Here is a 115343-nt window from a genome sequence, read left to right as displayed (position 1 = left end):
TTGTGGAGGTTGACCTTCGGCAGGCCGGGGATGAGGCCCAGCGCCACGTCCTCGATGGAGGGCTGGTCCGAAGCCGTCATCGAGACGGTGTCGCCGTCGCAGCTCATGCCCTCGGAGATCCAGAGGATGTCGACCTCGTCGACGCCCTGCTTCTCCGTGGAACTGCCTGCTTCCTCGCGTGCCTGTGTGGTCATATCCTCGGCCTCCCTTGCAGCCGGTGGGGGTGACGGTCCTGTACGGGGGCGGGGGCCCGATGGCCGGTGGGGGTCAGCGCCATCCGGACTCCTTCTCCTCGGCGGGGGTGCGGGGCTCGGTGGGAGCGGTCGCCGGGCGCAGCGAGCGGATGGTGCCGTGGAGCCGGGCGAAGACCTCCGGCGGCATCGCGTCGACGCGGTCGAGGATGTCGGCCGCTCTCCGGTCGGTGGCGCGTGCCTCGCGCTTCTCCTCGTCGGTGAGCAGCAGGGTCCGCAGCGAGAGGATTTCGTCGATCTCCGCGGCGTCGTGCAGGTCGCCGGGGCTCTCGGGTGCCACCTGCGGGTGGTCGGAGAGGATGATCGGTGAGGAGAACAGCAGGTCCGCGGTGCCGGGGTCGCCCGCGAGCACCGGGAAGGTGTGGATGTTGCGGCATTCCGGTGCGAGCGGGGCGGCCCAGTCCGGCGGGTCGGTCAGGGACGCGAAGGCGATGCCGCGTCCGCCCAGGAAGGTGTGCGTGGAGATGAGGGCGTGCCGCAGCGCCTCCTCGCGGGGCGTGCCCGGGCCCACCGAGGTGTCGGTGTTCTCGGTGCGGACCCGCAGCCGGACCGCGCTGCCGTCGATCCGTTCGGCCGAGAGGGTCGTCGTCGCCAGGAGGCGGTGGCGCTCGCGGACGAGGCGTGCGGTGCCGCCGGGGAGTTCCTCGGTCTCCGTGCCGCCCGGAGCGTGGAGGGAGAAGTTGTGGTTCGCGCGCAGCAGTTCGGCCAGCGGAACGGACAGCTCGCTCTCGCGCGGTACGGCTTCGTCGAACGGCAGGTGGACCTCACCGGCGACCTCGAGCGAGTCCGCGGAGACCCAGCGGCCGTCGGCCTCCCGTTGTTCGACGCGGCGGTGCTGGAGGTGCAGGCACCGGACGCGTACGCGGAGTACGGCGTCCGCCGGGGCCCGGAGCAGGCACTCGGTCTGCTGGTACCAGGACTCGGTCGATCCGGCCACGGCCGGTGCGACGGGGCCGTCCGCCTCGATCCAGGGGCGGGGGGCGAGCAGGCCGAACTGCCAGCGCACCCGGTTCTTCGCGGAGGAGCGGCGGTAGGGGTAGAGGAGATAGCCCTCGTACAGCACCGCGTCGGCCACCGCGCGCACCCGCGCGAAGCCGTCCGGCGCGGCGGTCGCGCCGTCGGCTCTGTTGTCCTCCGTGGTGTGCGGCATGGGGGCTCCCGCTCGTCGGCATCAGGCCGCGGGGTCGGCGGCCGAGGGCGATGCATCGGCACCACGTTCGCACGATTTGTCGGCTTGCGCGCCTTTTATTCTCTACGGAGAGTCCACTCGTAGTAACCCTGTGCCACTGCTCACTCGAACGGGGTGGCGGTCCTCGACGGGTTCCCGGGCGGTTCCCCGGGGCCGGCGTCCAGGGTGTTTCGTGGGGCGGGCCGGGCACGAGATATCTTGATGTCGAGCAATGTTGCAGACGTGGAGCGGAGAGCACCCGGTGACTGACTCGACCATCATCTATACGCACACCGACGAGGCCCCGGCCCTGGCGACGTACTCGTTCCTGCCCGTGATCGAGGCCTACGCCTCGACCGCCGGGGTCCGTGTGGAGACCCGGGACATCTCGCTGGCGGGCCGGATCATCGCCCAGTTCCCGGAGCGCCTCGAAGAGGGTCAGCGCATCGAGGACGCCCTCGCCGAGCTCGGCGAACTTGCGAAGACCCCGCAGGCCAACATCATCAAGCTGCCCAACATCTCGGCCTCGATCCCGCAGCTCAAGGCCGCCGTGGCGGAGCTGCAGGAGCAGGGCTACGCGCTGCCGGACTACCCGGACGAGCCGAAGACCGACGAGGAGCGGGAGGTGCGTGCCCGCTACGACAAGGTCAAGGGCAGCGCCGTGAACCCCGTCCTGCGCGAGGGCAACTCCGACCGCCGTGCTCCGGCGTCCGTGAAGAACTACGCCAGGGCCAACCCGCACCGCATGGGTGCCTGGACCCCCGAGTCCCGGACCAACGTCGCCCACATGACCGGTGACGACTTCCGCTCCACCGAGAAGTCCGCGGTCGTGGAGGAGGCCGGCTCGCTGCGCATCGAGCTGCACGGCGACGACGGCAGCACCACCGTCCTGCGCGAGTCGGTCCCGGTGCAGGCGGGCGAGGTCGTCGACGCCTCCGTGATGCGGGTCGCCGCGCTCCGCGAGTTCCTCGCCGCGCAGGTCGCCCGCGCCAAGTCGGAGGGCGTGCTGTTCTCCGTGCACCTGAAGGCCACCATGATGAAGGTCTCCGACCCGATCATCTTCGGCCACGCGGTGCGGGCCTTCTTCCCGAAGACCTTCGCCGAGTACGGCCAGGCCCTCGCCGCCGCGGGCCTCACGCCCAACGACGGCCTCGGTGGCATCTACAAGGGTCTGGAGTCGCTGCCCGACGGCGAGAAGATCAAGGCGTCCTTCGACGCCGAGCTCGCCGAGGGGCCCGACCTGGCGATGGTCGACTCCCACCGCGGCATCTCCAACCTCCACGTGCCCAGCGACGTCATCATCGACGCCTCCATGCCGGCGATGATCCGTACCTCCGGACACATGTGGAACGCGGACGACCAGGAGCAGGACGCCCTGGCGGTGATCCCGGACAGCAGCTACGCCGACATCTACCAGGTCGTGATCGACGACTGCCGGGCGAACGGCGCCTTCGACCCCTCGACCATGGGCTCGGTGCCCAACGTGGGCCTGATGGCGCAGAAGGCCGAGGAGTACGGCAGCCACGACAAGACCTTCGAGGTCCCGACGACCGGCACCGTGCGCGTCGTGGACGCCGCCGGCACGGCCGTGCTCGAGCAGACGGTCAGCGCGGGCGACATCTTCCGCATGTGCCAGACCAAGGACGAGCCGATCCGCGACTGGGTGAAGCTCGCCGTGGCCCGGGCCCGCGAGACGGGCGACCCGGCCGTCTTCTGGCTGGACGGAAGCCGCGCCCACGACGCACGCCTCATCGAGAAGGTCAGGGCCTACCTGTCCGAGCACGACACCGAGGGCCTGCGGATCGAGATCATGGCCCCGGCCGAGGCCATGGCATTCTCCCTGGAGCGCATCCGCCGCGGCGAGAACACCATTTCCGTCACCGGCAACGTGCTGCGCGACTACCTGACCGACCTGTTCCCGATCCTCGAGCTGGGCACCAGTGCCAAGATGCTCTCGATCGTGCCGCTCATCAACGGCGGCGGCCTGTTCGAGACCGGCGCGGGCGGCTCCGCGCCCAAGCACGTCCAGCAGCTCGTCAAGGAGAACTACCTCCGCTGGGACAGCCTCGGTGAGTTCCTCGCCCTGTCGGTGAGCTTCGAGCACCTCGCCAGGACCACGGGCAACGCACGCGCCCAGGTCCTCGCCGACACCCTCGACCGCGCCACCGGCACCTTCCTCGAGGAGAACAAGTCCCCCAGCCGGCGCCTCGGCGGCATCGACAACCGCGGCAGCCACTTCTACCTGGCCCTCTACTGGGCCCAGGAGCTGGCGAAGCAGACCGAGGACACGCAACTGGCCGAGGCATTCGCCGGGCTCGCGCGGACGCTGACCGAGCAGGAGCAGACCATCGTCGACGAACTCGTCGCGGTGCAGGGCTCCCCGGCCGACATCGGCGGCTACTACCAGCCCGAGACGGCCAAGGCCGACGCCGTCATGCGCCCGTCGAAGACCCTCAACCAGGCGCTCACCACGCTCGGCTGACACCCGGCGGCACCCACGCCGCACCGCACACACCGGGCCCGGGGACGGCGGCTTCCAACCGCCCTCCCCGGGCCCTCGCGCGCCCGAGGGCAGATGCCTAACACGGAAATGCCTCCCGTGCGGGCGGTTTCCGGTGCAAGTCCCTCGTTGAGGGGACCCCGCCGCCGCTCCTCCCGGTCCCGCTCCGTCTCCGTGACTAGCGTCCGGTACGGCCGACGTCCCAGGGCGTCACCAGGCCGGCCACACCTGCCATGCACTCACGACCGAGGGACCGCGGAATGTCAGTGCCTGCCACGCCCCGATCGCGCCGGAACGCCGCCCGGACCCACCACTCACCCGCCGGGCCGCTGCTCCTGCTGCTGGTTGCGGCCGTCGTGGGAGCGGCGGCCACCGCTGTCGCCCCGCCCCCGGCCACAGGCTGGGTCCTCGCGGTCGTGGCGATCTTCTGGCCGTGTCTGGCAGCGGCCGTGATCGGCGGTGCGCTGCTGGCGCGGAACTCGCAGGCCGCCGCCGACACGGCCAGACGGGAAGCACGCACCGCCCAGCGGCACCTCACGCAACTGGCCTCGGAAACCGGGCAGCTGCTGCAGGTCACCCTCCCGGTCGTGCGGGACCGCCTCGGCGACGGCGCCGGGGCCGAGGAGATCCTGGCCGCCGTGTCGCAGCCCTCGGACCCGCAACTGCGGCGTCTGTTCCAGGCGTTCGTCGGCGAGATGTCCACCGCCGAACAGCGGGCCACCTCGGCGGCGGCCGCCGCCACCACGGCCCGCGTCCACCTGGAACAGGCCGCGGCGGACCTGGAGCGGCTGACCTCCGCCACCCTCCCGGCCGCTTTCGCGGGACTGCGCGGCGGGGCGTCCGCCGACACCGTCATGGTCGGTCTCGAACGGCCGCAGGACGGCAGGCTGCGTGCCCTTCTGGACACCCTGGTGAGGGAGTTCGCCACCAGTGAGCGCCGAGCAGCAGCGGCCCAGGGCGCCAGCGCCAAAGCCCTGAGCCGGGTGCAGGCCAAGGCGGTCAGCATGCTCGCCGACCTCCGGGAGATGCAGGACCGCCACGGGGAGGAGGTGTTCGGCGACCTCCTCCGTCTCGACCACAACACCTCGCAGCTCGGTCTGATGACCGACCGGCTGGCGCTGCTGATGGGCGGACGCACGTCCCGCTCCTGGAACAAGCCGATCAGGATGGAGAGCATCCTGCGCGGCGCCATGGGGCGCATCGCGGCCTACCAGCGGGTCCGCGTGCACTGCTCCAGCCGGGCCGCCGTCGCCGGCTTCGCGGCGGAGAGCGTCATGCACCTCCTCGCCGAACTCATGGACAACGCCGCCAACTTCTCACCCCCCATCGACGAGGTCCACGTCTACGTCGAGGAACGCAGCGCAGGCATCGTGGTGACGATCGAGGACAGCGGCCTCAAGATGGCCGACGCCGCGATGCGGCGCGCGGAGGAGGCCGTCTCCGGCAGGGTCACCGACCTCGCCGAACTTCAGGGGACCCGGCTCGGCCTCGCCGTCGTCGGCAGGATCGCCGCGAAGTACCGGATGAGTGTCAACTTCCGCCCCTCCTCCCGCGGCGGCACCGGAGTCGTGGTCCTCTTCCCGCCGCAGCTGCTCGCGCAGCGCCGTCCCGAGGTGCCCGAGCAGAGCCAGTGGCACGCCACGGACGGCACCCTCGCACCGGCCGAGCCGACCGGACTCCGGGCACCCGTGCCGGACAGCCCCCCGGCCGCGGCGCCGCCCGTCCCTTCCGTTCCGGTGCCCCAGCAGACGGACGAGTTGTCCACCCCCGGCGGACTGCCCGTCAGACGCCCCGGCCGCACCATGGCGGCCGCCGAACAGGAGCAGTTGATGCACGTCCGCTCCGCGCCGTCCGCCGTGCGCGCCGAGCGCTCGCCGGACGAGACCGGCGCACGCTTCGGAGCCTTCCACCGCGCACGGCGCTCGACGGGCGACGGCACGGACGAGTACACGGAGTAGGCCGGCCGGCGCCGCCACCCCGGCCGGCGCCGCCACCCCGACCGGGGCTCGGCGCCCCGACCGCTCGACACACCACGGAACGCGAGAAGGAGGCACGGGCCGGTGACCGGTTCCCGCAAGGACGTCCCGCCCCCACACACCATGCCGACGACCGACAACAGCCTCACCTGGCTCCTGGAGAAACTGCTGGAGCGCACGCCCGGCACCCGGAGCGCCCTGGTCCTCTCACGCGACGGCCTCAAGCTCTGCTGGAGCAGGCACCTGGGCCTCGACCAGGCGGACCAACTGGCAGCCATCTGCTCCGGAATCCAGGCGCTGGCCCAGGGGGCCTCGGTGGAGTTCGGCAACGGCAGCGGCGGTGTGCGGCATTCCATGACCGAGTTCCACGGCGGACTGCTCTTCATCGTGGAGGCGGGCGACGGCGCCCACCTGGCCGTCCTCGCCGACGACGGGGCCGATCCCGGCGTGGTCGGCCACCAGATGGGCGAACTCGTCGAGCAGATCGGCGAGCACCTGCGAGCCGAGCCGCGCATGCTCGCCGCGGAAGGCACCGTCTCGTGACGAGGCACCCCGTCGACGTCGGGGAACCGGACCGGCTGTACACCGTCACGGGCGGGCGCAGCCGTGCGGGCGACGACGTCTTCGACCTGGTGACGCTCATCGTGGGGGAGTGCGCTCCGACGCCCGACCTGCAGTCGGAGCACATCCGCATCCTGGAACTGTGCCGCCACCCCACGGCGGTGGTGGAGATCGCAGCCGAGCTCCGGCTCCCCGTGACCGTCGTGCGGATCCTCCTCGGCGATCTGCTGGCCACCGGCCGGATCTCGGCCCGCCGGCCACCGCCCGTACGGTCCGCCGCACCCGTCCCCGACACCGAGCTTCTGAAGGAGGTGCTCCATGGACTCCGCAGGCTCTGAGCCCACGGCCGACTCCGTGGCGACCATACCGGCGCAGCAGGTCCCCCCGACGACGGCCGCAGGGAGCCCCGATCGCGTGCCCCTGGCCGACGCGGCGGAGACCGGCCTGAAGATCGTCGTGGTGGGCGGATTCGGCGTCGGCAAGACCACACTCGTGCGCGCGGTCAGCGAGATCCGCCCCCTCAACACCGAGGAGGTGATGACCCAGGCGGGCGTCGGCGTCGACAGCACGAACGGGGTCGCCGCCAAGACCACGACCACGGTCGCCTTCGACTTCGGACGCATCTCCCTCAACGAACGCATGGTGCTCTACCTCTTCGGCGCCCCCGGCCAAGAGCGGTTCTGGTTCCTGTGGGACCGCCTCTTCACGGGCACTCTCGGCGCCGTGGTCCTCGTCGACACCCGCCGCATGAGCGAGTCCTGGTATGCCATCGACAGGCTCGAACACCACAGGACGCCGTTCGTGGTGGCCGTCAACCGTTTCGACGACGACACCTCCACCTTCTCGCTGGCGGAGATCCGCCAGGCTCTCTCGCTGCCGGAACACGTCGTCCTGATCGACTGCGACGCTCGGGTGCGGTCCTCCGGCAAGAACGTCCTGCTCACCCTCGTCAACCACCTGTACGACCTGGCCGAGGCCCGGGAGGCGACAACATGACGGACCTGACCGGTTCCACCGCCGAGCAGACCGACGCTCTCCGCGGTGCGGGCGGCGCACCCTCCGCGGGCGCCGTACCGCCGCCGAGCTGCCCCGCTCACGGCGGCCCGGTGCGGCTCTCCGGACTGGAGTACCAGCAGAAGCCCGCGGACCTGTACCGCGCCCTCCGCCGTGAACACGGCCCCATCGCTCCGGTGCTGCTCGAGGGCGACATCCCCGCCTGGCTGGTGCTCGGCTACCCCGAGGTCGGGTACGTCACCAGCCACGACGAGCTGTTCGCACGGGACTCGCGGAGATGGAACCAGTGGGACAGCATTCCGCCCGACTGGCCGCTGCTGCCGTTCGTCGGCTACCAGCCCTCGGTGCTGTTCACCGAAGGCGCGGAGCACCAGCGCCGTGCCGGGGTGATCACCGAAGCCCTGGAGTCCGTGGACCAGTTCGAACTCGGCCACGACTGCCGGCAGATCGCCGAACGCCTCATCGGGGGCTTCTCCGGCAGCGGCCGGGCGGAACTCATGAGTGCCTACGCCTACGCGGTGCCGATGCGCGCCGCAGTGCAGATGTGCGGTGTGCCGGCGGGCGCCGCCGATACCGAGGAACTGGTGCGCGATCTGCGTGTCTCGCTGGACGCAGGACCGGACGACGACCCGGTCGCCGCGTACACGCGGGTGGGGGAGCGGATCCAGCAACTGGTCGCGGACAAGCGGCGGCAGCCCGGGCCGGATGTCACCTCGCGGATGCTGCTGCACCCCGCCGGTCTCGGCGACGAGGAGGTCGTGCAGGACCTGATCACCGTGATCGCCGCGGCGCAGCAGCCCACCGCGAACTGGATCTGCAACACCCTGCGGCTGCTGCTGACCGACGACCGGTTCGCGCTGAACGTCTCCGGCGGACGCGTGAGCGTCGGGCAGGCCCTGAACGAGGTGCTGTGGCTGGACACGCCCACGCAGAACTTCATCGGCCGGTGGGCGGTCCGTGACACACAGCTCGGTGGGCGCCTGATCCGTGCCGGGGACTGCCTCGTGCTCGGGCTTGCGGCGGCCAACACCGATCCACAGATCTGGCCGGAGGGCCACGTGGGGGCCGAGAACTCCGCCCACCTCTCGTTCAGCAACGGCGAGCACCGCTGCCCCTACCCGGCCCCCCTGCTGGCGGACGTCATCGCGCGGACCGCGGTGGAGACCCTGCTGGAACTCCTCCCGGACGTGGTGCTCGACGTGCGTCCCGAGGAGCTGACATGGCGGCCCTCGGTCTGGATGCGGGGACTGCACTCCCTCCCGGTCCGGTTCACACCCCTCGCGCAGTGACGGGTGTGAACCGGACCGGCAGAGCGGACGGAGCGCGGGTGAACACGCCCCGTTCGGTGGGAGTGAAGCCCTCCTCCAGGCGGAGGTCCGGCATCGCGTCGAGGAGTTGACCGACGCCCGTCTCGACCTCCGCCTTGGCCAGCAGCGCACCGACGCAGAAGTGCCGCCCGAGAGCGAAGGCCAGGTGGTCGGCCGCGGCCGAGAAGGCCGTGGTGGTGGTGAGGTCCTCGCGGAAGATGTCGAACCGGTCCGGTTCGTGGTAGCGGTCCCCGTCGCGGTTGGCCGCCCCGATGAGGCAGGTGACGGTGGCGCCCGCGGGTATGGTGCCGCCGCTCAGCGTCACCTCCGTCGCGGACTGCCGCATGATCATGTGCACCGGGGGCGTGAGGCGCAGGGTCTCTGCGAAGGCCCGCGGGATCAGGCCGCGGTCCGCCCGGACCGCCTCCAACTGTTCCGGGTGCTGAAGCAGGTTGGCGAAAATGCTCGCCAGCGCCTTGTCGGTGGTCTCCCCGCCCGCCGCGAGCAGCAGGCTGCAGAACGCCTTGATGTCCTCGTCGCTCATCCGCACGCCGTCGACCTCCGCGGCGCACAGCACGGACAGCAGATCGTCCCCCGGGTTCTCCCGCCGCTCACGGATGATCGGGAACATGTACTCCGCGAACTCGACGCGGGTGCGTTCTCCCGCCGCCCCCACCTCGGGGTCGCCGGAGAGGTTGCCGAGGAAGTCGATGACCGTGGTGTACCAGCCGTGGAAGCGGTCGTGGTCCGCCTTGTCCAGGCCGAGCATGTCGGCGATCACGTTGACCGGGAAGCGGGTGGCGTAGGCGCCGACCAGATCGACCGAACCGGAGTCGCGGAAGGCGTCGATGAGCTCCCGGGAGTTGCGCTCGATGACGGGGAGGAACTGCTCCTCGAGGCTCCTGCCGCGGAAGGCCGGTGCAACGAGCGCACGCCGTACGGCGTGCTCCCGGCCCCCGAGCTGCAGGATGGTCCGGCCGTGCACCGGCTCGACCTGCCAGTTGTAGTTCTCGGTGGTGAACGCCGACTCCCGGTCCTTGAAGACCCGCTCGACGTCCACGTAGCGGGAGATCAAGTAGCTCTGCGTCGCCTCGTGCCAGATCAGCGGGGCGTGCTCCCGCATGGCGCGGTAGGCCGGGTACGGGTCGGCCGCGAACTCCGGCGACAGTATGTCGGGCACCTGCTCGGCTGTCGTCATCATGCCCCCTCGGGCGTCGGCGAACGGCGCCCCCAGGTTATTGATCGGGCGTCACGGTAAACACCCTCTCGTCCCGTTGGGCCGAGGGTGGCTCGAATCAGGTGCTTCGTTCCGGCCATGCCCGTTTCCGGGGTGGCGGGACGGGCTGCCCCGTCCCGCCACCCGTCGGCTCAGAGCGCGATCCGGACCTTGAGAGCCGACCGGTCGTCCATGGCGCGGTAGCCGTCCGGCACCTCGTCCAGGCCCACCGTCCGGTCGAAGACCGGACCCGGGTCGAGCGTGCCTGCCAGCACGTCGTTCAGCAGTTCCGGCATGTACGCCCGTGCGGGGGCGACCCCGCCGGCGAGGGCGACGTTGCGGCCGAACATCCGTCCGATGTCGACACCCGCGCTGCCGCCGTGCGGGACGCCGACGAAGCCGACCGCGCCGCCGTCGCGGGCGAGGGAGATCGCGGTGCGCATCGACTCCTGGGTGCCCACCGCCTCCAGGACCGCGTGGGCCCGTCCGCCGGAGGTCAGTTCCTCGACCGCGGCGACCGCCGCGTCGCCGCGTTCCGCCACGACGTCGGTGGCCCCGAACGACCGTGCCAGGTCGGTGCGGTCCTTGTGGCGGCCCATGGCGATGATGCGCTCCGCGCCCAGGCGGTGCGCGGCCAGCACGCCGCACAGCCCGACCGCGCCGTCCCCGACCACCGCGACCGTGGTGCCCGGACGGACCCGGGCGGCGACGGCCGCGTGGTGGCCGGTGCTCATCACGTCGGTGAGGGCCAGCAGTCCGGGCAGCAGGGCGTCGTCGCCCGCGGCGTCCTTCGGCAGCGGCACCAGGGTGCCGTCCGCGTACGGCACCCTGACGGCCTCACCCTGGCCGCCGTCGGAACCGACCTCGCCCCAGAAGCCGCCGTGCGGGCACGAGGTGTGGAGCCCGTCACGGCAGAACTCGCAGACACCGTCGGACCAGACGAAGGGCGCGGCGACGAAGTCCCCGGGCGCGAAGCCGGTGACCTCCGGGCCGGTCTCCTCCACGATGCCCACGAACTCGTGGCCGATGCGCTGGCCCTCCTCCCGCGGGGCCACGCCCCGGTACGCCCACAGGTCGCTGCCGCATATGCAGGAGTTGACCACGCGCACGACGGCGTCGGTCGGTCGCTGCACGCGGGGGTCGGGGACCTCCTGGATACGGATGTCGTTCGGGCCGTTGATCACGGTGGCGCGCACGAGGGGGCTCCTGACTGCGGGGAAACCGCGGGGGTAGGGGTGCGCCGACCAGCCTCGCCTCCCGCTCGACCGGTGTCCAATCGATCGAGCCGTCCGCCCGCCGGGCCCCGCGTTCCGCCCCGGCCGCCTCCGCCCCGACGGGGTGCGGGCGGCAGCACTATGCTGGCGCGGCCACTGCGCGACAGCGCAACGGAAACGGGAGGGGACAGTCGATGAGTGACCGGCGCATCCGGAAGATGCTGCAGGAAATGGCGGTCGGCGACGCGGTCATGGTGTCCAGCCCCATGGCATCCGTGAAGAAGGGGGCCGCGCTGGCGTTCGTCGCCGAGCAGTTCGGCTTCGCGTACGCGGGGGCGAAGCAGCACGGGCACCGCAATTCGCAGCTGTCGGTGCTGCTCGTGCGCGATCCGCGCCCGGAGGCCGTGCAGCGCGCGGCGGCGAACACCCGCCAGTACCCCCAGCCAGGAGCCGGGGGCGCCGTCCCGGGGCTGCAGCAGGGCACCCTCAAGGCGCTGCCCGAGGCGCAGCCTGCCGTCGATCTGCTGAAGGACCGCATCACCTACGACATCACCGGCAAGGGCGCCGAGAAGCGCATGCTGCTGGCCATGGCCGGGGCCGGCGTCGGGTGCCTGCTCGGAGCACTGGTCAAGGGAGACGGATCGCCCGAGGGCTTCGCCGTGTTCGGTCTCCTCGCGGTCGTGCTCTGCGGGGTGCTGGGCGCCGGCATCCTGGTGACCCGCTCCCGCAACAGCAAGGCGGAGCAGCGGCTGCGGGCCGCGGGTCTGCAGCAGGTGCGGGACGAGCAGGGGGTGACGCGCTACGCCTGGCCGGGGCTCCCGCTGCCCGGGCAGTCCGCGGTGCCGCAGCAGGCGCAGGCGCCTCAGCCCGGGCCGTACCCGCAGCAGCCGTACCCGCCGCAGCACGTGCAGGCGTACCAGCAGCCGGGGACCGCCCAGCCGTACCCGCCGCAGCAGGCGCCCCCGGCGTACGGGCAGCACCAGGCCCACGGGCAGCACCAGGCCCACGGACAGCACCAGGCCCACGGACAGCACCAGGCCCACGGGCAGCAGCAGTCCGGGCCGCAGCCGCCGCAGCAGTGACGGTGTCCGTCCTCCGATAGGGGGAAGGCGCAGCAGGCGGAACGGTTCGTCGGCCGGGACGCCCCGTAGCGTCGGGCGCATGGAGTCCTCCAACACGGCGTTCGTCACCGAACTGCGGCTTTCCTCCTTCCGCTCCCACCGGGGACGCGTGCTGCGCCTGACGCCGTTCACGCTGCTCACCGGACCCAGCGGCTCCGGCAAGTCCGCCGTGCTGGAGGCGTTCGGTGCGCTCGCCCGGCTGGGCAACGGCGACACGCTCCCCGAGGTGTTCGGCGCGGAGAGCGCGGGCGGGCCGGACGTGTACGTGCCGCACGACGCGGTTCCGGACGCCCAGCGCAGGCGTGGCTTCCGGCTCGGCTGCACCGTCGACGGGCCGTCCGGGCCGGTGCGGCTGGACCTGGCCGTGCAGGTCGAACCCGACCTGCGTGTCGCCGGGGAGCGCCTGTCCGCCGCGGACGGGCGGACGCTCATGTCGACCGCCCAGCGCGACCCGGGACGCCGGCAGGTCCAGGCGGAGTGGCACACGGCCGGGACGAGCCGGGTCACCCGGGCGCCGCTGCCCGACGACCGCCTGGCGACGGCCCTCCTGCCGCTGCGTATCGCCGGTACCACGGCGGCGCAGCGGGAGGTGCTGGCCGCCGTCGAACAGGTCGTCGTCGCCCTGCGGTCGGTGTTCCGCTGCGCGCCGCGCCCTGAGGCGATGCGCGCACCGGTGGATGTCTCCGACGGCATGCTCCGCCCGGACTGCGCCAACCTCGCGGCCGTGCTCCGGCGTACGCGGACCGAGTGCACCACCCGGCACGCCGCCCTGGTCGAGGCCGTCCGCGCGGGATGTTCCGGGCCGGTGGAGGGCCTGGCTGCGGTCGCGTGCGATCCGGGCCGGGTCCGGGCGGTGCTGGAGCGGGGGAGCGGTGAGCGGCCGCTGCCCGTGGAGTTGCTGGGGGACGGCGAGTTGCGGTACCTCGGGCTGGCCCTGGTGCTGTTGACCGGCCCCGGAGTGCTGCGGGTCGACCCGGTGGAGGAGCTGTTGCCGGCGCGTCAGGCGCTCGCGGTGCTCGCCGACGACCTGGACGGATTCCTGGACCGGCGGCAGTCCGCACGGCTGCTGGAGCTGGCCGCACGGATGTGCCGTCGGGGCCATATCCGGCTCCTGGGCGCCGTGCACGGGCCGGTGGACTCCTCACTCCCGGACGTCTCCCTGGTAGACCTGGGGCGTGAACGCATTCCCGAACAGGTCGCACGGTCATGAGCGCCGTCCGGAGCGTACGGTGCGTGCGCTTCAGGACCGGCTCGCGCGCTTCGCAGAGGTCCGCGCGTGGGGGCAGTACCACACGCCGAAGAACCTGGCCGCGGCCCTGACCGTCGAGGCTGGTGAACTCGTCGAGATCTTCCAGTGGTTGACTCCCGAGGAGTCTTCGCGGGTGATGTCGGACCCCGGGGCGGCCGCGCGCGTGGAGGACGAGGTCGCCGATGTCCTGGCCTATCTCCTGCAGTTCTGCGAAGTGCTCGGTGTGGATCCCCTCGCGGCCCTCGAAGCGAAGATCGACAGGAACGAGCAGCGTTTCCCCGCACCCGAAAACGGTGACGCTGTGGAGTGAGAGAGTCGCCCACCGTGTTCACTGGTCGGTTCCGGGGCTCCGGAGAGCGCACCGCGCCGTTCCCTGCCGCCCGGAGGGGGCGGCTGAGGGAGGCGGGGGCCTGTGGAAGCGTGCAGACTCATCCAGGACAGTCGGTCCGCGCTCCTGCGGGCGTCGTCCGCCGCCGACCTCGTGGCCGAGGCCCGGCAGGTGCAGGCTCTGGTGGAGGCGCTCGGTTCCCACGTGGCAGCGGCCGGCCCGCCGGCGCTGCGCGTGGAGGCCGCTCGGCTGAGCGAGGCCGGCATGCAGGGGTGCGCGCCGTCGTGCCGTCCGGGACGAGCGGGCGGGGGGTTCCGCGCGGTGCGGCTGACCCGGGTGGCAGACCTGCACACCGCCCTCGGGCACCTGTCGGTGCTGCTGGGCGAGACCGTCGCGGCTCTCGTGAGGGCGTCGGCCTCGGCGGAGCAGCCGGGGGCGTACTGGCAGGGCATCGAGGCGATCGATGCCGCTGACGAGTCCGCCGACCGCGTCGCCGCCGTGCTGCGTTGCCTGGCGCTGCCGGAACGGGGCCCGGCCGCCTGAGCGGCGCGGGAGCACCGTGCAGGATGGAGGCATGGATCTGCGCATCTTCACCGAGCCCCAGCAGGGCGCCGACTACGACACGCTCCTCGCCGTCGCCAAGGCGTCCGAGGACCTCGGGTTCGACGCGTTCTTCCGCTCCGACCACTATCTGGCCATGGGGGGCGCGGACGGCCTGCCCGGCCCGACCGACGCCTGGACCACTCTGGCCGGCCTCGCCCGCGAGACCAGCCGCATCCGGTTGGGCACGCTGATGAGCGCCGCCACCTTCCGGCTGCCCGGGCCGCTCGCCGTCCAGGTGGCCCAGGTCGACCAGATGTCCGGAGGGCGCGTCGAACTGGGTCTCGGGGCGGGCTGGTTCGAGGAGGAGCACCGCGCGTACGGCATTCCGTTCCCCGAGCGGAAACTCGCGCGGCTGGAGGAGCAGCTCGCGATCGTCACCGGACTCTGGGCGACGCCGGTGGGGGAGAGGTTCCACTACGCCGGCAGGTACTACCGGATCAGCGATTCCCCGGCGCTTCCCAAGCCGGTCCAGGGCCGCGTGCCGTTGCTGATGGGCGGGCTCGGCGAGAAGCGCACACCCCGCCTCGCGGCGCGGTACGCGGACGAGTTCAACCTCCCCTTCGTGTCCGCGCGGGAGAGCGCGCGCCGGTTCGCCCGGGTGCGGGAGGCGGCCGCGGAGGCGGGGCGCGACCCGGAGGAGTTGGTGTACTCCAATGCCTTGATCATCTGTGTCGGCAAGGACGAACCGGAGGTCGCGCGCCGTGCCGCGGCCATCGGGAGGGACGTCGCCGAACTGCGCGAGAACGGTCTGGCCGGTACGCCGGAAGAGGTCGTCGACCGGATCGGCCGCTACCGCGAGGCCGGGGCGTCGCGGCTGTACCTGCAGACCATGGACCTGTCCGACCTCGATCATCTGGAGCTGGTCTCGTCCCAAGTGATGAGCAGGCTGCCGTGACCCGTCCCGCGCTGCCGCTCGCCGACGCCCTGCAGCGGGGGACGGTCGTCCTGGACGGCGGATTGTCCAACCAGCTCGAGGCGCAGGGCTGCGGCCTCTCGGACGCGCTGTGGTCCGCTCGGCTGCTGGCGGACGCACCCGCGGAGATCACCGCCGCCCACCGGGCCTACGTCGACGCGGGAGCGCGGGTCCTCATCACCGCCGGGTACCAGGCGTCCTTCGAGGGTTTCGCCCGGCACGGCCGCAGCCGAGCCGAGGCGGAGGAGCTGTTCCGCCGCAGTGTCGCGCTGGCCCGCGAGGCCGCGGGCGATGTTCCGGTGCACGTGGCGGCGTCGGTCGGGCCGCTGGGGGCGGTCCGTGCCGACGGTGGCGAGTACCGCGGTCGCTACGGCCTGGGCGTGAAGGAACTGGAGCGCTTCCACCGCCCCCGCATCGCCGCGGTCGCCGAGGCCCGGCCGGACGTGCTGGCTCTGGAGACGGTTCCGGACGTCGACGAGGCGGAGGCTCTGCTGGCCGCCGCCGAGGGTTCCGGGTTGCCCGTCTGGCTCAGCTACACAGTCTCCGGCGACCGCACCCGGGCGGGGCAGCCGCTCCCGGAGGCGTTCGATCTCGTCGTCGGCCGTGACGAGGTGGTGGCTGTCGGCGTGAACTGCTGCACTCCGCAGGACGCCGAGCGTGCCGTCGGACTCGCCGCAGAGCGCACGGGCAAGCCCGTCGTGGTGTACCCGAACAGCGGGGAGGGCTGGGACGCGGTGCGCCGCCGGTGGGTGGGGCCGGGAGGGTTCGAGCCCCGCCGCGCGGCGGGTTGGGCGGCCCGTGGAGCGCGCCTCATCGGCGGGTGCTGCCGGGTGGGCCCCGACGGGATCGGTGAACTGGCGGCCTGTCTGCGGGAGGGCTGAGCGAGGGGGCAGTGCCGGTCGCCCCCGGTCGGGGCTGTCCGGTCGGGGCGCCGGTGGGTTGCGAGGTCCCGGTCTTTCGCGGAATTCCGTGCAGAGGAGCGGGCAGCGGCCCGCTCCTCGGGACAGGATGGGCTCATGGGATTCCATGTCGACTCCGAGGCCGGGCGGCTCCGCCGCGTCATCCTGCACCGGCCCGATCTCGAGCTGAAGCGGCTCACCCCCACGAACAAGGACGATCTCCTGTTCGACGACGTTCTCTGGGTGCGGCGTGCCCGGCAGGAGCACGACGCCTTCGCCGACACGCTGCGCGACCGCGGGGTGGTGGTGCATCTGTTCGGGGATCTCCTGCGGGAGAGTCTCGAACTTCCTCCCGCGCGTGCACTCGTGCTGGACCGGGTCTTCGACGAGCGGGAGTACGGGCCGCTGGTCACCGATCACCTGCGTGCCGCCTTCGATGCGTTGCCCACGTCCGCGTTGGCGGAGGCACTGATCGGGGGGATGACCAAGCGCGAGTTCCTGGACCACCACCCCGAGCCGACCTCGGTGCGGTTCCACGTGATGGATCTGGACGACTTCCTGCTGGCGCCGCTGCCCAATCACCTCTTCACTCGCGACACCTCCGCGTGGGTCTACGACGGTGTGTCGGTCAACGACATGCGCTGGGAGGCCCGGCGCCGCGAGACCATCCACTTCGAGGCGATCTACCGGCACCATCCGCTGTTCGCGGCCAACGACTTCCACATCTGGTCGGAGGGGCGGGGGTCGGGCTACCCGTCGACGATCGAGGGCGGCGACGTGCTCGTCATCGGGAACGGCGCGGTGCTGGTGGGCATGAGCGAACGGACCACGCCGCAGGCGGTGGAGACTCTCGCGCGGGGCCTGTTCGAGGCCGGCTCCGCGACCAGCATCGTGGCGCTGGACCTGCCGAAGGCGCGGGCGTTCATGCACCTGGACACCGTCATGACGATGATCGGCGGTGACACCTTCACGCAGTACGAGGGCCTGGGAATGCTGCGCTCCTACACCATCGAGCCGGGCGGCGGGCAGGACCTCAAGGTCACGGACCACCCTCCGGAGCACATGCACCGGGCGATCGCCGCCGCTCTCGGGCTGGACCGCATCCGCGTGCTGACACCGACGCAGGACGTGCACTCGGCGGAGCGCGAGCAGTGGGACGACGGCTGCAACGTGCTGGCGCTCGAACCGGGCGTGGTCCTGGCGTACGAGCGTAATGTGACAACCAACACCTTTCTGCGGAAACAGGGCATCGAAGTGGTCGAGATCCCCGGCAGCGAGCTCGGCCGGGGGCGGGGCGGGCCCCGCTGCATGAGCTGCCCGGTCGAGCGGGACCCGGTGGTGGGCGACCGGTAGCTGAATAGGGATGCGATCGGTCGTATACAATTTCAGTTCAGGCTGATGCAGACGACCGAGGAGCCCTCTCATGGCGACTGACCTCACGGGCCGCCACTTCCTCCAGGAGGCGGACGTCACCGCCGACGAGTTCCGTCATCTCGTCGACCTCGCCGGCCGCCTCAAGGCGGACCGGGCCGCGGGGCGCGAGGAGCCGCTGCTCTGCGGCCGCACCGTCGCCCTGGTCTTCGAGAAGGCCTCCACCCGCACCCGCTGCGCCTTCGAGGTGGCCGCCGCCCATCAGGGGGCGGCCACCACCTGCCTCGATCCCGCGGGCTCCCACATGGGGCGCAAGGAGTCCGTACGGGACACCGCCCGCGTGCTCGGCCGGATGTTCGATGCGGTGGAGTTCCGCGGCGCCGACCAGTCCGTGGTCGAGGAACTGGCCGAGCACGCGGGGGTTCCCGTGTACAACGGGCTGACCGACGACTGGCACCCCACCCAGATGCTCGCCGACGTGCTCACGATGACCGAGCACAGTGCCCGGCCGCTCGCCTCGGTCGCCCACGCCTACCTCGGGGACGCCCGCAACAACATGGGCAACTCCACCCTGGTCACCGGGGCTCTGCTGGGGATGGACGTCCGCATCGTCGCGCCCCGCTCCCTCTGGCCGCGCGAGGCGGTGGTGGCGCGTGCGCGGGACCTGGCCGCGACCACCGGCGCAAGGATCACCCTGACGGAGGACGTCGCCGAAGGGGTCCGGGGTGCCGACTTCGTGAGCACCGACGTCTGGGTCTCGCTCGGCGAGCCCGCCGACGCCTGGGCGGAGCGCATCGCGCTGCTCCGCCCCTACGCCGTGACCGAAGAGGTGCTGCGCGCCACCGGCAACGACCGGGTGCGCTTCCTCCACTGTCTTCCCGCGTTCCACGACCTCGGTTCGGCGGTGGCCCGCGAGGTCCACGAGCAGTACGGCCTGGAGTACCTCGAGGTGAGCGACGAGGTGTTCGAGTCGGAGCGGTCCGTGGTCTTCGACCAGGCGGAGAACCGCATGCACACGATCAAGGCCCTGCTGGTCGCCACCCTCGCCGGCCGGCCCTGCTGAGTCCCGCTCCGCCCTCTCCTCCGGAGCTCCACGGCTATCGCGCACTCGTGACGGTAGTCATAAAGAGGTGATACGTTCTCGCTCGTCGGCCAACCTCCGGGAGGAGACCCGCATGAGTCCGTTCACCGGTTCCGTCGGCGCCGCCGAGCGCTGGTCGCACCTGCGGGTGGAGGAGGAGGACGGGGTCGTCACCGTCACCCTGGACCGGCCCGACAAACTGAACGCCCTGACCTTCGAGGCGTACGCCGACCTCCGCGACCTCCTCGCGGAGCTCTCCCGCGAGCGGCGCGCCCGCGCCCTCGTCCTCGCCGGTGAGGGCCGCGGATTCTGCTCGGGTGGAGACGTCGACGCCATCATCGGCGCCACGCTGTCCCTGGACACCGCCCAGCTGCTCGACTTCAACCGGATGACCGGCCAGGTCGTCCGGGCCCTCCGCGAAGCCCCGTTCCCGGTGGTCGCAGCCGTCCATGGTGTCGCCGCCGGTGCCGGCGCGGTCCTCGCGCTCGCCTCCGACTTCCGGGTCGCCGACCCGACCGCCCGGTTCGCCTTCCTCTTCACCCGCGTCGGGCTGTCGGGCGGCGACATGGGAGCCGCCTACCTGCTGCCCCGGGTGGTCGGTCTCGGCCACGCCACCCGCATCCTCATGCTGGGCGAGCCGGTACGCGCCCCGGAGGCCGAGCGCATCGGCCTGCTCAGCGAACTCACCGACGAGGGCGGCGCACACAAGGCCGCCGCGGCCCTGGCCCGCCGCCTCGCCGACGGACCTGCCCTGGCGCACGCCCAGACCAAGGCCCTGCTCACCTCCGAACTCGACATGGGCCTCTCCGCGTCCGTCGAGATGGACGCCGCCACCCAGGCGCTGCTGATGAACAGCGAGGACTACGCCGAGTTCCATGCCGCCTTCGGCGCGAAGCGGGCCCCCGAGTGGCGGGGACGGTAGCCGCCCGACGGCCCATGACCGACAGAGCTCCCACGACGCCAGGAGTCCCCATGCGCATCGCGGTCATCGGCGGTGGCCCGGGCGGCCTCTACTCCGCCGCGCTCCTCAAACGCCTCGACCCCACGCGCGAGGTCACCGTCCACGAACGCAACGCCCCCGACGACACCTTCGGCTTCGGCGTCGTGCTCTCCGACGAGACCCTGGGCGGCATCGAGAGCGCCGACCCCGTCGTCCACGCCGCGCTGCGCGACGAGTTCGTGCGGTGGAGCGACATCGACATCGTCCACCGCGGACGCACCCTGACCTCCGGCGGCCACGGGTTCTCCGCCCTCGGCCGCCGCCGGCTGCTCGCGATCCTCCACGCGCGGTGCCGCGAACTGGGCGTGGACCTGCGCTTCGGCACCGAAGCCCCGCCCGCCGCCGAACTGGCCCGCACCCACGACCTGGTGATCGCCGCCGACGGCGTGCACAGCACCACCCGAGAAGCCGCACCCCAGGCCTTCGGACCGCAGGTCACCACCCATCGCTGCCGCTACATCTGGCTCGCCACCGATTTCGCCCTCGACGCCTTCCGGTTCGAGATCGCCGAGACCGAGCACGGCGTCATGCAGCTCCACGCCTACCCCTACGCCGCCGACGCCTCGACCGCCATCGTCGAGATGCGTGAGGAGGTCTGGCAGGCCGCCGGCCTGGACCGGATGGACGCACAGGCATCCGCCGACCACTGTGCCAAGCAATTCCCCCGCACCCTGGCGGGCCGGCCGCTGCACGGCAACAACTCGCAGTGGATCGCCTTCCGCACGGTCTCCAACGAGAAGTGGTCGCACGGCAACATCGTGCTGCTCGGGGACGCGGCGCACACCGCCCACTTCTCCATCGGCTCCGGCACCAAACTGGCCGTCGAGGACGCCCTCGCCCTCGCCGCCTGCGTCGAGGAGCAGCCGACGGTCCCCGAGGCCCTCGCCGCCTACGAGGCCGAGCGGCGGCCGGTGGTGCGCTCCACGCAGCGTGCCGCGAAGGCGAGCCTGGAGTGGTTCGAGGATCTGGCCGGCTACGTCGACCAGCCGCCGCACCGCTTCGCGTTCAACCTCCTCACCCGCAGCCGCCGCGTCACCCACGACAACCTGCGCCTGCGCGACCCGGACTTCGTGGCGGCGGTGGAGCGGGAGGCCGGGGTGCCCGAGGGTACGCCGCCGATGTTCACCCCGTTCCGCCTGGGAAGTCTGCGCCTGCGCAACCGCGTGGTCGTCTCCGCCATGGACATGTACTCGGCGACCGACGGGGTGCCGGGCGACTTCCACCTCGTGCACCTGGGCGGCCGGGCCCTGGGCGGCGCGGGGCTGGTCATGACCGAGATGGTGTGCGTCTCGCCCGAAGGGCGCATCACTCCGGGCTGCACGGGACTGTGGAACGACGAACAGACCCGCTCCTGGCGCCGCATCACCGACTTCGTCCACGCGCAGGCACCCGGCACCGCGATCGGTGTGCAACTCGGTCACGCAGGGCGCAAGGGTTCCACGCAACTCATGTGGGAGGGCATCGACGACCCTCTCCCGCACGGCAACTGGCCGCTGGTCGCGCCCTCCGCACTGCCCTACCGCGCAGGCGTCAGCCAGGTGCCCCGGGAACTGGACGCCGCCGGACTCGCCGACATCCGCGACCGGTTCGTGCAGGCGGCACGGCGCGCCGCCGAGGCCGGATTCGACCTGCTGGAACTCCACTGCGCCCACGGCTACCTGCTGTCCGGCTTCCTGTCGCCGCTGACGAACCGTCGCACGGACGCCTACGGCGGCGACGTCCACGGACGACTCCGCTTCCCCCTCGAGGTTCTCGACGCGGTGCGCGAGGCGTGGCCCGACGACCGGGCGCTGACGGTGCGCATCTCCGCCACGGAGTGGGCCGAGGGCGGCACCGACGAGGCCGACCTGCACACCCTCGCGCGGGCGTTCGCCGAGCACGGCGCCGACGCTATCGACGTCTCCACCGGACAGGTCGTGCCCGAGGAGAAACCGGACTTCGGACGCTCCTACCAGACGCCGTTCGCCGACCGCATCCGCAACGAACTCGACGTCCCCGTCATCGCCGTCGGAGCGATCTCCTCCTGGGACGACGTCAACTCGCTGCTCCTGGCGGGGCGGGCGGACCTGTGCGCACTGGCCCGCCCCCACCTGTACGACCCGCACTGGACCCTCCACGCGGCCGCCGACCAGGAGTACCGGGGGCCGGGCGCCGTCTGGCCGCTGCCCTACCGCGCGGGAAGCAGGAAACCGCCCACGGGACGCACCGACACGCCGAAGCAGCGGCTCGGCCTGTGAGGGCTCAGTCCTGATCGTCCCACCAGCGCTCGCCCCGTTCGCGCCGGTTGCCGACGATCACTGCGGCGGGCGGCAGGGCCATGGCCACGACGCACAGCGCGATGGCGGCGGGAACGGACCACAGCCGCACGAAACCCCACGCGCTGACGAACAGGACGAGGCAGACGCCCATCAGCGTGAAGTAGCGCCGCCGCCTCCGTGAGCTCGGGTCCATGGAACCAAGGGTAGGCACACGCACGCGGGAGCCGCTGTGCTCCCACCGAGCCCCGCCGCCGCGCCGCACCCGCGGACCGGTGCGGCCGCCGTCAGGGCGAACGGACGACCCCGGCGACGTACGTGCCGCCGGCGTCGCGGAGCTTCTCGTCCAGTGCCGCGAAGACCTCCGCCGCCCGCTCGCCGGGCCAGTCGGCAGGGAGGAGCGATGCCGGCAGCCCCGGGTCGGCGTACGGCAGCCGCCGCCAGGCGTCCAGCGCGGGCAGGTAGTCCCGGTAGGCGTCCTCGGGGTCGACCGGGGCGCGCTCCGCCCAGGCCCGGAGCACGGGCTCGTGCACCGCGAGGAAACCGCGGTGCAGCGCGGCGATCCCCTCCAGGTCCCACCAGCGGGCGACGGCCTCCCGCGTCGGCTCGAACCCGGCGTGCTCGCCGCGGAACAGTTCCACGTAGGCCGCCAACCCAAGGCGCTGCAGGGTGTGCCGGGTCTCCTCCTCCAGATGGGCCGGGGCCAGCCAGACACCGGGCGCCGCGTTCCCGAACCCCAGACGGGCCAGCCGGGAGCGGAGTATGTGGCGCCGCTGCCGCTCCCGCTCCGGCACCGAGAACACCGCGAGGAGCCAGCTCTCCCCGTCGGCGCGGCGCGGACGGTGATAGATGCGCCGGTCGCCGTCCTCCAGCAGCTGCCGCGCGTCCGGGGACGGCGCGTAGGCGGCCGACCGGCTGCCGGCGCGGTCGGCGGCCAGCAACCCGCGCCGCTTCAGGCGCGACACCGCGGACCGCACGGACGGTGCGTCGATGCCGAGCGCACCGAGCAACCGGATCAGGGCGGACACGGGCACGCTGCCGTCCTCGGCGGCGTACCGGCCGTACGCACCGTAGAACGTGAGGATCAAGGAGCCCGGTGTCGGGGCGGAGGAAGGGGGCTGGACCACGCCGTCACTCTAGTGCTGCTGAGGACGGCTCCTCCGCGGAGTGGTCGCGCAGCCGGAACCGCTGGAGTTTTCCGGTCGGCGTGCGCGGCAGTGCCTCCTCGAACACGATCTCCTTCGGGCACTTGAAGGGCGCGAGCTCCTCCTTGGTGAAGGCCCGCAGACGGTCCACGGTGTCCCGGCCCCGGGGGACGCCGTCCCGCAGCACCACGTGCGCCACCACCGTCTGCCCGCGCCGCGCGTCCGGCCTTCCCACGACGGCGACCTCCTCGACATCGGGATGGCGCAGCAGCGCCCCCTCGACCTCCGGGCCGGCGATGTTGTAGCCCGCCGAGACGATCATGTCGTCCGCGCGTGCCACGTAGCGGAAGTATCCGTCGGCCTCCCGGACGTAGGTGTCGCCCGTGATGTTCCAGCCGCCCCGCACGTAGACCTCCTGCCGCGGGTCGGCCAGGTAGCGGCAGCCGACCGGGCCGCGCACGGCCAGCAGGCCGGGCTCCCCGTCCGGCACCGGGGTGACGCCGTCCTCCTCGACGATCCGCGCCTCGAAGCCCGGCACCGGCACGCCGGTGGTGCCCGGACGGACGGCGTCGTCCGCGGCCGAGAGGAAGATGTGCAGCATCTCTGTCGCCCCGATGCCGTCGATCAGCCGCAGACCGGTGCGTGCGTGCCAGGCCTCCCAGGTGGCGGCCGGCAGGTGTTCGCCCGCCGAGACGCAGCGCCGCAGCGAGGACACGTCCCACGCCCCGCTCTCCTCACCGCCGTCGGCAAGCGAGGCCAGCATCGCCCGGTAGGCCGTCGGCGCCGTGAACAGCACGCTCACCCGGTGGCGCTGTACCGCGCCCAGCAGCTGCTCCGGCCCGCTCCACTGCTCCAGCAGCGCGGCCGCGCCCACCCGCAGCGGGAAGATCACCAGACCGCCGAGCCCGAACGTGAAGCCCAGGGGCGGACTGCCGGCGAACAGATCGTCCGGGCGCGGTCGCAGCACGTGGGCGGAGAAGGTGTCCGCGACCGCCGTCACGTCGCGGTGGAAGTGCATGCACCCCTTGGGGCGTCCTGTCGTGCCGGAGGTGAAGGCGATCAGGGCCACGTCGTCGGAAGCGGTGGCCACTGCCTCGTAGCGGCGGCCGGACCAGCGGGCGGCGAGCCGGAGCAGGTCCTCGTGCGTCCCGCCGCCGAAGGGCGTCGTACGGAGTCCCGGCACCCCGGCCTTCTCCAGGTCGTCGAGGGCCGTGGCGTCGCACAGCGCGTGGCTCACCCGGCCGATCCCGCAGATCGTGCGCAGTTCCTGCGGGCGCTGCGTCGCCAGCACCGTGACGGCCACCGCTCCGGCCTTCATCACCGCGAGCCAGCAGGCCGCCAGGTACGGCGTGGTGGGGCCGCGCAGCAGTACCCGATTGCCCGGCACGACGCCGAGGTCGGAGGTCAGCACGTGGGCGAGGGCGTCGACGCGGCGCCGGAGGTCGCCGTACGACCAGGTCTCCTCGTCGGTCACGAACGCGGGCCGGTCCGGACCCAGCCGCTCGATGGTCCGGTCCAGCAGTTCCGCCCCGCAGTTGAGGCGGTCCGGGTAGCGCAGTTCGGGCAGGTCGGCCGTCAGTTCCGGCCACTGGGCCCGGGGCGGCAGATGGTCCCGGGCGAAGGTGTCGGCGTGGGCGGACGGAGTCTCTTCCATGCGGTCGTGCCCCCTTGCGGCAGTCCCGGAGGCGGTTGTCCGGTGGGCCCGGTGGGCCGCCGCCCCCGGGAAACCCGTGCGGTGGGGAACCGGCGTGCCGGGATGCCGATGAGCGTAACGTGTTGGTGACGACAGTCAACGGTCCGCGATAAAGGAGGCGGGTGCCGATGCGGGCGTTCGCGCTGGAACCCGAACAACAACGGTGGTGCGAGGAGTTGCGGTCGCTGGCCGTGGACACGTTCCGACCGCTCGCCGCCGACCACGGTGAACGGGCCTGTGTGAACCGTCCCCTCGTCGCGGCGCTCGGCGACACCGGGCTCCTCGACCGCGTCTTCCCGGCCGGTGGAGAGCCGGCGAAGGCCGTGGACCTGTGCCTGCTGCGCGAATCCCTCGCCCACGGCTGCACGGAGGCGGAGACCGCGCTCGCCCTGCAGGGCCTCGGCGCGTATCCGCTCGCCCTCGCCGGCACCGACGAGCAGCGTGCCCGCCTGCTGCCGGGCATCGCCGCCGGACGTGCCGTCGCCGCCTTCGCCCTCAGCGAGCCCGGTGCCGGCTCCGACGCGGCCGCACTCTCGCTGCGGGCCGTACGGACCGGTGATTCCTGGGAACTGCACGGCACCAAGACCTGGATCTCCAACGCACCGCATGCGGACCTCTACTCCGTCTTCGCCCGTACCACCGAGGGCGCGGGAGCACGCGGCGTCACCGCCTTCCTGGTCCCCGCCGACCGCCCGGGACTCACCGGGGAGCCGCTGCGGATGCTCTCGCCGCACCCGATCGGCACGCTCACCTTCGACGGCGTCCCGGTGGCCGCGGACGACATGCTGGGAGAGGTCGACGCCGGCTTCGCCCTCGCGATGCGGACCCTGAACCTGTTCCGGCCCAGCGTCGGAGCCTTCGCGGTGGGCATGGCGCAGGCAGCTCTGGACGCCGCCGTGGCGCACGCCGGGAGCCGTACCGCGTTCGGTGCCCCGCTGCGCGACATGCAGGCCGTCTCCCACCAACTCGCGGAGACCGCCACCCGCATCGAGGCGGCGCGGTTGCTGGTGTACGCCGCCGCGGCCGCGTACGACCGGGGCGAACCCGGCATCGCCCGGCGGGCCGCCATGGCGAAACTGCTGGCCACCGAGACCGCCCAGCAGGCCGTGGACACGGCCGTGCAGATCCACGGCGCCGCCGCCCTCCAGCACGGGCACCTGCTGGAACACCTGTACCGCGAGGTGCGCGCTCCCCGCATCTACGAAGGAGCGACAGAGGTGCAGCGTTCGATCATCGCGAAGGAGCTCTACCGGTGACCCTCGACCGCATCAACCCCGACGGACTGGCCCCGCCGAAGGGCTTCTCCCATGCCGTGACCGTGACCGGCGGCCGGCTGGTGTTCCTCGCCGGGCAGACCGCCTTGGACGACGACGGCCGGATCACCGGTGCCGACCTGCCCGCCCAGTTCGCGCGCGCCCTGGCGAACCTGCTCGCGGCGCTGCGAGCAGCGGGCGGCACCCCGGCCGGACTCACCCGCGTGACCGTGTACACCACGGACGTTGCGGCGTACCGCCGGCACGCCCCCGAGCTGGGGAAGGTCTGGCGCGAGCTGGCCGGGCTCGACTACCCGGCCATGGCGCTCATCGGCGTGACACGCCTCTGGGACGAGGAGGCGCTGGTGGAGGTGGACGGCGTCGCCGTACTCGACTGAGCCGTCCGCGGCGGGTGCGGGCCCCACGGGGGCTCCGTGGGGGCTCCGACACCCGCCCGGATCGCTCAGCCCTCCTCCATGGCTGACGGGTCCATCCAGACGGCCTCCCACAGGTGGCCGTCGGGGTCGCAGAAGCTGCGCCCGTACATGAACCCTTCCTCCATGGGCGGGTTCGCCGGGCTGCCGCCGTGGGCCAGCGCCGCGTCCACGAGCGTGTCCACCGCTTCGCGGCTCTCCAGCCCGAGGGCGACGATCGCCTCCGTCGTCGTCGTGGCGTCGGCGATCTCCTTCGGCGTGAAGCCCTTGAAGAACGGCTCGACCAGCAGCATCGCGAAGATGCCGTTCTCCTTGTCGATCTCCATCGCCGTGGCGTTCTCGTCGGTGAACTGCTTGCTGAACGTGAATCCGAGCGTGCCGAAGAACTCCCGGGAGCGGTCCAGGTCCTTCACGGGCAGGTTCACGAAGATCATGGTGGACATGGTGGGCCCTCTTCCGTCTCGGGGCGCCGGACGGCGCCTGCTGAAGGGGATGACTCCACCGGTCCGCAGAACTCATCGCTTCCCCGGAGGGCATTTCGCATGACCGCCGCCGCCCCGCACTCCCGCCCCGATCCGCCACCCGGGGACGTCGTCCTCGCGCTGGACATCGGCGGCACGAAACTGGCTGCCGGAGTCGTGGACTCCCGAGGGGCCCTGCTGTCCTCGGCGGTGTGCCCGACCGGGGTGGTGGAGGGGGTCGACGCGGTGCTGGACCGGCTCCTGCGGCTCGGCGACCGCGTGCTCGCCGACGCGCGCGCCCGCCCGCAGGACCTCCTGGGCACCGGCATCGGCTGCGGCGGCCCGCTCGACTCCGAGGCGGGGGTGCTGGTGTCCCCGCCCCACCTCCCGGGATGGCGCGACGTGCCGGTCGTCGCCCACGTCCGGGAGCGCTACGGCATCCCCGCCGTGCTCGACAACGACGGCACGGCCGGTGCGGCGGGGGAGTGGTTCTTCGGTGCCGGCCGCGGCGCGTCGCACCTGCTCTACCTGACGGTCTCCACCGGGATCGGCGGCGGTGCCGTCCTGGGCGGACGCGTCTTCCGGGGGGCCGCGGGCAACGGCGGGGAGCCGGGCCACGTGACGGTGGTGTCCGACGGACGCCCCTGCCGCAGTTGCGGCCGCCCGGGCTGCCTGGAGGCGTACGCCTCCGGCTCCGCCATCGCGGAGCGGGCCGCGGAGGCCGCTGCCGCGGCGAAGGCCGCGGGAACCCCCACCGCACTGGGACGGGCGGGAACCGTGACGGCTGCCGAGGTCGCGGCGGCGGCGGAGCACGGCGACCCGCAGGCCGCACGGGTGTGGGGCGAGGCCGTGGCGGCGCTCGGCTCCGGCCTCACCTCGCTGGTCAACGTCTACGAGCCGGAACTCGTCGTGCTCGGCGGTGGCGTCACCCGGGCCGGAGAGCGCCTCCTCGGCCCTGTCCGGGCGGCCGTCGCCGAGGGGGCGATGGGGCCGGCTGCCCGTGCCGCGCGCATCGTCCCGGCCTCCGCGGGCGACAGCGCCGGAGTCGTGGGGGCGGCGGCCGTCGCTTTCGAACGGATCGGAGGACAGGTGCCGGGGTGAGGCGACGGGCACGTCGGGTTGCCGAATTCACCTCCCGTGCGCGGGAGTCGGCGGAGCACTACAGTTGTCCTCCGCAGCCCGGCGACGGCGACGGACAGGGGGAACCGTGGAGCACGGCCGCGCGAGCCTGCTGGCCATCAGCGACCTGCACGTGCGGCACCGGGAGAACCGGGAGATCCTCGACGGACTCCGCCCGCATTCCGAGAGGGACTGGCTCCTGGTCGCCGGGGACGTCGGGGAGACCTTCGACGACATCGTGCGCACCATGGAGCTGCTGAGCAGGCGCTTCGCCCGGGTCGTCTGGGTTCCGGGCAACCACGAGCTGTGGACCGTGCCGAACGACCCGGTGCAGCTGCGTGGCGAGGAACGCTACCGCCACCTCGTCGACACCCTCCGCGGACTGGACGTCCTCACCCCGGAGGACCCGTACCCGGTGTGGGAGGGGCCCGGCGGACCGGTCGCGGTCGTGCCGATGTTCCTGCTGTACGACTACACCTTCCGTCCGCCCGGCACGCACTCCAAGGACGAGGCGCTGGAAGCGGCGTACGACGCCGGGGTGGTCGCCACCGACGAGTTCCTCCTGCACCACGAGCCCCACGCCGGCCGGGACGGCTGGTGCCGCTCCCGGCTCGCGTACACCCGGGATCGGCTGGAGCGCCTCGATCCCGACCTGCCCACGGTGCTCGTCAACCACTTCCCGCTGGTCCGCGAGCCCACGCGGGTTCTCCACTACCCCGAATTCGCCCTGTGGTGCGGTACGGACGCCACGGCCGACTGGCACGTGCGCTACCGCGCGGCCGCCGTCGTCCACGGCCATCTGCACATCCCGCGCACCCTGGTGCACGACGGGGTCCCGCACCAGGAGGTGTCGCTGGGCTACCCGCGCGAGTGGCGCAGTCGCCCGGCACCTCCCGCGGGCCTGCACCGGGTGCTGCCCCGGGGCGAACGGGCGTGAGGAGCGGTGCGTGCCGTAGCCGCGCAGGCCACGACCGTCCGCACGGGGCTCACACCCGGCCGGCGGTCCGCAGGTCGCGGTCGAAGGCGTCGATGTCCTCCTGGGTGAGCGTCGTGCGCGTTCCCGCGATGGCGTGCAGGTAGTCCTCGGTGCGCTGCCCCACGCGCTCGGAGGCATCCGGACCGGCCGTCAGATGGCGCTCGAACGCGGTCTGCGCCGCGGTGCGCGCCGCGTACTCGATGTCCGCCGGGGTGAAGCGGTCGCTGGCTTCCACCAGGGCGGTCATGTCGATGTCCTTCGCGGTCTCCGGGCCGATGTACCGGATCCAGATCGCCAACCTGGCTTCGGCGTCCGGCGGGCCGACGGGGATCAGGTAGTCGAAGCGTCCCGGCCGCAGGAACGCCGGGTCCAGCGATCGGATCACGTTGGTCGCGCAGATGAGCAGGCGGCGGTCGCCGTGCCGGAACTGCGGGATGAGCTTGAGGAGTTCGTTGGTCACCCGGTGTGCGAGCGTGGTCGGGTCGTGGCGTTCGGAGGCGATCTCCTCCGCTTCGTCGAAGAACAGCACCGCCTGCTCGAGGTGCTCCACGCGGGAGAAGAGCCGCCGCAGTCCGCCGGCCACTCCGTGGGGCTCGTCGGCGAGTTGGTAGGGCGACACCTCGATGAAGGGCCAGCGCAGACGGGAGGCGATCGCTCGCGCGAACGTCGTCTTGCCGGTTCCGGGAGGGCCGAACAGGACCACCGCACGCGGCGGGACCAGATGGTAGCGGCCCGCGACGCCCGGGTTCTCCAGCGGCAGTACCAGCCGGCGCTCGATGAGCGTCTTCTCCGCCTTCATTCCCGCGATGCGTTCCCACAGCCCGTCCTCGGGCACGGTGGCGCCGAGGAGGTCGAGCAGCGTGGCTTCTGCGGAGGTCGGGGAGAGCAGCTTCTCGAAGTAGCGCAGCCGGGGCCGGGGTGTGTACCCGGAATTCCGGAACGCGGGTTCCGCCGCTTCGCCCTCGGGAAGCAGCGCGCCGATGCGACGCACTCCCTGCTGCGTCAGCAGGCGTTCCTCCAGAGCCGTCAGCAGCGTCGCTCCGATGCCGCGGTGCTGCCACTGGCCGGCGACGGCCAGCCGCAGCACCCAGGCGTGCTCCTGCGCGGTCGAGGACACCGCGGCGCCGACCACCTGGTTCCCCACGAGGGCCACGACGGCCGGGGCCCCGGCCCGCAGCGCACTGATCAGCTCCGCCAGGCTCACGGCGGGGTCCACGGCCGTGTCCCGCGTCTCTTCCCAGATCCCCACGACCTGGTCCAGGTCGTCCTCGGCGAGACTGCGTATCCGCCACGGGGCCATACCGCACATCACCTCATCCCGAACGGCCCGGAGGGCGTGAGGTGCGGCGCCCGGTGGCCGGGTGCCGACCGGCAGGAGAGGCACGCCCCGGTGCGCGTCGCGGCCAGGGCCTGCGCGTGAGGGGGTCGGGGCGGGACGCCCGGACTGCGTCGCGGAGGCGGCCGTGGGCCCCTTGCGTGCGCGAGTGCCCTTGTCGGCAGGCTACCCCGACGGGCCTCGCGCCGCCCGCCGAGCGGCGGGCGGCTCTTCGTCCTCGCTCCTCGCGCAGGGCGTCGGCTCACCGGTAGGTGGCGAGTTCGCCCCTGCGTCGTACGTCCAGTGTCACGCAGTGGAATCCGCCGCCCAGCGTCCTGGAATGGGTGAGCTGTGCCGGGACGACTTCCACCCCGTGGCGTTCCAGTTCCTTGATCAGTTCCGTCTGCCGCTTGTCCACGATGGCCTTCCCGGGCGCGATCACCAGGAAGTTCATGCCGATCCACACGGACGATTTCGGGTGGTCGCCGACGAAGCCGGTGTCGGTCAGCTCCGGGCAGACGATCCGGTCCCAGCCGCGCAGGAACTCGGGCATGTTGTCCTCGTTCACCCGGGACGGGTTGATCAGCATGAGTCCGGGGCGGAGCGGCACGATCGTCGAGTCGATGTGCGTGGAGGTGTACAGGCCCTCGCAGGGGTGCACGGTGTACTGGTCGCCGAGTGCCGCCTGCAGCCAGCGCGCGCCGATCAGGTTGCCGCTGTCGGAGACCTGGTACAGCAGGTCCGTGCCGAACCGGAGGATGTTCGCCGCGTCGAAGGCCGGTTCCAGGTCCTGCAGCCGCTTTCCCGGCGGAGCTGTTGGCTCGTACATGTCATCAGTGAGCCGGGGCTTGGGGGCCGACAGCCACCGTGCACCGCTCTCGAGGTACTCCAGGAACAGGTCCTTGTAGGCGAAGCCTTCGAGGAAGCGCGACCGGAGCACCATCGGCGCCTCGACGATGGAGTTGCCGACCGCGAGGAACCCGTCGCGCGGGCAGTAGTCGTAGAACCCGTCGGTGCTCCAGTCCGGGGTGGACAGGGTCGACGCGTGGTCGCGACCGCCCGGCCGCCGCACGGTCACGCCGACGCCGGTGAGCAGCTCCACCAGCTCCTCGAGCTCCGCCTCGGTCTGCTCGGCCACATGATCCGGGTACGGGCCGGACGGAACCCGTTGCGGGTCGTCCACCATCTCCGGGTACTCCGTGGAGATCAGGCTCCGCTCCGCGACCGGTACCCGGGCGCCCGCCATGGTCCCGACGACGATCTCCTCCAGCGGATCCCATTCCGTGTGCACATCGACCAGGCTCATCGGGTCGTCCCCTCCCATGCCGGGCACCGCCGGCGCGGCGTCATTCGGTCGAACACCGTGTGAAGCGGTCGAGCGGTGCGAAGCGCCCCCCTGCAGGTGTCAGGGTCGGCCGCCTCACGCATGCCGTGGATCTCCCCCGCCCTCCTCCAGGCCGCAACACCGGACCGACACCGAGCGACACACGCGTCGAGCACGCGCCGGATGCGGCAGGCACCTCGCCCGGAAACCGCATCAGGCAGGTGTCTATCCGTTCGATTGTAGAGCGGGACGGCCCCGCTCGCGGTGCTTTCGCGGTACTCCAGCCGGCCCGCGCCGCTGCCGATCTCTCGCGGGAAAAGACTCCTTGATGCGCCATTGACCGTGTCATAGGCACAGGACATGATGGGCGACGTTTTTTACGGGCGTCCACGGCGCCGCCGCCCGGGCGATGGCGAGACTCCTTCGAGGACAGGTGACCCGGGCGACCTGCGAGGTCGACGTGGAGACAGGGGGAACGCAGATGCTGGTCGCAGTGGTGAGCCGGAGACCCGCATGCCGAGCCCGTTCGGTGCCGGCGCCTCGGCCCACCGGGCCGGCAGCGGACTCGGCGGCCTCCTGATGACCCTCGTCGGCGCCCCGACCACCCTGGTGGTCGGGGCGGTGCTCTGCGCGGCGCCGGAGGGCAGGTTCGTGCCGCCGCGTGCCTCCCGCGGTGCGGTCCCCGGAGGAACCCGCTTCCCGGACGCCAACCCCTGCCCCGCGATGCGCTACGCAGCGGAGGACGTGCCCCCATGACGGCCGAACGGTCCGACAGCCGGCGCCCGCGGACGAGCGAGGCCTCCAGCCAACCTGATCGAGGCGGAACACCATGACCATACGGGTACTCATCTGCGACGAACTGCCCGTCATCGGAGACGGGTTACGGACACTGCTCGACGCGGTGCCGGACATCGACGTGATCGACACGACCGACAACGGCATGGAGGCCATCGTCCTGGTGCGCACCCGGCGGCCCGACGTCGTGGTCACCGACCTGAGCCTCCGGACCATCTCGGGCCTGGAGATGATCCGCAGACTCGGCAAGGAGGAGGATCCGCCGCACATCGTGGTCTTCACCGGAGCCGACGAGGACAAGACGGTGAGCGATGTGCTGCATGCCGGTGCGAGCTGCCTGCTCGGCAAGGATGCCCGACCGCAGGAGCTCGTCGCCGCGATCCGGGCCGCGGCAGCGGGCCGCACCATGCTCGCGCCGGACGTGGCCAGACGCCTGGTCACCTGGTTCCGTGAGAAGCCGGAGCCCCCCGAGTCCGCCCCGTGCCCGGAGGTGACCGAACTGACCCCCCGGGAACGGGAGGTGACCCGCATGGTGGCGCAGGGCATGTCGACCGAGGAGGTGGCCCGCGAACTGACCATCGGCGTCGCGACCGTGCGCACCCACCTGTACCGGGTGCGCATCAAGCTCGGTGTGCGCGACCGCGCCCAGCTCGTCTCGCTGGCCTACCGGTCCGGGCTCATCCGGTCGGCCGGGAGCGTCACCGGCGACGAGCAGCCCGGGATGCGGAAAGAGATGCACGCGGGCTGATCCTCACAGCGGCCGGGCCCCCGCCAGGACCGAGGGGCCCGCACCCGCCTCCGTGCCGGTCCGCCCTGTCTGTTCCAGGCGCGCCGCACCGACCAGGCGCCACAGCGCGGCAGGTTCGCCGTACCGGTTCGACTCGGCCGCGGCCAACCGGAAGTAGCGGTGCAGGCCCAGTTCGGCCGTCATCGCCCGCACACCGCAGCACTGCATGCACAGCCGCACCACCTCCCGCGCGGTCTCGGCTGCCATCGCCAGCGCCACGAGCGGCGCCGTCCCGACGTTCCCCGGCTCGGCGTCGACCAGCCACGCGCCCCGGTACACCGCTGCCCCGGTCGCGCGCAGCGCCACCAGAGCACGCGCCAACGGGAAGGCCACAGCGGGCAGATCACGCAGCCTGGTGTCGAACTGCCGCCGGCCGCCGGCATAGCGCACCGCGACCCGGTGCGCTCCGTCCGCGATGCCCAACAGGTAGGCGGCCTGCCGGAGCCGTGCCCGTGCGAGCGGGCCGTCGGCCGATGCGTCGAGCTTCGCGACCACGTCCGCCGCGCCGACCGGCGTGGCCTCGAACCGCACGACCGGGGGCCAGCACTCCGCCTCCGTGCTGCGGCCGGGCGCATCGTGCGGCACCGCGACCACGACCGGCTCGCCGCCGGTCCGGGTGGCCACGAGAAGCGTGCCGGGCGCGGGATCGTCGACGGTGGCCGTCCCGGTGAGTTCCCAGCCGCCTGCGCGGGGTGCGGCGGTGACGCCGCTCCCGGCGGGAACGGCTTCCAGGCCCGCGAGTGCCGCTCCGGCCGGGCCTCCGGTGTCGGCCGCCATCGCGTCGGCCCGGTAGGGGTTGCCGCGCGCCGCGCGGCCGAGCTCCTCGCTGACGGCCACTCCGGCCGTCAGGCCGAGACCGAGGCCGCCCGCGGAGGCCGGCCGCTCGAACTCGGCCGTGCCGAACCTGTCGAGCACCGCCCGCACGGGGCCGGCACCCCCGTCGGCCACCGGCGCTCCGTGCACCTCGGGCCGCAGAGGGACGGCGGCGAGGGTCGAACGCAACGCCCGGCGCACCTCGACGAGAAGAGGATCAGGGGTCGGGTCCATATCAGCTCTTCTCCTGTCCGAGGGAGTCGAAGGCAGCGGCGATGATCTGCAGCATCACCTCGGAGGTACCCGCCGACAGCGTGAGTCCCGGCGCCTCCCGGTACGCCGAGTCCAGCGTCACGGCCGGCCCGGTACGAGTCGCCCGCTGCTCGGGACCGGGGATGTCGGCGGCCCACGAGGCGATGTCCCGGGCGAGTTCGCTGCTGTGGTACTTGGCGACGGCGGCAGCGACCGGATCGACCCGGTCGCGGGCCAGCCCGGTGAGCACCTCCCACGCGAGGACGTGGTCCGCCACCAGCGCGCCCTCCCAGCGGCCGATCCGCTCCAGATGGGTGTCGTGCGCCGCGTCCGGGCCGCGGTCGATCAGCGCCCGGAGCGCGGCCTCCAGCCAGTGCTCGGCCTTGAGGAAGTAGTCCAGGCCGGTGCGCTCGATGGCCAGGGCCTCGTTGAGCAGCGGCCACCCCTGGTCCCGTGCGCCGAGGAGCTCGTCCCCGGACACCGGCACCGAGTCGAGGTCGACCCGGTGGAACTGCTCGTCGCCGACACCGGGCTCGGCCGTCACCGTGACACCGGGGGCGCCGAGGTCGACCAGGAACAGGCTGATCCCCTGGTACTTGCCGGCTCCCGGCGTCGTGCGGGCCGCGCACAGTCCGAGGTCGACGAAGCGTGTCTTGAGGCTGAACACCTTCGTACCGGTGATCCGGTAGCCGTCGCCGTCCGGCTCGGCCACGGTCTGCAGCGCGCCGAGATCCGATCCTGCGTCCGGTTCGGTGTAGAGCACGGAGGCGAAGCGCTCACCGCACGCCAGCGCCGGAAGGTGCCGTCGCTTCTGCGCGGCGCTTCCCGCCATGAGGAGGAACTGCCCCACGATCTGAATGGTGTTGACGTGCAGGGTGTCCGGTACGCCGGCACGCACCAGTTCCTCCGCGACGATCGCGGCATCCGTGAGGGGGCGGTCCGCTCCGCCGAACTCGGCCGGCCAGTGCACGGCGAGCAGCCCGAGCTTGCCGAGCAGGTGGTACAGCGGCCGGACGTCCGGCTCCAAGCCGTGAGCAGGGACGGCGTCCGCCACGGCCCCCTGCACCTCCGCGGAGCGCAGCGCTCGCCGGACCTCCGCCCGGAACCGTTGTTGCTCCTCGGTGAATCCGAACCGCATGAGCGCCTCCTCAGGGAACGAGTGTCCGTTCGATCGCGGCGACGACCCGGCTCAACGCCGGTTCCGAGAACAGCGTGTAGTGGTCCCCTCCCACGTCGTCGGCCCGGAACGGACCCGTGCACACCGTCCGCCACTGCTCCCGCATCGCGGCGGAACGAGAGGCCGTGAGCAGGGTGACCGGACCGCCGTACGGACCCGGTGGGCGATATGCCTGCTCCGACAGCGCACAGGACCGGAAGATCTCGTAGTGGGTGTCCAACTCTTCGTCGGTCAGATCCAGGTCGACGCCGAGAGCGATCAGGGTGTCCCGGACGTCGGCCTCGCCGGCGACCGGGTCGTCCAGCACGCCGCGCACCGCGGGTCCGCCCTGCCCTGCCATCCTGGCGACGTCGTGGACGAACCGCTGCCGTACCGTCTGCTCGTCGAGGGAGGCGGCCCCCTCGTCGTAGAAGGCGTCCAGCAGCACCACCGGCGGCCGTGCGCCGGTGTCCCGCTCGATCTGCCGGGCGACCTCGAAGGCGAGGACCCCGCCGTAGGACCAGCCGGCCAGCGAGCACGCCGGAGGCAGACCGTTCGCGGTCAGCGACTGCGCGATCCTGGTGGCGGCCAGCACGATGCCGTCCTGCGGCGGCGCGGCGGCGTCCCGCGGGTCGGCGGCGAAGCCGGCTGCGCCGATCCCCTCGCGCAGCGCCCTGACCAGCGGGATGTAGCAGAACAGTTCGCCGCCCGACGGATGCATCAGGATCACCCGCGCGGGGCCGGGCGATCGCATGGTCACCGCTTCCCGGGCGTCGTCCTCCCGTGCGGCGCTTCGCACGGTCTCCCCGCCGGGCGGACTGTCCAGCGTGTCGAGCGGATCGTCGTCACCGGGCCGCGAGGTGCGGGCGGTGTCCACGACACCGGCCAGATGGGCGATGGTCGGAGAGGTGAAGAAGTCGGTGAGTGCCACCTCCACCCCGAACCTGCGGTTGATCGCCGACATCAACTGGGCCGCCTGGAGGCTGTTGCCGCCCGCCTGGAAGAAGTCGTCGTGCACGCCGAGCCGGACGTTGCGCAGCAACGGGGTGAGCACGTCGTCCAGCAGCACCCTTTCCGTCGCGGTGCGCGGTTCGTCGGCCGGTTCGCCGCCCGCCGAGCCCGGGTCCGGGGCGGGCAGTCTGCGCCAGTCGACCTTGCCGCTGCTGGTGAGAGGCAGTTCGTCGAGGACGACGAAGTACGACGGGATCATGTACGAGGGCAGCAGCGCAGCCAGATGTTCGCGCACCGCGGGTACCTGCTGCTCGTGGATGCCGGTCAGGTAGCCGACAAGGTGGCGGTCGCCGGCATCATCGGTCCACGGCTGCGCGCGGACCGTGCCGACTCCTTCCATACTGGCCAACGCCGACTCGACCTCGCCCAGTTCGATGCGCAGTCCGCGGATCTTGACTTGCTGGTCGAGCCGGCCGAGGAAGACCAGCCGCCCGTCGGGCAGCCGTTTCACCAGGTCCCCTGTCCGGTACAACCGGCCGCCCGGTGCGGTGCCGAACGGGTCGGTGACGAACTTCTCCGCGGTCAGCTCGGCCCGGTCGAGGTAGCCGCGGGCCAGTCCGGCACCGCCGATCACCAACTCGCCCGGTACGCCGACCGGCACCTGGCGGAGGTCGCGGTCCAGCACGTGCGCGACGTGGTTGGTCATGGGAAGGCCGATCGGGGGTGAGGCGTCCCAGGTGCCCGGGCACTCCTCGATGATCATCGTCACCGTGCACTCGGTCGGCCCGTATCCGTTGAACAGCCGCCTGCCCGGGTTCCAGCGGTTCACCAACTCGCCGCTGAACGCCTCGCCGCCGACGAAAGCGATCCGCAGGTCGGTGAACTTCTCCGGCACCAGCAGCGGCATCACGGTCGGCGGAAGGTCGATGACGGTGATCCCGGCCCGTTCCATCAGCGACTGGAGCCGGTCGATGGAGAGCCGTTCGTCCTCCGTCGCCAGACACAGGCGTGCGCCGGTCAGCAGCGCGGCGAACGTTTCGAACACCGACACGTCGAAGGTCGCCGAGGCGAACCCGAGCACCCGGTCGGCCGGTGTCAGGTCGAACAGGTCCCGCGTGGTGTCGATGAAGTTGACCACGCCCCGGTGTTCGAGCAGGACGCCCTTGGGCTTTCCGGTACTGCCGGAGGTGTAGATGACGTACGCGACGTCGCCGGGGCCGGCCGCGAGCGGGGGGTTCTGCGCGGGCATCGCCGCCAGCTCCGCGAGGACCGCGTCCAGCGTCACCACCGGTGCGGTGACCTCGCTCACGGCCTTTCCGACCTCGGCGTGCGCGAGCACCGTGTGCAGGTCCGCGTCGGCGGTGATCTCCGCGACACGTCCGGCGGGGTGTGCCGGGTCGAGCGGAACGTAGGCCGCCCCGGTCTTGAGGACCGCCAGGACCGCCGTCGTCAGGTCCACGTTCCTGCGCAGGCAGAGACCGACCCTGGCGCCCGGCCCGACACCGCGTTTCCGCAGCAGCGCGGCGAGCCGGTTCGCACGTGCGTTGAGGTCGCGGTAGGTGGTTTCCACGTCGGAGACCACGACCGCCGTGCTGTCCGGAGCCTCCGCGGCGCGCGCCTCGAACTGTTCCACAACGGTGGTCTCCCGGACGGGCCGCACCGGCCCGCGCCCGATCCGGTCGAGGAAGTTCTTGTCCTCCGGGCTCAGCACCTCCGCGGCCGACAACGGTGCGTCGGGGGCGGAGGTCAGGGTGCGCAGCAGACCGTCGTAGTGCCGGGCGAACCGGGTGATGCTTCCGCGGTCGAACAGGTCGCTGTTGAACTCGATGCGCAGCATCGTCCCGTCGCGGGGTGCCGTCGGCTCCACCACGTTCCAGGTCATGTCGAGCGCAGAGGTGTCCGACCGCAGCACCTCCTGAGATGCCACGAGCCCGGGCATGTCGGGCGCGGCGCCCCCGTTCCGGAGGGCGAACGCGATCTGGAAGAGAGGTGGGCGTGAGGGGTCGCGGGGCGGATCGACCGCCTCGACGAGCTTGTCGAACGGCAGGTCGGCATGTGTGTGCGCATCCGCCACCATGCGCTTCACCCGCTGCACCGACTCGCGGAAGGTCGGGTCGCCGGAGAGGTCGCCGCGCAGCACGGCCATGGTGGCGAAGGAGCCGATCACTGACGCCACGGCATCGTGCCGGCGGTTCGCGTCCGGCGAGCCGATCACCAGGTCCTCGAGGCCGCAGTATCGGTTCAGGAAGGTGAAGAAGACGGCGAGGAGGACGTCGAACGGCGTGGCGTTCTCCTCCCGGGCCAGTTGTCGCGCCTGCTCCGTGCCACGGCGTCCGAGGGGGAATGCGACCGTCCCACCGGCGAAGGTCGGCGTGTCGCCGCGCGGCCGGTCGGTCGGGAACTCCAGCACTTCGGCACCTGCCAGTGCGTCCCGCCAGTGCGCGGACGGCCGGTCCAGCCCGCTGCCGTCGAGCCGCTCGCGCTGCCACACCGCGTAGTCCGGGTACTGCACGGGAAGCGCGGGAAGTTGCGGCGTGCCTCCGTCGCACACCGAGCGGTACGCCTCCGTCAATTCACCGGTCAGCACACCGAGCGACCACCGGTCGAGGAGGATGCGGTGCGCGTCGAACAGGAAGAGGTGGTCGCGAGGCGCCACTCTGATCAGCATCGCCCGCCACAGCGGGGCCCTGCTGAGGACGAACGGTTCCGCGATCCGTTCGTCGACGAGCGCGCGAGCGGCGGCGAGCCGATCCTCCGGGTCCTCGCCCGCGACCTCGACCACGGGGAGCGCGACCGGGACGTCGGGTACGACGACCTGCCGCGGGGCGCCCTGACGCTCCACGATCGTGGTCCGCAGCGCCTCGTGCCGCGCCACGACCGCGGCCAGCGCCGAATGCAACGCGTCGACGTCCAGGGCGCCCTGCAGCCGCAGGCACAGCGGCATGTGGGGGGTGGGACCGTCCGGCACCGGGCGGTCGGGGAGGAGCAGGGACCGCTGCTGGTGCGAGAGCGGTGCCGGACCGGTGTCCCCGCGGGGCGTCGGGCCCTGCCGGGCCGCCTCCTCCGTCTGCTTCCGCAACCGTGCGAGGAACTGTGCGCGGCGCTCGGCGGGCAGCGCGGCGAGGCGGTGGGTCATGTCGCTCATCGCCGGCTCCCTCCGGGAAGCGCCGCAACGGTCTCCCGGCCGTTCGGGGCGCCGGGCAGGTCCGCCAACTCGCCGATGGCGAGGGAGAGCACGTCGATGCCGCGGAGGTAGTCGGACAGCACGATGTGTTCGTCGTCGGCGTGGTCCAGCCTGCTGTCGCCCGGGCCGTACGTGGCCATCGGGACGTTCCAGACCTCGGCGAGGGTGTTCATGTCCGAGGTGGCCGTCTTCACCACCAGCCGGGGCTGGGCGTGCAGCTGCCTGATCCCGGAACTCAGCGCGCGGACCACCGGGCCGGACCGGCCCTCCCGACAGGCCGCCACCGAGTTCAGCACGTCGAGGGTGCCGAAGGGCAGGCGGTCGCGAAGGTCGTCCACCAGCGCCTCGACGTCGAAGCCCGGCGGAGTCCGGACGCTGAAGTCCGCCGTCGCGGTCGTCTGGTCGGCATTGAGCTGACAGAGCGTCGCGCCCGGCTGGGCGAACACGGCGTGGCTCGCGTCCGGGCCGAGCAGGTCGACGAGTGCGGCCCAGGCGGAGACGGCAAGTTCGGACGCCTTGGGGGCCGGGTTGCTCGGATGCGTGGCGGGGCAGGCGACGGTGTAGCGCAGGTCGAGCTTGCCCTTGTAGCCCAGCACCACGCTGGACCAGCCGCTCGGTTCCCCCACGATCAGAGCGTCCGGCGGATCGTGGGTGGCCCGGATCGCCATGGCACCGCGGGAGCCGGGGGTCTCCTCCTCGACGACGCCGATGACCACGATCCGGCCCGGGAAGTGCGCCGCGCCGGCCGCGGCGCAGATCATCGCCGCGAGCGGTCCCTTCGCGTCCACCGCGCCCCGGCCGTAGAGCTTGCCGCCCTCCGAGCGCACCGGGATCCGGCCCGGGACGGTGTCGAGGTGCCCCAGCAGCATCAGCGTCGGGCCCTCACCGCGTTCGATCACGCCGACGACGTTCCCCACCCCGTCGATGTGCGCCCGGAACCCCAGGTCCGCCATCGTCCCGGCCAGGAAGTCGGCCAGCGCACGCTCCTGGTAGGAGGGAGAAGGGATCTCGAGCATTCCGCGCAGCAGTCCGGCGGCGCACGTCTCGGTGACATCGCCGGACGACGTGAAGGCCCAGTTCATCCTTGTCCTCGTTCCAGTAGGTGTTCGACGATGCGGTCCGCGACATCGACCCGGTCGCCGAGCGCGGACTGGAAACCGGAGAATTCGACCCGGTGATTGACCTCCAGCACCATGAGCCGGCCGTCCTGGTCCTCGATCAGGTCGACACCGGCGATGTCGGCGCCGACGGCAGCGGCGGCACCGATCGACAGCTTGGTGATCTCCGGTGTCGTTTCGCAGGGCCGGGTTCGGGCGCCGAGCGTCACGTTGGTGCGCCACAGGTCCCCCGTCCGGTAGACGGCGCCCAGTACGTCGCCACCGACCACGATCGCCCGGATGTCCCTGCCGGGCTTGTCGATGAGCTCCTGGACGTAGCCGAGGTGGGACTGCGGGCCGGGCAGCGCGCCGACGTACTCCAGCACGCTCTCCGCCGCGGCACGGTCGGGCAGCCGCACCACCAGCCGTCCCCACGAGCCGACCAGCGGTTTGATCAGCGCCGGGTAGCCGAGGGAGTCCAGCGCGGCCAGCGCGGCCTTCGGGGTGAGGCCGAGCGCCGTGCGCGGTGTCGGCAGCCCGGCCGCCTGCAGCGCGGCGGTGGTGCGCCACTTGTCACCGGCCACCTCCGTCGCGTCCGCGCTGTTGACGACCAGCGCCCCGGCGGAGGCGAGGCAGCGGGCCGCGTAGGCCGCGCGCACCTGGCCCACCTCCCGGTTCAGCACGGCTCGCCAGGGGAGGTCGTGCTGTCCGGCCGGGAACCACTGCTCGCGGGTGTCGACGTGGTCGAAGGGAACACCACGCCGGTCGAGTGCGTCGAACAGCCGTTTCTCGTCGGCGCCGACCCTGCTGGCGAGTACGGCGATGCCGGCTTCACCCCGGTGCTCTGGTGTCGATGACACGTGACCTCCGTAGTAGGACCGCTGGTTGACCGGACGGCACAACCCGGTCTGCCGCGTCGGGAAGCGACGCTAGGGCCCCGTCGGCGCTCTCCGCGTCCGTGACAGGTGCATTCCGGGGGACGTATTCCGTTGACTGCCCGCCCCCGCGGCTGCGGATTTCGCTTACCCGGCCGGTGTCGGGCGCGTGCCACTCTTGAGCGGATTCCGCACACCCGCGGCAGCAGTGCACCGCACGCGTTCGTCCGGTCGTCGCGGGCCGCGCCAGAGGGAAGAGGGAACCGTGGAGCACATGTCACAGCGGATACCGGTGCTCGCACTGTGGAGCGCGCCGCGCTGCCGCTCCACCGCGTTCGCCCGCATGATGGCCGAGCGCGGCGACCGCACCGTGGTGCACGAACCCTTCTCCCAGGTGGTCGACTTCGGCGAGGCGAAGGTCGGTGACGGGGTGGCGCACAGTGAGCGGGACGTGCTCGCGGGGCTGCGCGCCCTCGCGGCGGAGCGGCCGGTGTTCTTCAAGGACACCACGGACTTCCACTTCCCGGCCCTGCTCGCGGACCGGGAGTTCCTGGCGGCCGCGACCCACACCTTCATCATCCGCCACCCGGCCGAGGCCATCGCGTCGCACCACGCGCTCAACCCGAACCTGGGGCGCGACGAGATCGGCTTCGCCCGGCTGCACGAGATCTTCGAGGCGGTCCGGGACGTCACCGGAACGCCCCCGGTCGTCGTCGACTCGGACGATCTGCTCGACCGTCCGGTCGACACCGTGCGGGCCTACTGCGAGGCGGTGGGCATTCCGTTCCTGCCGGAGGCGCTGAACTGGAGTCCCGGGATGCGGCCCGAGTGGCGGGCGACAAGCAGGTGGCACGAGTCCACCAGCGCGACCGCCGGCTTCGGGCGCCGAACCCCTGGTCGCAGCTCGACAGTTGACGCCGATCCGCGGCTGCGGGCCCATCGGGACCACCACCTGCCGTACTACGAGAAGCTGCGCGCCGCCGCCCTCCGCCCCTGAGCGGCTGCCGATACCAGAGAAGCCGGACCCGGGAGCGGTGCGCCGACCGCTCGCCGGCCGGTACGCGATGCAGCGCCGCTTTTCCCTGCCGGCTCGACTCCCACCGGCCGACCACGCGTCACACCCACCTCGCACCGCACCCGCCGCCCTCGCCGAGTAGGCAGCAGGCTTACCCGGCGCGTACATCGGAACACCGATTCGGGTCCCGACAGTAATCACGGTGCGGACGAACCGAAACGAACCTGCGGCCTAGGTTCGCCCTACCAACCGGCCTTCCAGCGAGGGGGATCACGTGACGGACACATCGGTGGCCTCCGCCCTGACCCGACTGTGTGATCCGGTCGACATCACCGACCACCGCAACAACACGGCCATCTCCGCGGCGACGGACACCAAGGCGGGAGCGTTCAACGTCTGGGGGAACTCGTTCGCCGCGGAATACCTCCCCGACGGCGAGAGCCTCGTCCACGTGGGCGGAGTCCCGTTCCGCTTCCCCCCGGTCTGCGACGGCCCCGACAACGTCCGATGTGCCGGGCAGTACCTCGGTGTCCCCGAGGGCCGCTACGACTGGATGCATGTGCTGGCGGCGGCGGAACGGCGCTGCGAGGACACCGTCGAGCTGAACTTCCTGGACGGAACGGTCGACGCGGAACCGCTGCGGGTCTCCGACTTCTGGGCGGCCCCCGCATGGTTCGGCGAACTCACGGCGTTCGAGAGCCTGGCGATGCACTACCCGCACCACGTGCAGCGGGGCGTCTCCGCCTTCATGTGGGCGCAGCGGGTGCCCGTCACCCGCCGCGCCGACCTGGCCGGCGTCCGGTTGCCGCGCAACATCGCGGTGCACGTCTTCGCGGTCACTCTTCAGCGGGCGGAGGTTCCGGCATGAGCGGCACGGTGACAGCACGGACCTACATGACCACCGGTCCGGAACCCGAACTCTGGTACCGCGACCTGATCAGCTGCCTCCAGGCGACGTTCGGCTCACTGGTGGCCCGGGCCGGAGCCGACCCCCTGAGCGTGCTGGGAGCGGGGTGGCGGTTCCTGCACCTTCCCGGCGAGGTCACGTCCGAGGAGTTCTCCTACCCGTGTCCGGCCGACGGGCCGGACGGCCCCGACCTCGGTGCCGCACTCGCACCGCACCACGCACTGCACTCGCGCTGGTGGCAGCCCGCCGACGAGGACGACCTCTGGCGGGAGATCCGCGAGACGCTGGCCGAGGACCGGCCGGTCGTCGCGGCGGTGGACAACTTCCACCTGCCGTTCCGCCCCGCCTACGGCGACGTGCACGCCGCTCACCTCGTGGTGGTCTACGGCCTGGACGAGGTCCGCGGGGTGGTCCACGTGTCGGACGCGATGCCGCCGGCGTTCCGCGGGCCCGTCCCGATCGAGGCGTTCCAGCGCAGCTGGGGGTCAGCCAACCCGACGGACGTCCAGGACGCGTTCTTCAGCGACGCGCGGATCGGACGGCGCTGCCTCGACGTCCGGCTCGACAGCCCGCCGCCGCCCCTCACGCCCGAACTGCTCGGAGGCTTCCTCCGCTGCGACGTCGAGAAGTTCACCACCGCCACCGCCGCCCGGACCGGTCTCGCCGGATTCGACGCCTTCGCCGCCGAGCTCGTCGACCGCTGCCGGGCCGGGGACGCCAGCGCGTTGAGCGAGCTGTACGCCTTCGGCTGGGGCATGCAGGCACAGGCATCCCTGCACGGCGAACTGCTGCGCTGCTGCGGACGGGACTGGTGCGATCCGGAACTCGCCGGCGCGGGACGGGCCGTCGAGACCGTCGCACACACCTGGACCGGGCTGCGGATCACCGGCGCGCACGGCCTGGACGATCCCCGTGCGGCCTCGGCGGACATCGCCCGCCACGCCCACCTGCTGCGCGGCACGTACGCGAGAGCGGTCGACGCCGTCGGCGCGGCAGCGGCGCGGCTGTGACCGCGCGCGGCGGCTCGACCACCGTGACCATCCCGAGAGGACAGTGATGAGTAAGCTGGCAGCGTTCGGCGGCTCCGCGGCCGTACCGAGGGAATTGCGCCGGGTGGACTGGCCGCTGGTCGAGGACGAGGACCGCAAGGCCGTCCTCGACGCACTCGACGGCGCCAAACTGGTGTCCAACTCGGAGGGCACGAACCCGGTTTCCACCCTCGAGGAGCACTGGGCAGAGCGGTTCGGCTTCGACCACTGCGTCGCCGTCTCCACCGGGACCGCCGCGCTGTCGCTGGCGCTCGCCGCACTCGGAGTCGGACCGGGCGACGAGGTTGTCGTGCCCGCGCTCAGCTTCATTGCCACGGGCCTCGCCCCGCTGCACCAGATGGCCGTTCCCGTGTTCGCCGACATCGACCCGGTCACCTTCAACCTCGACCCGGACGACGTGGAACGCCGGATCACCTCCCGGACGGCGGCGATCGTCCCGGTGCATCTGCACGGCGCACCCGCCGACATGGACCGGCTCACCGACATCGCGCGCCGGCACGGTCTGGCCATCGTCGAGGACGCGGCGCAGGCACCCGGAGCGACGCACCGCGGACGGCCCGTCGGCGGTATCGGCGACGCGGGCGCCTTCAGCCTCCAGGCCACCAAGAACATCCCCACCTGCGGGGAGGGCGGACTACTCGTGACCGGCAATGCCGAACTGGCCGAGTCGGTACGCAGGGGCAGGCAGTTCGGCGAGGTGATCGAGAGCGGCCGGGACCGCGACTACGTGTCCCACGGCCTCGGCTGGAACCACAAGATGAACGCCCTCCAGGCCGCGTTCACCGATGCGCAGCTCACCCGGTTCGACGCCTACGAGAGCGCGCGGCAGCGCAACATCACCGAGTTCCTCGAACGGCTCGCGGCGCTGCCCGGCCTGGAGGTGCCCAGTGCTCTCCCCGACACCACCCACGCCTGGCACATCCTGAGGTTCCGCTTCGACCCGGCCGCCTTCGGCCTGGACACCGGGCGGCCTGAGGCCCTGCGGGCGGCGCTGCGGCGGCTGCTGCGCGCAGAGGGCGTGCCGATGTCGCAGTACCAGCTCATGCCGCTGCCCGACCAGAAGGTGTTCGTCGACCGCATCGGCTTCGGGGCGGGCTACCCCTGGTCCGTGACCGGCGTACCCGGGCCCGTGCAGGGCGAGGACTTTCCGGTGGCCCGTGCGGTCATCGCGGACTCGCTGACCCTCCAGAAGCGCCACCTCCACCCGGACTCGTGCGATCTGCTGCGCCACTACGCCGACGCCTTCGAAAAGGTCTGGGCCAACGCCGAGATGGTGACCACCCTCGCGGGAGCCGCGTCATGACCGCCACCGGAACCCCCACGCGCCAGGACACGCTGGAAGCGGCGGCCGCCCGCATCCGCTCCCATGTCGTCGACATGTGCGCGGGCCCGGAGGGCGGCCATCTCGGAGGCGCGTTCTCCTGCACCGAGGTACTGGCCGCGCTGTACTTCTCGGTGATGAACGTGGACCCGCAGCGGCCCGACGACCCCGATCGCGACCGCTTCCTGCTCAGCAAGGGCCACGCCGCCGTCGCCCTGTACGCGACCTTGGCCGAGCGGGGCTACCTGCCGGTCGAGGAACTCGCCGAGTACGGGCGTCCCGGAAGCAGACTGATGGGCCATCCGGTCCGCGCGGTGCCGGGCGTGGAGCTGCCCACCGGGTCGCTCGGCCACGGCCTGGCACTGGCCTGCGGCTTCGCGCTGGCCGCCCGGTACGCCGGCCGTGACGCGCGCAGCTTCGTGCTGCTCGGCGACGGTGAACTCCAGGAGGGCTCGGTCTGGGAGGCGGCCATCGCGGCCTCGTCGCTCCGACTGGACCGGCTGGTCGCGGTGGTGGACCGCAACGAACTGCAGCTGACCGGCTCCACCGAGCGCATCGCGCCGATGGGAAACCTGGCAGAACGTTGGCGCAGCTTCGGCTGGTCGGTCCGCGAGGCGGACGGCCACGACGCAGACGGGCTGGCGGAGCACCTCGCCGGTGCGCCGTGGGAACCGGGCAGGCCGAGCGTGCTCATCGCGCGCACCGTCAAGGGCCAGGGACTCCCGTTCCTCGCCGGCCGGGCGGCGAGCCACTACGTCACCTTGTCCGAACGGAACCACGCCCGAGCCATGGGTGCCCTACGGAGGACGGACCCGACCGCATGAGCCGCGCCACACGAGAGGCCTACCGGGACTGCCTGCTTCCTCTGCTGGAACGGCACCCCGAACTGATCTGCCTGGACACCGACACCGGCCTGTTCAACGCGGAATACGCGAGGACGGCGGGGGACCAGTACCTCAACCTCGGCATCGCCGAGCACAACCTGATGGGCATCGCGGCCGGTATGGCCGCCTGCGGGCGGGTCCCGTTCGTCAACACGATGGCCGCCTTCGCCGCGTCCCGCGCTCTGGAAGCCATCAAGATCGACATCGCCTACAACGCGCTGCCCGTCCGCATCATGGCCACCCACGGTGGTCTCGCCGCAGGCCACCTCGGTCCGACGCACCAGGCCCTGGAGGACCTGGCCGTGCTGCGGTCGCTGCCCGGCATGACGGTCGTCGTCCCCGCCGACGCCGCTGCCACGGAGGCGTGCGTCGAGCAGAGCCCGGACCTTCCCGGGCCGCTCTACGTCCGGCTCGGCCGGAAGCCTTCGCCCCCGCTGCCCGCCTCCCCTCCTCCTGTCATCGGCCGGGCGCAGACGCTGCGGCAGGGAGAGGACGTCGTGCTCGCCTGCTGCGGGCCGTACCCGGTGCTCGCCTGTCTCGCCGCGGCGGACGTCCTCGCTCAGCACGGTGTCGAGGCCACCGTGCTGAACCTGCACACGCTGCGGCCGCTCGACACCGAGACGCTCGTGGCCGCGGCGCGTCCCGCCCGGTTCGTGGTGACCGTCGAGGAGCACTGGCGGACCGGCGGCCTCGGCGGCGCGGTGGCGGAAGCGCTGGCGGAGGCCCATCCCGCACGGGTGCTGAGGCTGGGCATGCCAGACCGGTTCGTCGACGCGGTCGGCAACCAGGAACACCTCGTCGCCCACTACGACCTCACCGCGGAGCGGGTGGTGAGCACGGTGCGCACCGCTCTCGACTCGACTGTTCTGTCCGGCACGACCGTCTGAAGGGAGACATGGGATGACTACGGCGCAGGCCTGTCCGGAGTGCGAGGACGAGGTGGCCATCGGTGCATCGGTGCGGCTCAACGAGATCCTCGAGTGCGCGGGTTGCCGGAGCGAGTTGGAGGTCGTGGCGTTGAGCCCGGCTGTGCTCGCGCTGGCGCCGGAGGTCGAGGAGGACTGGGGAGAGTGACCGTGCGCCGAATCCTCACACCGGACGGGGCCGGCTCGTGATCCGCGTCGCGGTGGTGGGTGCCGCCGGCTACATCGGCGGGGAACTGCTGCGCCTGCTCCTCGGCCACCCCGAGGTCGAGGTGGTGGGCGCGGTGTCCTCCCGCTTCCCGGGCAAGCGGGTCGACGGGGTCCACCCGAACCTGCGCTCCATCACCGACCTGCGGTTCTGCTCGGCCGACGAGGTGGGGGAGTGCGACACGGTCTTCCTTGCCACACCGCATCGCGCGGCGATGACACAGATCGGTCGCTGGACCGCGCGGGCCGAGCAGGTCATCGACCTCACCGGCGACTTCCGGCTGGACGACCCCGAGGCGTTCCGGCGCTACTACGGCAGCGAACACGCCGCGCCGCACCTGCTCGGGGAGTTCGTTCCCGGAATCCCCGAGCTGTACCGGAAGAGCCTGCGCGGCGCCGACCTGGTCAGCGTGCCCGGCTGCATGGCGGTGGCGGGCGTGCTCGCGCTTCACCCACTCGTGGAGCGCGGACTGGTCGAAGAAACGGCCCACTTCGACGCGCGCACCGGGTCCAGCGGCTCGGGCGCCACCGCGGGCGAGGCGAATCTGCACGCCGAACGCAGCGGCGCCATGCGGGTTTTCGCACCGACCGGGCACCGGCACGAGGCCGAGATCTCGCGGCACCTCGGCATCTCGGCCGCCATGACCGCCACCGGGGTCGAGGCGGTACGTGGTGTGCAGACCATCTGCCACGTCGCGCTGCGTCCCGGCGCGGACAAGTCGGCGGTGCGGAGGGCCTTCCGCGAGCAGTACCAGGACGAGCCGTTCGTACGGCTGGTGGCACAGCGCCGCGGCACCTTCCGCTACCCGGAACCGAAGATCCTGCTCGGATCGAACTTCTGCGACGTCGGATACGCCCTCGACGAGGACACCGGACGCCTGATCACCATCGCGGCGCTGGACAACCTCATGAAGGGTGGCTCGGGCAACGCGGTCCAGTGCATGAACATCCGCAGGGGCTGGCCGGAAACGCTCGGCCTGTCGTTCCCCGGCCTGCATCCCGCCTGAGCCCCGTCGAACTGGAGAGACTGTGACCACGAGACCGCTGACAGTCGTCAAGTGCGGCGGCAACCCGGCCGTCGACGCCGCCGGTGTCTGCGCCGACGTCGCCGGACTCGTCCGGGACGGGCAGTCCGTCGTCCTGGTGCACGGAGGCTCCGGCGAGATCGCGCGCCTGGCCGGCAGGCTCGGAGTGCCGCAACGCACCCTCGTCTCCCCGGACAGGGTCACCACCAGATACACCGATCCGGCGACGCTGGAGGTGGTCACCCTCGCACTGGCCGGTGGGGTCAAGCCGGGGATCGTCGCGGAGCTGTCCCGGCTGGACGTGCCCGCGGTCGGTCTCACCGGCCTGGACGGCGGTATGCTGCGGGCCCGCCGCAAGTCCGCGGTACGGGCGGTCGTCGACGGTCGGAAGACCCTGGTCCGCGACAACCTCAGCGGCCGACTCCACGAGGTGCGGACCGAACTGCCCGAAGCCCTGCTGCGCTCCGGCTTCGTGCCCGTGGTCTCGCCCCCCGCGATCGACGAGAGCGACCGGCCGGTGAATGTCGACGCCGACCGTGCCGCCGCAGCACTCGCGGCGGCACTCGGCGCCGACCGGCTGGTCCTGCTCACCGGCGCACCGGGAGTGCTCGCCGATCCCGACGACGGCACCAGCGTGCTGAGCACCTACGAGGTGCCGGCGGCCGGGGCGCCCGGCACCTTCGCCGGCGGCGGGATGGCGCTCAAACTCGTCGCGGCGCGAGAAGCACTCGCCGGCGGGGTGGCGTCGGTACGCGTGGCGGACGGGCGTCGGCCCCACCCGGTCGATCGCGCGCTGGGCGGTGCCGGAACCACCGTGACCCTGGCGGACCGTGCCTCGGGCGACCGGCAGGCCGTATGAGAACAGGAACCGGGACCGCGTGGACCGAGCCGCTCCGCGGGGTGCCCGTGGCGCGGCACACCGGACCGCTCCCGGCGATCGCATTCCCGAGAGAATTCCGGACCGGACATCCTCTCCGCGTTCCCGTGCCCGACCGGAAGGGGGTTTCCGAATTCCCGGGTGTTCCGCTCGCCGCACATCCGGGAATCCGCGCCTGACCCGGAACGGCCAGGAGAGCGACGCGACACCCGTGGGTGCTGCTCACGCCGCACGAATCCCGACGTGACCGTCCCGCGGTTTCCGATGCACCCGCTGCGCATCCGATCCGCGCAGGGAAGTCCCGCAGGACGCGCTGCCTGCAAGAACGCCCACCCGACGACATCGCCGCCGACAGGGGAGAATCCTTCGACATGACTGCGGACGCCACTTCCACCCCGGACCACATCGCCCTGGCCGAGCGCTGGAGCGCGCACAACTACGACCCGTTGCCCGTGGTCCTCTCCCACGCCGAAGGCGCCTGGATGACCGACGTGGACGGCAGGCGCCACCTCGACTTCCTCGCCGGGTACTCCGCGCTCAATTTCGGCCACCGCCACCCCGATCTCGTCGCGGCGGCCCAGGAGCAGCTCGGTCGGCTGACGTTGACCGGCCGGACCTTCCACCACGACCAGTTCGGACTGTTCTGCCGCGAACTGGCCGAGCTGACGGGCACCGAGACGGTACTGCCCGCCAACTCCGGCGCGGAAGCGGTCGAGGCAGCGGTGAAGATCGCCAGGAAGTGGGCCTACCGGGTCAAGGGCGTGCCGGACGGCGCCGCCGAGATCGTCGTCGCGGGGGAGAACTTCCACGGCCGGACCACGACCATCGTCTCGTTCTCCACCGACTCCGAGGCCCGTGACCAGTTCGGCCCCTTCACCCCGGGCTTCACAGTGGTGCCCTACGGCGACATCGAGGCGCTCCGCTCCTCGATCGGCGGGAACACGGCCGCGGTTCTGCTGGAGCCCATCCAGGGCGAGGCCGGCGTGGTGGTCCCGCCCAAGGGCTACCTCGCCGAGGTCCGCCAGTTGTGCGACGAGAGCAACACGCTGTTCATCGCCGACGAGGTGCAGTCCGGACTGGCGCGCACCGGAGCGACGCTCGCGCTCGACCACGAGGCCGTTCGCGCGGACCTGTACACCCTCGGCAAGGCGCTGGGGGGCGGGATCGTGCCGGTCTCCGCGGTGGTGGGCCGGGCCGACGTCCTGGGCGTACTCAAGCCCGGCGAGCACGGCTCGACCTTCGGCGGGAACCCGCTCGCCTGCGCGGTCGGCCGTGCGGTGGTGCGGCTGCTGGCCACCGGGGAGTTCCAGGAGCGGTCCCGTGAACTCGGCGCGTACGTCCACTCCCGACTCGGCGAGGTGGACGGTCTTGCCGAAGTGCGCGGCCGCGGCCTGTGGGCCAACGCGCGGATCGCCGAGGGGCGTCCGCAGGGACGCCGGGTTTCCGAGGCGCTCGCCGAGCGCGGACTGCTGTGCAAGGTGAGCGGCGCGGCTCTCCGGGTGGCGCCGCCGCTGGTGATCACCCGCGACGAGATCGACTTCGGACTCGACGCCATAGCCGAGGTGCTGCGGTGACGACGGACGTGCAGGCCGGATTCCGGTGCGCGGGAACGAGAGTCTGAATTCCTCCCTTCCCGGTCGGATACTCCGTGCTAGTGTCTCCGGCCGGGGGTTCCGCGCCGCAGTCCGCATTCCTCGAACACATCGCCTGCATGTGAATGGACCCGAGGCAGCTGCGTATTCGTTCGACACGCCACGGAGAAGGCTTCGAACGATCCGGCCTCGGTCGTGATGCCGTTTTCGACCCCGGCGGACCGCCGGGGGAAACGTGAAAGAGGGATCCACGTTGACCGACGTCGTACCCACCGGGCGGAATTCCTCGGCGGCCGGCACCGGCCGGCCGCGCATTCTGGTCATCGGCGGCAAGCTCAAGCAGGTCCGCAAGGCGCGGGAACTCGGCCTGGACGTCGTGCACGCCCAGTTCCCCGACGAGTACGACCGCGGCCACTGGCCGCACGTCGATCAGGCCCTGCTGCTGGACTACGGCGACATCGACCGCATTCTGCCGATGGTCCGGGCCCTGCACGAGGCGTATCCCCTCCGGGCGGCCGTGTCGCTGTTCGAACTCGGACTGCTGCCGGCGGCGCGCATCAACGAGGAACTCGGCCTCGGCGGCGAGTCCGTCGCCACCGTGGAACTGCTGCTCGACAAGCTGCGCATGCGCGAGCACCTGGCCGCGAGCGGCCTCAGCCCGGTGGCCTCCGCATCCGGCCGGACGGCGCAGGACATCCGTGACTTCGTCGAGGCACACGGACTTCCCGTCGTCGTCAAACCGATCCGGGAGTCCGGCAGCCTCGGGGTGTTCTGCATCCGTGACCGGGCCGAGGTGGACGCCGTGGCCGAGCAGTTCCGCTCGCTCGACGCGCAGCAGTGGTCCGTGAAGGACCTGTCCGACGCGGACTCCTTCCAGGGCGAGTTCCTCATGGAAGAGTTCCTGGACGGACCGGAGATCAGCGTGGAGACGCTGTCCTTCGACGGCAGGCACGTGGTGGTCGCGGTGACCGACAAGGAGTGCGGACCCGGTTTCGTCGAGCTCGGCCACGTGCAACCCAGTCGCTGCTCGGCCGGGACGCTGCGCGAAGTCGAGGGCCTGGTGACCGACTTCCTCGACGCGGTGGGACTGCGCAACGGCCCGGCCCACACCGAGGTCAAGCTGACCTCGCGCGGCCCCCGGATCGTCGAGTCGCACAACCGTATCGGAGGGGACCACATCGACGAACTGGCCGAGATCGCCTACGGCGTCGACATGGAGCGCCACGCACTGGGTGCCGGACTCGGTGTGGTGGAACCGCTCACCGCAACGCCGGAACCCCGCGGCGGAGCGGCCATCCGGTTCCTCACCCCGGAGCCCGGACGTGTCGTGGAGGTCACCGGTCTCGACGCGGTGCGTCAGGACCCGGCGTTCGTCGACCTCCAGTTGGATGTGGGGCCGGGCGACGAGGTGCCGCCGCTGACCTGGAACGAGGACAAGGTCGGGCACGTCGTCGCACGCGGCGCCGACGCCGCGGAGGCGGTCGCCCACAGCAAGCGACTGGCGGAGGCGATCCACGTGCGCACCAAACCCGTCGCGTGACCGCCGACCGCCGGGCCGGTCCGGCGCCGGGTAAGCGAAACGCGCAGCCGCACCGGACAGCGGTCAACGCCATGCGTCGGCGGCGATGAACCTCCCGGGGACGCCCCGGGCGCCGCGGTGCCCGTACGGTCCCTTGCGACGCGGCGGGCGGTGGCGCCGTCCGGCCGCCCCGGCGGAGGCCCACCGGTCCGTCGCATGCTCGCGGAGGACTGCGACGCCACGCCGTGTCGCACGCGTTTCCCCGACGGCCCGGAACGGACAGGAGAGCATTCGTGAGTGACTTCGCAGGACTCGTCGCGATCGTTACCGGCGGAGGATCGGGAATAGGCCTGGCCACGGCGCGGCTGCTGCGCAGCAGAGGAGCCGAGGTCGCCGCGCTCGATCTCGAGCCGGACGGCCTCCCCGACGGCATCGTGGGGATCGAGGCCGACGTCACCAACGACGCCCAGGTGCAGTCCGCCGTGGAGGCGGTGGTCGAACGGTTCGGCAGGATCGACGTCGTGGTGAACAACGCCGGGATCGGCGCGGTCGGAGACGTCGCCGCGAACGGCGACGACGAGTGGTTGCGCCTGCTGGACGTCAACGTGGTCGGGATGGTCCGGGTCGCCCGGCACGCACTGCCGCACCTGCGGCGCTCTCCCGCCGCGGCGATCGTCAACACCTGCTCGATCGTGGCGTGGGCGGGCGTGGAGCAGCGGGTGCTGTACTCGGCCAGCAAGGGCGCGGTGTACTCGCTGACGCTCGCCATGGCGGCGGACCACGTCCGCGAGGGCATCCGCGTCAACTGCGTCGCCCCCGGTTCGGCGGACACACCCTGGATCGGCAGGTCCCTCGAGCAGGCGCCGGACCCGGTCGCCGCACGGGCCGCTCTCGACGCGTTCCAACCCACGGGCCGCCTGGTGACGGCCGATGAGGTGGCAGGGGCGATCGCCTATCTGGCCAGCCCGTTGTCGAGTGCCACGGTGGGCACGATGCTCGCCGTGGACAACGGGATGCACGGCCTGCGGCTGCGTCCGCCGGCCCCGCAGTAGCGCACGTACCGAACGCAGCAGCAGACCACTGCCGTCAAGGAGGACCACGTGGTGCCCGTCCGCAGATCACTCACGACCCTGTTCGCCCCGGTGCCGACGGGCACCCTCGCGGGGCGGGCCGGACGGGCGGAGACCGCCGCGGAGGACCGTCGTCGTCCCGTCGGCGACCCCCACGACACCCACCGCCCGGGGGCAGCCTCATGAGCCGCTCGTCCGCAGCCGCTCCCGAGCAGAGCCGGAGCCTGTGGCGGCACCGCGGCTTCGTCCTGCTGTGGTCGGGAGAGACGATCTCCCAGACCGGCGCCCAGATCTCCCTGGTGGCCGTGCCGTTGACCGCGATCGGGGCGCTCGATGCGGGGCCGACCGAAGTCGCCCTGCTGACCGCGCTGCAGTACGCCCCGGTCCTTCTGATCACGCTGTTCGCCGGGGCATGGCTGGACCGGCACCGACGCAAGCCGGTGCTCGTCGCCACGAACCTGATCCGCTTCCTGCTGGTCATCCTGATTCCGGCGAGCTACCTGACCGACACGTTGTCGTTCGGTCTGCTGTATCTGGTGACCTTCGCGATCGGCCTGCTGACGGCGGTGTCGGACGTGGCGTACCTGGTCTACCTGTCGTCCCTCGTCGCGCGCGAGCAGCTGATCGAGGCGAACGCGAAACTCGAAGGGGCCTACTCGATCGCGCAGATCGGTGGGCCGGGTCTCGGCGGTCTGCTCGTCCAGTGGGTGACCGCTCCCGTCGCACTGGTCGCCAACGCCGGCACCTACCTCGCCGCAGGCCTCACCTTCCTCGGCATCCGCGGACCGGAGAAGGTCGATCCCTCGGAGCACGAGCGCCGGCCGATCCGGCTGGAGATCGCCGAGGGGCTGCGTGCCATCTTCGGCGACCGGGTGCAGCGGCTGCTGGTGATCCAGGTCGCGGTCTACAACCTGTTCGAGCAGATCGTGCTGACGCTGTATCTGCTGTTCGGTGTGCGCGAACTCGGACTCGAGGCGGGCGAACTCGGCATCATCCTCACCACGGCCAGCGTCGGAGGTCTGGGCGGTGCGCTGATCGCGGGCCGTGCAGCGGTCGCGATCGGCACCGGCCGGTGCATCGTGGGCTCCATGGTGATCAGCGCCGCCGGGCTGATGGCGGTCCCGTTCGCCCCGGCGTCGCAGGTGCTCGCGATCGTCGTGCTGGTCGGCGGCTTCGTGGTGTACGGGTTCGGGCTCGGCGTCTTCAACGTGCACTCGCTGACGGTGCGCATCGCCCTGGCCCCGCCCGGGCTGATCGGCAGGATCGCCGCGACGTTCCGCCTCGTCATCTACGGCACGATCCCGGTCGGTGCGCTGCTCGCCGGTGTGCTCGGCAACCTGTTCGGCACGCGCACGGCGATCCTGCTGGGTGCGGCACCGCTGTTCGTGCTGTCCATCCTGTTCTGGTTCAGCGCGGTGCGCGGCGCCGACGTGTCGACGACGGCCGAGGTGGAGAAGGACACGGAGAACGAGGAGACGACCGGGGCCAAGTCCGACACGCGCTGAGCCAGCCACGGGCGGTCCGACCGGTCACGGCGGGAGTCCGTCCGCCCGCGCGGACGGACTCCCCGCCTCACGGCCGGGAGGGACTCCGCCACTCCGTGCGGTCCGCGACGCCCCTGGCGAGCGTGCTGTCCGCCAGTATGTCGGCGAGGAACGCCGCGTTGTGGTCGTGCACCGCCTGCTCCGCGCCGTCCAGGGGACTGTCCGCCGCGAGGTCGAGCATCCAGAGCGGATGGATGACGGCGCCACGCATCACCTTGGCCTTCATGGCCTTGATCCCGGCGTGGATCCACCGGATGTTCCGGCCGGCCGCCCGGCGAAGCTGCTCGTAGTACAGCAGGTTGAAGTATTCGTAGGCGTTGTGCAGGCGTGCGTAGTCGAAGCCGGCCCAGCGGAGGAAGACGGTGTCGCCCCACACGTAGTACAGGCAGAATCCAACGGGCGTCTCCTCCAGCGTGCACAGGGCGACCATCGCGGCGTCGCCGAGGCATTCCTCGTGATTGCGGAACGTTGCCAGATCCTCTTCCGGTTCCGCCTCGAAGCCGTATTTGGATTCCGTGCGCACCGCCAGCGGTGCGATGGCCTCACTGCATTCCCGCAGCGGCAGGTGCTGGATCCGGTATCCCGCCGAAGCGAACGCCGCCATCTCCTTGCGGACGGACGTCCGCCGCTTCGAGGACAGCCCGCCGAGCCAGGCGTCGAATCCCCCCTCGGGCACCGGAATCCAGGAGTCGCCCTCCAGCAGCACGGCGGGCGAGGTGACGCCCGCCGCACGGAACAGCCGGACATCCCGGCTGCTCAGGTACATCGCGACGCACGCCGTGTCCGCCGCCCGTGCCCGCACCCCTGCGACCAGTTCGGCGACCGCCTCCGGCGACGGCTGCCCGGAGCCTCGCAGCACATGCGTCTGGTAGCCCTCGCGCGGGCCGACGAGCAGACCGTCCTCCGGGAGGGTCGGCAGGGACCGGTCGGCCAGCTGCGCATTCCAGTCGTAGGGCGATCCCTTCAGGTCGTCGCCGCTGAACGTCGGGACTGCGACCCGCGCCGCCGTACCGCTGCCGCCGGCGACCACCGCGTCGGCTTTCCCTCCGTGGTCGGCGACGCAGAAATCGAGCCAGTTCGCGCTGGAGTAGAAGTTGCGGCCCGTCATCTCGTCCCATGCGGAGCGAGAAAGGGAATCGGGTGCGAAAGGGAAAGACATGTCCGGCTCTCCGGTCAGCGACACATGACGACAGCCGACACTATCGGCGGGGCCGACGGCGCGCCATGTGATTGCGGGAACCGGCCGGAACTACGAGACGATGTCCTTGCGGGAGAAGTTCCGGAAGGCGAGCGCGAACAGCACCAGCGCGTACGTCACGGAGACGGACGCGCCCTTGAGCATCCCGGCCCACTCCACGTGCGGTTGCAGCGCATCGATCCAGGCGAACTGCCAGTGCGCCGGGAGCACCTCGCGCCAGCTGCCCAGCGCCGTGACGGCGTCCAGCACGTTGCCGATGATCGTCAGCCCCACGGCCCCGCCGACCGCGCCCAGCGGGGCGTCGGTCTTCGTCGACAGCCAGAACGCCAGCCCCGCCGTCACCAGCTGGGAGACGAAGAGGAACGCCACGATCACCCCGAGCCGGATCAGCGTGTCCCCCGCCGCCAGCGCTCCCCCGGCGGGCAGCCGCAACGGGCCCCACCCGTAGGCGAGGGTTCCGGTCACCAACCCCACCAGCGGCAGCAGAAGCATCGCCCCGGCGCTGAACCCGAGGGCCACGGCCAGTTTCGACCACAGCAGCCGGGTGCGGGGCACGGGCGCGGCCAGCAGGTAGCGCAGGGAGGCCCAGCTCGCCTCCGAGGCGACCGTGTCGCCGTGGAACAGCGCCACCGGCACGACCAGCAGGAAACCCGCCGACACGAAGAGGCAGGTGGCCGCGAAGTTCGCCCCCGACGCCGTGGCGGTGTCCATCAGGTTGATCCGGTTGCCGCGGCCCTCCGGATCACCCCCGATGGCGAACGCCGCGACCAGGACGAGCGGCAGGGCCCCCAGCACGGCCGCCATCGCCAGTGTGCGGCGGCGTTTGAGCTGCCGCAGGGCCTCCACCCGCAGCGGCAGGGTGCGACCGGCGCGGTAGCCGGGAGCGCACTCGGCGTGCGCGGGCCGGGCGGACTCGGATTCCACCGGCGTGCTCAAGCTGATGCTCCGATCAGGGTGAGGAAGGCGTCTTCCAGGCGGTGGTGCGGGGCGACGCCGCTCACGGGCACGTCCAGCCGCACCAGTTCGGCGATCAGTGTCGCGGGTGTGCCTCCGTCGAGCCGCACGAGCAGTCCCTCGTCCGCGGGGACGGCCGTCGCGACACCCGGCAGGGCCGCGACCTTCGAGAGGGTCCCCTCCGATACCGCGCCTTCGGTGGTGACCAGCAACGTGTCGCCCTCGCCCGTGATCCCGGCGACCGGACCGGTCCGGACCAGCCCGCCACGGTCCATGACGACCAGGTGGGTGCAGGACTGCTCGACCTCGGAGAGCAGGTGGCTGGAGACGATGACAGTCCGCCCGGCAGCGGCGTAACGGGTCATCACCTCCCGCATCTCGCGGATCTGCGGCGGGTCGAGGCCGTTGGTCGGCTCGTCCAGGATCAGCAGGTCCGGAAGGCCGAGCATGGCCTGCGCAATCGCGAGCCGCTGCCGCATGCCCTGCGAATAGGTGCGCACCGCACGGGCCAGCGCGTCGCCGAGACCGGCGATCTCCAGGACCTCCTCGAGGTGCGAGTCGCCCGCCGGACGTCCGGTGGCCGCCCAGTACAGCTCCAGGTTGTCCCGGCCGGACAGGTGCGGCAGGAAACCCGCCCCCTCGACGAAGGCACCCACCCGGGACAGCACCGGCGCACCGGACCGCACGGCATGGCCGAAGACGCGGATCTCGCCCTCGTCCGGCCGGATCAGACCCATCAGCATCCGCAGAGTGGTCGTCTTCCCGGCGCCGTTCGGGCCGAGCAGGCCCAGCACCTGGCCGCGCTCGACGCGGAAGGACAACTCCCGCACCGCGTACCGGTCGGCCGAACCGGCGTACCGCTTGCTCAGGCCGGTGATTTCCAGCGGCACGTCCGCCAGTTCGGGGTCCGGGGCGGGCGGAACGCTCCGGCGGCGCGCGGTGACGAACAGCCCCGCGGCCACGACGGCTCCCGCCGCGGGCAGCGCCCACACCCACCAGGGCATGCCGGCCGCCTGCATCCGCACACCCGGAGCGGTGGGAACCGAGAGCCCACCCGTCAGGGACGCGGTGTAGGTGGCGGGCTCGTCCGGGGAGGCGTAGGCGAGGTCGGTGGCGGACAGCACCAGGCGCAGCCGGTGCCCGGCCTCGACCTCGTGATCGATCGCCGGAAGGGTCAGTTCGACCTCCCGGCCCTCCTCGGCGTCCTCGACCCGCACGGGTGCGACGAGTTGGGAGGGCAGCACCTGCTGCCTGCCGTCGGGCCCCACGTCGTAGACCTTGCCGAACAGCACCGCCTCCGAGCTGGTCGAGGCCACATCGACGGTGACGGTCGGGGAGCCGGTGATGCGCAGCGAGCGGTCGAGGGGAGCGGACTCGAACCGTGCGAACTGCCCAGGGAAGTCGAGCGACAGGCCGAGCCCGAACGAGGAGAGGGCCCCGGCGCCGCCACCGAGACCGGGAACGGCGGAGAGGGAGGGCGGCGCGCCGCCCGCCGGGTTGCCGAACCGCTGAGTCGGGCCGGAGAGCGCGATCTCCCTTGTACCTGCGGCGAGTCCGGGATAGGAGGGGCTGCTCGCACCGCGCAGCTGCGCCTCGCCGTCGGTGGAGTCGACGCCTCCGGTACGGCTGATGCGGAACGCCGGCCCGGTGTCCGTGGTCCGGTCGTGTTTGAGGTAGCGGTCGAACCAGTCGCCGATCCGTGCCTCGACGCGGTCGGTCTCCCTGTCGCCGCCGTCGTGGCCGCCGGAGATCCAGTCGACGGCCACGGGCGCGCCGTTGTGACGGATCGCGTCCGCCATGGCGTCCGCCTGGGAGAGGGGGAACAGCGAGTCCGACTGCCCCTGCACGATGAGCGCGGGCGCGTTGATGCGGTCGGCGACCGCCGAGGGGCTCCGTTCCTCCAGGAGCGCGCGGGCCTCGGCGTCGGGCTCCCCCGACACGGCGACCCGCTGGTACATGGCGCAGAGTTCCTGCGCGAAGTCCCCGCAGGCCGTGGGACCGGCGGGCCGGGAGGTGTCCCCTTCCGGGGTGGCGCCGGAGCCGCCCGGCGTCATGCTCGCGGGGGCCGCGGATCCGGTGGAGAAGAAGATCCCCGCCCAGAGCTTCTTGAAGACTCCCTCGGGGAACAGTGCGTCGGCGAGGTTCCAGTAGGTGATCATGGGCGCGATCGCATCCACCCGCGCGTCGTTCCCTGCGGCGAGCAGGGAGACCGCGCCTCCGTAGGAGGCCCCGCTGAGACCTACTCTCGGGTCGCCGTCCCCGTCCAGCCGGACCTCGGGCTGCTCGGCGAGCCAGTCGATGAGCCGGGACACGTCCGCGACCTCGCGCTCGGGGTCGTTGAGGCCGATCCGGCCGGTGGACTCCCCGAAGCCGCGAGCGGACCAGGTGAGGACCGCGTATCCGTTGCGCGCCAGGGCTTCGGCCTGTTCGCGGACGTCCTGCTTGCTCCCGCCGAAGCCGTGCGCGAGGAGGACCGCGGGTCGCGGCCGGCCGCCGCCCGAGGTGAAGTACGAGGTGTCGATCTCCGCCCCCGGCATGTGGTGCACCCGTTCCTGCCGGTGCACAGCAGGAACGGCGTCGTCGGCGGCCGCGGTCCAGGTGCCGGCGCCGGCAAGGACGGCGAGAGCAGCGGCCCCCGCGAGCCGGCGGCCCTTCGACCGGGGGAATCGGATTGTCATGGGAAAACCCTAAGCGCTCGGGCAAGCGGATCCGGCCGGGTCACCGGGGCCGGCGCCGGAACGGCGGGCGGCCGTCCTCGCCGAGCGGGACGTGCCGTCGAGGACTGCCTCTGCGGGCCGTGACGAACGCGGTGAAGCCGGATCCGGCAGAAGGCGGCGGGGGAGCGGGTTCGTCCGGCGCGCGGCAGTCGGGGCACAGCGTCTCGTCGCTGCCGGGCGGTGGGGTGAACAGGCGTGGCTGGGTGTGCCGGGCGAGGCACTCCCGCATGCGGGCGACACGTGGCTCCGGCGCCGGAGCGGTTGGCGCCCGGGCCGCCACCGGGGCCGGGACCTCGGGGAGGGCGTGCTGGAGCCGCCATCGCAGGGCGCCGAGCGGCCTGCGGGCGTCGGCCAGACCGTCGGTGAGCGCCTGGCGGATGCGCAGTTCCGACAGGCCACTGGCCAGCCACTTCGCGGCGAGCGGCGCCCAACTCCGTGCCGTGCGTACGGGCATGGCCAGCTGCGGGTCGATCCGCCGGAGCGAGAGCAGCAGGGCCTCGGCGGCGGCGTGCGGGGCCGAGGCGGGTGCCGCGTCGTCCGCAGGTGCGTCCTGCGGGACTCCGTCCCGCCCGGTGCCGGAGCGGACGTCCGGGTCGGGGCTCACCGACTGCGGCGGCCCGCCCGCCGGTTCGGTGCCGGGCCCGGTTGGTGGGGTGGTCTTCCTTCCGGTGTTCCTTTTCGGTGGACGACCGACGGGCGGACCGGTCGGCCCACCGGCGGTCGGCCGAGCGGCACCCGGTGGCACGTCCGCCCCGCGGCCGGGGAGCGCGGCACCGTGGACGGCCCGGTCGCCGTCGCGCACCGCGAGGGCTTCCCCCGGGTCCAGCGCGGTGTTGGAGACGAGCTGGACGGTGACGAAGCGTCCGCCGTCGACCCGTGTCGTCCACTGGTGGAGGAAGCCCTCCTCCAGGAGCTGGCGTTTGGCCTTCTGAAAGGCGCACTTCTTGATTCCGGCCCGGCGCGCGGTGTCGCTCAGGCACTGCTTCTCGCCCGGTGGGAGCGAGAGCTGCCAGGTCAGGAGGGTCTTCGCGTCCGACGACAGGCGCGGATGGCGCAGAATGGCGTTCGGGATCTGCGCATAGCTGTGCGCAGGCGGGATAACATGCCGAAGCATCTCGGGGACTCCTTGGTCAAGTCCTCTGGGTGTAGGCCCCCGGGCTGGTGCTGGTAACACCTCCGGGGGCTGCCTCACGTTCGGATGAGGCAACCCGTCTGGTTCGAGAGCGTACACCGCATGTGACGATGTGACGACCACTCGTTGCGCAGTGTGATGATCGGCTTGTGGTGCGCGTGGAAGGGCCACTTCGTGAACGGCCGGGCCACGGAGCTCCGTACGGGAAGTCCGCGTACGGGCCTGTTCGATGGAACGTACGAGCCGGCCTCCGCCACGCTGTACGAGGTCGGGCGCGGGTCGCGCGCGCCGTCGAGCGTGGAGGAGAAGCGCGGATGACGACGGGTGAAGCGGTGACGGGGTCGGGGGAGTGGGAGCGGGAGCCCGATCCCTCGGACAGCCTGCGGACCTTCGGCGCCGTCGTCCAGGCGCTGCGGGAACACGCGGGCCTCAGCCGCACTCGGGGCCCACGTCCGCTTCTCCAAACACACCGTGGAATCGGTGGAGTTGGGCCGCCGTATGCCGGACCCGGCGTTCGTGGAACGCGCGGAGGAAGCCCTGGGCAACACGGGCGCCCTCCGGAAGGCCGCCTCGAAACTGTCGCGCGGAGAGGCAGGCATCGCCGCGTGGTTCCGCCGCTGGGCACGGCTGGAGCGTGTGGCGGTGAGCCTGTGCACCTACGAATGCCGACTCGTGCCCGGCCTGTTGCAGTCCGAAGGATACGCGCGGGCCCTTGCCGAGAACGACATTCCTCCCCTGACGGACGATGCCGTCGAGGCCATGGTGTCCGCGCGCGCGGAGCGTCAGCGACTGCTCTACGACAGGCCGAACACGACCTTCGACTTCGTCGCCGAGGAGTCCGTGTTCATGCGTCGTCTGGGAGGTGCACACGTCACTCGGCAGCTGATCGACCATGTGATCGCGGTGTGTTCGCTCCGGAACACCACGCTTCAGATCATGCCTGCCGCCGCCGAGCATCATGCGTGTCTTGCAGGACCCCTTGCCCTGCTGGAAACCGGAGACGGGCGACGGTTCGCTTACGTGGAAGGGCAGGAGAGCGGTCGTCTGATCTCTGATCCGAAAGAGTCCAGGCGCATCCTCATGCGCTATGCGAGACTGCGCTCGCAGGCTCTCTCCCCGGTCGATTCCTTGAGCCTGCTGAGGCGGATGCGAGGAGCACTATGAGCACGTCGGAGCACGACTGGTTCAAGTCCACCTACAGCAGCGCTCAAGGGGACAACTGCATCGAGGTGGCCGTGACCGCCACCGCGGTCCACGTGCGCGATTCCAAGGACCTTGCGCGACGGCCCTTCGTGGTCGACCGGGAACAGTGGGTACGGTTCCTCGCCCACGCAGCCGGACGCTGACTGACGGACAAGCGCGTGTGCACGGGGGTCCGTTCCCCGCACACCGCCACGAGGGACCGCGACGCCCCGGTGGCGACCCGTTGACCGGTGGGCGTCCGGAACGCGGCCGCGTCGACGGGGACGCTCGGCGAACGAGGGGGACGTGAGTCGTGGTGGAGCAGCTCGGCGTACGCAGTATTCTCCGGCGATTTCTTGTACTGACCGGCCTGCGCTGGCTGCCCTTGGGGCTGCTCGCGCCCGTGTTGGTGCTGCTGCCGCTGGACCGCGGACTGCGTCTGTCCGACGTCGGATTCGCCCTCGCCTTCCAGGGTTTCGTGGTGCTCGCTCTCGAGGTGCCGACCGGGGGACTCGCCGACAGCATCGGCCGTCGCCGCATGCTGCTCGCGGCGTCGGTGGCTTCGGTGGTCTCGCTCACCGTCTTCGCGCTGGCGCAGAACGTCGTGGCCCTGGCGTGCGCCGCCGCACTTCTCGGCGTGTACCGCGCGCTGGACAGCGGTCCGCTCGAATCCTGGTACGTCGACGAGTCCCAGGCGCGGGACCCCCAGGCGCAGATCGACGTGGGAATCGGCCGGCAGAACACCGTCATGGGCCTGTCGATCGGCCTCGGAGCACTGGCCGGCGCCGCGGTGGTCACCTGGCGCCCTGTCCCCGCGATCGAGCCGATGCTCTTTCCGGTCCTGCTGGCGCTGGGAGTGCAGGTTGTCGGCGCGGTAGGGGTCTGGGTGCTCATGGAGGAGCGCCACCTTCCGGACTCGGCGGTGACGGGCGCGAGCGGCATCCGGGACGGTGTACGCGAGGTGCCCCGCACTATCTCCGCCAGTGCCCGGTTGCTCCGGGCGTCACCGGTCCTGCTGGCGCTGTCGGGTGTGGAGCTGCTCTGGGGGCTCGGCGCCCCGACGTTCGAGAACCTGTTCTCGGTCCGGCTGTCCGAGGTGACCGTTACGCCCGAGGCGGCGGCGGCGATGACCGGCACGGCCGTCGCGGTCGGGTGGCTGGCGTCCTCGGCGGGTGCGGCGGCGACACCGCGCATGGCACGCCGGTGGGGCGCCGTCGAGATCTCCGTGCTGCTGCGTGTCCTGCAAGGTGCTGCCGTGGTGGCCATGGGGCTGTTCGCCGGTGTCGTCGGCGTGCTTGCGGCGTACGTGGCCTGCTACGTGGTGCACGGCGCGTCCGGGGCTGCGCACATGACGCTGCTCCACCGGCACACGGCCGGTGGCGTGCGGTCGACGATGGTGTCGATCAATTCGATGATGGCTCAGGGCGCCGGTGCTGTCGGGGCGATCGGACTGTCCGTCCTGGCGGAGCGCGTCTCGGTCTCGGCCGCCATGATCGTGGGCGGGGTCGTGCTTGCCGCGGGTGCACCCCTCTACCTGTTCGCGCGGGCGGCCGAGCGGGAGAGGGCCGCATCGGGACCGGCGGAGCTGCCGGTGCGGGACGCGACCGACGAACATCAGTGACCCCCACGCCCTGCTCACCCGTGCCGGGCGTGGGTGCCTGGAAAACCCTGGAGAGGAATGCCGCCGACCTGGAGTCCGTGAGGAACTACCGCGGATACCGGCACCCGCCGGTCAGATGTCGCGGAAGGTCTCGATCTGCGCGCCGACCTCGTTCAGCCGCTCGGCCAGCTCCTCGTAGCCGCGGTTGATGACGTAGACGTTGCGCAGCACCGAGGTGCCGTCCGCTGCGAGCATCGCCAGCAGCACGACGACCGCGGGACGCAGCGCGGGCGGGCACATCATCTCCGAGGCGCGCCAGCGGGTCGGGCCGTTGACGAGCACCCGGTGCGGGTCGAGGAGTTGGAGCCGTCCGCCGAGGCGGTTGAGGTCGGTCAGGTAGATGGCGCGGTTGTCGTAGACCCAGTCGTGGATGAGGGTCTGGCCCTGGGCCGACGCCGCGATGGCCGCGAAGAACGGCACGTTGTCGATGTTGAGGCCGGGGAACGGCATCGGGTGGATCTTGTCGATCGGCGCCTCCAGCTTGGAGGGGTGCACCGTGAGGTCGGTGAGCCGGGTGCGTCCGTTGTCCGCCGGGTACTCGGCGCTGCGGTCCAGGCTCAGGCCCATCTCCTCCAGCACCGCCAGCTCGATCTCCAGGAACTCCACCGGTACCCGCCGGACGGTGAGTTCGGACTCGGTGACCACCGCGGCCGCCAGCAGGCTCATCGCCTCCACCGGGTCCTCGGAGGGGGAGTAGTCCACGTCCCGGTCGATCTCGGGCAGGCCGTGCACGGTCAGGGTGGTGGAGCCGATGCCCTCGACGCGGACGCCGAGCTGCTCCAGGAAGAAGCACAGGTCCTGGACCATGTAGTTGGAGGAGGCGTTGCGGATGACGGTGACGCCGTCGTGCCGGGCCGCGGCGAGCAGCGCGTTCTCCGTGACGGTGTCGCCGCGTTCGGTCAGGACGATGGGCCGGTCGGGGGTGACGGAACGGTCGACGACCGCGTGGTAGACGCCCTCAGTCGCCGTCACGTCGAGACCGAACCGGCGCAGCGCGATCATGTGCGGCTGCACGGTGCGGGTGCCGAGGTCGCAGCCGCCCGCGTAGGGGATGCGGAACGAGTCGGTGCGGTGCAGCAGCGGACCGAGGAACATGATGATGCTGCGGGTGCGGCGGGCGGCGTCCGCGTCGATCGCGCCCAGGTCGAGTTCGGCCGCCGGCACGATCTCCAGGTCGCCCGCGTCGTTGAGCCAGCGGGTGCGTACGCCGATGGAGCCGAGCACCTCGAGGATGCGGAAGACCTCCTCGATGCGCGCGACCCTGCGCAGCACGGTGCGGCCGGAGTTGAGCAGCGAGGCGCACAGGAGCGCCACGCACGCGTTCTTGCTCGTCTTGACGTCGATGCTTCCCGAGAGCCTGCGGCCGCCGACGACGCGCAGGTGCATCGGTCCGGAGTATCCGAGCGAGACGATCTCGCTGTCGAGGGCTTCGGAGATACGGGCGATCATCTCAAGGCTGATGTTCTGATTGCCGCGTTCGATCCGGTTGACCGCGCTCTGGCTGGTGCTCAGCGACTCTGCGAGCTGCGACTGGGTCCAACCGCGGTGCTGCCGGGCGTCCCGGATCAGCTGCCCGATGCGGGCAAGGTAGTCATCCGTCATACCGAAAACGCTATCTCAGATGTGAGATATCAGAGAATCACCGCAGGCCGAACGGGTGAGTGGGGCGTGTCTGCGGGGAAACCGGGACGGTGCGCGATGCGCGGAGGGCCGGAGCATGACCCGTCGGCGGTCGTGTACTAGAGTTATCTCGACATCGAGATATCTGTCGAAGAGCGCACTCCGACCGAGGGTGCGCACATTAGGCAAGGCTAGCCTAACTCCCAGGGATGAAGGAGACTGTCGTGTCGGCGAACAGCTTCGACGCCCGCAGCACGCTGCAGGTGGGCGACGAGTCGTACGAGATCTTCAGGCTGGACAAGGTCGAGGGGTCCTCCCGGCTGCCGTTCAGCCTCAAGGTGCTGCTGGAGAACCTGCTCCGCACCGAGGACGGGGCGAACATCACCGCCGACCACATCCGTGCGCTCGGCGGCTGGGACCCCAAGGCCCAGCCGAGCCGCGAGATCCAGTTCACGCCGGCCCGTGTGATCATGCAGGACTTCACCGGCGTGCCGTGCGTCGTCGACCTCGCCACCATGCGCGAGGCCGTGAAGGAACTCGGCGGCGACGCGTCCCGCATCAACCCGCTCGCCCCGGCCGAACTGGTCATCGACCACTCGGTCATCGCCGACAAGTTCGGCACGGCGAACGCGTTCTCGCAGAACGTCGAGCTGGAGTACGGCCGCAACCGCGAGCGCTACCAGTTCCTGCGCTGGGGCCAGACCGCCTTCGACGAGTTCAAGGTCGTCCCGCCCGGCACCGGCATCGTCCACCAGGTGAACATCGAGCACCTGGCGCGCAGCGTCATGGTCCGGGACGGCCGGGCCTACCCCGACACCCTGGTGGGCACGGACTCGCACACCACGATGGTCAACGGGCTCGGCGTGCTCGGCTGGGGCGTCGGCGGTATCGAGGCCGAGGCCGCGATGCTCGGCCAGCCGGTCTCGATGCTCATCCCGCGCGTCGTGGGCTTCAAGCTCACCGGCAAGCTCCCCACCGGCACCACCGCCACGGACCTGGTGCTCACCATCACCGAGATGCTGCGCAAGCACGGCGTCGTCGGCAAGTTCGTCGAGTTCTACGGCGACGGCGTCGGCTCGGTCCCGCTCGCCAACCGCGCGACCATCGGCAACATGTCGCCGGAGTTCGGGTCCACGGCGGCGATCTTCCCGATCGACGGCGAGACCCTGAACTACCTCCGCCTGACCGGGCGCGACGAGCAGCAGCTCGCCCTCGTCGAGGCCTACGCCAAGGAACAGGGCCTCTGGCACGACCCGGCCCACGAGCCGGAGTACTCCGAGTACCTCGAGCTGGACCTGTCCACGGTCGTGCCCTCGATCGCCGGCCCCAAGCGTCCGCAGGACCGCATCGCCCTCGCCGACGCCAAGAACCAGTTCGGGCTCGACGTCCGCAACTACGTCTCCGACGCCGACCTGGACGAGGCGGGCAAGGAGTCCTTCCCGGCCTCGGACGCCCCCGCGGTGTCCAACGGCGCGCCGTCCAAGCCCACCCAGGTCACCGGTGCGGACGGCTCGGTGTACGAGATCGACCACGGCGCCGTCGCGGTGGCCGCGATCACCTCCTGCACCAACACCTCCAACCCGTACGTCATGGTCGGTGCCGCCCTGGTGGCCAAGAAGGCCGTGGAGAAGGGCCTGGCCCGCAAGCCGTGGGTCAAGACCACGCTCGCCCCCGGCTCGCAGGTCGTCATGGACTACTACGACCGCGCCGGCCTCACGCCGTACCTGGACAAGCTGGGCTTCAACCTGGTCGGCTACGGCTGCACCACCTGCATCGGCAACTCCGGCCCGCTGCCGGAGGAGGTCTCGCAGGCGGTCAACGACAACGACCTCGCGGTGGTCTCGGTCCTCTCCGGCAACCGGAACTTCGAGGGCCGCATCAACCCCGACGTGAAGATGAACTACCTCGCCTCCCCGCCGCTGGTGGTCGCCTACGCCATCGCCGGCTCGATGAAGGTCGACATCACCACCGAGGCGCTGGGCACCGACACCGAGGGCAACCCGGTGTACCTGGAGGACATCTGGCCCTCCGAGCGCGAGGTCGAAGAGGTCGTCGCGGGCGCCATCGGCCAGGAGATGTTCACCTCCAGCTACTCCGACGTGTTCGCCGGGGACGCCCAGTGGCAGGCGCTGCCGGTGCCCACCGGCAACACCTTCGAGTGGGACCCCGAGTCCACCTACGTGCGCAAGCCCCCGTACTTCGAGGGCATGGGCCCGGAGCCGGAGCCGGTGCAGGACATCACCGGCGCCCGGGTGCTCGCCAAGCTGGGCGACTCGGTCACCACCGACCACATCTCCCCGGCCGGCGCCATCAAGGCGGACTCCCCGGCGGGTACGTACCTCACCGAACACGGCGTGCAGCGCCGTGACTTCAACAGCTACGGCTCGCGCCGCGGCAACCACGAGGTCATGATCCGCGGCACCTTCGCCAACATCCGGCTGCGCAACCAGCTGGCTCCCGGCACCGAGGGCGGCTTCACCCGGGACTTCACCCAGGACGGTCACCCCGTCACGACCATCTACGACGCCTCGCAGAACTACCAGCAGCAGGGCATCCCGCTGGTCGTACTGGCCGGCAAGGAGTACGGCTCCGGCTCGTCCCGCGACTGGGCGGCCAAGGGCACCGCCCTGCTGGGCGTCCGGGCCGTCGTCGCCGAGTCCTACGAGCGCATCCACCGCTCGAACCTCATCGGCATGGGCGTGCTGCCGCTCCAGTTCCCGGAGGGCGCCTCGGCGCAGTCGCTGGGCCTGACCGGCGAGGAGACCTTCTCCCTCACCGGTGTCACCGCGCTCAACGACGGCGGCGTCCCGGAGACCGTGAAGGTCGCCACGGACACCGGCGTGGAGTTCGACGCCGTGGTCCGGATCGACACCCCGGGCGAGGCCGACTACTACCGCAACGGCGGCATCATGCAGTACGTCCTGCGCTCGCTCATCTCCACGTGAGCCCGGGCCGCTTCACCGCGTGAACACGGCGTCGCACCCGCCCCCGGGCGGGTGCGGCGCCGTCGCATGTCGCCACCGGCGTGGCGCGTCCCCCGGAGGTCTCAACTCGGGAAAGATGGTCCGCCGAGTGTGCGTACGATCTTGCCCCGTCGGCGAGAAGTGGACTATACCTGTCGGCACCCGAGCGGCCGTGCGCATAACGGACGCCGTTCACCAGCCCGGCCACAGGGCGGATCGCCCAGCGAAGGGGAAGCCATGGGATCCACTTTCGACGTCCACCGCCGAGACCTCATCAAGCGCGCCGCGGCAGCCGGTCTGATCGCGGTTCCCGCCATGGGGACGCTCGCCTCGTGCGCCAGCGGAGGCGGGGGTACCGAGCAGGTCGACAAGGGGAAGAAGAGCAAGGACAACCCGCTCGCAGTCAACGCCGGCGCGCCGCTCGAGGTCTACATCTTCGACGGAGGATTCGGCACCAAGTACGCCGAGGACGCCTCCAAGATCTACGGGGACCGCTTCCCGAAGGCCAAGGTCTCGGTCAAGTCGACCCAGAAGATCCAGTCCGTCCTGCAGCCCCGCTTCAACGGCGGGACCCCGCCGGACCTCATCGACAACTCCGGCGCCGAGGCCATGGACATGGGCGTCCTGGTCGGCAAGAACCAGTTGGCGGACCTGACGCCGCTGCTGGACGCGCCGTCGATCGACGACCCCGCCGTGAAGGTGCGCGACACCCTGCGCCCGGGCATCGTCGAGATGGGGCAGTTCGACGGCGACCCGGTGTACATCATGTACTACGCCTACACCGTGTACGGCGTGTGGTACTCGCAGACCAACCTGGACAAGCTCGACGCGGAGTACCCCAAGACCTGGGACGAGATGCTCAAGGTCTGCGCCAAGGCCAAGAAGAAGGGCGTCGCCGGCTGGACCTACCCCGGCAAGTACCCCTACTACCTGCCCTTCTCGCTCTACCCGTTCATGGCCAAGATCGGTGGCCCCGAGGTCCTCAAGAAGATCGACAACCTGGAGCCGGACGCCTGGAAGCAGCCTGCCGTCAAGGCCGCGCTGGAGGCGTACTACGAGCTCTACAAGAAGGGCTACATCCTCCAGGGCACTCCCGGTCTGACCCACATCGAGTCGCAGACCGCCTGGAACGAGGGCAAGGCGCTGTTCATCCCCAACGGCTCCTGGGTGGAGAACGAGTCCGCCAAGACCACGCCGAAGGACTTCGAGATGCGTGTCGCCCCGCCGTCCGGCCTGGACAGCTCGGACGCCATGCCCTTCGAGACCACCTGGGCCTCCGGCGGCGAGCCCTTCATGGTCCCGGCCAACGCGAAGAACCCGGACGGCGGCATGGAGCAGATGCGCATCATGCTCGGCGAGCAGTCCTCGAAGAACTTCGTGAAGCAGGTGTCCTCGCTCACCGCCTTCGACGGCGGCACGGACGGCCTGTCGCTCCCTCCGGGGCTCGCCTCGGCAGTGGAGGTCGTGGACGCGGCCGGAGACAACATCGTCAACCCGCGCATCCCGGACTGGTACGTGTCCCTGCAGAAGGAGAAGATCGGCACGGGCTGCATCGGCGAGATGATGGCCGGCCGCATGACGCCGGCCGAGTGCGCCAAGAAGGCGCAGCAGTTCACCGACGAAGCGCGCGAGGACGACTCCCTCAAGCACTACAAGCGCTGACGCGCACCGCCACCGGCGGCAGCGGCACGGCCGGCGGCGTCGCCGCGGAGAGAGATCGGAGTCGAGAAGGCATGCAGCACGGCAAGTACCGGTTCATCGCCGGGTTCCTCGCGGTACCCCTGGCGATCTACCTGCTTTTCGTGGTCTGGCCGTTCATCCAGTCCATCTACTACTCGTTCACGGACTGGAGCGGACTCAGCCCCGATTTCTCCTTCGTCGGATTCGCCAACTACCAGAAGATGCTGTCCGACAGCGACTTCTGGGACGCGCTCGGGCACAGCCTGCTGTTCCTCGCGCTGCTGCCGGTGGCGACCATCGGCTTCGCCCTGTTCCTCGCCTTCATGATCAACGTCGGCGGGCGGCGCCGGAAGGGCGCCGCCATCGCCGGCGTGCGGGGGTCGGGCCTGTACAAGATTCTCTACTTCTTCCCGCAGGTGCTGTCGATCGCGATCGTCGCGCTGCTCTTCCAGTTCGTCTACAACCCCCGCAACGGCGCCCTGAACGCCGGACTGGAGGGACTGGGGCTGGGCGCGGTCAAACCGAACTGGCTGGGGGATCCCGAGCTCGCGCTCTGGTGCGTGATGTTCGTCCTCTTCTGGTGCACCGTGGGATTCTTCGTGGTGCTCTTCTCCGCCGGCATGTCCTCCATCCCCAAGGACATCTACGAAGCGGCACTGCTGGACGGGGCGGGCCGGGCCACGACCTTCTTCCGCATCACCCTGCCCCTGTTGTGGGACACCGTGCAGTCCGGCTGGATCTACATGGGCATCCTTGCTCTGGGCCCCGAGGCCTTCGCCGTCGTGCAGATCATGACCGTGGGTCCCGGCGGACCCGCCAACTCCACGACCGTGCTCCCGCTGGAGGTCTACACCACTGCGTTCGCCGACGCCCAGGCGGCCTACGCGACCACCATCGGCGTCGCGCTGCTGATCGTCACCCTGACCTTCGCGGCCGTCGTGCTGAAGCTCGGCCGGCGTGAGCGACTGGAGTTCTGACACCCATGAAGACCACCGACACCACGCTTCCGAGCGCCGGGCCCGACCCGGCGCGTCCGGCCGTCACCAAGGTGGACGCCCCGGACCCCTCCCCGGGACGGCAGAAGAAGGAGGGCACCACCCTCAACGTCTTCTCCCACGGGGTCCTCGTGCTGTGGGGCTTCATGGTGGCGCTGCCCCTGCTCTGGGCGGTGATGACCTCCTTCAAGACCGACCGGGAGATCTTCACCTCGCCCTGGTCGCTGCCCACCGAACTGCATTTCGAGAACTGGGCCCGTGCCTGGGGCCAGGCGAACATGAGCGACTACTTCGGCAACACCGTCGTCGTGGTCGGTGGTTCGCTCTTCGGCACCATGCTGCTCGGCTCCATGACGGCCTACGTGCTCGCGCGCTTCGACTTCCCCGGCAACAGGTTCCTCTACTTCCTGTTCATCGGCGGGATGAGCTTCCCGATCATCCTCGCGCTGGTGCCGCTGTTCTACGTCATGAACAACATGGGGCTGCTCAACACCAGGCACGGCCTGATCCTGGTCTACATCGGCTACTCGCTGCCGTTCACGGTCTTCTTCCTGACCGCCTTCTTCCGCACCCTGCCCAGCTCGGTCGCCGAAGCCGCGCTCATCGACGGGGCCTCGCATTCCCGTACGTTCTTCCAGGTCATGCTGCCGATGGCCAAACCCGGCCTGATCAGTGTCGGCATCTTCAACTTCCTGGGGCAGTGGAACCAGTACATGCTGCCCACCGTGCTCAACACCGACCCGGACAAGAAGGTCCTCTCGCAGGGGCTGGTGCAACTCGCGGTGAGCCAGGGATACAAGGGAGACTGGTCCGGCCTGTTCGCCGGGCTGGTCATGGCGATGCTGCCGGTGCTCGGGGCCTACATCGTCTTCCAGCGCCAGGTGGTCTCCGGCCTCACCGCCGGCGCCCTGAAGTGACGCTTCTGGAGCCGTCCCCCGCCGTCCCCTCCGAGTGAGGGGACGGCCGCGCAGTGCTCATCACGGTCGCACCGTGACTGCTCATGCACGTACGATCACTCACATCTGAGCAGCTTCGGGAATCAAGGTCTTGACGGGAGAGAACCGTCGACGCTGTGCTTGGAGTTCAGATGTTGGAAGCGGGCCGTGCACGGATTCTTCCGGTGCGGCCGACGGGGCCGCACTGTCGCGGTCCGTCACAGCGGGAGTGGAGCGTCACGTGGAGACTCCGGGATCGCAGTCCTCACTGCACCGGGCCAATCTGGAGCGGGTGGTTCGAGCCGTCAGAACGGCCGGTTCCCTCACCCAGGCCGAGATCGCCCGGTCGACCGGGCTCTCGGCCGCGACCGTCTCCAACATCGTCAGGGAGCTGAAGGACGGCGGCACCGTCGACGTCACCCCGACATCGGCCGGAGGGCGGCGGGCGCGCAGCGTGTCCCTCTCCGGCGACGCCGGAACCGTGGTGGGGGTCGACTTCGGTCACACCCACCTGCGGGTGGCCGTCGGCAATCTGGCCCACCGGGTGATCGCCGAGGAGGCCGAGCCGATCGACGTGGACGCCTCCGCGCAGGAGGGCTTCGACCGGGCCGAGGCGCTGGTGCAGCGCCTGGTCGGCGCGGCCGGCATCCCGCGGGACAAGATCGTTGGCGTCGGGCTGGGCGTTCCCGGGCCGATCGAGCAGGAGACCGGGGCGCTGGGCTCCACCGCCATTCTCCCCGGCTGGGCGGGCACACGCCCCCGGGAGGAGCTGGCCGAACGCCTCGGTGTGCCCGTGTACGTGGACAACGACGCCAACCTCGGCGCCCTGGGGGAGAAGGTCTGGGGCAGCGGGCGCGGTGCCTCCGACCTCGCCTACATCAAGATCGGCAGCGGAGTGGGCGCGGGCCTGGTGATCAACGATCGGATCTACCGGGGCCCCGGCGGCACCGCGGGGGAGATCGGGCACATCACGCTCGACGAGTCCGGGCCGGTGTGCCGCTGCGGCAATCGTGGCTGCCTGGAGACCTTCACAGCCGCCCGGTACGTGCTGCCGCTGCTGCACTCCACCCACGGCCCGGACATCACGGTGCCCGCGGTCGTGCAACTCGCCAGGGACGGCGATCCGGGCTGCCGCAGGGTCGTGGCCGACATCGGACGCCACATCGGTTCCGGCGTGGCCAGCCTGTGCAACCTGCTCAACCCGAGCCGCATCGTGCTCGGCGGCGACCTGGCGGAGGCGGGGGACCTGCTGCTGGACCCGGTGCGCGACTCGGTGGCCCGCTACGCCATCCCCAGCGCCGCGCGGCGCCTCGCCGTGGCGCCCGGCATGCTGGGCGGCCGTGCGGAGGTGCTCGGTGCCCTGGCACTCGTGCTGAACGAGATGGGTGACGCCTCGCTGCTGAACACTTCGGGCACACCGCAGCCACCCGAAGTATCCCTCTCGACCGATTCACCCCGCACTGCCTGATATCTGACGTCCTCTCGCATCCTCACTGCGTTCACATGAGGAATGCATGGCATCGTTGCCGTCTCGTTAAGGCTTAACTTCTTGACGGTTACCTTCACGGAGAGTTGACTCCAAGCCACCTCGGCCGCATCGACGCGGCCTCGTCAGGGAGGTTTCGAACCCATGAAGGCAATGACGCGCCGCGTGGTCGTCGGTACGGCCGCCATCGCGATGTCCGCCTCGCTGGCCGCCTGCGGTCAGGCCGGCAGCGGCAACGGCAACGGTGACAACGGAGACGACGGCAAGAAGCTCATCGGACTGCTGCTGCCGGAGAACAAGACGACCCGGTACGAGGCCTTCGACAGGCCGCTGATCACGCAGAAGATCAAGGACCTGTGCTCCGACTGCGAGGTGAAGTACAACAACGCCTCGCAGGACACCGAGCAGCAGAAGAAGCAGTTCGACGCGCTCGTCACCCAGGGCGCCGACGTCATCGTGCTCGACGCCGTCGACGCCACCGCCACCAAGTCGTGGGTGGACCGTGCCGCCGACCAGGGCATCGACGTCGTGGCGTACGACCGGCTGGCCGAGGGCGACGTCTCCTCCTACGTCTCCTACGACAACGAGGCCATCGGCAAGCTCCAGGGCAAGGGCATGGTCGAGGCACTGGGCGGCGACGCGGGCGACTCGCGCGTGGTGATGATCAACGGCTCGCCCACGGACCCGAACGCCGCTCTGTTCAAGAAGGGCGCCCACTCCGTCCTCGACAAGCAGGCCGGGAAGATCGTCTACGAACAGGACATTCCCGACTGGTCGCCGGACGAGGCCAACAAGAAGATGGCCGCGGCCCTCACCTCGCTCGGCAAGGACGGCTTCGACGGCGTCTACTCCGCCAACGACGGCATGGCGGGCGGCATCATCACCGCCCTGAAGAAGTCCGGCATCACCGACGTGCCCGTCGGCGGGCAGGACGCCGAACTCGCCGGTGTCCAGCGGATCGTCAAGGGCGAGCAGGCCTTCACCATCTACAAGGCCATCAAGCCCGAGGCGGAGACCGCGGCCGAGATGGCCGTCAAGCTCCTCGAGGGCGAGGACTTCGGGGACACCGCACCCTCGACGGTGGACAGCAACAGCAAGAAGGACATCCCCACCAAGCTCTACGGCGCCCAGATCGTCACCAAGGACAACATCAAGGACACCCTCGTCGAGGACGAGGTCTACACGGTCGACCAGATCTGCACCAAGGCGTACGAGAAGGCCTGCAAGGCAGCCGGCCTGAAGTGACGCCCCCGCGGCCCGCCTCCTCCCGCGGAGGCGGGCCCCACGCGGTGCCGACGGCCCCGCCGTCCCACTGCGACGAACAGCATCGCCGAGGGAGCCGCACCCTCGCACCCGCACCGCCCCGGGCCGCCGCCGCGCGGCACCGGTCGCGGAGCCGGACGGGCGGACGCTCCCCGCACAGATCGGAGTTGGCCCAGTGCCGAACGAACCCGTGCTGGCCCTGCGCGGGGTCTCCAAACGGTTCGGTGCCGTCCAGGCGCTCACCGACGTGGACCTCGAGATAACCCCGGGCGAGGTCGTCGCCCTCGTGGGCGACAACGGAGCCGGCAAGTCCACCCTCGTCAAGACCATCGCCGGAGTGCACTCCATCGACGAGGGCGCCCTGCTGTGGAAGGGCCGACAGGTCCAGATCCACCGCCCCCACGACTCCCAGGAACTCGGAATCGCCACGGTCTACCAGGACCTGGCGCTCTGCGACAACCTGGACGTCGTTGCCAACCTCTTCCTCGGCAGCGAGATCCGCAGCGGCTCCGTCCTCGACGAGGTCGCCATGGAACAGCGCGCCATGGAGCTCCTGCAGACCCTGTCCATCCGCATCCCGAGCGTGCGCATCCCCGTGGCCTCGCTCTCGGGCGGGCAGCGGCAGGTCGTCGCCATCGCCCGCGCGCTCATCGGCGACCCGCAGGTGGTCATCCTCGACGAACCGACCGCAGCGCTGGGCGTCGAACAGACCGCCCAGGTGCTGGACCTCGTCGAGCGGCTGCGCGAGCGCGGCCTCGGCGTCATCCTCATCAGCCACAACATGGCGGACGTACAGGCCGTGGCCGACCGCGTCGCGGTCCTCCGCCTCGGCCGCAACAACGGTGTCTTCCCCGTCCGGGACACCTCCCACGAGCAGATCATCGCCGCGATCACCGGCGCCACCGACAACGCGGTGACCCGTCGCAAGGCGCGTACGACGGAGGCAGCGAAGTGAGCGACACCGACACGTCCCAGGTCTCCGAGGAACCGTCCGACGGCGGGGCGCAGGAGAAGACCGACACCGCCGACCCGCGCCCGCAGGACGGGCCGCAGGGCCCGAAGGGCTACCTGGACGAGTTCAGGAGCCGCGTGCGGAACGGGGCATACCGCCAGGAGGAGCCGAAGACCTACCTGCGCGAGGGTGTGCGGCGTGCGCGGAGCGGGGAACCGGGCTCGATACCGGTCCTCACCGGTCTGATCGTCCTCGCGACCCTCTTCCAGTCCCTCGACGTCCTCAAGCGCCGCGTGCGGAGCGGGGAACTGGGCTCGATACCGGTCGTCGTCGGCCTGATCGTCATCGCGGTCGTGTTCCAGTCCCTCAACGACAGCTTCCTGTCGGCGCGGAGCCTCAGCGACATCAGCGTCTACACCGCCGGTCTGGGCATCATGGCCATCGGCATCGTGTTCGTGCTGCTGCTCGGCGAGATCGACCTCTCCGTCGGATCCGTGGCCGGCGTCGGTGCCGCGGTGTGGGCGGTGCTCAGCGTCACCCATCATCTGAACGACTGGTTCTCCGTCGCCGGGGCCCTCGCCGTCGGCGGCTTCATCGGTCTGCTGCAGGGCTTCTTCTTCGCGAGGGTCGGTGTGCCGGCGTTCGTGGTCACCCTGGCCGGCTTCCTGGGCTGGAGCGGACTGCAGATCTGGCTGATGGGCGACGAGGGCAGCATCAACACCCCCACGGGCGGCGTGGTCGAGCAGATCACCGGCTACTACTTCAGCGACAAGGCGGCCGCCTACACGGTCGCCGTGCTCGCGGTGGGCGGCTACGTGTTCTCCCTGCTGCGGAACGCGAAACGGCGTCGGGCCGCGCGGCTCCCGCACCGCGCTCCGAGCGAGATCGTGCTGCGGAGCGGCGTGGTCGCCCTCATCGCCTTCGGCGCGGCCTACCAGCTGAACGAACCCGTCGGCGCGCGCGGCCTGCCGCTCGCCCTGGTGATCTTCCTGGTGGTGCTGTTCGCCGCCGACTTCGTCTCCCGGCGCACCACCTACGGCCGGCAGATCTTCGCGGTCGGCGGCAACGCGGAGGCGGCCCGCCGGGCCGGCATCGACGTCGAGAAGATCCGCATCACCGCCTTCGGTATCGCGGGCATGCTCGCCGCCCTCGGAGGTCTGTTCATCGCCAGCCAGCAGGGCGGCGCCACCAAGAACCTCGGCGCCGGCAACACCCTGATGAACGTCATCGCCGCCGCCGTCATCGGCGGCACCAGCCTCTTCGGCGGACGCGGCAAGATTCTCTCCGCACTGCTCGGCGCGCTGGTGATCATGTCCATCCAGCAGGGCCTGAACCTGGAGGGCATGGCCAGCGAGGTGCAGTACATGATCACCGGCGCGGTGCTGCTCGCCGCCGTCGTGATCGACTCGATCTCGCGGCGCACCCAGAAGACGGCCGGTCGTACCTGACCCGTCCGGGTCATCCCACGGCTGTACCCGGCACCCCGGAGTGCCGGGTACAGCCGCGTCGAGGCCGCCGTTCGGGTGAGGATGGACGAGCTGCCCGGGGCCGGGTGGGCGAACGTGCAGGCGAAGAGGACATTAGACTCGTCCAATCGGCACGGCTCGACGGCAGCTCGAAGCAAGGAGGCACGGGTGGCACTGCTGACCCGCATCACCGGACCGCGCGATCTGGACCGGCTCAGCCCGCAGCAGCTTGAGCAGCTGGCCGAGGAGATCCGGACCTTTCTGGTCGAATCGGTCTCCCGTACGGGTGGTCATCTCGGACCCAACCTGGGTGTGGTGGAACTCACCATCGCCCTCCACCGCGCCTACGACTCGCCCCGCGACAAGGTGCTGTTCGACACCGGGCACCAGTCCTACGTCCACAAGCTCCTCACCGGCCGCCAGGACTTCTCGAAGCTGCGCGCCCGGGGCGGCCTGTCCGGATACCCCTCCCGGGCGGAGTCGGAGCACGACGTCATCGAGAACAGCCACGCCTCCACCGTCCTCGGGTGGGCCGACGGCCTGGCGAAGGCCAACGAGATCCGCGAGACCGGCGACCACGTCGTCGCGGTCATCGGCGACGGCGCGCTGACCGGCGGAATGGCCTGGGAAGCCCTCAACAACATCGCCGACGCCAAGGACCGGCCGCTGGTCATCGTCGTCAACGACAACGAGCGCTCCTACGCCCCCACCATCGGCGGCCTCGCCAACCACCTCGCCACGCTGCGCACCACCGACGGCTACGAGCGCTTCCTCGCCCGCGGCAAGGACGTCCTCAACCGCACCCCGGTCGTGGGCAAACCGCTGTACGAGACGCTCCACGGCGCGAAGAAGGGCCTCAAGGACCTCGTCGCCCCGCAGGGCATGTTCGAGGACCTCGGGCTGAAGTACGTCGGCCCGATCGACGGCCACGACATCGAGGCCGTGGAGTCCGCACTGCACCGGGCGAAGCGTTTCGGTGGCCCGGTCATCGTCCACTGCCTCACCGAGAAGGGCCGCGGCTACCAGCCCGCGCTGAGCGACGAGGCCGACCGGTTCCACGGAATCGGCGTCATCCACCCCGACACCGGGCTGCCGGTCAAGTCCGCCGGGGCCGACTGGACCTCCGTCTTCGGTGAGGAGATGGTCAAGCTCGGCCGGGAGCGGAAGGACGTCGTGGCCCTCACCGCGGCGATGATGCGCCCGGTCGGCCTGCACGGCTTCGCGCAGGAGTTCCCCGAGCGCGTCTTCGACGTCGGCATCGCCGAACAGCACGCCGCCGTCTCCGCGGCCGGCCTGGCGACCGGTGGTCTGCACCCGGTGTTCGCGGTCTACGCGACCTTCCTCAACCGCGCCTTCGACCAGATCCTGATGGACGTCGCCCTGCACAAGTGCGGAGTGACGTTCGTACTCGACCGCGCAGGGGTCACCGGCTCCGACGGCGCCTCGCACAACGGCATGTGGGACATGTCCGTGCTGCAGTGCGTGCCGGGGCTGCGGCTGGCCGCCCCGCGCGACGCGGACCAGCTGCGGACACAGCTGCGGGAAGCCGTCGACGTGGACGACGCGCCCACCGTCGTGCGCTACTCCAAGGGTGCCGTGGGGCCGGCGGTGCCTGCCGTGGACACCGCCGGCGGCATGGACGTCCTGCGCAAGCCCGGCAGCGACACGCCCGACGTGCTGCTGGTCTCCGTCGGTGCTCTCGCCCCGATGTGCCTGGAGATCGCCGACAACCTCGACAAGCAGGGCATCTCGGCCACGGTCGTCGACCCGCGCTGGGTCAAGCCCGTCGACAAGGCCCTGCCGGAACTCGCCGCCGGCCACCGCGTCGTGGTCACCGTCGAGGACAACAGCCGTGCGGGCGGCGTCGGTTCGGCCATCGCACAGTCCCTGCGGGACGCCTCCGTCGACGTGCCGCTGCGGGACTTCGGCATCCCGGAGAAGTTCCTGGACCACGGCTCCCGGGGCCAGGTCATGGCCGAGATCGGCCTGACCGCCCCGGACATCGCCCGCCAGGTCACCGGGCTCGTCGCCCGGCTGGACGGCCGCATCGAGGAGACCGCACAGCTCGCAGGCGAGTGACGGCACCGTACCGGGGTGTGACGCCGGTTCGCGCGGGCGGCTGCCGCCGCCCTGCGTGAACCGGCGCAGAACAAATCACCGTGAAGCAGCGGAATCGGGCGGTAGGTTGGCGGTATGTCGCCGGCCGGAGGACCGCAGCGGACGCAACCGCCCCCCGTCGCCCGAGGAGTCCTGCCGGGCCAACGACGCTCCCCGGGCCAACGACGCTCCGCGGACGGACACCCGCTCCCCGGCCCGGCGCCCGGCGCCGGACCCCACCGGCTGTCCCTCCTCGCCGTGCTCGTCGCCCTGACCTGCCTCACCCGGCTGCCCTCGTTCACGACCCCGCTGTGGAACCCGGACGAGGGCTTCCTGGCCACCCAGGCGCGCATGCTCGCCGCGGGCGGCGAGCTCTACACGACCGTCGTCGACCGCAAGCCGCCGCTCCTGCCCTGGCTGTACCAGGGGGCGTTCGCCGTCTTCGGCGACACCTCCCTCCGGCCGCTCAAAGCGGCCGCCGTCCTCGCGACCGTCACGACGGCCGCCCTGCTGGCCTCCGTCGCCCGGCGCCGTTGGGGGGAGCGGGCGGCCTGGACGGCGGGAGTGCTGTCGGTCCTGCTGTCCGTCGGGCTGAACCCGGAGGACACGCAGGCCGCCACCTTCGAAGTCTTCATGCTTCCCTGGACGGCCGCGGCCGTCCGGTACGCCGACCGGCGCCACTGGGCCTCGGCCGGGATCGCCGTGGCCGGCGCGGCCCTCACCAAACAGACCGGCGGCGCCGTCCTGCTGCCCGTGCTCCTCCTCCTCGCACGCGACCGGGCGGGAACGGTCGCCCTGCTGCGTCTGCTCGTAGCCTGCGCGGCGCCGATCGTCGCGGTCGCGCTCCACTGCGGCGCAGCCCGCTTCCTGTTCTGGACGGTGACCGGCTCCGCCTCGTACGCCTCCGTGGACGGCGCCGAGCTGCGGGCCCTGCTGCGCGCGGCGGGCGGCACGGCCCTGGTGTGCGTCGCCGCCGCCCCCGTCCTCGCCGTGCTGCTGCACGCGCTGCGCACGCGGGGGTGCGTTGTCACGGCCGCCACCGCCGACCTGTGGGTGTGGCTCGGCGCCTCCGCCGCCGCGGTGACGGTCGGGTTCCAGTTCTTCGGGCACTACTTCCTGCAACTGCTCCCGCCGCTCACTCTGCTCGCGACCGCCGCACTGCGCGGACTCCGGTTCCGCGCGGCGGGCATGGCGGTCGCCCTGACCGCCGTGCTCGCGGCCGGGTTCGTGGCCTGGGGGTTCGTTGCCGAGCGTTCCGAACTCGCACATGCCCGGAAGGTGTCGGCCGAACTGAAGCGCCGGACCGCCGCCGGGGACCCGGTGCTGGTGTGGGGCATGCACCCCGAGGACTACTGGCTGGCGGACCGGCGGCCCGCCACTCGCTACCTCACCGCCGGGTTCCTGACGAACTACAGCGGCGGACGCGGCGGCGTCCGCACCGGCCGGGAGCACGCGGTGCCCGGCAGCTGGCCGCGCTTCCGGCACGACCTCGCGGAGCACCCGCCGGCCGTCGTCGTCGACGACTCCCGCGGCAAGCCGTACCGGCCCTCCCGCTTCCCCGCTCTCCGGCGCCACCTGGCCACCCACTACGACGTGGCCGCCGTCGTCGACGGTGCCGTCGTCCACGTCCGGTCCCGCGAGACCGGGAGCGTGCGATCCGATCGGTGACGTCAGTCCGTCCGGGGCGACGAACGGCCCGGCCGGGGACGTACCGTGTGCGGCCCGGCCACCTCGGCGCCGAAGGCGCGCACCCGCGCCCGCAGGACGCGGTCCGCGGTGACGACGAGGCAGGAGCGGTCCCGGCCCTCCTCGGCCACGAGCCGCACGATCCGGTCGTCGCCCGACCCGGCGGCCGCCACCGCGCGTACCCCCGGAACGGAAGCGACACCGCGGGCGGAGCCCTCGACGACCAGCACGACCTCCACCGGGCCCGGGAAGTCCGCCAGGCCGTGATCGGCGTACCGCACCAGCTCGTCGCGCAGCCGTTCGGCGGCGCCGTGGCGGTCGCGCCACCAGCCGTCGGGCACCGAGCCGACCACGTTCGCCGCATCGACGACCAGAAGAGGCTTCATGCGTTCCAGCCTCCCACGGCGCATGCGGAAGGGGTGCGCCGCAGTGCGCTGCGCACCCCTTCGCGGAGCCCTTGCCGTCAGGCCGGTACGGAGGCGACGCCCGGCTGCAGGAACCGCTTTCCGTTCACCCGCTCGCTGACGCCCTCGCGGTCCAGGTACGGCGTGACACCGCCCAGGTGGAAGGGCCAGCCGGCACCGGTGATCAGGCACAGGTCGATGTCCTGGGCCTCGGCCACCACGTTCTCGTCGAGCATGAGCCCGACCTCCTCGGCGATGGCGTCGAGCGCCCGCTGCCGCACCTGCTCCTCCGTCAGGGCCGTGTCACCGACCCGGAACAGCTCGGCCACCTCGGGGTCCAGCTCCGGCTTCCCGGAGTCGTAGACGTAGAGGTTGCGCTTGCCCGCATCGACGATGCGGCCGAGGTTCTCGGAGACGGCGAACCGGTCCGGGAACGCGGCGTGCAGCGTGCCGGACACATGGTGCGCCACGGCCGGTCCGACCAGCTCCAGCAGCTGGATGGGCGACATGGGCAGCCCGAGGGGCGCCAGCGCCCGGTCCGCGACCTCCACCGGCGTGCCCTCGTCGATGGTGCGCAGCACCTCGCCCAGGAAGCGGGTCAGCACCCGGTTCACCACGAACGCCGGAGCGTCCTTCACCAGCACCGCGGTCTTCTTGAGCTTCTTCGCCACCCCGAAGGCCGTCGCCAGCGACGCGTCGTCGGTCTGCTCGCCCCGTACGACCTCCAGCAGCGGCAGCACCGCCACCGGGTTGAAGAAGTGGAAGCCGACGACGCGCTCGGGGTGCCGCAGCTGCGAGGCCATCTCGGTGACCGACAGCGACGAGGTGTTGGTGGCCAGGATCGCGTGCTCCGGGACCGCCGCCTCGAGTTCGGCGAACACCTTCTGCTTGACGCCCATCTCCTCGAACACGGCCTCGATCACGAAGTCCGCGTCGGCGAAGGCGGTCGCCTTGTCCAGCGAGCCGGTGACCAGACCCTTGAGACGGTTCGCCTTGTCCTGGTTCACGCGGCCCTTGAGGAGGAGCTTGTCGATCTCCTCGTGGACGTATCCGACGCCCTTGTCGATCCGCTCCTGGTCGATGTCGGTCAGCACGACCGGCACCTCCAGGCGGCGGGCGAACAGCAGCGCAAGCTGACCGGCCATCAGTCCGGCGCCGACCACCCCGACCTTGCCGACGGGCCGCGCCAGGGACTTGTCGGGGGCTCCCGCGGGCCGCTTGGCGCGCTTCTGCACCAGGTTGAACGCGTAGATCCCGCTGCGCAGCTCACCGCCCATGATCAGGTCGGCCAGGGCCTCGTCCTCGGCGGCGAACGCGGCGCGCAGGTCGCCGTTCCGGGCCGCGGAGACGATGTCCAGGGCACGGTAGGCGGCCGGTGCGGCGCCGTGCACCTTGCTGTCGGCGATCTCCCTGCCGCGCTGCACGGCCTGGTCCCAGCCCTCGTCGCGGTCGAACTCCGGGCGCTCCACCCGGATCTCGTCGCGCAGTACCGCGGACGTCCAGTGCAGGGACTGCTCCAGGAAGTCCGCGCCTTCGAACAAGGCGTCCGCGATGCCCAGTTCATGCACCTGCGGGCCCTTGAGCTGCTTGTTCTGGTTGAGTGAGTTCTCGATGACGACGCGGACGGCACGTTCCGGGCCGATCAGGTTCGGCAGCAGGGCGCAGCCGCCCCAGCCGGGCACCAGACCGAGGAAGACCTCGGGGAGCGAGAAGGCGGGCAGGGCCTGCGAGACGGTGCGGTAGCTGCAGTGGAGCCCCAGCTCGACACCGCCGCCCATGGCCGCGCCGTTGTAGTACGCGAAGCTCGGCACTCCCAGGTCGCCCAGCCGCCGGAAGACGGCGTGGCCGGCGCGGCCGATGGCGAGTGCGTCCTCGCGGTCGCTCAGCACCTCGACGCCCTTGAGGTCGGCGCCCACGGCGAAGATGAACGGCTTGCCGGTCACACCGACGCCGACGATCTCTCCCGCCTTCGCCTCGGCCTGCACCTTGTCGAGTGCCGCGTCGAGGTTCGCCAGCGACTGCGGGCCGAGGGTGGTCGGTTTGGTGTGGTCGAAGCCGTTGTCCAGGGTGATCAGTGCGAACCGGCCGCCGTCCTGCGGCAGGTCCAGGTGGCGCACGTGCGCCTGGGTGACGACCTCGTCGGGGAACCGCTCGGCCGCCCCCTTCACCAGCTCAGCGATGTTGCTCACTTGCCCTCCCAGTGCGGGTTCTCCCAGATGACCGTGCCGCCCATGCCGAAGCCGACGCACATCGTGGTGATGCCGTAGCGGACGTGGGGCTGCTCCTCGAACTGCCGTGCCAGCTGCGTCATCAGACGCACGCCGGAGGAGGCGAGGGGGTGGCCGAACGCGATGGCGCCGCCGTACTGGTTGACGCGCGGGTCGTCGTCGGCGATGCCGTAGTGGTCCAGCAGGGCGAGGACCTGTACCGCGAAGGCCTCGTTGATCTCGAACAGGCCGATGTCGTCGATGGACAGACCGGCCTTCTTCAGCGCCTTCTCGGTCGCCGGGACGGGGCCGATGCCCATGACCTCCGGCTCCACGCCGGCGAAGGCGTACGACACCAGGCGCATCCTGACCGGGAGGCCCATCTCGCGGGCGAAGTCCTCGGCGGCCACGAGCGAGGCGGTGGCGCCGTCGTTGAGCCCGGCCGCGTTGCCGGGGGTGACGCGGCCGTGCGGGCGGAACGGTGTCTTGAGGCCCGCGAGGCTCTCGAGCGTGGTTCCCGGGCGCATGGGCTCGTCCTCGGTGGCCAGGCCCCAGCCGGTCTCGCCGGCCTCAGCGTCGGTGCGGCGCACCGAGATCGGCACCAGGTCCTGCTGGATCCTGCCGTCGGCGTAGGCCTTGGCGGCCTTCTCCTGGCTCCGGACCGCGTACTCGTCGGCGCGGGCCCGTGTCAGGTGGGGGAAGCGGTCGTGCAGGTTCTCCGCCGTCATGCCCATGAACATGGCGGACTCGTCGACCAGCTTCTCCGAGACGAAGCGCGGATTGGGGTCGACGCCCTCGCCCATCGGGTGGCGGCCCATGTGTTCGACGCCGCCGGCGACGGCCACGTCGTAGGCGCCGAAGGAGAGCGACCCGGCGGCGGTCGTCACGGCGGTCATGGCGCCGGCACACATGCGGTCGATGGAGTAGCCCGGGACGCTGGAGGGCAGTCCCGCGAGGATGCCCGCGGTACGGCCCAGGGTCAGGCCCTGGTCGCCGATCTGGGTGGTCGCGGCGACGGCGACCTCGTCGATCCGCTCCGGAGGCAGCTCGTCGTTCCGGCGCAGCAGCTCGCGGATGCACTTGACGACCAGGTCGTCGGCGCGGGTCTCGTGGTAGATGCCCTTCGGACCCGCCTTGCCGAACGGGGTCCGGACGCCGTCGACGAAGACGACGTCCCTAGCGGTACGAGGCACGTTGGCTCTCCTCCAGGGGTGCGGTGGTACGCCGTGCGGCGCGCTTCCCGCGGCCCATGCTACTTGTCGGTAACTCCGAGGCAAGCGTTCCCCTCGGCGAGGGGCACAGGTCACATCGCGCCGGTCGGGAGCAGGTGGGGACCGGAACGGAGCGGTCCGGTCCTCCGCTAGTCCTCCGGCGGCGTCGCCGTCAGGGCGACGGCCAGCAGGGGGGCCGTCTGCTCGATCTGCCACTCCCGTGCGCCGTGTGCCCGCAGAGCGTCCGAGACCGCGGCCTCGGACACCTCCGCCGGGGGCTCCCAGCACACGCGGCGCACCGTGTCCGGGGTGATCAGGTTCTCCTGCGGGAGGGCCAGCTCCTCCGCCCGCGCCGTCACCGCTGCCCGGGCGGCCGCCAGCCGGGCCGCGGCCTCCGGATCGCGCTCGGCCCAGGCGCGGGGCGGGGGCGGCCCCGCGACAGGCTGGCCCTGCTGCGGCAGATCGCGCTCCGACAGGCCGCGGGCCCGCTCGACGGCCGCGAACCACTGCGTCAGGTTCCGGCGGCCGGAGCGCTGAGAGAACCCCGGCAGTACCGACAGGGTCTGCGCGTCCTGCGGCATGGCCAGCGCGGCCGCGATGATCGCCGAGTCTGCGAGCACCTTCCCCGGCGAGACGTCCCGGCGCTGCGCGATGCCGTCCCGGGCGGTCCACAGCTCGCGCACGGCAGCCAGCTGGCGGCGTCTGCGCACCTTGTGCATTCCGGAGGTGCGGCGCCACGGGTCCTTGCGAGGCGGCGGGGGCGGTGCGGCCGCGATGGCGGCGAACTCCTGGCGCGCCCAGTCGAGCTTCCCCTGCCGGTCCAGTTCTTCCTCGAGCGCATCGCGCAGCTCGATCAGCACCTCGACGTCCAGGGCCGCGTACCGCAGCCACGGTTCCGGCAGCGGGCGGGTGGACCAGTCGACGGCGGCGTGGCCCTTCTCCAGGGTGTAGCCGAGTACCTTCTCCGTCATCGGACCGAGCCCGACGCGGGCGAAACCGGCCAGTCTCCCGGCCAGCTCCGTGTCGAACAGCAGGTCGGGGACCATCCCTATCTCCCGCAGGCACGGCAGATCCTGCGTGGCGGCGTGCAGCACCCATTCCGTGCCGCGCACCGCCTCGCCCAGGCCGCTCAGGTCGCCGCAGGCCACCGGGTCCACCAGGGCACTGCCGGCCCCGTCCCGCCGCAGCTGGATCAGGTACGCACGCTGCCCGTACCGGTAGCCGGACGCCCGCTCCGCGTCGACGGCGAGCGGCCCCGTGCCGTTCGCCATCCGTTCGACCACGCGGGCCAGGTCCCCGTCCGTGGCGGTCACCGGGGGAATGCCCTCGCGCGGCTCCGTCAGTGGTACCGGCGCGGGACCGGAGTCCTCGGAGGGGGTGGGGCGTGCGGCTGCCTGGGTTTCGGTCTCCTGTGCGTCGGTCACCGCTCAAGGGTATCGGTGCCCCGTCCGCGGGACGCCCGCCGACCTGCGCGGGTCGGCGGGCGCCGGTACGGGTGCGGACCCGGTCGCGGTGGCCCGGGGCGCGAGCGGTGTCAGTGGATGATGCCGGTCCGCAGTGCCACCGCCACCATGCCGGCGCGGTCCCCGGTCCCCAGTTTCCGGGCGATGCGCGCCAGGTGGCTCTTGACCGTCAGGGCGGACAACCCCATCGAGACGCCGATGGCCTTGTTCGACTGGCCCTCCGCCACCAGCCGCAGCACCTCCACCTCACGACCGGAGAGTTCGCGCTGTCCGCCGGGGTGCCCCGGACCACCCGGGCCACCGCCGGGGCGGCGGTGCATCCGGGCCGCCGCCGCACCCAGGTGGGCGGCACCGGGACGGGTGTGCATGCCGTTCAGGGTGGTGCGGGTCCCGGTGACGACGTAGCCCTTCACGCCGCCCGCGAGAGCGTTCCGGACCGCCCCGATGTCGTCGGCGGCGGACAGCGCGAGGCCGTTGGGCCAGCCCGCCGCGCGGGTCTCGGACAGCAGGCTGAGGCCGGAGCCGTCGGGTAGGTGGACCTCGGCGACGCAGATGTCGCGGGGAGAGGAAACTCGGGGGCGTGCCTCCGCGACCGACGATGCCTCGATCACGTCCCGCACGCCGAGAGCCCAGAGGTGACGGGTCACGGTGGAACGCACTCGGGGGTCGGCGACGACGACCATGGCCGTCGGCTTGTTCGGGCGGTAGGCGACCAGGCTTGTGGGGTGCTCGAGAAGAACAGACACCGGGCCTCCTGTGGGGAGTGGCTGGGGCGGTGCCGGCTCGCACGACGCCTGGTGGGAGCGGTGCGGGCCGGGACGGTCCCTGGTGGAAGGGGGTCTTCCCCTCCTTCGGCAGGAGCGGTGTCCGGCTTTAGGGGATGATCACGAATTGATGACGACAATTCTGGCAATTCGGACAGTCAATCGACTGGATGCCGAATCGTTCCGTCACCTGTCGCCGTCTCCTTTCCGGGGGAGTGCGTCCGCGGCAGCGCCACCACGGCGCCGCCGCGGCGCCACCAACAACCCGGGACCGGGAGGTGAGGTCAGAACGCGCGCGGACCCCGGCGCTGAGGGAGCGTCACCACCCCGTCGTCCTCCGCCCCGTTCGGCGGCAGGCCCGCGCACTGGCACAGCAGCTCGCACCAGGCCCTCAGGTGCGCACCCGCATCCGGCGCCCCGCCGTCGAGGAGCGGTGCCGTCGGCGTCCAGCTCGCACGGATCTCCAGCTCGGTGTGCGGCTGCCGGTCCGCCAGACCACCGAAGAAGGCGGACCCGGACCGCGTCACCGTCCCGCTGGGGGCGAGGTGGTCCACGCCGTGGGCGTCCAGCGCACCCGTCAGCCAGCTCCAGGCCACCTCGGGCAGCAGCGGGTCCGCAGCCATCTCCGCGTCCAGCTCGGTGCGCCCGAGCGTGACGATCCGGAACGCGCCCTCCCAGGGATCCTGCCCCTCGGGGTCGTGCAGCAGCACGAACCGTCCGTCGGCCAGTTCCTCGCCGTCCTCCTCGACGCTGGCCTCCAGCGCGTGCGCGTACGGTGCCAATCGCCTCGGCGCAGGCAGCGGACCGCACCGCACCTGCGGCCGGTGCGGTGCCACTTCCAGCGCGGCCCGTGCGCGCCGGAACGCCTCCGGCGTGCCGTCCCCCTCCGTGGTGTCCTGGTCGTCGTCGCCCCCGGCGCCGTGAGTCACGTCTGTTCGAGCCGCAGCCATGCAGCGAGGGTAGGTGCCTGCCGTCGCGGCCGCCGGTAGGGACACGAAGCACCGCATTGTGCATGCGAGACTTTCGGAGTGAGTGTTGACGAACGCCCCCCGGGCCCTCCCGCCGCCACCCAGGACTCCGCTTTCCTCCGGGCCTGCCGCCGCGAAGCGGTGCCGCACACGCCGGTGTGGTTCATGCGGCAGGCGGGACGCTCGCTCCCCGAGTACCGCAAGGTCCGCGAGGGCATCTCGATGCTCGACTCCTGCATGCGCCCCGACCTGGTCACCGAGATCACCCTGCAGCCCGTGCGCCGGCACGGCGTGGACGCGGCCATCTACTTCAGCGACATCGTGGTCCCGCTCAAGGCGGTCGGCATCGACGTCGACATCAAACCCGGCGTCGGCCCCGTCGTCCAGCGGCCGGTGCGCACCCGGGCCGACCTCGAACGGCTCCGGCCGCTGGAGCCCGGCGACATCGGCTACGTCGCGGAGGCCGTCCGCCTGCTCACCGCGGAACTCGGCACCACGCCGCTCATCGGCTTCGCGGGAGCCCCCTTCACCCTGGCCAGCTACCTGGTCGAGGGCGGCCCCTCGAAGAACCACGAACACACCAAGGCGATGATGTACGGCGACCCGCTCCTGTGGGCCGACCTGCTCGACCGGCTCGCGGACATCACCGCCGGGTTCCTCCGGGTGCAGATCGAGGCCGGGGCCTCTGCCGTGCAGCTCTTCGACTCCTGGGCCGGTGCCCTGCGGCCGGAGGACTACCGTGCCACGGTGCTGCCGGCCTCCCGCAAGGTCTTCGCCGCCGTCGAGCAGTACGGGGTGCCGCGCATCCACTTCGGCGTCGGCACGGGAGAACTCCTCGGCGCCATGTCCGAGGCCGGTGCCGACGTGGTCGGCGCCGACTGGCGGGTGCGGCTGGACGAGGCCGCCCGCCGCATCGGCCCCGGAAAGGCGGTGCAGGGAAACCTCGACCCGGCGGTGCTGTTCGCCCCCCACGAAGCGGTGGCCGAGCAGGCCGACGGCGTCCTCGCAGCCGCCGCCGGCCTGGAGGGCCACGTGTTCAACCTCGGGCACGGTGTCCTGCCGGACACCGACCCGGACGCGCTCACCCGCCTCGTCGCCCACGTCCACGAACGCACGGCGCGCTGAACGCGGTTCCGGCGCCCGTGGACTTCCGCGTCCCCGGCGCCGGATCAGTCGTCGTCGTGCGACGAGGACACCGGCGACGGCACGGTCACCGGCTCGGGGGCTGCCGCGGACCGTTCCCACCGCGCCGGCAGCACACGGCGCACCGCCGCGTACAGCAGGGCCAGCGCCGCCAGGAACGGCAGGGACGCACCGAGCCCGATCGCGATCCAGCGCAGCACGGTGAGGAACGCGTGCCAGCCGCCCGACACCGCATCACCGACCGTGGTGTCCTCCTCCTCACCCACCGGCGCCGCGTCCGGAGACCGGAGCTCCAGCTTCACGGTCGCCATCGCGGTGCGGGACTCCAGCGATTCCAGCCGGGCCTCCAGCGCCTCCAGATCGGCCTGGCGGGACCTGAGTTCGGACTCGAGAGTGACCACGTCGGTCAGCGTGGTGGCGTCGTCCATGAGCTTCCGGACCCGGGTGACGCTCGCCCGCTGCGTGGAAATCCGGCTCTCGACATCGACGACGTCGCCGGTGACGTCGTTCGCCGTCGCGCCGCGCTCGACCAGTTCGCCGGTGTCCGCCAGCGACTCCAGCACCGGCCGGTACTCGTCCTGAGGCACCCGGAACGTGACGCGGGAGTACTCCGTGCCGTCGCCGTCCCGCCGCGTGGACTCCTGCGCGACGTAGCCGTCCGCCGTCTCCACCACGTCCCGGGCCTCCTCCAGTCCGCCCCGGACATCCTTCGTCTCGACGGTGAGCCACGCCTTCCGGACGACCTGCCGCTCGGCCGCCTCCGCCGCGCGGGCCGTCCCGCTGGTGCCCGAACCGTCCGAAGCCGAGTCCTCGGCCGAGCCGTCCGTTCCCGGTGCTTCCGGACCGGTGCGGGCGTCCCCGGCGCCCGCTGCCGCCTCGTCGGCCACCGCGCCCGCCGACGAGTCGGCACCCGAATCGCCTGCCGCGCCGCACCCGGACACCGCGATCGTGCACACCAGCAGTGCCGCACCCAGCACACGCGTGCCCCGCATCCTCGGCCGCCGCACCGTCGGCCGGCGCCGGCTGTTCCGGACCATGCCTGCCCCCCTCTTGCTCGTGAATGGATTCCCCGGTGGGACGGAGCGGGGGCAGTCCCGGTTGCCGACGTCCGGTCACAGTCCGGACTCGTTCGGGGCACCGCACGGCGTCTGCCACAGTGGAGCCATGCACGTGATCGTCATCGGAGGCGGCATCGCCGGCCTCAGCGCCGCCCACCACCTCCTGACCGGCGGCGCCTCGGTGACACTGCTGGAGGGCTCCGACCGGCTCGGCGGGAAACTGCTCGTCGGTGACCTGGCCGGCTCCCTGCGCGTCGACCTCGGGGCCGAGGCGATGCTCGCGCGCCGCCCCGAGGGCATCGAACTCGCCCGCGCGGCCGGTCTGGGCGACGCCCTCACGTCCCCGACCACGGCCCGGGCAGCGCTCTGGACCCGTGGCGCGCTGCGCCCCATGCCGACCGGCCACCTGATGGGAGTCCCCGCCGACCCCGCCGCCCTGGGAGGAGTGCTCTCCCCCGACGGGCTCGCGCGGGTCGCGGAGGAGGAGGACCTGCCCCGCACCGATGTCGGCGAGGACGTCGCCGTGGGCACGTACGTCGCCGCACGCGTGGGGCGCGAGGTCGTCGACAGGATGGTCGAACCCCTGCTCGGCGGCGTGTACGCGGGCGACCCCTACCGCCTGTCGATGCGGGCCGCCGTCCCCCCGCTGTACGAGATCGCCCGGAGCGAGCGCTCGCTGCTGGCAGGCGTCCGCGCGTTCCGCGAGCGGACCGCGACCACGGGCGGCGCGACGGCCCCGGTGTTCGCGGGCATCGAGGGCGGCGTCGGGCGCCTGCCCGCCGCGGTCGCCGCCGCCTGCCGGGCGGCCGGGGGCCGCATCCGCACCCGCTCGCCCGTGACGTCCCTGCGCCGCCTCCACGGGGGTCCCCGGGACGCCCCCTCCGGCGGGGACCTCTGGGAGGTCGCGGTCGGGGGCGGCGAGGCCCTGCGCGCCGACGCGGTGGTGGTCGCCGCACCGGCGCCGTCCGCCGCGCGGCTGCTTCGCACCGAGGCTCCCGCCGCGGCAGCCGAACTGGACACCGTCGCATACGCCTCGATGGCCCTGGTGACGATGGCCTTCCGCCGCACCGACCTGGGGAACCTGCCCACCGGGAGCGGGTTCCTGGTGCCGCCGGTCGACGGCCGGCAGATCAAGGCCGCCACGTTCTCCGCGAACAAGTGGGCCTGGACCGCCCGGCAGCAGGACGACCTGTTCGTGCTGCGGACCTCCTTCGGCCGGTACGGCGAGGAGGACGCGCTGCACCGGGAGGACGCCGAACTCGTCGCGGCCGCCCGCGCGGACCTCGCGGAGGCCGTCGGCCTCGCCGCACCGCCGGTGGACAGCCTGGTCACCCGCTGGGAGTCCGGACTGCCGCAGTATCCGGTCGGCCACCTCGCACGGGTCGCCCGGCTGCGCCGCGACCTGGAGGAGCTGCCGGGCGTCACGGTGTGCGGCGCGGCGTACGGCGGCGTCGGGATCCCCGCCTGCGTCGCCGACGGACGCCGTGCGGCCGAGTACACCCTGCGCACGGGCGGCGCCGCGGGCGAGGGAGAATAGCGGCATGACTGCTGTACCGGAGAGGACCCCGCACGCGGGCAAGAAGGCCAAGGACCTCAACGAGGTCATCCGCTACACGCTCTGGTCGGTCTTCCGGCTCCGCGACGTGCTCCCGGAGGACCGCACGGGATACGCCGACGAGGTCGACGAGCTGTTCGCCCAACTCGCCGCCAAGGACGTCACGGTGCGCGGCACGTACGACGTCTCCGGGCTCCGCGCCGACGCCGACGTGATGATCTGGTGGCACGCCGAGACCGCGGACGCGCTGCAGGAGGCCTACAACCGCTTCCGCCGCACCCGGCTGGGCCGCGCCCTGGAGCCGGTGTGGTCGAACATGGCGCTGCACCGCCCGGCCGAGTTCAACAAGTCGCACATCCCCGCCTTCCTCGCGGACGAGGAGCCCCGCGCCTACGTGTGCGTCTACCCGTTCGTCCGCAGCTACGACTGGTACCTGCTGCCGGACGAGGAGCGTCGCGGCATGCTCGCCGGGCACGGGAAGATGGCACGCGGCTTCCCGGACGTCCGTGCCAACACGGTGGCGTCGTTCGCGCTGGGCGACTACGAGTGGCTGCTCGCCTTCGAGGCCGACGAACTGCACCGCATCGTGGATCTCATGCGGCACCTGCGCGGTTCGGAGGCGCGGCGCCACGTGCGCGAGGAGGTCCCGTTCTACACCGGGCGCCGCAAGCCGATGGCGGAACTGGTCGCCGGCCTGGCGTAGCCGGCAGCGGGTCAGCCGCGCACGCCGCGCAGGGGCGGCCGTCCCCCGCCCAGCGCGGTGCGCAGCTCCTTCGGGAGGGTCCGCGTTCCGTGCCGGGCCAGGTCGGTGAGGACGGTTCGGCCGCCGTCCCCGTCGGCGGCGTGCAGCAGGCGTTCACCGGCGGGCGAAGCTCGGCGTTCCTCGGGCCGCAGCTCCCACCGGGCGATCGCGAGAGCCCCGAGGGTGAGGACGAGCGGCAGCGCGAACCACGGTGCCCGGCCCGCCGAGCCGTCCCCGAAACCCTCCAGCAGTTCCGCCGTCAGGCCGGTGGCGGCCACCAGTACCGCGGCCCCGCGCACCTGCCGGGTCGCCGATGTCAGGCCCGCCCGGAGTGCCTCGGGAACAGCCAGTCCCGCCGCTGCCAGGCGATCCCCCAGCGCCGCCACGGCGTCCGCCGAGCCGAGGGCCGTACGGATCGGCGGGACGGGCGACTGCCCTCCCGGGCCGATCGCCTCGAGGACCGACCGCTCCATCGCATCGCGGCCCCGGGGATCGACCACGGTGGCCCATCCCGTGTGGGCGAGGAGTATCCGCCGCTCCTCGGACATGGCCACCAGCGCCACGTCCGCCAGCCGCGGCGGACCGCCGGAGAGGAACGCGGTCTCGTAGAGGGAGAGCGCGGAGGGCGCGGGAGGGCGGCCGGTCCCGCGGGGCGCGCGCCACGCGGTGGCGGCGGCCGCACAGAGCCGTGCGCAGGAGAGCGCAGCCGCGCCCCAGGCGACCAGCACGAAGAGCACCCACATGTGCCGGTTCTACCCGGCCCGCGCGCGCGGCGCCAGAGGCCGGACGCGACTCTCCGCACGTGCCGGGCGCCCGGGGCGGTGGAGAGGCGGGGTCAGCCGCGCCGCCACGGGCCGGTGACGGCGAACGTCGTGCCGGGGGTGTAGCAGTTGACGAACATCGTGCGGCGGTCCGGTGCGAAGGTCACCCCGGCGAACTCGCCCCACGCGGGGTCGTCCTCGGTGCCGATGTTCTGCCGGCCGCGCGCCATCGGGTAGACCTCGCCCTCGTGCGTCAGGCCGAAGACGTGCTGTGCGCCCCTGCCGTCCTCTGCGACCATCAGACCGCCGTCGGGCGCCAGGCAGATGTTGTCCGGTTCCTCTCCGGGCAGGTCCGGGCCGGTCTCCGGCCCGAAGACCACGACCAGCGTCAGCCGGCTGTGCTCCGGGTCGTACCGCCAGACCTGTCCCCAGTGGTCGGCGGCGGAGCCGTCCTGACTCTTGGCGAAGGAGGAGACGAAGTAGACGCTGCGGCCTCCCCAGTAGCAGCCTTCGAGCTTCTGCGCGTGCGTGATGCCGCGACTGCCGAAGTCCTGGTGGCGGATCGGCGTCCGCCGTGCCAGCGGATCGGGGACGGTGACCCACTCGATGCCGTGGAACGTCCGGCCGGGTTCCCGCACCGCCGACAGGTCGGGTACGTCCGGTACCCGCATCGCCTCGAGCCGGCCGCCGGCCCGCAGCGAGCCGAAGCCGCCCTTCGGAAGGTCGGGCAGGAAGCGGTAGAAGAGGCCGAACGGGAAGTCGAAGGCGTCCTCGGTCTCGTAGACGGCGCCGGTGCCGGGATCCATGGCGACGGCCTCGTGCTGGAACCGGCCCATCGCCGTCAACGGCTCCGCCGTGGTGCGGTGCCCGGGCCGGAAGCCGACCTCGAAGACGAAGCCGTGGTCCTCGGTGTAGCCCTCCTCGCCGGCCCGGTACTCGGTCTCTTCGCAGGTCAGCCAGGACCCCCAGAGCGACGGGCCGCCCGCGCAGTTGGTGGAGGTGCCGGCGATGGCGACGCGTTCCGTGCGGACGCCGAGATCCTCGTCCAGCTCCAGCAGGATGCAGCCGCCTTCGGCCGCCGGGTCGTAGGTCAGCCCCCGCACCGCGGGGACCGGCTGCCGTGAGCCCATACGGTTCTCGTGGTTGCGCACCAGCCAGGTGGAACCGCGGCTGCCGGCGAACGCCGCCATCCCGTCGTGATTGCCGGGCACCGGCCCCTCCCCGGAGCGCAGCTGGTCACCCTCGCGGGAGAGGACGGTGTACCGGAAGCCGCGGGGCAGGTCGAGCAGGCCGTCGGGATCGGGCACGAGCGGGCCGTAGCCGCCCCGTCCGGGGTGGCCGGCGGCGGACGCGCCGCCGGCGAACACCTCGGAGACGCTGCCGGCGAAGGCGATACCGAGCCCCAGGGCACCGGATCGGGCCAGTAGTTCACGTCGCGATGCGGACATCGGTCACTCTCCCCTGCGGGCGGACAGGACGATCGGACCAGCCGTGTCTACCACGTCACGGAACGTGTGCACAGGAGGCGGGGCTCGGCCGGCCGCGCGGGAGGGTGGGGCGGTCCCGCGTGCCGGACGTGCCGGGAGGGTGCGGATCAGTCCTGCCGCAGTTCTGCGGCGTCGCGGGCCAGCGCGGTGAGGCGGGACACGGCCCGGAAGTACTTCTTGCGGTACCCGCCCGAGAGCATGTCCGGGCCGAAAAGCCGGTCGAACGGCACGCCCGAGGCGAGAACGGGCACCTCGCGGTCGTAGAGGCGGTCGGCGAGCACCACGAGGCGCAGTGCGGTGGCCTGGTCGGGGACGGGCTGCACGCCTGTCAGGCACACCGCGTCCACGCCGTCGCACAGTGCCCCGTAGCGACTGGGGTGCACCGTGGACAGATGTGCGAGGAGCTCGCCGAAGTCGTCCAGGGCGGCGCCCTCGGTCGCCCGGGCGATCCGGGTCACCTCGGAGTCGGTCGCCGGTTCCGGGGCGTCGGGCAGGCCGCGATGGCGGTAGTCCTCCCCGTCGATGCGCTGGGCGCGGAAGTGGGCCGAGAGTCCCTGGATCTCCCTCAGGAAGTCGGCGGCGGCGAACCGGCCCTCTCCCAGTTTGCCCGGCAGAGTGTTGGAGGTCGCCGCGAGCGCGACTCCGTGCTCCACGAGCCTGCTGAGCAGGGAGGAGACGAGCACCGTGTCGCCCGGGTCGTCCAGTTCGAACTCGTCGATGCACAGCAGCCGGTGGGCGCTGAGTGTCCGCACGGTCTCCTGGAACCCGAGGGCTCCCACGAGGTTGGTCAGCTCGACGAACGTGCCGAAGGCCTTCTGTTCCGCCGGGGCGGGGGCCGCGTGCCACAGCGAGGCGAGCAGGTGGGTCTTGCCGACGCCGTACCCGCCGTCCAGGTACACGCCCCGCGGGCCCGAGCGGGCGGTCTTCGTGCTCCCGCGCCGGAACCAGCGCCGCCTGCCCCCGCCGTCGCCGCCCCGGCCGATGCCCGCGGCGAACCCCCGCAGCACCTCGACGGCCTCCTGCTGGCTCGGCTGCTGCGGGTCCGGGATGTAGGTGTCGAACCGGACGGCGTCGAACCGCGGCGGCGGGACCATCTCGGCCACCAGCCGCTCCGGCGGCACCCGGGGCTCCCGGGAGGCGAGGGAGAGCGGCGCGGACGCGGCGTCCGCCCGGGGCGCTGCGGCGGCTTCGGTCGGCTGGGAGGGGGGCGTGGACACGGCCCCATGCTACGAGGTGCTCGTCCCCCGGTGGACCGCCGGTGGGGCATGCCACACTGCCGCGTATGCGACGCCTGTTCCCCGCCGACCGCACCGACGAGCAGCACGAAAGCACCGAGTGGAGCCTGGAGGCCCTCGCCGGTGCGTACGCCTATCCCGCCTCCGCCGCTCCCGGCGCCGAGGGGGGCCGGCCGTGGCTCCGGGCCAACATGGTCGCGTCGCTCGACGGCGCCGCCCACCACGGCGGCCGCTCGCAGCCGCTCTCCTCCGCGGCGGACATGCGGATCTTCGGGGTGCTCCGCGCGCTGGCCGACGTCGTGATCGTCGGAGCGGAGACGGTGCGCCGCGAGGGCTACCGCCCGGCGCGGGCCCGCGAGGCCTTCGCGGCCCGCCGGGAGGCGGCCGGCCAGGGGCCGGCGCCAGCGATCGCGGTGGTCAGCGGAAGCCTCGACCTGGACTTCTCGCTTCCGCTGTTCACCGCTCCCGCCGTACCCACCCTCGTCCTGACCGGGGCACAGGCCCCGGCCGCCCGGCTGCGGGAGGCACGCGCCGCCGGAGCGGAACCGGTCGTGGCGGGCGAGGGCGTCCTGGCGGACCCGGCGCGGGTGCCGGCGGCGCTGGCGGAGCGGGGACTGACCCGCCAGTTGACGGAGGGCGGCCCCACCCTGCTCGGCAGGCTCACGGCCGCCGGCGTCCTGGACGAGCTGTGCCTGGCGGTGTCGCCGCGGGTCGCCCTCGGCGACGCGGGGCGCGTGATGAAGGGCCCCGAGCTCCCGGCGCCCGCCGCGTACGCGCTCACGTCGCTGCTGGAGGACGAGGGGTTCCTCTTCACGCGCTATCACAAGATCGCCGAATCGGCGGAATGAGGCGTTCCACTTAGCTCCTCCCGGGAAGACTGAACCTCAGAGGACCCCGTGCGTGGCCGGGGAGAACGGTTCTGTCGGGGTCTGCGGGCCCGCGTACGAGAAGGGTGCTCGTCGTGTTCACGACCGTGTTGATGATCGAGAAGCCGCTGGTGTCCGACGATGTGGAGATGGTCACCACCCTCCACGGCGACGAGGAGGTCTCGTTCGTGGTGCTCATGCAGCCCCGCGGGGACCAGGACCGGTTGCTGCGGGCGCTGGACGACGTCGCCCTCGGCGAACTGGAGGACGCGGTGCACGAACGTCAGGAGCCGGAGGGCGGCGACGCGGTGCAGACCGCCCGCCTCGGACTGGAACACTCCCTCAAGGCCCTGCGCGAGTCGGGTGCCCAGGCCGTCGGCCACATCGTCGAGAAGCATCCGCTGGACGCCCTCGGCTCCGTGGTGGACGAGGCCGGCGCCGACGAGGTCATCGTGCTGACGGCACCGCACCTGGTGGAGGAGTTCTTCCACCGCGACTGGGCCTCGCGCGCCCGCCACAAGGTCGGCGTGCCGGTGCTGAAGCTGTTCGCCCACACCGACTGAGCCCGCGCACGGCAGCGGGGACCGGCCCGGCCACCGATTAGGCTGAGGCACGGACACCCGCTGCCGCCGGGCACCGCACCCGTGCGGCAGCCACACCGTACGACCCGGGAGAACCGCCGATGCCGACGACCGCCGTGCCGCCCGCCCTGGAACGCCCGCACTTCATCGGTATCGGGGGCATCGGCATGTCCGGCATCGCGCGCATCCTCGCCGCGCGCGGCGCGGACGTCGCCGGCAGCGACAGCAAGGAATCGGCCACCGTCACCGCACTCCGCCAGGCCGGTGCCACCGTCCACGTCGGCCACGACAGCGCCCACCTGGCAGCCGACGCCAGTTGCGTCGTCGTCTCCAGCGCCATCCGCCCCGACAACCCGGAACTGAGTGCGGCCCGGGAGCGGGGCGTGCCCGTCGTCCACCGCTCGGACGCCCTGGCCTCGCTGATGGAGGGCCGCCGCGCCCTCGCCGTGGCCGGCACCCACGGCAAGACCACGACGACCTCGATGCTCGCGGTCAGCCTGCGCGCACTCGGCCTGGACCCCTCCTACGCGATCGGCGGCGACCTCGACGGACCCGGCACCAACGCCGCCCACGGCGACGGCGCCCTCTTCGTCGCCGAGGCGGACGAGAGCGACCGCAGCTTCCACAAGTACGCCCCCGAGGTCGCGATCATCCTCAACGTGGAACTCGACCACCACGCCAACTACGGCTCGATGGAGGAGATCTACGAATCCTTCGAGACCTTCGTCGACCGCGTCGTCCCCGGCGGCACCGTCGTGATCTCCGCCGACCACCACGGCGCCCGCGAACTGACCCGCCGCCTCGCCGGGCGGCAGGACGTCCGGCTGGTCACCTACGGCGAGCACCCGGACGCCGACGTCCGTGTCCTGCGCGTCGCACCGCACGGCCTCACCAGCCGCGTCGCCGTCGCCCTCGACGGCCGCGAACTGGACTTCACCGTCTCCGTGCCCGGCCGCCACTACGCGCACAACGCCGTCGCGGCGCTCGCGGCCGGCGCCGCGACGGGCGTGTCCGCCGACGAGCTCGCCGAGGCCCTCCGCAGCTACACCGGCGTCAACCGCCGCCTGCAGCTCAAGGGCGAGGCGCGCGGCGTGCAGGTGATCGACACCTACGCCCACCACCCCACCGAGATGACGGCCGACCTGGAGGCCCTCCGCAGCGGCCTGCCCGAAGGCGGCCGCATCCTCGTGCTGTTCCAGCCGCACCTCTTCAGCCGCACCCAGGAACTCGCCACCGAGATGGGAGAGTCCCTCACCTTCGCCGACGCCTCCGCGGTGCTCGACATCTACCCCGCCCGCGAGGAACCGATCCCCGGCGTCACCAGCGCCCTGATCACCGACGCGGCACGCGCCGCGGGCGCCGACGTCCAGCCCGCCCTGACCCGCGAAACCGCCCCCGACCTGCTCGCCGGAATGGCGAAGCCCGGCGATGTGGTTCTCACCATGGGAGCGGGCGACGTCACCGACCTCGGACCGCTGATCCTCGCCCGGCTCGCCGACTGACAGCCGAACCCTCCGAAAGGTCCCCGCCATGGCCTACGAGATCGACAAGACCGACGCACAGTGGCGCGCCGAGCTGTCCCCGGAGGAGTACCGCGTCCTGCGCGGGGCCGGCACCGAGCGCCCCTTCACGGGCGAGTACACCGACACCGAGACCACCGGCGTGTACCACTGCCGCGCCTGCGACGCGGAACTCTTCCGCTCCGCCACCAAGTTCGCCTCCCACTGCGGATGGCCTTCCTTCTACGACCCCGCCGACAGCGACGCCGTGGAACTCCTCACGGACCAGTCGATGGGCATGACCCGCATCGAGGTCCGCTGCGCCCGCTGCGGCTCCCACCTGGGCCACGTGTTCGAGGGCGAGGGGTACCCGACGCCCACCGACCAGCGCTACTGCATCAACTCCGTCTCCCTGCGGCTGGCCCCCGCCGCCGAGTGATCCGTCCGGTGCCCCTGTTCTCCGCGCCCGCGGCAGGGCCGGGGCACCGGACGGCGAAACCCGTTGGCCCGCACCCGGGTCCGCCCGCGATGATGCCCCGATGGACGTCCTGCTGCCCTTCCTCGGAGCCTGCCTGCTCATCGCGGCCTCGCCCGGCCCGAGCACCGTGCTCATCATCCGGAACTCCCTGCGCAGCCGCCGCGCCGGACTGATGACCGTGCTCGGCAACGAGACCGGGGTGTTCGTGTGGGGCGTGGTGGCCGCCCTGGGCCTCACCGCGCTGCTCGCCGCCTCCGAGGTGGCCTACGACGTCATGCGCTACGTCGGAGCGGGCGTCCTGGTCGTCTTCGGCCTCCAGGCACTCCGCTCCGCACGGAACGGCGGCAGCATCAGCTTCGAGGAGCAGCCGCAGGAATCCTCGGTACGCCGCACCGGCCTGCGCGCCTACCGGTCCGGACTGCTGATGAACCTCGCCAACCCCAAGGCCGCCGTCTTCGCGCTGTCCTTCCTCCCGCAGTTCGTTCCCGCCGGTGCTCCGCAACTGCCCGCGATGGTCGGCCTCGCCGCCCTGTGGGCGGTGTTCGAGGTGGGCTACTACGCCACCTACGTGTGGTGCGTCGGCCGCATGAGGCGGATGCTCTCCCGCGCCGGCGTCCGGCGCCGCCTGGAGCAGGTCTCCGGCGGCGTGCTGCTCGCCCTCGGGATGCGGCTGGCACTGGAGGGCTGACGACCGGCCCGCCGGGCACGCTCACCCGGCCCGGCCCGGGACGGACCGGGAAGCGGGGCTCAGCGCAGCACCGCCGCGGACTGCGGGGGCAGCATCAGCATGCCGTCGCAGTGTTCCGTCGCGGTGTCCCAGGCCGCGAGGACCTCGAGCGGAGCGGGGAGCGGAATCGCCGCGGTGCGCCCGCGGTCCAGGTTGACCGCCACGGTCAGCGGGCCGTTGCTCAGCGCCAGCCAGCGGGTCTCCTCGTCGTACGTCACCCTCGCCGCACCCAGGGGAGCCTGTGCCAGGTCCGGGTGGGCGCGCCGCAGGGCCACGAGGTCCTGGTGCCAGGCCAGCAGCGCGGTGTGGGGGTGCCGTTCCGCCTCCGACCAGTCCAGGCACGACACGTCGCGGGTCCGCCGCGCCTGCGGGTCCGGCGCCGGCTCCTGCCGGCCGTGTGCGGCGAACTCCCTGCGGCGCCCGTCCCGGACCGCGCGGGCCAGGTCGGCGTCGGTGTGGTCGGTGAAGAACCGCCAGGGGGTGCCGGCTCCCCACTCCTCGCCCATGAACAGCATCGGGGTGAAGGGCGAGAGCAGCACCAGAGCGGCCGTGCAGGCGAGCAGGCCGGGGGAGAGGGAGGCGGAGAGGCGGTCCCCGGCGGCCCGGTTGCCGATCTGGTCGTGGTTCTGGGCGTAGCCGAGGAAGCGGTGAGCGGGTGTCAGCGGGTCCGGCGGGGCGCCGTGGCGCCGGCCGCGGAAGGAGGAGAAGGTCCCGTCGTGGAAGAAGGCGCTGGTCAGTGCTTTCGCCAGGGCGGCCATGGGGGCCTGGGAGAAGTCGCTGTAGTAGCCGTGGCTCTCACCGGTGACCGCGGCATGCAGCGCGTGGTGGAAGTCGTCATTCCACTGGGCGTGGACCCCGTGCCCGTGGGAAGTGCGGGGTGCTGTCAGGCGGGGGTCGTTGCGGTCGGACTCGGCGACCAGGAACAGCGGACGCCCGGTCTCGGCGGCGAGCGCGTCGACCTGCGCGGAGAGTTCGGCGAGGAAGTGGCGGGCACGGTCGTCGGTCAGCGCGTGCACCGCGTCGAGCCGCAGCCCGTCGAGCCCGTAGTCCCGGAACCAGGCCAGCGCACTTCCGGCGAAGTACGCGCGGACCTCGTCCGAGCCGGGCCCGTCGAGATTGACGGCCGCACCCCACGGCGTGCGGTGGTCGTCCGTGAAGTACGGCCCGAAGGAGGGAAGGTGGTTGCCCGACGGCCCCATGTGGTTGTGCACCACGTCCAGGACGACGCCCAGCCCCTCGCCGTGCGCGGCGTCGACGAAGCGCGCGAGACCCTCCGGACCTCCGTACGGCTCGTGCACCGCCCACGGCGCCACACCGTCGTACCCCCAGCCGTGCGTACCGGGGAAGGGGCAGACGGGCATCAGCTCCACATGGGTGACACCCAGTCGCGCCAGGTGGGGCAGCCGCGCGGCGGCGGCGTCGAAGGTTCCTTCCGGCGTGAACGTTCCGACGTGCAGCTCGTAGAGCACCGCACCCGTCAGGGGCCGTCCGCGCCGGCTGTGCCGCCGGGGGAAGGCGGCCGGATCGACGACGGCGCTGAGCCCGTCGGGCCCGTGCGGCTGCCGACGCGAGCGCGGGTCCGGCAGCACCGGCCCTCCGTCCACGGAGAACCCGTACCGCGTGCCCGGCGCGGCCTCGACGCGCACCGACCACCACCCCGGCCGCGCGGGGTCGGCCTCCATGGACACCTCACGGTGCTCCCAGTGGAGCACGACCCGCTTGGCCGCCGCCGGTGCCCAGAGTTCGAAGAGCATGGACACCATGCTGCGGCAGCCTTCGGCGCCCCGCTCGTTGTTCCGAGCCGGCCCAACCGCACCGGCAAGGCGGAGGCCGAGGGTGCGGAGCTGGACGTCGTCCCGTCGATGCCGACGGCACGCGGCGGCCGCCTACTCGACCACGACATCCACCGGGATGTTGCCCTCCGTGGCCCTGGAATAGGGGCACACCTTGTGGGCCTGCTCGACCAGAGTCCGCCCGGTCTCACCGGCCAGTGACTCCGGCAGCTCGACCCGCAACGTGACCGCGAGACCGAACCCCGGTCCGTCCTTGCCGATGCCGACCTCCGCCGTCACCGACGCCTCGCTGGTGTCGGCCTGTGCCTGCCTTCCGACCACTCCCAGCGCGCCGGCGAAGCAGGCCGCATAGCCAGCGGCGAACAGCTGCTCGGGGTTGGTCCCCCTGCCGTCGCCACCGAGTGCCGGCGGCAAGGCCAGTGGAAGGTCGATCTGCCCGTCCGAGCTCACGGCCCGGCCGTCGCGTCCGTTGGCGGTGGCGGCGGCGGTGTACAGAGCGTCCATGCCTCGCGGTCCCTTCTCGCATCGCACGGCCGGGTGATCCCGACCGTGCGACACAGTAGAGCACGCAATTAAATTGTGCACAACTAAAAGAATTGCGGAGCTATCATGGCCGCATGACGTCGTCGCGCCCCGTACCGGACGAGGAGCTCCTCCGCCTGGATCGCCAGATCTGCTTCTCGTTGCACGCCGCATCGCGTGCGTTCGGCAGCCTCTATCGCGTCCTCCTCAAGGACCTCGGACTCACCTATCCGCAGTACCTCGTCATGCTGGTGCTGTGGGAGGAGGGCGAACTTCCCGTGAAGCGGATCGGCGCACGCCTCCGACTGGACTCGGGCACGCTCTCGCCGCTGCTGAAGCGCCTGCAGACCGCGGGACTCGTGCGCCGCGCACGCAGCACCGAGGACGAGCGCTCGGTGAGTGTCGCCCTCACCGACGAGGGAGCCGCGCTGCGCGAGCACGCCCTGTGCGTACCCCTGCGGATGCTCGACGCCACCGACCTCACCCTCGACGAGATCCGCACCCTCCGCAGCCTCCTCGGACGTCTCACCGACGGTCTCGACGCCGCCGAACCCGCCGACACCCCGGCTGCCGCTACGCGTTGAGACCCGGGGCGCCTTCGCGTCGCCCGCGCGTGAGCGACCGCCGCAGGCGCAGCGGCGGTGTCGCCATCGTGTCGGGACAACGCACCTAGCCCATGCAGAACCGGTGCTGGACCACGGGGTAGCCGGCGCGGGCGAAGTGCGCGGCCATCGGAGTGTTGCCGAGATCGGTGGCGGCCGCGATCCCGCGGGCGCCCTCCGCGACGAGTTGGTGCGTGCACTCGGCGAGGAGGTCGTAGGCGTAGCCGTGGCCGCGTTGGTCCGCGACGACGCCGATGAAGCCGACGACCGGTCCGTGGTGGTTGCGGCCGGGGATCTGGAGCCCCACGAGCTCACCGGAGCGGGTGTACGCCAGCCGCCACCAGTCGCGGGGCGAGGGCAGCCAGTGGAGGAAGGCCAGCTCGTCCCGGGCTGCCGCATCGACCCCCTCGGTGTCGAGGAGCGCGCGGGCGTGGGCATCGAGCGAGCCGGCCTCCACCCGGCGCAGCACGTCCAGCACCGCGTCGTCGTCGGGCTCCGGCCGGAACACCAGGCGGTCCGGGCGGTCCGGCAGTCCGCACTCCGGTGTCCACAGGTAGCGGAACCGCTCCACCAGCGGCCGGTAGCCGGCGGCGGACGCCGCTGCGATGCGGTCCTCCGCGGCGGCGCGCACATCCGGTGAGTCACGCCAGCGGGGCGGAAGGATCAGTTCGTACTCGTAGTGGGGTGCGGCGCGCAGCAGCGCCGCGGCCGCGTCCCGCTCGCCGGGGGCGAAGTCGAACCAGTCGAGGACCACCGGCTCCTCGTCGTGCGGGCCGCCCCAGAACGCGGCCCGTGCGACCACGGTGCCGTCGCGGAGTGCGACCCAGGTCCACTCCGGCCGGTACGCGCCACCGTCGGCCACGGTGGCGTACGGGCGGCCGAGCAGCGGCGGCCCGACGAGTCCGTCGTCGTGCAGGGAGGTGAAGAGCCTGCCCGCATCGTCCTGGGCGAGCGGGCGGATGACCACGTCGGTCACGGGTGTCCTTCCGGGAGGTGGCGCACTCCCGGTCAGTCGGCGGTAGCCCGGCGGAAGGGGTGGGAGCACGTGGAGATGATCCTGCGGTGCATCGTTCGCGCCTCCTCCCCGCGGTGGTGTCCGGGCACGAGCATCGTAGGGCGGGACGGTCGGCGGCCTCCACCGGATTTCCGGACCGGGGCGAACCTGGATTCGGGCGGAACTTCCGTCTTCTGGACAGGGGTTGGCCCGGTCCGGACAATGACGGCATGGCATCTCCCGAGTTCAGCGCCCCCTCCCCGCGGTTGTCCGACGCGGAACGGGAGCACGCACTCGAGGTGCTGCGGGACAGCGCCGCCGCCGGGCGGGTGTCCCAGGACACCCTGCTGCGCCGTACCGACGTCGTGCTGCGGGCACGGTGCCGCGAGGAGCTCGACGGAGTGCTGGCCGACCTCGACCGCCGGAGCGCCGGTCCGCCGTGGCTCTACCGGATGGTGGGGAGGGTGTCGGCCTTCCCGGTCCTGGTGCGCAGGGCGTGGCAGCGCGAACGCCTTCCCGAACTGCTCCTTCCGGGGCCCGGGCCGCATCCGCTGTCCATCGGGCGGGCACCCGGTTCCGTGCTGCGGCTGACGCACCACACGGTCTCCCGCACGCACGCGCAGCTCCGCCACACCGGTTCCGGATGGAGCCTTCGGGACCTGGGCTCGAGCAACGGCACCTGGGTCAACGGCCGGCGGGTCACGGGCAGTGTGCCGGTGCGGCCCGGCGACCTGGTGCAGTTCGGCGAGACGGGGTTCCGGCTCACCGGCCCGTGAGCCCGACCGGACCGCCCTGCCCCCGTGGAGGGGCGCCGCCTCAGTCCTGTGTCAGCAGCGCGACCGGCCGCTCCCGTAGCAGGTCCGCCACGGCTGTGGTGCCCTCGGCGACGCCGCCGGAGAGGGCGTCGCGCCAACGGCCCGGCGGCAGGCGCAGCGTGGTGCCGCGCCAGCCGCCGCTCCGGAGCAGACGCAGCGAGAGCCGGGTGACGACCGTGACCGCGGCGCCGGAGCGTGCGAACGCCACACAGTGCTCCGCCGCGGGCCCCCTCGCCCGCAGCGGCACGTAGGAGGAACCGCGCCCGAACCACTCCGGATGCTCCCGGCGCAGCCGGAGCGCCGCCGCCGTGACCCGCAGCTTGGGATCGGGGTCGGTGTCCTGGTCGGAGAGGCCGAGGACGTCCGGCACCCGGCGGTTGTCCGGATCGACCAGCGACGTCCGCCACCGCTCCGTCCCCCAGTACACCTCCGGCACTCCGGGCATCGTCAGCTGGAGCAGCGCCGCCCCCGCGGACGTGGCCCGCACGTGCGGCTCCAGTTCCGCGACGAGCGTGGACAGCGCGGCCCACGGCGGTCCGCACACCGCCCCCGCCACGAACCGTTCCAGAGCCGCCTCGTAGTCCGCGTCCGGATCGGCCCACGTTGTGCGGAGGCCCGCCTCGCGGGCCGCCTTCAGCAGCGCCGCCGTCAGCCTGTCGCACTCGGGAACTCCCATTCCGTAGGCCGTCTGCCAGGCGACCCACGCACTGTGCGCGTCCGGAGCCCGATGACCGTTGTCCGGGAGGGCCGCCGTGCGCTCCGCCGCCTCGTCCAGGGCGGCGCGCCACCACTGGGGGCATTCGGTGAGCACCGCGAGCGCGGCCCGCACGTCCGCGCTGCGCTTGGTGTCGTGCGTGGACAGCACGGTTCCGCCGAGCGGCCAGTCGCGCTGCGCCCGGGCGCAGAACGCGTGGAACTCCTCGCCAGACACGGCGGGACGTCCCGGGTCGCCGCCGACCTCTGCCGCCGACAGCAGCGGCGCGTACCGGTAGAACGCGGTGTCCTCCACGGACTTGGCCCGCAGCGCCGAGGCGACCTGCGCGAACCGCGCGGCGAAGTCCCGCTGGGCGGTGCCGTCGCCCCTCCGGCCCAGCGCGAGGTCGCGCACCACCTGCACGGCGTCCGCCTCCCGTGCGACCCGGAACGCCGTGCGGGCTCCGGACGCCGCCTCCTCCAGCAGCTTCTCGTCCGGAGCCCGCACCGGTGCACCGGGCCGCACGTACGGGCGGTAGACCTCCAGCCGTGCCATGACCTCGCAGACCGCCCGGCGCAGCGCCCACGGGGCGTGGTCCCGCAGCCGCAGATCGTCGGACTCCTCGCACACCCGGACAGCGGTGCGGGTCAGCCACTCGACCTCGGCGGCGAGTTCCTCGCCCGCCACCTCGTGCGCGGCGTGCCGCACGGTTTCCGGCCAGGAGCCGCCCAGGTGCGCGTCCCTCCCGTCCGCGGCGGTGGCCTCCTGGTACACGCCCACGAGCGCGGCGTGGCCGTCGGGGTCGGTGAACACTCCGTCGATGCGGTGCAGGGCGTCGTAGCCCGTCGTGCCGGCCACCGGCCAGTCGTCCGGCAGGGTCTCCTCACGTGCGAGGATCTTCTCCACCACCGTCCAGCAGCCGCCGGTCGCCGCCGCCAGACGCCGCAGGTAGGCGCCCGGGTCGGCCAACCCGTCGGGGTGGTCGACGCGCAGGCCCTGCACCACGCCCTCCCGGAGCAGCCGCAGCACCGTGGCGTGGGTCGCCGCGAACACCTCCGGGTCCTCCACACGCACGCCGATCAGACCGGACACGGTGAAGAACCGGCGGTAGGTGAGCTCGGTGCGGGCCAGCCGCCACCAGGCGAGGCGGTAGTGCTGGGCATCCAGCAGCCGCGGCATCGGCAGGTTCGCCGTGCCGGAACGCAGCGGCAGCACCAGCGGGCCGCACCGCAGTGTGCCGTCCGGGGCGACCTCCAGGGAGTCCGCGGCGTCCCCGAGCGGCGCCGGGAGCACGGGAAGGAGCATCCGGCCGCCGCCCGCCTCCCAGTCCACGTCGAACCAGCCGGCGCGCGCCGCGCCCGGTCCGTCGCGCAACGTCTCCCACAGGGGGCGGTTCAGGCGGAGGTCGGCGGGGACGGCCATGTGGTTCGGCACGATGTCCAGGACCAGGCCGAGCCCGTGCCGGCGTGCGGTGTCCGACAGGCTCCGCAGTCCCGCCTCGCCGCCCAGCTCCTCCCGCACGGTCGTGGGGTCGGTCACGTCGTAGCCGTGCTCCGAACCGGGCACGGCCGTCAGGACGGGGGACAGGTGCAGGTGGGACACGCCGAGTCGGGCGAGGCGGGGGACGGCCCCCTCCGCGGCGGCGAACGGGAAGGAGGGACGCAGCTGGAGCCGGTAGGTGGCGGTCGGATCCACAGAGACCTCAGGCAGGACGCTGCAGCACGACGAGGCTGCGGTCGGTGAGTGTGAGGTGTTCACCGGCCCGCACCTTGCGGGTGTCCGGGGAGGCGTCCTCCCGTGCGGTGTCCACCACCACCTCCCACTGCCGTCCGTGCCCCACGGGAACGACGAACTCGCGTGCGGTGTCCTGCGCGTTGAACATCAGCAGGAACGAGTCGTCGGTGACCGGCTCCCCCCGCACTCCCGGCTCGGAGATGGCACTGCCGTTCAGAAACACCGTCAGCGTCCTGACCTGGGCCTCCTGCCAGTCCCGCTGTGCCATCCCGCGGCCGTCCGGGGTGAACCAGGCAATGTCGGAGAGCTCGTCGTGCGTCCCTTCCACGGGGCGCCCGTGGAAGAACCGCCGGCGGCGGAAGACCGGATGGTCGCGGCGCAGCCAGACCATCGTCCGCACGAAGCCGCACATCCCGACCGCCCACGTGTCCTCGCCCCGGGCCGGCCAGTGGACCCAGGACAGCTCGCTGTCCTGGCAGTACGCGTTGTTGTTGCCGTGCTGGGTCCGGGCGAACTCGTCGCCGTGGCTGAGCATCGGCACGCCCTGCGAGAGCATCAGCGTCGCCACGAAGTTCCGCATCTGCCTCCGGCGCAGCCGCAGCACGTCGCGGTCGTCGGTGTCGCCCTCGGCGCCGCAGTTCCAGGACCGGTTCCAGCTCTCGCCGTCCTGGTTGTTCTCGCCGTTCGCGTCGTTGTGCTTGGTGTCGTAGGACACCAGGTCGTGCAGGGTGAATCCGTCGTGGCAGGTGACGAAGTTGATCGAGGCGAGCGGGCGCCTGCCGTCGTTCTGGTAGAGGTCCGACGAGCCCGTCAGCCGTGAGGCGAACTCCGCCAGTGTGCGCGGCTCGCCGCGCCACATGTCGCGCACGGTGTCCCGGTAGCGTCCGTTCCACTCGGTCCACAGCGGGGGGAAGTTCCCGACCTGGTAGCCGCCCTCGCCCACGTCCCACGGTTCGGCGATCAGTTTCACCTGACTGACCACCGGGTCCTGCTGAACGAGGTCGAAGAACGACGAGAGGCGGTCCACCTCGTGGAACTGGCGGGCGAGGGTCGCCGCCAGATCGAAGCGGAACCCGTCCACGTGCATCTCGGTGACCCAGTAGCGCAGCGAGTCCATGATCAGCTGGAGCACGTGCGGGCTCCGCATGAGCAGCGAGTTCCCGGTGCCGGTGGTGTCCATGTAGTACTGCGGATCCTCCGCCAGCCGGTAGTAGGAGGCGTTGTCCAGGCCGCGGAAGGACAGCGTGGGCCCCAAATGGTTCCCCTCCGCGGTGTGGTTGTAGACCACGTCCAGGATCACCTCGATCCCCGCCTCGTGGAGTGCCCGCACGGCCTGCTTGAACTCCAGCACCTGCTGGCCCCGGTCCCCCCAGGAGGCGTAGGCGTTGTGCGGTGCGAAGAAGCCGATCGTGTTGTAGCCCCAGTAGTTCGACAGGCCCGCGTCGGCCAGCCGGTTGTCGGTGACGGCCTGGTGGACGGGCATCAGTTCCAGGGCCGTCACGCCCAGCCGGGTGAGATGGTCGATCACCGCCGGGTGCGCCAGCGCCGCGTAGGTGCCCCGCAACTCGTCCGGGAGCTCGGGGTGCAGCATCGTCAGGCCCTTCACGTGGGCCTCGTACAGCACCGTGTGGTGGTACTCGGTCCGCGGCAACCGGTCGTCGCCCCAGTCGAAGTACGGGTTCACCACGACGGACGTCATGGTGTGCGGCGCCGAATCGAGGTCGTTGCGCCGTTCGGGCGAACCGAAGTGGTAGCCGTACACGGCCTCGTCCCAGTCGACCCGGCCGCTCATCGCCTTGGCGTACGGGTCGAGCAGCAGCTTCGCGCTGTTGCAGCGGTGGCCGCGCTCCGGCTCGTACGGCCCGTGCACCCGGAACCCGTAGCGCTGCCCGGGCATCACGCCGGGCAGATAGGCGTGGCGCACGAAGGCGTCGGACTCCCGCAGCTCCACCGCGGTCTCCGAACCGTCGTCGTGCAGCAGACACAGTTCCACCCGTTCCGCGGCCTCGGAGAACACCGCGAAGTTCGTCCCCGCCCCGTCGTAGGTGGCGCCGAGGGGGTACGCCTGTCCCGGCCAGACCTGCATGCGCGTCGTCTCTTCCCGGTCGATCGTCGTCCGCTCCGCGGCGGGCAGCCGCGTGCGGTGGGGCACCGCAGCATCCTTGCGCAGGAATCGCCGCGCCGACGGGACCGAGCGCGATCTTCCCTCGTACGGTCGTACGGGACTGGGAAGTTGATCGGTGAACCGGGTGCACGGCCTCCCGGCCCCGCAGTAGTCTTCCTTGATCGAACAACGGGGTCGCGGAAGGCGGTGCGCAGGTGGGCTCGGGAGGGCTGGAACTCCCCCCGGGGGAGAACGGGCCGGACCGCGGGGCGGACGGCACCGCCCCGGACGGTGCGCCCTCGGCCGCCGTGTCGCTCGCACGGCCCCTCGAGATCGGCGCCGACCTGGACTGGAGCCAGGACACCTGGGCCGAGGTCCGGCTCCGCGCCCGCCGCGCGGGCCGCGCCTACGTGTGGCTGAACCTGGTCGAGCAGCGGATGCGCTCCGTCGTCGGCGCCGTCCTCCGCCCCGTCTACGAACCGGTGCACGGGGACGAGTGGGTGATCGCCGCAGCCGGGCCGGCCGGGCAGGAGTGGGTGCAGCGCGCCGTCGCGGTCCGCGAGGTGAGCCGCCGCAAGGGCTACCTGCTGGACCCGGACGACGACACCGTCCTGACCTTTCTGACCCTCCCGCAGCTCCGGGAACTGATGGTGCAGCACTGGCCGTGCTTCGACCCGTACTTCGCCACCCGCCGCGAGGTGGAACTGGCCCTGGACGAGCTCGAGATCGCCCGCAGTGCCGTCGCGCGGAACCGGGCGCTCTCCGAGACCGTACTCGCCCAGACCGAACGCACCTCGATTCGGCTGCTGGACCTGCTGGGCACCTCCCGCGACGCCCCGCCCTCCGCGCGCCGGCTGCCGGTGGACGCCGTCGAGGACCTGGTCGGCGACCGGTTCTCCGACGTGGTCGGGGTCCACCCCGACCGGGTACGCCTGCAACGCCGCCTGCCGGCGGAGGACCTCTTCGGCGGAGCACGGAGGCTCGACGCCGTCGGCATAGGGCTCAACCTCCTCGTCCAGAACTACAGCGGACGACGCCTGGTCGCACTGGCCGAGGCCGGTTGCCGGGTGCGCCTGCTCTTCCTCAACCCCGCCAGCAGCGCCGTCCGCCGCCGGGAGCGGGAACTGGGACTGAGGAAGGGCGAGCTGAGCCGCACGGTGGAGACCAACATCCTGCACGTGCGCCGGGTCCGGTCGCGGCTGCGTGATCCCGCCGCCTTCCGGATCCACGTGTTCGACGAGACGCCGCGGTTCACCGCGTACCTGGTGGACGGGGACGGAGCGGACGGGCTCGCCGTGGTGCAGCCCTACCTGCGCCGAACCCGCGGCATGGAGGCCCCCGTCCTGGTGCTCCGGGGCGGCAGCCGCCGCCTGGTCGGCGGCACCCCCGACCGGCAGGACGACCCGGACCCGGGACTGTTCGACACCTACCGTGAGGAGTTCGAGTCGGTCTGGACTGACTCCCGCCCGGTCTCGTGACCCGGCCGGCGCCCGTCCGGGTGGCATGCCCCGCAAGCTCCGCGCGCCGCTCCCGGACGGCGGCCCGCGCCCTCGCTACGGTCGGGCCCAACGGGTCGACGTGCGAGGTGGAGGCGTCAGCAGCATGCCGGGGCTCGCCCGCCGAACGCGGACGGAAGCGGAGGGGACGCCCCTGCCGGGCGGCCACCGCCGCGAGGCCGCGACCGGCGCGCACCCACCGGCGGGCCCCCTGTACTCCGGCAGCGGCAGGGAACCGTACTTCGACAACGCGAAGTACCTCGCTCTCGTCCTGGTGGCCTGTGCCCACGGCTGGGAACCGTACCTGGCGGAGCACCGCACGGTCCTCGCGCTCTACGACCTCGTCTACACCTTCCACATGCCGGTGTTCGTCGTCGTCTCCGGCTACTTCTCCCGGAACATCGCGCTGCGCCCCTGGGAGCTGCACCGGCTCGTCGCGGGCCTCCTGCTCCCGTACCTGTTCTTCGAGGTGCTCTACGCCCACTTCCGGCGCTGGGCCGCCCACGATCCGTCCTACCCCGTCAACGTGATCGATCCCCAGTTCCTCGACTGGTTCCTGCTGGCCCTCTTCCTCTGGCGGCTCAGCGCCCCCGTGTGGCGCATCGTGCGCCGCCCGCTGCCGGTCGCCGTCGGTATCGCCGTGCTCGCCTCCGTCACTCCCGGCATCGGTCCGGACCTCGACCTCCAACGGGTGCTGCAGTTCCTGCCGTTCTTCGTCCTGGGCACGCTGCTCCGGCCCGCGCACTTCGACCGGCTCCGTGGCCGACGGGTGCGCGCCGCCGCAGTGGCCGTGGCGGCCGCCGCCTCGGCCGCCGCCTACTGGGCCGCGCCGCGGCTGGACCACGCCTGGCTCTACCACCGCGACAGCGCGCAGGCGCTGGGCGCCTCCACTGCCACAGGGGTCGCTGCGGCGCTGGCACTCCTGGGGTGTTCCGCGGTGCTGACCGGATGCTTCCTCGCCTGGGTGCCGCGCCGCCGCACCTGGTACACGGGCCTCGGTGCGGCGACGCTCTACGGCTACCTGCTGCACGGCTTCCTGGTGAAGGGGGCCGCCGCCCGCGGCTGGTACGAGCCCGCGTGGCTCGGTACCCCCGCCGGCATGGTCCTCGTCACCGCTGCCGCCGCCCTCGCGGTCACCGCCCTGTGCACACCGCCGGTGCGTCGCCTCGTCCGCCCGCTGGTCGAGCCCCGTGCCGCGTGGCTCCTCCGCGACCCGGCCTCCCCGGAGGAGGGGCCGCTGTCGGCGCAGCCGCGTACCGTGGGCCCATGACGACGTACGCGGCGCTGCTGCGCGGGATCAACGTGGGAGGGCGCCGGAAGGTGCCGATGGCCGAGTTGCGGGAAACCGTCGCCGGCCTGGGCTGGACCGGGGTCCGCACCCACCTGCAGAGCGGAAACGTCGTCTTCGCCGTTCCCCCGGAGCAGGAGCGTGCCGGAGCCGCCCCCCGGGAACGCCTCCAGCACGCCCTCGCGGAACGGTTCGGATTCCAGGTGCCCTGCCTGCTCCGCACCGGGGAGGAGCTGCGGGACGTCGTCGGGAGGTGCCCTTTCCCCGCGGCGGAGCTCGACCCGGCGAAGCTCCAGGTCTTCTTCGTCGAGGAGACCCCTGCGGAGGACCACTTCGCGGGTGTCGACCCGGCCGCGTACGCGCCCGACGAGTTCCACCACATCGGCCGGGCGGTCTACGCCTGGTTCCCCGGCGGCATGGGGCGCAGCCGTCTTCCCGCCGCGCTCGAGGCGGCGCGTCCCCGGCTGACCCTCACCGCCCGGAACTGGCGCACCGTCACCGCGCTGCTGGAGTTGACCGGGCAGGACGGGTGACGGGGAGGCCCGTTCGTCCTCGGCGATCGGGCCGCGGGCACGATGCCGTGCCGCTGTGCCGCGGGTGGGGCACGATGCCCTCATGAGACTTCTGGTGCTGGGCGGAACCGGGTTCGTGGGGCGCACCGTCGCGGAGGAGGCGGTGGTCAGGGGCTGGGAGGTGACCGTTCTCAACCGCGGCTCCCGGCCCGCGCCCGCGGGTGTGCGGTCGCTGCGCGGCGATCGCACGCAGCCGGGAGGGCCGACGGCTCTCCGCACGGGGGAGTGGGACCTTGCCGTGGACACCTGGTCCGCCGCGCCGACCGCCGTGCGGGACACCGCGCGGCTGCTGTCCGACCGGGTCGGGCGCTACGGATACATCTCCAGCGCATCGGTGTACCCGGTTCCCCGACCGTCCGGGAGCGACGAGTCCGCCGCGGTGGTCGAGGGCTCACCGGACGCCGGCGCGACGGACTACGCGCGGGACAAGCGCGGCGGGGAATTGGCGGCCGAGGACGCGTTCGGCCCGGACCGCACCCTGCACGTGCGGGCCGGGCTGATCCTCGGCCCTCACGAGGACGTCGGCCGACTGCCGTGGTGGCTGGAGCGCATCGCACGCGGCGGCCCGGTCCTCGCGCCGGGGCCGCGCGACCTGCCGCTGCAGTACATCGACGTGCGCGACCTCGCCCGATGGACGCTGCAGGCGCTGCAGGACGGACGGCAGGGGCCGTACAACGTGATCGGCCCGCCCGGGCACACCACCACGCAGGAGCTTCTCGAGGAGTGCGTGGCCGCCACGGAGTCGGACGCCGAGCTCCGGTGGACACCGCCGGAGGTGATCGAGCGGGCCGGGATCGCGCCGTGGACGGATCTCCCGGTGTGGCTGCCTCCGGGCCCGCTCCACGACGCGCTGTACGGGACGGACGCGAGCAGGGCCCGCGCGGCCGGACTGGCGTGCCGGCCGGTCCGGGAGACGGTGCGGGACACCTGGGCCTGGATGCGGGCCCTGGGCGGTGCTGTTCCGCAGCGGGCAGACCGCCCGCGCGTCGGCATCTCGGCAGCGGACGAGGAGGCCGTGCTGGGGCGCCGGGAGCACTGACCGGCCCCCGACGACGGCGCGGTGCGCCCCTGGACGGCCGGTGCAGGGCCCGGGCAGGCCCGGTTCAGGCCGCCCGTGACGCGGCGGAGTCCGTCACCGCCTCGTCGAAGCGGTCCGAGAGGAGGCGTACGAGTTCCGGCGCGGCTCCGATCTCCGGCGCGAGCACGTCGGCGCCGGCCTCCCGGGCGCCTGCGGCGATGCGGTCCGGGAGCCGTCCCGGCGCGATCACGTACGGGACCACGGCGACCCGCCGCACCCCGGCCGTGGCGCGGACCCCCCGCACCGCGTCCGCGGTCCCCGGGAGATCCCCGGACGCGTAGGCCGTCCGCACCGCGGCCCAGCCTGCGTCCCGTTCCCAACGTGCCGCAAGGCCTTCGACGGCCTCGAGCGCGGTCGGGTCGGAGGAGCCCGCCGCGGCGAGTACCACCCCGGTCCGCCCGGGCTCCGTGTCCGGGGCCGCCCCGAACAGCCGGTGCTCCAGCGCGGTGAGCAGCAGCGGATCCGGCCCGAGGACATCGGCCTGCCGCACCTCCGTCCCCGGCAGTGCGGACACGGCCTCCCGCAGCGTGCGGGGGATGTCCGTCCTGGCGTGGAAGGCGCGGCTGAGCAGGAGGGGCACGGCGACGGCTTCGCGGCGGCCCTCGCCGTGCAGGGCCTCCAGCACCCGGCCGACCGGTGGTGTGTCGAACTCCAGGAAGGCGGCCTCGACGCGGAGTGCGGGCCGCAGCGTTCCCAGCTCCCGGCACACCGACGCCACGGTCGCCGCGTGCCGGGGGTCCCGGCTGCCGTGCGCCACCAGCACCAGTGCCGGGGCAGCCGAAGGGGCGGCGAGGCGGGGGTACGCGTCAGGCATACGCTCCTCCTCGCCGCCCCTGGCCGGACGGTTCCGTGACGACTGGTCTCAGAAGTCCCAGCCGTCGTCGTCCTGTTCGCCCTTCCGGGCTTCCTTCGTCTCCTCCGCTGCC

Annotated in this window: 98 protein-coding genes and 1 pseudogene (1 of these 99 running past the window's edge); 63 read left to right on the top strand and 36 right to left on the bottom strand. The window is 72.0% G+C overall.

Annotated elements, in window-relative coordinates; all coding sequences use genetic code 11:
* Positions 1 to 194 carry the start of an NADH-quinone oxidoreductase subunit B family protein gene (locus ACL06G_RS02290; RefSeq protein ID WP_412784978.1) on the bottom strand. It extends 883 nt beyond the left edge of the window, so only the first 194 of its 1077 coding nucleotides appear in the window; it begins with the start codon at positions 192 to 194; its stop codon lies off the left edge, out of view.
* Between the two features lie 73 nt (positions 195 to 267).
* Positions 268 to 1401 (bottom strand): hypothetical protein, encoded by a 1134-nt coding sequence (locus ACL06G_RS02285; RefSeq protein WP_412784977.1) that lies wholly within the window; start codon positions 1399 to 1401, stop codon positions 268 to 270.
* 280 nt (positions 1402 to 1681) lie between these two features.
* Here ACL06G_RS02285 and ACL06G_RS02280 point away from each other — a divergent pair, with 280 nt between their 5' ends.
* The 6 genes from ACL06G_RS02280 to ACL06G_RS02255 all read left to right on the top strand — a co-directional run bounded on the left by ACL06G_RS02280 (position 1682) and on the right by ACL06G_RS02255 (position 8759).
* Positions 1682 to 3901 (top strand): NADP-dependent isocitrate dehydrogenase, encoded by a 2220-nt coding sequence (locus ACL06G_RS02280; RefSeq protein ID WP_412784976.1) that lies wholly within the window; start codon positions 1682 to 1684, stop codon positions 3899 to 3901.
* A gap of 278 nt (positions 3902 to 4179) precedes the next feature.
* A complete protein-coding gene (locus ACL06G_RS02275) occupies positions 4180 to 5877 on the top strand; it encodes a sensor histidine kinase (RefSeq protein ID WP_412835284.1) in 1698 nt (565 codons plus the stop codon).
* Between the two features lie 141 nt (positions 5878 to 6018).
* On the top strand, positions 6019 to 6438 hold the full coding sequence (locus tag ACL06G_RS02270) for a roadblock/LC7 domain-containing protein (protein ID WP_412785096.1): 420 nt from the start codon (positions 6019 to 6021) through the stop codon (positions 6436 to 6438).
* On the top strand, positions 6435 to 6794 hold the full coding sequence (locus tag ACL06G_RS02265; protein WP_412784974.1) for a DUF742 domain-containing protein: 360 nt from the start codon (positions 6435 to 6437) through the stop codon (positions 6792 to 6794). The genes ACL06G_RS02270 and ACL06G_RS02265 overlap by 4 nt, the downstream gene beginning before the upstream one ends.
* Positions 6775 to 7452: a GTP-binding protein gene (locus tag ACL06G_RS02260; protein ID WP_412784973.1), complete on the top strand. Its 678-nt coding sequence runs from the start codon at positions 6775 to 6777 to the stop codon at positions 7450 to 7452. Before ACL06G_RS02265 ends, ACL06G_RS02260 begins: the two co-directional genes overlap by 20 nt.
* On the top strand, positions 7449 to 8759 hold the full coding sequence (locus tag ACL06G_RS02255; RefSeq protein ID WP_412784972.1) for a cytochrome P450: 1311 nt from the start codon (positions 7449 to 7451) through the stop codon (positions 8757 to 8759). Before ACL06G_RS02260 ends, ACL06G_RS02255 begins: the two co-directional genes overlap by 4 nt.
* Here the strand turns inward: ACL06G_RS02255 and ACL06G_RS02250 are convergent.
* Together ACL06G_RS02250 and ACL06G_RS02245 are read right to left on the bottom strand one after the other, a co-directional pair.
* The gene (locus tag ACL06G_RS02250) at positions 8740 to 9975 is read right to left on the bottom strand and encodes a cytochrome P450 (RefSeq protein WP_412835343.1); all 1236 of its coding nucleotides are present in this window, start codon (positions 9973 to 9975) and stop codon (positions 8740 to 8742) included. The genes ACL06G_RS02255 and ACL06G_RS02250 overlap by 20 nt on opposite strands.
* 170 nt (positions 9976 to 10145) lie before the next feature.
* Positions 10146 to 11189, bottom strand: coding sequence for a zinc-dependent alcohol dehydrogenase family protein (locus ACL06G_RS02245; protein WP_412784971.1), 1044 nt, complete (start codon positions 11187 to 11189; stop codon positions 10146 to 10148).
* Positions 11190 to 11401: 212 nt separating this feature from the next.
* Between ACL06G_RS02245 and ACL06G_RS02240 the strand changes: the two genes are divergently transcribed.
* The 10 genes from ACL06G_RS02240 (at position 11402) to ACL06G_RS02195 (ending at position 22009) form a co-directional block, all read left to right on the top strand.
* A complete protein-coding gene (locus tag ACL06G_RS02240; RefSeq protein WP_412835283.1) occupies positions 11402 to 12289 on the top strand; it encodes a hypothetical protein in 888 nt (295 codons plus the stop codon).
* Between the two features lie 79 nt (positions 12290 to 12368).
* On the top strand, positions 12369 to 13538 hold the full coding sequence (locus tag ACL06G_RS02235) for an AAA family ATPase (protein ID WP_412784969.1): 1170 nt from the start codon (positions 12369 to 12371) through the stop codon (positions 13536 to 13538).
* A 19-nt stretch (positions 13539 to 13557) separates the two neighbouring features.
* Positions 13558 to 13887 (top strand): nucleotide pyrophosphohydrolase, encoded by a 330-nt coding sequence (locus tag ACL06G_RS02230; protein ID WP_412784968.1) that lies wholly within the window; start codon positions 13558 to 13560, stop codon positions 13885 to 13887.
* Between the two features lie 102 nt (positions 13888 to 13989).
* Positions 13990 to 14448 carry a DUF6099 family protein gene (locus tag ACL06G_RS02225; protein ID WP_412835282.1) on the top strand — a complete coding sequence of 153 codons (459 nt, stop codon included), beginning with the start codon at positions 13990 to 13992 and terminating at the stop codon, positions 14446 to 14448.
* Positions 14449 to 14479: 31 nt separating this feature from the next.
* Positions 14480 to 15403, top strand: a complete 924-nt coding sequence (locus tag ACL06G_RS02220) for an LLM class F420-dependent oxidoreductase (protein ID WP_412784966.1) — start codon at positions 14480 to 14482, stop codon at positions 15401 to 15403.
* A complete protein-coding gene (gene mmuM, locus ACL06G_RS02215; protein WP_412784965.1) occupies positions 15400 to 16302 on the top strand; it encodes a homocysteine S-methyltransferase in 903 nt (300 codons plus the stop codon). Before ACL06G_RS02220 ends, mmuM begins: the two co-directional genes overlap by 4 nt.
* A 135-nt stretch (positions 16303 to 16437) precedes the next feature.
* Positions 16438 to 17673, top strand: a complete 1236-nt coding sequence (locus ACL06G_RS02210; RefSeq protein ID WP_412835281.1) for an arginine deiminase — start codon at positions 16438 to 16440, stop codon at positions 17671 to 17673.
* A gap of 70 nt (positions 17674 to 17743) precedes the next feature.
* A complete protein-coding gene (argF, locus tag ACL06G_RS02205) occupies positions 17744 to 18754 on the top strand; it encodes an ornithine carbamoyltransferase (RefSeq protein ID WP_412835280.1) in 1011 nt (336 codons plus the stop codon).
* A gap of 112 nt (positions 18755 to 18866) precedes the next feature.
* The gene (locus tag ACL06G_RS02200) at positions 18867 to 19694 is read left to right on the top strand and encodes an enoyl-CoA hydratase family protein (protein WP_412835279.1); all 828 of its coding nucleotides are present in this window, start codon (positions 18867 to 18869) and stop codon (positions 19692 to 19694) included.
* 50 nt (positions 19695 to 19744) lie between these two features.
* Positions 19745 to 22009: a bifunctional salicylyl-CoA 5-hydroxylase/oxidoreductase gene (locus ACL06G_RS02195; RefSeq protein ID WP_412835278.1), complete on the top strand. Its 2265-nt coding sequence runs from the start codon at positions 19745 to 19747 to the stop codon at positions 22007 to 22009.
* Positions 22010 to 22013: 4 nt separating this feature from the next.
* Here the strand turns inward: ACL06G_RS02195 and ACL06G_RS02190 are convergent, their stop codons facing one another.
* From ACL06G_RS02190 to ACL06G_RS02180, 3 genes are all read right to left on the bottom strand, one after another.
* Positions 22014 to 22223, bottom strand: coding sequence for a DUF3099 domain-containing protein (locus ACL06G_RS02190; RefSeq protein WP_412835277.1), 210 nt, complete (start codon positions 22221 to 22223; stop codon positions 22014 to 22016).
* Between the two features lie 91 nt (positions 22224 to 22314).
* On the bottom strand, positions 22315 to 23154 hold the full coding sequence (locus tag ACL06G_RS02185; protein ID WP_412835276.1) for a PaaX family transcriptional regulator: 840 nt from the start codon (positions 23152 to 23154) through the stop codon (positions 22315 to 22317).
* Positions 23155 to 23158: 4 nt separating this feature from the next.
* Positions 23159 to 24826 (bottom strand): AMP-binding protein, encoded by a 1668-nt coding sequence (locus tag ACL06G_RS02180; protein WP_412835275.1) that lies wholly within the window; start codon positions 24824 to 24826, stop codon positions 23159 to 23161.
* A gap of 167 nt (positions 24827 to 24993) precedes the next feature.
* Between ACL06G_RS02180 and ACL06G_RS02175 the strand changes: the two genes are divergently transcribed.
* Together ACL06G_RS02175 and ACL06G_RS02170 are read left to right on the top strand one after the other, a co-directional pair.
* The gene (locus ACL06G_RS02175; protein ID WP_412784957.1) at positions 24994 to 26121 is read left to right on the top strand and encodes an acyl-CoA dehydrogenase family protein; all 1128 of its coding nucleotides are present in this window, start codon (positions 24994 to 24996) and stop codon (positions 26119 to 26121) included.
* Positions 26118 to 26516, top strand: a complete 399-nt coding sequence (locus ACL06G_RS02170; RefSeq protein WP_412784956.1) for a RidA family protein — start codon at positions 26118 to 26120, stop codon at positions 26514 to 26516. Before ACL06G_RS02175 ends, ACL06G_RS02170 begins: the two co-directional genes overlap by 4 nt.
* A gap of 65 nt (positions 26517 to 26581) precedes the next feature.
* Here ACL06G_RS02170 and ACL06G_RS02165 read toward each other — a convergent pair whose 3' ends face one another.
* Entirely contained in the window at positions 26582 to 26995 is a 414-nt protein-coding gene (locus tag ACL06G_RS02165) for a VOC family protein (RefSeq protein WP_412784955.1), read from the bottom strand.
* 99 nt (positions 26996 to 27094) lie between these two features.
* Between ACL06G_RS02165 and ACL06G_RS02160 the strand changes: the two genes are divergently transcribed.
* Entirely contained in the window at positions 27095 to 28114 is a 1020-nt protein-coding gene (locus tag ACL06G_RS02160; RefSeq protein ID WP_412835274.1) for an ROK family protein, read from the top strand.
* Positions 28115 to 28220: 106 nt separating this feature from the next.
* Entirely contained in the window at positions 28221 to 29069 is an 849-nt protein-coding gene (locus ACL06G_RS02155; protein WP_412835273.1) for a metallophosphoesterase family protein, read from the top strand.
* 49 nt (positions 29070 to 29118) lie between these two features.
* On the opposite strand, the gene ACL06G_RS02150 is transcribed toward ACL06G_RS02155, so the two are convergent.
* The gene (locus ACL06G_RS02150; protein WP_412784952.1) at positions 29119 to 30408 is read right to left on the bottom strand and encodes an ATP-binding protein; all 1290 of its coding nucleotides are present in this window, start codon (positions 30406 to 30408) and stop codon (positions 29119 to 29121) included.
* Between the two features lie 277 nt (positions 30409 to 30685).
* Positions 30686 to 31729, bottom strand: coding sequence for an inosamine-phosphate amidinotransferase 1 (locus ACL06G_RS02145; RefSeq protein ID WP_412785094.1), 1044 nt, complete (start codon positions 31727 to 31729; stop codon positions 30686 to 30688).
* Between the two features lie 531 nt (positions 31730 to 32260).
* Here ACL06G_RS02145 and ACL06G_RS02140 point away from each other — a divergent pair.
* Both ACL06G_RS02140 and ACL06G_RS02135 read left to right on the top strand, forming a co-directional pair.
* Positions 32261 to 32503, top strand: a complete 243-nt coding sequence (locus ACL06G_RS02140) for a hypothetical protein (RefSeq protein ID WP_412784951.1) — start codon at positions 32261 to 32263, stop codon at positions 32501 to 32503.
* Positions 32504 to 32576: 73 nt separating this feature from the next.
* Positions 32577 to 33290 carry a response regulator gene (locus ACL06G_RS02135; RefSeq protein ID WP_412784950.1) on the top strand — a complete coding sequence of 238 codons (714 nt, stop codon included), beginning with the start codon at positions 32577 to 32579 and terminating at the stop codon, positions 33288 to 33290.
* A gap of 3 nt (positions 33291 to 33293) precedes the next feature.
* Here ACL06G_RS02135 and ACL06G_RS02130 read toward each other — a convergent pair whose 3' ends face one another.
* The 5 genes from ACL06G_RS02130 to ACL06G_RS02110 are packed head-to-tail and all read right to left on the bottom strand — an operon-like array spanning position 33294 to position 41642.
* Positions 33294 to 34376, bottom strand: a complete 1083-nt coding sequence (locus ACL06G_RS02130) for an acyl-CoA dehydrogenase family protein (protein ID WP_412784949.1) — start codon at positions 34374 to 34376, stop codon at positions 33294 to 33296.
* A gap of 1 nt (position 34377) precedes the next feature.
* Complete coding sequence (locus ACL06G_RS02125; protein ID WP_412784948.1) at positions 34378 to 35532, bottom strand: acyl-CoA dehydrogenase family protein; 1155 nt, start codon at positions 35530 to 35532, stop codon at positions 34378 to 34380.
* A gap of 10 nt (positions 35533 to 35542) precedes the next feature.
* Positions 35543 to 39646 (bottom strand): non-ribosomal peptide synthetase, encoded by a 4104-nt coding sequence (locus ACL06G_RS02120; protein WP_412835272.1) that lies wholly within the window; start codon positions 39644 to 39646, stop codon positions 35543 to 35545.
* Positions 39643 to 40767 carry a M20/M25/M40 family metallo-hydrolase gene (locus tag ACL06G_RS02115; RefSeq protein ID WP_412835271.1) on the bottom strand — a complete coding sequence of 375 codons (1125 nt, stop codon included), beginning with the start codon at positions 40765 to 40767 and terminating at the stop codon, positions 39643 to 39645. The genes ACL06G_RS02120 and ACL06G_RS02115 overlap by 4 nt, the downstream gene beginning before the upstream one ends.
* Positions 40764 to 41642: a RimK family alpha-L-glutamate ligase gene (locus tag ACL06G_RS02110; protein ID WP_412835270.1), complete on the bottom strand. Its 879-nt coding sequence runs from the start codon at positions 41640 to 41642 to the stop codon at positions 40764 to 40766. Before ACL06G_RS02110 ends, ACL06G_RS02115 begins: the two co-directional genes overlap by 4 nt.
* 289 nt (positions 41643 to 41931) lie before the next feature.
* On the opposite strand from ACL06G_RS02110, the gene ACL06G_RS02105 reads away from it, so the two are divergent.
* From ACL06G_RS02105 to ACL06G_RS02040, 14 genes are all read left to right on the top strand, one after another.
* Positions 41932 to 42654 carry a sulfotransferase-like domain-containing protein gene (locus tag ACL06G_RS02105; RefSeq protein ID WP_412784944.1) on the top strand — a complete coding sequence of 241 codons (723 nt, stop codon included), beginning with the start codon at positions 41932 to 41934 and terminating at the stop codon, positions 42652 to 42654.
* 292 nt (positions 42655 to 42946) lie between these two features.
* Entirely contained in the window at positions 42947 to 43540 is a 594-nt protein-coding gene (locus tag ACL06G_RS02100) for a beta-sandwich domain-containing protein (protein WP_412784943.1), read from the top strand.
* A complete protein-coding gene (locus ACL06G_RS02095; protein ID WP_412835269.1) occupies positions 43537 to 44589 on the top strand; it encodes a BtrH N-terminal domain-containing protein in 1053 nt (350 codons plus the stop codon). Before ACL06G_RS02100 ends, ACL06G_RS02095 begins: the two co-directional genes overlap by 4 nt.
* Before the next feature lie 46 nt (positions 44590 to 44635).
* Positions 44636 to 45931 (top strand): DegT/DnrJ/EryC1/StrS family aminotransferase, encoded by a 1296-nt coding sequence (locus ACL06G_RS02090; protein WP_412784941.1) that lies wholly within the window; start codon positions 44636 to 44638, stop codon positions 45929 to 45931.
* Positions 45928 to 46773: a transketolase gene (locus ACL06G_RS02085; RefSeq protein ID WP_412784940.1), complete on the top strand. Its 846-nt coding sequence runs from the start codon at positions 45928 to 45930 to the stop codon at positions 46771 to 46773. Before ACL06G_RS02090 ends, ACL06G_RS02085 begins: the two co-directional genes overlap by 4 nt.
* On the top strand, positions 46770 to 47720 hold the full coding sequence (locus ACL06G_RS02080; RefSeq protein WP_412784939.1) for a transketolase family protein: 951 nt from the start codon (positions 46770 to 46772) through the stop codon (positions 47718 to 47720). The genes ACL06G_RS02085 and ACL06G_RS02080 overlap by 4 nt, the downstream gene beginning before the upstream one ends.
* A gap of 13 nt (positions 47721 to 47733) precedes the next feature.
* Positions 47734 to 47907: a lysine biosynthesis protein LysW gene (locus tag ACL06G_RS02075; RefSeq protein ID WP_412784938.1), complete on the top strand. Its 174-nt coding sequence runs from the start codon at positions 47734 to 47736 to the stop codon at positions 47905 to 47907.
* Between the two features lie 37 nt (positions 47908 to 47944).
* Positions 47945 to 48970 (top strand): N-acetyl-gamma-glutamyl-phosphate reductase, encoded by a 1026-nt coding sequence (argC, locus tag ACL06G_RS02070; RefSeq protein WP_412835268.1) that lies wholly within the window; start codon positions 47945 to 47947, stop codon positions 48968 to 48970.
* 22 nt (positions 48971 to 48992) lie between these two features.
* A complete protein-coding gene (locus ACL06G_RS02065; protein ID WP_412784936.1) occupies positions 48993 to 49847 on the top strand; it encodes a [LysW]-aminoadipate kinase in 855 nt (284 codons plus the stop codon).
* Between the two features lie 389 nt (positions 49848 to 50236).
* Positions 50237 to 51439, top strand: a complete 1203-nt coding sequence (gene rocD / locus ACL06G_RS02060) for an ornithine--oxo-acid transaminase (protein ID WP_412784935.1) — start codon at positions 50237 to 50239, stop codon at positions 51437 to 51439.
* Positions 51440 to 51710: 271 nt separating this feature from the next.
* A complete protein-coding gene (locus ACL06G_RS02055) occupies positions 51711 to 52997 on the top strand; it encodes an ATP-grasp domain-containing protein (RefSeq protein ID WP_412784934.1) in 1287 nt (428 codons plus the stop codon).
* Positions 52998 to 53269: 272 nt separating this feature from the next.
* Positions 53270 to 54028, top strand: coding sequence for an SDR family NAD(P)-dependent oxidoreductase (locus ACL06G_RS02050; RefSeq protein ID WP_412835267.1), 759 nt, complete (start codon positions 53270 to 53272; stop codon positions 54026 to 54028).
* A gap of 51 nt (positions 54029 to 54079) precedes the next feature.
* Complete coding sequence (locus tag ACL06G_RS02045) at positions 54080 to 54232, top strand: hypothetical protein (protein WP_412784932.1); 153 nt, start codon at positions 54080 to 54082, stop codon at positions 54230 to 54232.
* On the top strand, positions 54229 to 55551 hold the full coding sequence (locus ACL06G_RS02040; protein WP_412784931.1) for an MFS transporter: 1323 nt from the start codon (positions 54229 to 54231) through the stop codon (positions 55549 to 55551). Before ACL06G_RS02045 ends, ACL06G_RS02040 begins: the two co-directional genes overlap by 4 nt.
* 67 nt (positions 55552 to 55618) lie before the next feature.
* On the opposite strand, the gene ACL06G_RS02035 is transcribed toward ACL06G_RS02040, so the two are convergent.
* The 4 genes from ACL06G_RS02035 to ACL06G_RS02020 form a co-directional block, all read right to left on the bottom strand.
* Entirely contained in the window at positions 55619 to 56698 is a 1080-nt protein-coding gene (locus ACL06G_RS02035; protein WP_412784930.1) for a peptidogalycan biosysnthesis protein, read from the bottom strand.
* A 141-nt stretch (positions 56699 to 56839) separates the two neighbouring features.
* A complete protein-coding gene (locus ACL06G_RS02030; RefSeq protein WP_412784929.1) occupies positions 56840 to 57724 on the bottom strand; it encodes an ABC transporter permease in 885 nt (294 codons plus the stop codon).
* Positions 57721 to 60420, bottom strand: coding sequence for an alpha/beta fold hydrolase (locus ACL06G_RS02025; protein WP_412835266.1), 2700 nt, complete (start codon positions 60418 to 60420; stop codon positions 57721 to 57723). Before ACL06G_RS02025 ends, ACL06G_RS02030 begins: the two co-directional genes overlap by 4 nt.
* Positions 60421 to 60460: 40 nt before the next feature.
* Positions 60461 to 61573: a hypothetical protein gene (locus tag ACL06G_RS02020; protein WP_412835265.1), complete on the bottom strand. Its 1113-nt coding sequence runs from the start codon at positions 61571 to 61573 to the stop codon at positions 60461 to 60463.
* Between the two features lie 332 nt (positions 61574 to 61905).
* Between ACL06G_RS02020 and ACL06G_RS02015 the strand changes: the two are divergent.
* The 3 genes and pseudogenes from ACL06G_RS02015 (at position 61906) to ACL06G_RS02005 (ending at position 64394) form a co-directional block, all read left to right on the top strand.
* Positions 61906 to 62755 (top strand): annotated as a pseudogene (locus ACL06G_RS02015) (helix-turn-helix domain-containing protein).
* Positions 62752 to 62937 carry a DUF397 domain-containing protein gene (locus ACL06G_RS02010; protein WP_412835264.1) on the top strand — a complete coding sequence of 62 codons (186 nt, stop codon included), beginning with the start codon at positions 62752 to 62754 and terminating at the stop codon, positions 62935 to 62937. The pseudogene ACL06G_RS02015 and the gene ACL06G_RS02010 overlap by 4 nt, the downstream one beginning before the upstream one ends.
* A gap of 149 nt (positions 62938 to 63086) precedes the next feature.
* Positions 63087 to 64394 carry an MFS transporter gene (locus ACL06G_RS02005; RefSeq protein WP_412835263.1) on the top strand — a complete coding sequence of 436 codons (1308 nt, stop codon included), beginning with the start codon at positions 63087 to 63089 and terminating at the stop codon, positions 64392 to 64394.
* Between the two features lie 111 nt (positions 64395 to 64505).
* On the opposite strand, the gene ACL06G_RS02000 is transcribed toward ACL06G_RS02005, so the two are convergent.
* On the bottom strand, positions 64506 to 66035 hold the full coding sequence (locus ACL06G_RS02000) for a UDP-N-acetylglucosamine 1-carboxyvinyltransferase (protein WP_412835262.1): 1530 nt from the start codon (positions 66033 to 66035) through the stop codon (positions 64506 to 64508).
* A 242-nt stretch (positions 66036 to 66277) separates the two neighbouring features.
* Between ACL06G_RS02000 and acnA the strand changes: the two genes are divergently transcribed.
* From acnA to ACL06G_RS01950, 10 genes are all read left to right on the top strand, one after another.
* Positions 66278 to 68998, top strand: a complete 2721-nt coding sequence (gene acnA, locus ACL06G_RS01995) for an aconitate hydratase AcnA (RefSeq protein WP_412787863.1) — start codon at positions 66278 to 66280, stop codon at positions 68996 to 68998.
* A gap of 255 nt (positions 68999 to 69253) precedes the next feature.
* Entirely contained in the window at positions 69254 to 70678 is a 1425-nt protein-coding gene (ngcE, locus tag ACL06G_RS01990) for an N-acetylglucosamine/diacetylchitobiose ABC transporter substrate-binding protein (protein ID WP_412787862.1), read from the top strand.
* A gap of 71 nt (positions 70679 to 70749) precedes the next feature.
* A complete protein-coding gene (locus tag ACL06G_RS01985; protein WP_412787861.1) occupies positions 70750 to 71673 on the top strand; it encodes a carbohydrate ABC transporter permease in 924 nt (307 codons plus the stop codon).
* Between the two features lie 5 nt (positions 71674 to 71678).
* Positions 71679 to 72608: a carbohydrate ABC transporter permease gene (locus ACL06G_RS01980; protein WP_412787860.1), complete on the top strand. Its 930-nt coding sequence runs from the start codon at positions 71679 to 71681 to the stop codon at positions 72606 to 72608.
* 259 nt (positions 72609 to 72867) lie between these two features.
* Positions 72868 to 74094 (top strand): ROK family transcriptional regulator, encoded by a 1227-nt coding sequence (locus ACL06G_RS01975; protein WP_412787859.1) that lies wholly within the window; start codon positions 72868 to 72870, stop codon positions 74092 to 74094.
* Between the two features lie 162 nt (positions 74095 to 74256).
* Positions 74257 to 75357 carry a sugar ABC transporter substrate-binding protein gene (locus ACL06G_RS01970; RefSeq protein ID WP_412787858.1) on the top strand — a complete coding sequence of 367 codons (1101 nt, stop codon included), beginning with the start codon at positions 74257 to 74259 and terminating at the stop codon, positions 75355 to 75357.
* Positions 75358 to 75550: 193 nt separating this feature from the next.
* Positions 75551 to 76330 carry an ATP-binding cassette domain-containing protein gene (locus tag ACL06G_RS01965; protein ID WP_412787857.1) on the top strand — a complete coding sequence of 260 codons (780 nt, stop codon included), beginning with the start codon at positions 75551 to 75553 and terminating at the stop codon, positions 76328 to 76330.
* A 239-nt stretch (positions 76331 to 76569) separates the two neighbouring features.
* A complete protein-coding gene (locus ACL06G_RS01960) occupies positions 76570 to 77775 on the top strand; it encodes a sugar ABC transporter permease (protein WP_412787868.1) in 1206 nt (401 codons plus the stop codon).
* Between the two features lie 186 nt (positions 77776 to 77961).
* A complete protein-coding gene (gene dxs, locus ACL06G_RS01955; RefSeq protein WP_412787856.1) occupies positions 77962 to 79872 on the top strand; it encodes a 1-deoxy-D-xylulose-5-phosphate synthase in 1911 nt (636 codons plus the stop codon).
* Positions 79873 to 79986: 114 nt separating this feature from the next.
* Complete coding sequence (locus ACL06G_RS01950; RefSeq protein WP_412835261.1) at positions 79987 to 81558, top strand: ArnT family glycosyltransferase; 1572 nt, start codon at positions 79987 to 79989, stop codon at positions 81556 to 81558.
* A 2-nt stretch (positions 81559 to 81560) separates the two neighbouring features.
* Here the strand turns inward: ACL06G_RS01950 and ACL06G_RS01945 are convergent, their stop codons facing one another.
* From ACL06G_RS01945 to ACL06G_RS01920, 6 genes are all read right to left on the bottom strand, one after another.
* A complete protein-coding gene (locus ACL06G_RS01945) occupies positions 81561 to 81962 on the bottom strand; it encodes an NYN domain-containing protein (protein WP_412835260.1) in 402 nt (133 codons plus the stop codon).
* 77 nt (positions 81963 to 82039) lie between these two features.
* The gene (locus tag ACL06G_RS01940) at positions 82040 to 84169 is read right to left on the bottom strand and encodes a 3-hydroxyacyl-CoA dehydrogenase NAD-binding domain-containing protein (protein WP_412835259.1); all 2130 of its coding nucleotides are present in this window, start codon (positions 84167 to 84169) and stop codon (positions 82040 to 82042) included.
* Entirely contained in the window at positions 84166 to 85380 is a 1215-nt protein-coding gene (locus ACL06G_RS01935; RefSeq protein WP_412787852.1) for a thiolase family protein, read from the bottom strand. The genes ACL06G_RS01940 and ACL06G_RS01935 overlap by 4 nt, the downstream gene beginning before the upstream one ends.
* Positions 85381 to 85547: 167 nt before the next feature.
* Entirely contained in the window at positions 85548 to 86822 is a 1275-nt protein-coding gene (locus tag ACL06G_RS01930) for a ribonuclease D (protein WP_412835258.1), read from the bottom strand.
* 110 nt (positions 86823 to 86932) lie between these two features.
* A complete protein-coding gene (locus ACL06G_RS01925) occupies positions 86933 to 87607 on the bottom strand; it encodes a LuxR C-terminal-related transcriptional regulator (RefSeq protein WP_412787850.1) in 675 nt (224 codons plus the stop codon).
* Positions 87608 to 87909: 302 nt separating this feature from the next.
* Entirely contained in the window at positions 87910 to 88575 is a 666-nt protein-coding gene (locus ACL06G_RS01920; protein WP_412835257.1) for a DUF3000 domain-containing protein, read from the bottom strand.
* A 78-nt stretch (positions 88576 to 88653) separates the two neighbouring features.
* Here ACL06G_RS01920 and hemE point away from each other — a divergent pair, with 78 nt between their 5' ends.
* Positions 88654 to 89718 carry a uroporphyrinogen decarboxylase gene (gene hemE, locus ACL06G_RS01915; RefSeq protein WP_412835256.1) on the top strand — a complete coding sequence of 355 codons (1065 nt, stop codon included), beginning with the start codon at positions 88654 to 88656 and terminating at the stop codon, positions 89716 to 89718.
* Positions 89719 to 89762: 44 nt separating this feature from the next.
* Here hemE and ACL06G_RS01910 read toward each other — a convergent pair whose 3' ends face one another.
* Positions 89763 to 90773, bottom strand: coding sequence for a DUF4349 domain-containing protein (locus ACL06G_RS01910; RefSeq protein ID WP_412835255.1), 1011 nt, complete (start codon positions 90771 to 90773; stop codon positions 89763 to 89765).
* Positions 90774 to 90900: 127 nt separating this feature from the next.
* Here ACL06G_RS01910 and hemG point away from each other — a divergent pair, with 127 nt between their 5' ends.
* Positions 90901 to 92331, top strand: coding sequence for a protoporphyrinogen oxidase (hemG, locus tag ACL06G_RS01905; protein ID WP_412787846.1), 1431 nt, complete (start codon positions 90901 to 90903; stop codon positions 92329 to 92331).
* 4 nt (positions 92332 to 92335) lie between these two features.
* Positions 92336 to 93052 carry a hydrogen peroxide-dependent heme synthase gene (hemQ, locus tag ACL06G_RS01900; protein ID WP_412787845.1) on the top strand — a complete coding sequence of 239 codons (717 nt, stop codon included), beginning with the start codon at positions 92336 to 92338 and terminating at the stop codon, positions 93050 to 93052.
* A gap of 11 nt (positions 93053 to 93063) precedes the next feature.
* Here the strand turns inward: hemQ and ACL06G_RS01895 are convergent, their stop codons facing one another.
* The 3 genes from ACL06G_RS01895 to zapE form a co-directional block, all read right to left on the bottom strand.
* A complete protein-coding gene (locus ACL06G_RS01895) occupies positions 93064 to 93834 on the bottom strand; it encodes a TIGR04222 domain-containing membrane protein (protein WP_412835254.1) in 771 nt (256 codons plus the stop codon).
* A 92-nt stretch (positions 93835 to 93926) separates the two neighbouring features.
* Positions 93927 to 95300, bottom strand: a complete 1374-nt coding sequence (locus ACL06G_RS01890) for an alkaline phosphatase PhoX (RefSeq protein ID WP_412835253.1) — start codon at positions 95298 to 95300, stop codon at positions 93927 to 93929.
* Between the two features lie 146 nt (positions 95301 to 95446).
* Positions 95447 to 96556, bottom strand: a complete 1110-nt coding sequence (gene zapE, locus ACL06G_RS01885; protein WP_412835252.1) for a cell division protein ZapE — start codon at positions 96554 to 96556, stop codon at positions 95447 to 95449.
* A gap of 65 nt (positions 96557 to 96621) precedes the next feature.
* On the opposite strand from zapE, the gene ACL06G_RS01880 reads away from it, so the two are divergent.
* The 5 genes from ACL06G_RS01880 to ACL06G_RS01860 all read left to right on the top strand — a co-directional run bounded on the left by ACL06G_RS01880 (position 96622) and on the right by ACL06G_RS01860 (position 100686).
* Positions 96622 to 97422 (top strand): pyrimidine reductase family protein, encoded by an 801-nt coding sequence (locus tag ACL06G_RS01880; protein WP_412835251.1) that lies wholly within the window; start codon positions 96622 to 96624, stop codon positions 97420 to 97422.
* 113 nt (positions 97423 to 97535) lie between these two features.
* On the top strand, positions 97536 to 98003 hold the full coding sequence (locus tag ACL06G_RS01875) for an indole-3-glycerol phosphate synthase (RefSeq protein WP_412787840.1): 468 nt from the start codon (positions 97536 to 97538) through the stop codon (positions 98001 to 98003).
* A gap of 119 nt (positions 98004 to 98122) precedes the next feature.
* Positions 98123 to 99523, top strand: a complete 1401-nt coding sequence (gene murC / locus ACL06G_RS01870; RefSeq protein WP_412835250.1) for a UDP-N-acetylmuramate--L-alanine ligase — start codon at positions 98123 to 98125, stop codon at positions 99521 to 99523.
* A 28-nt stretch (positions 99524 to 99551) separates the two neighbouring features.
* Positions 99552 to 99959, top strand: a complete 408-nt coding sequence (msrB, locus tag ACL06G_RS01865) for a peptide-methionine (R)-S-oxide reductase MsrB (protein ID WP_412787838.1) — start codon at positions 99552 to 99554, stop codon at positions 99957 to 99959.
* Between the two features lie 100 nt (positions 99960 to 100059).
* Positions 100060 to 100686: a LysE family translocator gene (locus tag ACL06G_RS01860; protein ID WP_412787837.1), complete on the top strand. Its 627-nt coding sequence runs from the start codon at positions 100060 to 100062 to the stop codon at positions 100684 to 100686.
* A 59-nt stretch (positions 100687 to 100745) separates the two neighbouring features.
* Here the strand turns inward: ACL06G_RS01860 and treZ are convergent, their stop codons facing one another.
* Together treZ and ACL06G_RS01850 are read right to left on the bottom strand one after the other, a co-directional pair.
* Positions 100746 to 102479 carry a malto-oligosyltrehalose trehalohydrolase gene (gene treZ / locus ACL06G_RS01855; protein ID WP_412787836.1) on the bottom strand — a complete coding sequence of 578 codons (1734 nt, stop codon included), beginning with the start codon at positions 102477 to 102479 and terminating at the stop codon, positions 100746 to 100748.
* A gap of 132 nt (positions 102480 to 102611) precedes the next feature.
* Complete coding sequence (locus ACL06G_RS01850; RefSeq protein ID WP_412787835.1) at positions 102612 to 103022, bottom strand: organic hydroperoxide resistance protein; 411 nt, start codon at positions 103020 to 103022, stop codon at positions 102612 to 102614.
* A gap of 113 nt (positions 103023 to 103135) precedes the next feature.
* Here ACL06G_RS01850 and ACL06G_RS01845 point away from each other — a divergent pair, with 113 nt between their 5' ends.
* Positions 103136 to 103624: a MarR family winged helix-turn-helix transcriptional regulator gene (locus ACL06G_RS01845; RefSeq protein ID WP_412787834.1), complete on the top strand. Its 489-nt coding sequence runs from the start codon at positions 103136 to 103138 to the stop codon at positions 103622 to 103624.
* Positions 103625 to 103709: 85 nt separating this feature from the next.
* Here ACL06G_RS01845 and ACL06G_RS01840 read toward each other — a convergent pair whose 3' ends face one another.
* Positions 103710 to 104618 carry a GNAT family N-acetyltransferase gene (locus ACL06G_RS01840; protein WP_412787833.1) on the bottom strand — a complete coding sequence of 303 codons (909 nt, stop codon included), beginning with the start codon at positions 104616 to 104618 and terminating at the stop codon, positions 103710 to 103712.
* A gap of 248 nt (positions 104619 to 104866) precedes the next feature.
* Here ACL06G_RS01840 and ACL06G_RS01835 point away from each other — a divergent pair, with 248 nt between their 5' ends.
* Complete coding sequence (locus tag ACL06G_RS01835; protein WP_412787832.1) at positions 104867 to 105412, top strand: FHA domain-containing protein; 546 nt, start codon at positions 104867 to 104869, stop codon at positions 105410 to 105412.
* Positions 105413 to 105452: 40 nt separating this feature from the next.
* Here ACL06G_RS01835 and treY read toward each other — a convergent pair whose 3' ends face one another.
* Together treY and glgX are read right to left on the bottom strand one after the other, a co-directional pair.
* Positions 105453 to 107840, bottom strand: a complete 2388-nt coding sequence (gene treY / locus ACL06G_RS01830; RefSeq protein WP_412787831.1) for a malto-oligosyltrehalose synthase — start codon at positions 107838 to 107840, stop codon at positions 105453 to 105455.
* Positions 107841 to 107847: 7 nt separating this feature from the next.
* Entirely contained in the window at positions 107848 to 109965 is a 2118-nt protein-coding gene (gene glgX / locus ACL06G_RS01825; RefSeq protein WP_412787867.1) for a glycogen debranching protein GlgX, read from the bottom strand.
* Between the two features lie 233 nt (positions 109966 to 110198).
* Here glgX and ACL06G_RS01820 point away from each other — a divergent pair, with 233 nt between their 5' ends.
* The 4 genes from ACL06G_RS01820 to ACL06G_RS01805 all read left to right on the top strand — a co-directional run bounded on the left by ACL06G_RS01820 (position 110199) and on the right by ACL06G_RS01805 (position 114378).
* Entirely contained in the window at positions 110199 to 111461 is a 1263-nt protein-coding gene (locus ACL06G_RS01820; RefSeq protein WP_412835249.1) for a DUF5919 domain-containing protein, read from the top strand.
* Between the two features lie 124 nt (positions 111462 to 111585).
* Positions 111586 to 112749 carry an acyltransferase family protein gene (locus ACL06G_RS01815; RefSeq protein WP_412835248.1) on the top strand — a complete coding sequence of 388 codons (1164 nt, stop codon included), beginning with the start codon at positions 111586 to 111588 and terminating at the stop codon, positions 112747 to 112749.
* Positions 112746 to 113300, top strand: coding sequence for a DUF1697 domain-containing protein (locus ACL06G_RS01810; protein ID WP_412787828.1), 555 nt, complete (start codon positions 112746 to 112748; stop codon positions 113298 to 113300). Before ACL06G_RS01815 ends, ACL06G_RS01810 begins: the two co-directional genes overlap by 4 nt.
* An 82-nt stretch (positions 113301 to 113382) precedes the next feature.
* Entirely contained in the window at positions 113383 to 114378 is a 996-nt protein-coding gene (locus ACL06G_RS01805) for an NAD-dependent epimerase/dehydratase family protein (protein ID WP_412787827.1), read from the top strand.
* A 64-nt stretch (positions 114379 to 114442) separates the two neighbouring features.
* On the opposite strand, the gene ACL06G_RS01800 is transcribed toward ACL06G_RS01805, so the two are convergent.
* On the bottom strand, positions 114443 to 115231 hold the full coding sequence (locus ACL06G_RS01800) for a sirohydrochlorin chelatase (RefSeq protein ID WP_412787826.1): 789 nt from the start codon (positions 115229 to 115231) through the stop codon (positions 114443 to 114445).
* Positions 115232 to 115343 lie beyond the last annotated feature (112 nt).

It is taken from the genome of Streptomyces callyspongiae (assembly GCF_047200695.1).
Taxonomy (GTDB): Bacteria; Actinomycetota; Actinomycetes; order Streptomycetales; family Streptomycetaceae; genus Streptomyces.
This window is presented reverse-complemented; position numbering and strand designations above follow the sequence as displayed.

Bases quoted from the DNA above. Each gene is read 5' to 3' on its own strand.
- ACL06G_RS02285 (WP_412784977.1), bottom strand. From the start codon at position 1,401: ATGCCGCACACCACGGAGGACAACAGAGCCGACGGCGCGACCGCCGCG.
- ACL06G_RS02275 (WP_412835284.1), top strand. From the start codon at position 4,180: ATGTCAGTGCCTGCCACGCCCCGATCGCGCCGGAACGCCGCCCGGACC.
- ACL06G_RS02270 (WP_412785096.1), top strand. From the start codon at position 6,019: ATGCCGACGACCGACAACAGCCTCACCTGGCTCCTGGAGAAACTGCTG.
- ACL06G_RS02260 (WP_412784973.1), top strand. From the start codon at position 6,775: ATGGACTCCGCAGGCTCTGAGCCCACGGCCGACTCCGTGGCGACCATA.
- ACL06G_RS02255 (WP_412784972.1), top strand. From the start codon at position 7,449: ATGACGGACCTGACCGGTTCCACCGCCGAGCAGACCGACGCTCTCCGC.
- ACL06G_RS02250 (WP_412835343.1), bottom strand. From the start codon at position 9,975: ATGACGACAGCCGAGCAGGTGCCCGACATACTGTCGCCGGAGTTCGCG.
- ACL06G_RS02240 (WP_412835283.1), top strand. From the start codon at position 11,402: ATGAGTGACCGGCGCATCCGGAAGATGCTGCAGGAAATGGCGGTCGGC.
- ACL06G_RS02235 (WP_412784969.1), top strand. From the start codon at position 12,369: ATGGAGTCCTCCAACACGGCGTTCGTCACCGAACTGCGGCTTTCCTCC.
- ACL06G_RS02220 (WP_412784966.1), top strand. From the start codon at position 14,480: ATGGATCTGCGCATCTTCACCGAGCCCCAGCAGGGCGCCGACTACGAC.
- ACL06G_RS02210 (WP_412835281.1), top strand. From the start codon at position 16,438: ATGGGATTCCATGTCGACTCCGAGGCCGGGCGGCTCCGCCGCGTCATC.
- argF (WP_412835280.1), top strand. From the start codon at position 17,744: ATGGCGACTGACCTCACGGGCCGCCACTTCCTCCAGGAGGCGGACGTC.
- ACL06G_RS02200 (WP_412835279.1), top strand. From the start codon at position 18,867: ATGAGTCCGTTCACCGGTTCCGTCGGCGCCGCCGAGCGCTGGTCGCAC.
- ACL06G_RS02195 (WP_412835278.1), top strand. From the start codon at position 19,745: ATGCGCATCGCGGTCATCGGCGGTGGCCCGGGCGGCCTCTACTCCGCC.
- ACL06G_RS02190 (WP_412835277.1), bottom strand. From the start codon at position 22,223: ATGGACCCGAGCTCACGGAGGCGGCGGCGCTACTTCACGCTGATGGGC.
- ACL06G_RS02180 (WP_412835275.1), bottom strand. From the start codon at position 24,826: ATGGAAGAGACTCCGTCCGCCCACGCCGACACCTTCGCCCGGGACCAT.
- ACL06G_RS02175 (WP_412784957.1), top strand. From the start codon at position 24,994: ATGCGGGCGTTCGCGCTGGAACCCGAACAACAACGGTGGTGCGAGGAG.
- ACL06G_RS02165 (WP_412784955.1), bottom strand. From the start codon at position 26,995: ATGTCCACCATGATCTTCGTGAACCTGCCCGTGAAGGACCTGGACCGC.
- ACL06G_RS02160 (WP_412835274.1), top strand. From the start codon at position 27,095: ATGACCGCCGCCGCCCCGCACTCCCGCCCCGATCCGCCACCCGGGGAC.
- ACL06G_RS02150 (WP_412784952.1), bottom strand. From the start codon at position 30,408: ATGGCCCCGTGGCGGATACGCAGTCTCGCCGAGGACGACCTGGACCAG.
- ACL06G_RS02145 (WP_412785094.1), bottom strand. From the start codon at position 31,729: ATGAGCCTGGTCGATGTGCACACGGAATGGGATCCGCTGGAGGAGATC.
- ACL06G_RS02140 (WP_412784951.1), top strand. From the start codon at position 32,261: ATGCCGAGCCCGTTCGGTGCCGGCGCCTCGGCCCACCGGGCCGGCAGC.
- ACL06G_RS02135 (WP_412784950.1), top strand. From the start codon at position 32,577: ATGACCATACGGGTACTCATCTGCGACGAACTGCCCGTCATCGGAGAC.
- ACL06G_RS02130 (WP_412784949.1), bottom strand. From the start codon at position 34,376: ATGGACCCGACCCCTGATCCTCTTCTCGTCGAGGTGCGCCGGGCGTTG.
- ACL06G_RS02125 (WP_412784948.1), bottom strand. From the start codon at position 35,532: ATGCGGTTCGGATTCACCGAGGAGCAACAACGGTTCCGGGCGGAGGTC.
- ACL06G_RS02120 (WP_412835272.1), bottom strand. From the start codon at position 39,646: ATGAGCGACATGACCCACCGCCTCGCCGCGCTGCCCGCCGAGCGCCGC.
- ACL06G_RS02115 (WP_412835271.1), bottom strand. From the start codon at position 40,767: ATGAACTGGGCCTTCACGTCGTCCGGCGATGTCACCGAGACGTGCGCC.
- ACL06G_RS02105 (WP_412784944.1), top strand. From the start codon at position 41,932: ATGTCACAGCGGATACCGGTGCTCGCACTGTGGAGCGCGCCGCGCTGC.
- ACL06G_RS02095 (WP_412835269.1), top strand. From the start codon at position 43,537: ATGAGCGGCACGGTGACAGCACGGACCTACATGACCACCGGTCCGGAA.
- ACL06G_RS02090 (WP_412784941.1), top strand. From the start codon at position 44,636: ATGAGTAAGCTGGCAGCGTTCGGCGGCTCCGCGGCCGTACCGAGGGAA.
- ACL06G_RS02085 (WP_412784940.1), top strand. From the start codon at position 45,928: ATGACCGCCACCGGAACCCCCACGCGCCAGGACACGCTGGAAGCGGCG.
- ACL06G_RS02080 (WP_412784939.1), top strand. From the start codon at position 46,770: ATGAGCCGCGCCACACGAGAGGCCTACCGGGACTGCCTGCTTCCTCTG.
- ACL06G_RS02075 (WP_412784938.1), top strand. From the start codon at position 47,734: ATGACTACGGCGCAGGCCTGTCCGGAGTGCGAGGACGAGGTGGCCATC.
- rocD (WP_412784935.1), top strand. From the start codon at position 50,237: ATGACTGCGGACGCCACTTCCACCCCGGACCACATCGCCCTGGCCGAG.
- ACL06G_RS02040 (WP_412784931.1), top strand. From the start codon at position 54,229: ATGAGCCGCTCGTCCGCAGCCGCTCCCGAGCAGAGCCGGAGCCTGTGG.
- ACL06G_RS02035 (WP_412784930.1), bottom strand. From the start codon at position 56,698: ATGACGGGCCGCAACTTCTACTCCAGCGCGAACTGGCTCGATTTCTGC.
- ACL06G_RS02025 (WP_412835266.1), bottom strand. From the start codon at position 60,420: ATGACAATCCGATTCCCCCGGTCGAAGGGCCGCCGGCTCGCGGGGGCC.
- ACL06G_RS02020 (WP_412835265.1), bottom strand. From the start codon at position 61,573: ATGCTTCGGCATGTTATCCCGCCTGCGCACAGCTATGCGCAGATCCCG.
- ACL06G_RS02010 (WP_412835264.1), top strand. From the start codon at position 62,752: ATGAGCACGTCGGAGCACGACTGGTTCAAGTCCACCTACAGCAGCGCT.
- ACL06G_RS02000 (WP_412835262.1), bottom strand. From the start codon at position 66,035: ATGACGGATGACTACCTTGCCCGCATCGGGCAGCTGATCCGGGACGCC.
- ngcE (WP_412787862.1), top strand. From the start codon at position 69,254: ATGGGATCCACTTTCGACGTCCACCGCCGAGACCTCATCAAGCGCGCC.
- ACL06G_RS01985 (WP_412787861.1), top strand. From the start codon at position 70,750: ATGCAGCACGGCAAGTACCGGTTCATCGCCGGGTTCCTCGCGGTACCC.
- ACL06G_RS01980 (WP_412787860.1), top strand. From the start codon at position 71,679: ATGAAGACCACCGACACCACGCTTCCGAGCGCCGGGCCCGACCCGGCG.
- ACL06G_RS01970 (WP_412787858.1), top strand. From the start codon at position 74,257: ATGAAGGCAATGACGCGCCGCGTGGTCGTCGGTACGGCCGCCATCGCG.
- ACL06G_RS01950 (WP_412835261.1), top strand. From the start codon at position 79,987: ATGTCGCCGGCCGGAGGACCGCAGCGGACGCAACCGCCCCCCGTCGCC.
- ACL06G_RS01945 (WP_412835260.1), bottom strand. From the start codon at position 81,962: ATGAAGCCTCTTCTGGTCGTCGATGCGGCGAACGTGGTCGGCTCGGTG.
- ACL06G_RS01920 (WP_412835257.1), bottom strand. From the start codon at position 88,575: ATGGCTGCGGCTCGAACAGACGTGACTCACGGCGCCGGGGGCGACGAC.
- ACL06G_RS01910 (WP_412835255.1), bottom strand. From the start codon at position 90,773: ATGGTCCGGAACAGCCGGCGCCGGCCGACGGTGCGGCGGCCGAGGATG.
- hemG (WP_412787846.1), top strand. From the start codon at position 90,901: ATGCACGTGATCGTCATCGGAGGCGGCATCGCCGGCCTCAGCGCCGCC.
- hemQ (WP_412787845.1), top strand. From the start codon at position 92,336: ATGACTGCTGTACCGGAGAGGACCCCGCACGCGGGCAAGAAGGCCAAG.
- ACL06G_RS01895 (WP_412835254.1), bottom strand. From the start codon at position 93,834: ATGTGGGTGCTCTTCGTGCTGGTCGCCTGGGGCGCGGCTGCGCTCTCC.
- ACL06G_RS01890 (WP_412835253.1), bottom strand. From the start codon at position 95,300: ATGTCCGCATCGCGACGTGAACTACTGGCCCGATCCGGTGCCCTGGGG.
- ACL06G_RS01880 (WP_412835251.1), top strand. From the start codon at position 96,622: ATGCGACGCCTGTTCCCCGCCGACCGCACCGACGAGCAGCACGAAAGC.
- murC (WP_412835250.1), top strand. From the start codon at position 98,123: ATGCCGACGACCGCCGTGCCGCCCGCCCTGGAACGCCCGCACTTCATC.
- msrB (WP_412787838.1), top strand. From the start codon at position 99,552: ATGGCCTACGAGATCGACAAGACCGACGCACAGTGGCGCGCCGAGCTG.
- ACL06G_RS01860 (WP_412787837.1), top strand. From the start codon at position 100,060: ATGGACGTCCTGCTGCCCTTCCTCGGAGCCTGCCTGCTCATCGCGGCC.
- treZ (WP_412787836.1), bottom strand. From the start codon at position 102,479: ATGCTCTTCGAACTCTGGGCACCGGCGGCGGCCAAGCGGGTCGTGCTC.
- ACL06G_RS01850 (WP_412787835.1), bottom strand. From the start codon at position 103,022: ATGGACGCTCTGTACACCGCCGCCGCCACCGCCAACGGACGCGACGGC.
- ACL06G_RS01845 (WP_412787834.1), top strand. From the start codon at position 103,136: ATGACGTCGTCGCGCCCCGTACCGGACGAGGAGCTCCTCCGCCTGGAT.
- ACL06G_RS01835 (WP_412787832.1), top strand. From the start codon at position 104,867: ATGGCATCTCCCGAGTTCAGCGCCCCCTCCCCGCGGTTGTCCGACGCG.
- glgX (WP_412787867.1), bottom strand. From the start codon at position 109,965: ATGCAGGTCTGGCCGGGACAGGCGTACCCCCTCGGCGCCACCTACGAC.
- ACL06G_RS01815 (WP_412835248.1), top strand. From the start codon at position 111,586: ATGCCGGGGCTCGCCCGCCGAACGCGGACGGAAGCGGAGGGGACGCCC.
- ACL06G_RS01810 (WP_412787828.1), top strand. From the start codon at position 112,746: ATGACGACGTACGCGGCGCTGCTGCGCGGGATCAACGTGGGAGGGCGC.
- ACL06G_RS01805 (WP_412787827.1), top strand. From the start codon at position 113,383: ATGAGACTTCTGGTGCTGGGCGGAACCGGGTTCGTGGGGCGCACCGTC.
- ACL06G_RS01800 (WP_412787826.1), bottom strand. From the start codon at position 115,231: ATGCCTGACGCGTACCCCCGCCTCGCCGCCCCTTCGGCTGCCCCGGCA.